Annotated in this window: 103 protein-coding genes (1 of these 103 running past the window's edge); 51 read left to right on the forward strand and 52 right to left on the reverse strand. The window is 59.9% G+C overall.

Annotation, left to right across the window (positions count from 1 at the left end; translation table 11 throughout):
• Nucleotides 1–307 precede the first annotated feature (307 nt).
• The 4 genes from ACM6UT_RS16970 (at nt 308) to ACM6UT_RS16985 (ending at nt 2,798) form a co-directional block, all read left to right on the forward strand.
• On the forward strand, nt 308–814 hold the full coding sequence (locus tag ACM6UT_RS16970; protein WP_416798530.1) for a prolyl-tRNA synthetase associated domain-containing protein: 507 nt from the start codon (nt 308–310) through the stop codon (nt 812–814).
• A 59-nt stretch (nt 815–873) separates the two neighbouring features.
• Nucleotides 874–1,830, forward strand: coding sequence for a thioredoxin (gene trxA / locus ACM6UT_RS16975; RefSeq protein WP_416798531.1), 957 nt, complete (start codon nt 874–876; stop codon nt 1,828–1,830).
• 91 nt (nt 1,831–1,921) lie between these two features.
• On the forward strand, nt 1,922–2,599 hold the full coding sequence (locus tag ACM6UT_RS16980; protein ID WP_416798532.1) for an LON peptidase substrate-binding domain-containing protein: 678 nt from the start codon (nt 1,922–1,924) through the stop codon (nt 2,597–2,599).
• 10 nt (nt 2,600–2,609) lie between these two features.
• The gene (locus ACM6UT_RS16985; RefSeq protein WP_416798533.1) at nt 2,610–2,798 is read left to right on the forward strand and encodes a Trm112 family protein; all 189 of its coding nucleotides are present in this window, start codon (nt 2,610–2,612) and stop codon (nt 2,796–2,798) included.
• Nucleotides 2,799–2,810: 12 nt separating this feature from the next.
• Here ACM6UT_RS16985 and ACM6UT_RS16990 read toward each other — a convergent pair whose 3' ends face one another.
• Entirely contained in the window at nt 2,811–4,028 is a 1,218-nt protein-coding gene (locus ACM6UT_RS16990) for a ubiquinone biosynthesis hydroxylase (RefSeq protein WP_416798534.1), read from the reverse strand.
• Between the two features lie 85 nt (nt 4,029–4,113).
• Between ACM6UT_RS16990 and tesB the strand changes: the two genes are divergently transcribed.
• The 6 genes from tesB (at nt 4,114) to ACM6UT_RS17020 (ending at nt 11,599) form a co-directional block, all read left to right on the forward strand.
• Entirely contained in the window at nt 4,114–5,016 is a 903-nt protein-coding gene (tesB, locus tag ACM6UT_RS16995; protein ID WP_416798535.1) for an acyl-CoA thioesterase II, read from the forward strand.
• A 196-nt stretch (nt 5,017–5,212) separates the two neighbouring features.
• Complete coding sequence (locus tag ACM6UT_RS17000) at nt 5,213–5,563, forward strand: P-II family nitrogen regulator (protein ID WP_416798536.1); 351 nt, start codon at nt 5,213–5,215, stop codon at nt 5,561–5,563.
• Nucleotides 5,564–5,590: 27 nt separating this feature from the next.
• Complete coding sequence (locus tag ACM6UT_RS17005; RefSeq protein WP_416798537.1) at nt 5,591–6,955, forward strand: ammonium transporter; 1,365 nt, start codon at nt 5,591–5,593, stop codon at nt 6,953–6,955.
• A 254-nt stretch (nt 6,956–7,209) separates the two neighbouring features.
• Nucleotides 7,210–9,894 carry an FtsK/SpoIIIE family DNA translocase gene (locus tag ACM6UT_RS17010; protein ID WP_416798538.1) on the forward strand — a complete coding sequence of 895 codons (2,685 nt, stop codon included), beginning with the start codon at nt 7,210–7,212 and terminating at the stop codon, nt 9,892–9,894.
• A gap of 136 nt (nt 9,895–10,030) precedes the next feature.
• On the forward strand, nt 10,031–10,654 hold the full coding sequence (locus tag ACM6UT_RS17015) for an outer membrane lipoprotein carrier protein LolA (protein WP_416798539.1): 624 nt from the start codon (nt 10,031–10,033) through the stop codon (nt 10,652–10,654).
• Nucleotides 10,655–10,795: 141 nt separating this feature from the next.
• Nucleotides 10,796–11,599: an exodeoxyribonuclease III gene (locus ACM6UT_RS17020; protein WP_416798540.1), complete on the forward strand. Its 804-nt coding sequence runs from the start codon at nt 10,796–10,798 to the stop codon at nt 11,597–11,599.
• 8 nt (nt 11,600–11,607) lie between these two features.
• Here ACM6UT_RS17020 and ACM6UT_RS17025 read toward each other — a convergent pair whose 3' ends face one another.
• Nucleotides 11,608–12,063, reverse strand: coding sequence for a cyclic nucleotide-binding domain-containing protein (locus ACM6UT_RS17025; RefSeq protein WP_416798541.1), 456 nt, complete (start codon nt 12,061–12,063; stop codon nt 11,608–11,610).
• 15 nt (nt 12,064–12,078) lie between these two features.
• Nucleotides 12,079–12,762, reverse strand: coding sequence for a response regulator transcription factor (locus ACM6UT_RS17030; RefSeq protein WP_416798542.1), 684 nt, complete (start codon nt 12,760–12,762; stop codon nt 12,079–12,081).
• A 127-nt stretch (nt 12,763–12,889) separates the two neighbouring features.
• Here ACM6UT_RS17030 and ACM6UT_RS17035 point away from each other — a divergent pair, with 127 nt between their 5' ends.
• Entirely contained in the window at nt 12,890–13,441 is a 552-nt protein-coding gene (locus ACM6UT_RS17035) for a L,D-transpeptidase family protein (RefSeq protein WP_416798543.1), read from the forward strand.
• Between the two features lie 17 nt (nt 13,442–13,458).
• Here the strand turns inward: ACM6UT_RS17035 and ACM6UT_RS17040 are convergent, their stop codons facing one another.
• The 5 genes from ACM6UT_RS17040 to rplS form a co-directional block, all read right to left on the reverse strand.
• On the reverse strand, nt 13,459–14,007 hold the full coding sequence (locus ACM6UT_RS17040; protein ID WP_416798544.1) for a SixA phosphatase family protein: 549 nt from the start codon (nt 14,005–14,007) through the stop codon (nt 13,459–13,461).
• Between the two features lie 118 nt (nt 14,008–14,125).
• Entirely contained in the window at nt 14,126–15,535 is a 1,410-nt protein-coding gene (gene leuC, locus ACM6UT_RS17045; protein ID WP_416798545.1) for a 3-isopropylmalate dehydratase large subunit, read from the reverse strand.
• Nucleotides 15,536–15,806: 271 nt separating this feature from the next.
• Nucleotides 15,807–16,631, reverse strand: a complete 825-nt coding sequence (locus ACM6UT_RS17050) for an amino acid ABC transporter permease (protein ID WP_416798546.1) — start codon at nt 16,629–16,631, stop codon at nt 15,807–15,809.
• A gap of 37 nt (nt 16,632–16,668) precedes the next feature.
• On the reverse strand, nt 16,669–17,466 hold the full coding sequence (locus ACM6UT_RS17055) for a basic amino acid ABC transporter substrate-binding protein (protein WP_416798547.1): 798 nt from the start codon (nt 17,464–17,466) through the stop codon (nt 16,669–16,671).
• Between the two features lie 245 nt (nt 17,467–17,711).
• Nucleotides 17,712–18,230, reverse strand: a complete 519-nt coding sequence (gene rplS / locus ACM6UT_RS17060; RefSeq protein WP_129334036.1) for a 50S ribosomal protein L19 — start codon at nt 18,228–18,230, stop codon at nt 17,712–17,714.
• Between the two features lie 232 nt (nt 18,231–18,462).
• Here rplS and ACM6UT_RS17065 point away from each other — a divergent pair, with 232 nt between their 5' ends.
• Nucleotides 18,463–19,242: a sulfite exporter TauE/SafE family protein gene (locus ACM6UT_RS17065; RefSeq protein WP_416798548.1), complete on the forward strand. Its 780-nt coding sequence runs from the start codon at nt 18,463–18,465 to the stop codon at nt 19,240–19,242.
• Here ACM6UT_RS17065 and trmD read toward each other — a convergent pair.
• From trmD to ffh, 5 genes are read right to left on the reverse strand one after another with little or no spacing between them, the layout of a single operon-like run.
• Nucleotides 19,224–19,928 (reverse strand): tRNA (guanosine(37)-N1)-methyltransferase TrmD, encoded by a 705-nt coding sequence (gene trmD / locus ACM6UT_RS17070; RefSeq protein WP_416798549.1) that lies wholly within the window; start codon nt 19,926–19,928, stop codon nt 19,224–19,226. The two genes, ACM6UT_RS17065 and trmD, sit on opposite strands and share 19 nt — an antisense overlap.
• A gap of 10 nt (nt 19,929–19,938) precedes the next feature.
• The gene (rimM, locus tag ACM6UT_RS17075) at nt 19,939–20,589 is read right to left on the reverse strand and encodes a ribosome maturation factor RimM (protein ID WP_416798550.1); all 651 of its coding nucleotides are present in this window, start codon (nt 20,587–20,589) and stop codon (nt 19,939–19,941) included.
• 36 nt (nt 20,590–20,625) lie between these two features.
• On the reverse strand, nt 20,626–21,003 hold the full coding sequence (gene rpsP, locus ACM6UT_RS17080) for a 30S ribosomal protein S16 (protein WP_416798551.1): 378 nt from the start codon (nt 21,001–21,003) through the stop codon (nt 20,626–20,628).
• A gap of 36 nt (nt 21,004–21,039) precedes the next feature.
• Nucleotides 21,040–21,360, reverse strand: coding sequence for a chorismate mutase (locus ACM6UT_RS17085; RefSeq protein ID WP_112690617.1), 321 nt, complete (start codon nt 21,358–21,360; stop codon nt 21,040–21,042).
• A gap of 14 nt (nt 21,361–21,374) precedes the next feature.
• Complete coding sequence (gene ffh, locus ACM6UT_RS17090; RefSeq protein WP_416798552.1) at nt 21,375–22,931, reverse strand: signal recognition particle protein; 1,557 nt, start codon at nt 22,929–22,931, stop codon at nt 21,375–21,377.
• 386 nt (nt 22,932–23,317) lie between these two features.
• Between ffh and dapF the strand changes: the two genes are divergently transcribed.
• Genes dapF through ACM6UT_RS17115 form a run of 5 tightly spaced genes read left to right on the forward strand, consistent with a single transcriptional unit; the run spans nt 23,318 to nt 28,123 of the window.
• Nucleotides 23,318–24,232, forward strand: coding sequence for a diaminopimelate epimerase (gene dapF / locus ACM6UT_RS17095; RefSeq protein ID WP_416798553.1), 915 nt, complete (start codon nt 23,318–23,320; stop codon nt 24,230–24,232).
• On the forward strand, nt 24,229–25,503 hold the full coding sequence (gene mtaB / locus ACM6UT_RS17100) for a tRNA (N(6)-L-threonylcarbamoyladenosine(37)-C(2))-methylthiotransferase MtaB (protein ID WP_416798554.1): 1,275 nt from the start codon (nt 24,229–24,231) through the stop codon (nt 25,501–25,503). The genes dapF and mtaB overlap by 4 nt, the downstream gene beginning before the upstream one ends.
• Before the next feature lie 17 nt (nt 25,504–25,520).
• Nucleotides 25,521–26,825 carry a signal recognition particle-docking protein FtsY gene (gene ftsY / locus ACM6UT_RS17105; protein ID WP_416798555.1) on the forward strand — a complete coding sequence of 435 codons (1,305 nt, stop codon included), beginning with the start codon at nt 25,521–25,523 and terminating at the stop codon, nt 26,823–26,825.
• Between the two features lie 60 nt (nt 26,826–26,885).
• Entirely contained in the window at nt 26,886–27,533 is a 648-nt protein-coding gene (locus ACM6UT_RS17110) for a septation protein A (RefSeq protein WP_416798556.1), read from the forward strand.
• Nucleotides 27,534–27,535: 2 nt separating this feature from the next.
• A complete protein-coding gene (locus ACM6UT_RS17115) occupies nt 27,536–28,123 on the forward strand; it encodes a DUF2585 domain-containing protein (protein ID WP_416798631.1) in 588 nt (195 codons plus the stop codon).
• Nucleotide 28,124: 1 nt separating this feature from the next.
• On the opposite strand, the gene ACM6UT_RS17120 is transcribed toward ACM6UT_RS17115, so the two are convergent.
• Genes ACM6UT_RS17120 through ccmA form a run of 5 tightly spaced genes read right to left on the reverse strand, consistent with a single transcriptional unit; the run spans nt 28,125 to nt 31,013 of the window.
• Nucleotides 28,125–28,730 (reverse strand): DsbE family thiol:disulfide interchange protein, encoded by a 606-nt coding sequence (locus ACM6UT_RS17120; protein WP_416798557.1) that lies wholly within the window; start codon nt 28,728–28,730, stop codon nt 28,125–28,127.
• A gap of 2 nt (nt 28,731–28,732) precedes the next feature.
• Nucleotides 28,733–28,900: a heme exporter protein CcmD gene (gene ccmD / locus ACM6UT_RS17125; protein ID WP_416798558.1), complete on the reverse strand. Its 168-nt coding sequence runs from the start codon at nt 28,898–28,900 to the stop codon at nt 28,733–28,735.
• Nucleotides 28,897–29,664, reverse strand: a complete 768-nt coding sequence (locus tag ACM6UT_RS17130; RefSeq protein WP_416798559.1) for a heme ABC transporter permease — start codon at nt 29,662–29,664, stop codon at nt 28,897–28,899. Before ACM6UT_RS17130 ends, ccmD begins: the two co-directional genes overlap by 4 nt.
• Before the next feature lie 45 nt (nt 29,665–29,709).
• Complete coding sequence (gene ccmB, locus ACM6UT_RS17135) at nt 29,710–30,369, reverse strand: heme exporter protein CcmB (RefSeq protein ID WP_416798560.1); 660 nt, start codon at nt 30,367–30,369, stop codon at nt 29,710–29,712.
• The gene (gene ccmA, locus ACM6UT_RS17140) at nt 30,366–31,013 is read right to left on the reverse strand and encodes a heme ABC exporter ATP-binding protein CcmA (protein ID WP_416798561.1); all 648 of its coding nucleotides are present in this window, start codon (nt 31,011–31,013) and stop codon (nt 30,366–30,368) included. The genes ccmB and ccmA overlap by 4 nt, the downstream gene beginning before the upstream one ends.
• Nucleotides 31,014–31,285: 272 nt before the next feature.
• Here ccmA and acnA point away from each other — a divergent pair, with 272 nt between their 5' ends.
• The 3 genes from acnA (at nt 31,286) to ACM6UT_RS17155 (ending at nt 35,585) form a co-directional block, all read left to right on the forward strand.
• Nucleotides 31,286–33,979, forward strand: a complete 2,694-nt coding sequence (gene acnA, locus ACM6UT_RS17145; protein ID WP_416798562.1) for an aconitate hydratase AcnA — start codon at nt 31,286–31,288, stop codon at nt 33,977–33,979.
• Between the two features lie 203 nt (nt 33,980–34,182).
• Nucleotides 34,183–34,932, forward strand: coding sequence for a DUF1223 domain-containing protein (locus ACM6UT_RS17150; RefSeq protein ID WP_416798563.1), 750 nt, complete (start codon nt 34,183–34,185; stop codon nt 34,930–34,932).
• A gap of 257 nt (nt 34,933–35,189) precedes the next feature.
• On the forward strand, nt 35,190–35,585 hold the full coding sequence (locus ACM6UT_RS17155; protein ID WP_416798564.1) for a DUF2794 domain-containing protein: 396 nt from the start codon (nt 35,190–35,192) through the stop codon (nt 35,583–35,585).
• A 7-nt stretch (nt 35,586–35,592) separates the two neighbouring features.
• Here the strand turns inward: ACM6UT_RS17155 and ACM6UT_RS17160 are convergent, their stop codons facing one another.
• Together ACM6UT_RS17160 and ACM6UT_RS17165 are read right to left on the reverse strand one after the other, a co-directional pair.
• Complete coding sequence (locus tag ACM6UT_RS17160; RefSeq protein ID WP_416798565.1) at nt 35,593–36,144, reverse strand: GNAT family N-acetyltransferase; 552 nt, start codon at nt 36,142–36,144, stop codon at nt 35,593–35,595.
• A gap of 151 nt (nt 36,145–36,295) precedes the next feature.
• A complete protein-coding gene (locus tag ACM6UT_RS17165) occupies nt 36,296–38,173 on the reverse strand; it encodes an MFS transporter (protein ID WP_416798566.1) in 1,878 nt (625 codons plus the stop codon).
• A gap of 712 nt (nt 38,174–38,885) precedes the next feature.
• Here ACM6UT_RS17165 and ACM6UT_RS17170 point away from each other — a divergent pair.
• The gene (locus ACM6UT_RS17170; RefSeq protein ID WP_416798567.1) at nt 38,886–39,920 is read left to right on the forward strand and encodes an aspartate-semialdehyde dehydrogenase; all 1,035 of its coding nucleotides are present in this window, start codon (nt 38,886–38,888) and stop codon (nt 39,918–39,920) included.
• A 169-nt stretch (nt 39,921–40,089) separates the two neighbouring features.
• A complete protein-coding gene (locus ACM6UT_RS17175) occupies nt 40,090–40,911 on the forward strand; it encodes a lytic murein transglycosylase (protein ID WP_416798632.1) in 822 nt (273 codons plus the stop codon).
• A gap of 3 nt (nt 40,912–40,914) precedes the next feature.
• Here the strand turns inward: ACM6UT_RS17175 and ACM6UT_RS17180 are convergent, their stop codons facing one another.
• Entirely contained in the window at nt 40,915–41,556 is a 642-nt protein-coding gene (locus ACM6UT_RS17180) for a carbonic anhydrase (RefSeq protein ID WP_416798568.1), read from the reverse strand.
• A 90-nt stretch (nt 41,557–41,646) separates the two neighbouring features.
• The gene (gene pdxY, locus ACM6UT_RS17185; RefSeq protein ID WP_416798569.1) at nt 41,647–42,528 is read right to left on the reverse strand and encodes a pyridoxal kinase PdxY; all 882 of its coding nucleotides are present in this window, start codon (nt 42,526–42,528) and stop codon (nt 41,647–41,649) included.
• A 172-nt stretch (nt 42,529–42,700) separates the two neighbouring features.
• Between pdxY and ACM6UT_RS17190 the strand changes: the two genes are divergently transcribed.
• Both ACM6UT_RS17190 and ACM6UT_RS17195 read left to right on the forward strand, forming a co-directional pair.
• Nucleotides 42,701–47,485: an NAD-glutamate dehydrogenase gene (locus tag ACM6UT_RS17190; RefSeq protein WP_416798570.1), complete on the forward strand. Its 4,785-nt coding sequence runs from the start codon at nt 42,701–42,703 to the stop codon at nt 47,483–47,485.
• Between the two features lie 51 nt (nt 47,486–47,536).
• Nucleotides 47,537–48,925 (forward strand): MFS transporter, encoded by a 1,389-nt coding sequence (locus ACM6UT_RS17195; protein ID WP_416798633.1) that lies wholly within the window; start codon nt 47,537–47,539, stop codon nt 48,923–48,925.
• Between the two features lie 50 nt (nt 48,926–48,975).
• Here ACM6UT_RS17195 and purH read toward each other — a convergent pair whose 3' ends face one another.
• From purH to htpX, 4 genes are all read right to left on the reverse strand, one after another.
• A complete protein-coding gene (gene purH, locus ACM6UT_RS17200) occupies nt 48,976–50,592 on the reverse strand; it encodes a bifunctional phosphoribosylaminoimidazolecarboxamide formyltransferase/IMP cyclohydrolase (protein WP_416798571.1) in 1,617 nt (538 codons plus the stop codon).
• Between the two features lie 95 nt (nt 50,593–50,687).
• Nucleotides 50,688–52,364, reverse strand: a complete 1,677-nt coding sequence (locus ACM6UT_RS17205) for a heparinase II/III family protein (protein WP_416798634.1) — start codon at nt 52,362–52,364, stop codon at nt 50,688–50,690.
• Nucleotides 52,365–52,518: 154 nt separating this feature from the next.
• Nucleotides 52,519–53,925 carry an RsmB/NOP family class I SAM-dependent RNA methyltransferase gene (locus ACM6UT_RS17210; protein ID WP_416798572.1) on the reverse strand — a complete coding sequence of 469 codons (1,407 nt, stop codon included), beginning with the start codon at nt 53,923–53,925 and terminating at the stop codon, nt 52,519–52,521.
• Entirely contained in the window at nt 53,916–54,875 is a 960-nt protein-coding gene (gene htpX / locus ACM6UT_RS17215) for a zinc metalloprotease HtpX (RefSeq protein ID WP_416798573.1), read from the reverse strand. The genes ACM6UT_RS17210 and htpX overlap by 10 nt, the downstream gene beginning before the upstream one ends.
• 121 nt (nt 54,876–54,996) lie before the next feature.
• On the opposite strand from htpX, the gene ACM6UT_RS17220 reads away from it, so the two are divergent.
• Nucleotides 54,997–55,227: a DUF1674 domain-containing protein gene (locus ACM6UT_RS17220; protein WP_416798574.1), complete on the forward strand. Its 231-nt coding sequence runs from the start codon at nt 54,997–54,999 to the stop codon at nt 55,225–55,227.
• Nucleotides 55,228–55,279: 52 nt separating this feature from the next.
• Nucleotides 55,280–55,726, forward strand: coding sequence for a thermonuclease family protein (locus ACM6UT_RS17225; protein ID WP_416798575.1), 447 nt, complete (start codon nt 55,280–55,282; stop codon nt 55,724–55,726).
• Between the two features lie 59 nt (nt 55,727–55,785).
• Here ACM6UT_RS17225 and acs read toward each other — a convergent pair whose 3' ends face one another.
• On the reverse strand, nt 55,786–57,741 hold the full coding sequence (gene acs, locus ACM6UT_RS17230) for an acetate--CoA ligase (RefSeq protein ID WP_416798576.1): 1,956 nt from the start codon (nt 57,739–57,741) through the stop codon (nt 55,786–55,788).
• A gap of 236 nt (nt 57,742–57,977) precedes the next feature.
• On the opposite strand from acs, the gene ACM6UT_RS17235 reads away from it, so the two are divergent.
• Nucleotides 57,978–58,679 (forward strand): DUF1013 domain-containing protein, encoded by a 702-nt coding sequence (locus ACM6UT_RS17235; RefSeq protein ID WP_416798577.1) that lies wholly within the window; start codon nt 57,978–57,980, stop codon nt 58,677–58,679.
• 87 nt (nt 58,680–58,766) lie between these two features.
• On the opposite strand, the gene ACM6UT_RS17240 is transcribed toward ACM6UT_RS17235, so the two are convergent.
• Nucleotides 58,767–60,674: a propionyl-CoA synthetase gene (locus tag ACM6UT_RS17240; protein WP_416798578.1), complete on the reverse strand. Its 1,908-nt coding sequence runs from the start codon at nt 60,672–60,674 to the stop codon at nt 58,767–58,769.
• A 117-nt stretch (nt 60,675–60,791) separates the two neighbouring features.
• Nucleotides 60,792–61,451, reverse strand: a complete 660-nt coding sequence (locus tag ACM6UT_RS17245) for a YggS family pyridoxal phosphate-dependent enzyme (RefSeq protein ID WP_416798579.1) — start codon at nt 61,449–61,451, stop codon at nt 60,792–60,794.
• A 200-nt stretch (nt 61,452–61,651) separates the two neighbouring features.
• On the opposite strand from ACM6UT_RS17245, the gene leuS reads away from it, so the two are divergent.
• Genes leuS through holA form a run of 3 tightly spaced genes read left to right on the forward strand, consistent with a single transcriptional unit; the run spans nt 61,652 to nt 65,846 of the window.
• Complete coding sequence (gene leuS / locus ACM6UT_RS17250; protein WP_416798580.1) at nt 61,652–64,279, forward strand: leucine--tRNA ligase; 2,628 nt, start codon at nt 61,652–61,654, stop codon at nt 64,277–64,279.
• A 37-nt stretch (nt 64,280–64,316) separates the two neighbouring features.
• The gene (locus tag ACM6UT_RS17255; protein WP_416798581.1) at nt 64,317–64,784 is read left to right on the forward strand and encodes an LPS assembly lipoprotein LptE; all 468 of its coding nucleotides are present in this window, start codon (nt 64,317–64,319) and stop codon (nt 64,782–64,784) included.
• 12 nt (nt 64,785–64,796) lie between these two features.
• Complete coding sequence (holA, locus tag ACM6UT_RS17260; RefSeq protein ID WP_416798582.1) at nt 64,797–65,846, forward strand: DNA polymerase III subunit delta; 1,050 nt, start codon at nt 64,797–64,799, stop codon at nt 65,844–65,846.
• Nucleotides 65,847–65,856: 10 nt separating this feature from the next.
• Here the strand turns inward: holA and ACM6UT_RS17265 are convergent, their stop codons facing one another.
• The 8 genes from ACM6UT_RS17265 to hemE form a co-directional block, all read right to left on the reverse strand.
• Nucleotides 65,857–66,738: a ParB/RepB/Spo0J family partition protein gene (locus ACM6UT_RS17265; protein WP_416798583.1), complete on the reverse strand. Its 882-nt coding sequence runs from the start codon at nt 66,736–66,738 to the stop codon at nt 65,857–65,859.
• A 33-nt stretch (nt 66,739–66,771) separates the two neighbouring features.
• Entirely contained in the window at nt 66,772–67,566 is a 795-nt protein-coding gene (locus ACM6UT_RS17270) for a ParA family protein (protein WP_416798584.1), read from the reverse strand.
• Nucleotides 67,567–67,584: 18 nt separating this feature from the next.
• Nucleotides 67,585–68,220, reverse strand: coding sequence for a 16S rRNA (guanine(527)-N(7))-methyltransferase RsmG (gene rsmG / locus ACM6UT_RS17275; protein ID WP_416798585.1), 636 nt, complete (start codon nt 68,218–68,220; stop codon nt 67,585–67,587).
• 4 nt (nt 68,221–68,224) lie between these two features.
• Entirely contained in the window at nt 68,225–70,084 is a 1,860-nt protein-coding gene (gene mnmG / locus ACM6UT_RS17280; protein WP_416798586.1) for a tRNA uridine-5-carboxymethylaminomethyl(34) synthesis enzyme MnmG, read from the reverse strand.
• 64 nt (nt 70,085–70,148) lie between these two features.
• The gene (gene mnmE / locus ACM6UT_RS17285) at nt 70,149–71,483 is read right to left on the reverse strand and encodes a tRNA uridine-5-carboxymethylaminomethyl(34) synthesis GTPase MnmE (RefSeq protein ID WP_416798587.1); all 1,335 of its coding nucleotides are present in this window, start codon (nt 71,481–71,483) and stop codon (nt 70,149–70,151) included.
• 73 nt (nt 71,484–71,556) lie between these two features.
• Nucleotides 71,557–72,819 carry a transcription termination factor Rho gene (gene rho, locus ACM6UT_RS17290; protein WP_129334076.1) on the reverse strand — a complete coding sequence of 421 codons (1,263 nt, stop codon included), beginning with the start codon at nt 72,817–72,819 and terminating at the stop codon, nt 71,557–71,559.
• 192 nt (nt 72,820–73,011) lie between these two features.
• Nucleotides 73,012–73,548, reverse strand: coding sequence for a protoporphyrinogen oxidase HemJ (gene hemJ / locus ACM6UT_RS17295; RefSeq protein WP_416798588.1), 537 nt, complete (start codon nt 73,546–73,548; stop codon nt 73,012–73,014).
• Complete coding sequence (gene hemE, locus ACM6UT_RS17300) at nt 73,548–74,582, reverse strand: uroporphyrinogen decarboxylase (protein WP_416798589.1); 1,035 nt, start codon at nt 74,580–74,582, stop codon at nt 73,548–73,550. Before hemE ends, hemJ begins: the two co-directional genes overlap by 1 nt.
• Nucleotides 74,583–74,973: 391 nt before the next feature.
• On the opposite strand from hemE, the gene ACM6UT_RS17305 reads away from it, so the two are divergent.
• From ACM6UT_RS17305 to dnaQ, 5 genes are read left to right on the forward strand one after another with little or no spacing between them, the layout of a single operon-like run.
• Nucleotides 74,974–75,795, forward strand: coding sequence for a pyruvate, water dikinase regulatory protein (locus tag ACM6UT_RS17305; RefSeq protein WP_416798590.1), 822 nt, complete (start codon nt 74,974–74,976; stop codon nt 75,793–75,795).
• Nucleotides 75,796–75,829: 34 nt separating this feature from the next.
• Nucleotides 75,830–76,429 (forward strand): Maf-like protein, encoded by a 600-nt coding sequence (locus tag ACM6UT_RS17310; RefSeq protein WP_416798591.1) that lies wholly within the window; start codon nt 75,830–75,832, stop codon nt 76,427–76,429.
• Nucleotides 76,422–77,279: a shikimate dehydrogenase gene (locus tag ACM6UT_RS17315; RefSeq protein WP_416798592.1), complete on the forward strand. Its 858-nt coding sequence runs from the start codon at nt 76,422–76,424 to the stop codon at nt 77,277–77,279. Before ACM6UT_RS17310 ends, ACM6UT_RS17315 begins: the two co-directional genes overlap by 8 nt.
• Nucleotides 77,276–77,875, forward strand: coding sequence for a dephospho-CoA kinase (coaE, locus tag ACM6UT_RS17320; RefSeq protein WP_416798593.1), 600 nt, complete (start codon nt 77,276–77,278; stop codon nt 77,873–77,875). The genes ACM6UT_RS17315 and coaE overlap by 4 nt, the downstream gene beginning before the upstream one ends.
• 3 nt (nt 77,876–77,878) lie before the next feature.
• The gene (gene dnaQ / locus ACM6UT_RS17325) at nt 77,879–78,580 is read left to right on the forward strand and encodes a DNA polymerase III subunit epsilon (RefSeq protein WP_416798594.1); all 702 of its coding nucleotides are present in this window, start codon (nt 77,879–77,881) and stop codon (nt 78,578–78,580) included.
• Between the two features lie 67 nt (nt 78,581–78,647).
• On the opposite strand, the gene secB is transcribed toward dnaQ, so the two are convergent.
• On the reverse strand, nt 78,648–79,121 hold the full coding sequence (gene secB / locus ACM6UT_RS17330; protein ID WP_416798595.1) for a protein-export chaperone SecB: 474 nt from the start codon (nt 79,119–79,121) through the stop codon (nt 78,648–78,650).
• Nucleotides 79,122–79,213: 92 nt separating this feature from the next.
• Nucleotides 79,214–79,708 (reverse strand): FxsA family protein, encoded by a 495-nt coding sequence (locus ACM6UT_RS17335; RefSeq protein WP_416798596.1) that lies wholly within the window; start codon nt 79,706–79,708, stop codon nt 79,214–79,216.
• A gap of 151 nt (nt 79,709–79,859) precedes the next feature.
• On the opposite strand from ACM6UT_RS17335, the gene ACM6UT_RS17340 reads away from it, so the two are divergent.
• The 5 genes from ACM6UT_RS17340 (at nt 79,860) to gyrB (ending at nt 85,166) form a co-directional block, all read left to right on the forward strand.
• The gene (locus tag ACM6UT_RS17340) at nt 79,860–80,555 is read left to right on the forward strand and encodes a Tim44/TimA family putative adaptor protein (protein WP_416798597.1); all 696 of its coding nucleotides are present in this window, start codon (nt 79,860–79,862) and stop codon (nt 80,553–80,555) included.
• Nucleotides 80,552–81,670 carry a murein transglycosylase A gene (gene mltA / locus ACM6UT_RS17345; protein WP_416798598.1) on the forward strand — a complete coding sequence of 373 codons (1,119 nt, stop codon included), beginning with the start codon at nt 80,552–80,554 and terminating at the stop codon, nt 81,668–81,670. Before ACM6UT_RS17340 ends, mltA begins: the two co-directional genes overlap by 4 nt.
• Nucleotides 81,670–82,230: a Smr/MutS family protein gene (locus ACM6UT_RS17350; protein WP_416798599.1), complete on the forward strand. Its 561-nt coding sequence runs from the start codon at nt 81,670–81,672 to the stop codon at nt 82,228–82,230. Before mltA ends, ACM6UT_RS17350 begins: the two co-directional genes overlap by 1 nt.
• Nucleotides 82,227–82,583 (forward strand): helix-turn-helix domain-containing protein, encoded by a 357-nt coding sequence (locus ACM6UT_RS17355; RefSeq protein ID WP_416798600.1) that lies wholly within the window; start codon nt 82,227–82,229, stop codon nt 82,581–82,583. The genes ACM6UT_RS17350 and ACM6UT_RS17355 overlap by 4 nt, the downstream gene beginning before the upstream one ends.
• Before the next feature lie 147 nt (nt 82,584–82,730).
• A complete protein-coding gene (gyrB, locus tag ACM6UT_RS17360) occupies nt 82,731–85,166 on the forward strand; it encodes a DNA topoisomerase (ATP-hydrolyzing) subunit B (protein ID WP_416798601.1) in 2,436 nt (811 codons plus the stop codon).
• Nucleotides 85,167–85,217: 51 nt separating this feature from the next.
• Here gyrB and ACM6UT_RS17365 read toward each other — a convergent pair whose 3' ends face one another.
• A complete protein-coding gene (locus tag ACM6UT_RS17365; RefSeq protein WP_416798635.1) occupies nt 85,218–85,817 on the reverse strand; it encodes a nitroreductase family protein in 600 nt (199 codons plus the stop codon).
• 249 nt (nt 85,818–86,066) lie between these two features.
• Here ACM6UT_RS17365 and ACM6UT_RS17370 point away from each other — a divergent pair, with 249 nt between their 5' ends.
• The 8 genes from ACM6UT_RS17370 (at nt 86,067) to ACM6UT_RS17405 (ending at nt 93,866) form a co-directional block, all read left to right on the forward strand.
• Entirely contained in the window at nt 86,067–87,344 is a 1,278-nt protein-coding gene (locus ACM6UT_RS17370) for a polyhydroxyalkanoate depolymerase (protein WP_416798602.1), read from the forward strand.
• A 135-nt stretch (nt 87,345–87,479) separates the two neighbouring features.
• Complete coding sequence (locus tag ACM6UT_RS17375; RefSeq protein ID WP_416798603.1) at nt 87,480–87,905, forward strand: DUF2852 domain-containing protein; 426 nt, start codon at nt 87,480–87,482, stop codon at nt 87,903–87,905.
• Between the two features lie 86 nt (nt 87,906–87,991).
• Nucleotides 87,992–88,744: a M48 family metallopeptidase gene (locus tag ACM6UT_RS17380; RefSeq protein WP_416798636.1), complete on the forward strand. Its 753-nt coding sequence runs from the start codon at nt 87,992–87,994 to the stop codon at nt 88,742–88,744.
• A gap of 72 nt (nt 88,745–88,816) precedes the next feature.
• Nucleotides 88,817–89,491, forward strand: a complete 675-nt coding sequence (locus ACM6UT_RS17385; protein WP_416798604.1) for a phosphoribosylanthranilate isomerase — start codon at nt 88,817–88,819, stop codon at nt 89,489–89,491.
• The gene (gene trpB / locus ACM6UT_RS17390; RefSeq protein ID WP_416798605.1) at nt 89,488–90,708 is read left to right on the forward strand and encodes a tryptophan synthase subunit beta; all 1,221 of its coding nucleotides are present in this window, start codon (nt 89,488–89,490) and stop codon (nt 90,706–90,708) included. The genes ACM6UT_RS17385 and trpB overlap by 4 nt, the downstream gene beginning before the upstream one ends.
• A gap of 1 nt (nt 90,709) precedes the next feature.
• Nucleotides 90,710–91,549, forward strand: a complete 840-nt coding sequence (gene trpA, locus ACM6UT_RS17395) for a tryptophan synthase subunit alpha (RefSeq protein ID WP_112690560.1) — start codon at nt 90,710–90,712, stop codon at nt 91,547–91,549.
• 38 nt (nt 91,550–91,587) lie between these two features.
• Entirely contained in the window at nt 91,588–92,448 is an 861-nt protein-coding gene (gene accD / locus ACM6UT_RS17400; protein WP_416798606.1) for an acetyl-CoA carboxylase, carboxyltransferase subunit beta, read from the forward strand.
• A gap of 74 nt (nt 92,449–92,522) precedes the next feature.
• The gene (locus ACM6UT_RS17405; protein ID WP_416798607.1) at nt 92,523–93,866 is read left to right on the forward strand and encodes a bifunctional folylpolyglutamate synthase/dihydrofolate synthase; all 1,344 of its coding nucleotides are present in this window, start codon (nt 92,523–92,525) and stop codon (nt 93,864–93,866) included.
• A gap of 53 nt (nt 93,867–93,919) precedes the next feature.
• Here ACM6UT_RS17405 and trxA (ACM6UT_RS17410) read toward each other — a convergent pair whose 3' ends face one another.
• The 12 genes from trxA (ACM6UT_RS17410) to ACM6UT_RS17465 all read right to left on the reverse strand — a co-directional run bounded on the left by trxA (ACM6UT_RS17410) (nt 93,920) and on the right by ACM6UT_RS17465 (nt 111,482).
• Nucleotides 93,920–94,240 carry a thioredoxin gene (gene trxA, locus ACM6UT_RS17410; RefSeq protein WP_112690558.1) on the reverse strand — a complete coding sequence of 107 codons (321 nt, stop codon included), beginning with the start codon at nt 94,238–94,240 and terminating at the stop codon, nt 93,920–93,922.
• Between the two features lie 72 nt (nt 94,241–94,312).
• Entirely contained in the window at nt 94,313–97,864 is a 3,552-nt protein-coding gene (addA, locus tag ACM6UT_RS17415; protein WP_416798608.1) for a double-strand break repair helicase AddA, read from the reverse strand.
• Nucleotides 97,854–101,042, reverse strand: a complete 3,189-nt coding sequence (addB, locus tag ACM6UT_RS17420) for a double-strand break repair protein AddB (protein WP_416798609.1) — start codon at nt 101,040–101,042, stop codon at nt 97,854–97,856. Before addB ends, addA begins: the two co-directional genes overlap by 11 nt.
• Nucleotides 101,043–101,052: 10 nt before the next feature.
• Nucleotides 101,053–101,778 (reverse strand): nucleotidyltransferase family protein, encoded by a 726-nt coding sequence (locus ACM6UT_RS17425; RefSeq protein WP_416798610.1) that lies wholly within the window; start codon nt 101,776–101,778, stop codon nt 101,053–101,055.
• A gap of 5 nt (nt 101,779–101,783) precedes the next feature.
• Entirely contained in the window at nt 101,784–103,301 is a 1,518-nt protein-coding gene (gene tsaE / locus ACM6UT_RS17430; RefSeq protein ID WP_416798611.1) for a tRNA (adenosine(37)-N6)-threonylcarbamoyltransferase complex ATPase subunit type 1 TsaE, read from the reverse strand.
• Nucleotides 103,298–105,721, reverse strand: coding sequence for a PAS domain-containing sensor histidine kinase (locus ACM6UT_RS17435; protein WP_416798637.1), 2,424 nt, complete (start codon nt 105,719–105,721; stop codon nt 103,298–103,300). The genes tsaE and ACM6UT_RS17435 overlap by 4 nt, the downstream gene beginning before the upstream one ends.
• A gap of 351 nt (nt 105,722–106,072) precedes the next feature.
• Nucleotides 106,073–107,473 (reverse strand): adenosylhomocysteinase, encoded by a 1,401-nt coding sequence (ahcY, locus tag ACM6UT_RS17440; protein ID WP_416798638.1) that lies wholly within the window; start codon nt 107,471–107,473, stop codon nt 106,073–106,075.
• Nucleotides 107,474–107,641: 168 nt separating this feature from the next.
• Nucleotides 107,642–107,917 carry an HPr family phosphocarrier protein gene (locus ACM6UT_RS17445; RefSeq protein WP_416798612.1) on the reverse strand — a complete coding sequence of 92 codons (276 nt, stop codon included), beginning with the start codon at nt 107,915–107,917 and terminating at the stop codon, nt 107,642–107,644.
• 19 nt (nt 107,918–107,936) lie between these two features.
• Nucleotides 107,937–108,338, reverse strand: a complete 402-nt coding sequence (locus ACM6UT_RS17450; RefSeq protein ID WP_112690550.1) for a PTS sugar transporter subunit IIA — start codon at nt 108,336–108,338, stop codon at nt 107,937–107,939.
• Nucleotides 108,339–108,463: 125 nt separating this feature from the next.
• Nucleotides 108,464–108,925 carry an HPr kinase/phosphorylase gene (locus ACM6UT_RS17455; RefSeq protein ID WP_416798613.1) on the reverse strand — a complete coding sequence of 154 codons (462 nt, stop codon included), beginning with the start codon at nt 108,923–108,925 and terminating at the stop codon, nt 108,464–108,466.
• Nucleotides 108,922–110,676: a stimulus-sensing domain-containing protein gene (locus ACM6UT_RS17460; RefSeq protein WP_416798639.1), complete on the reverse strand. Its 1,755-nt coding sequence runs from the start codon at nt 110,674–110,676 to the stop codon at nt 108,922–108,924. Before ACM6UT_RS17460 ends, ACM6UT_RS17455 begins: the two co-directional genes overlap by 4 nt.
• Before the next feature lie 83 nt (nt 110,677–110,759).
• On the reverse strand, nt 110,760–111,482 hold the full coding sequence (locus tag ACM6UT_RS17465; RefSeq protein ID WP_416798640.1) for a response regulator transcription factor: 723 nt from the start codon (nt 111,480–111,482) through the stop codon (nt 110,760–110,762).
• A 340-nt stretch (nt 111,483–111,822) separates the two neighbouring features.
• On the opposite strand from ACM6UT_RS17465, the gene ACM6UT_RS17470 reads away from it, so the two are divergent.
• The 3 genes from ACM6UT_RS17470 to ACM6UT_RS17480 all read left to right on the forward strand — a co-directional run.
• Complete coding sequence (locus tag ACM6UT_RS17470) at nt 111,823–113,433, forward strand: phosphoenolpyruvate carboxykinase (RefSeq protein ID WP_416798614.1); 1,611 nt, start codon at nt 111,823–111,825, stop codon at nt 113,431–113,433.
• A 116-nt stretch (nt 113,434–113,549) separates the two neighbouring features.
• Nucleotides 113,550–113,984: an alternative ribosome rescue aminoacyl-tRNA hydrolase ArfB gene (gene arfB / locus ACM6UT_RS17475; RefSeq protein WP_416798615.1), complete on the forward strand. Its 435-nt coding sequence runs from the start codon at nt 113,550–113,552 to the stop codon at nt 113,982–113,984.
• A 45-nt stretch (nt 113,985–114,029) separates the two neighbouring features.
• Nucleotides 114,030–114,083, forward strand: the start of a protein-coding gene (locus ACM6UT_RS17480) for an alpha-ketoglutarate-dependent dioxygenase AlkB family protein (protein WP_416798616.1). 579 nt of this gene lie beyond the right edge of the window; the window shows 54 of its 633 coding nt (coding positions 1–54); it begins with the start codon at nt 114,030–114,032; its stop codon lies beyond the right edge, outside the window.

Below are 114,083 nucleotides of genomic sequence, written 5' to 3' on the forward strand. Positions count from 1 at the left end.
CGACCCCAACCTTGGCAAGGTTGTGCTCTACCCCTGAGCTACACCCGCTCATATCCGCGATCCGGGGGTAGTCGGTGGATCGTGGGTCGTCCGCGTTGCGGCGACGGGCGCTATATGGCCCAACCGTTTTTCAAATGCAACAGGGAAATGACGAAATCGTCCAGAATTTTTTCAACTTGTTGGGAAACAAGGGAAAACGCCCGCCTGAGCAACGACATCTGTGATTGCCAACACAAGTCGCCGACCGTATCAATCAATCATTCTACCGGACAATCCCGCCCCTCGAACCCCTTCCCGAGAGACTGCCATGACGAATAGCCCAAAAACCTCCGACGACCTCTTCCGGTTGCTCGATGAGCTGAAGATCGCTCACAAGACCAAACATCATCCACCCGTCTTCACGGTTGCAGAGTCCGTCGCGCTTCGCGACGAGATCCCTGGCGGCCACACCAAGAACCTCTTCGTCAAGGACAAGAAGGACCGGTATTTTCTCCTGACCGTCGAGGAGAACGCTGTCGTGGACCTGAAAACGGTTCACACCGTCCTCGGTGCGTCCGGCCGCGTCTCCTTCGGCAGACCCGAGAAGCTCATGGAATACCTCGGCGTCATTCCGGGGGCGGTGACCGTCTTCGGAGCGATCAACGATACCGGTCACAACGTCACGTTCGTGCTCGATTCCGATCTCATGAAGGAAGACATCATCAACGGCCATCCTCTGTCGAACGACGCGACGACATCGGTGGCTCGAGACGACTTGCTGCGCTTTCTTGAAGCAACCGGGCATACACCGCTTGTCTTGAAAGTAACGGCCTGACATACGATCTTAGCGACACACCGAAGGTCCCGGGCGGCCATCAACGGCGGAGTATTTTGATGAGCGACAACAACAATCCCTATAGCGGTTTTGGTGGCCAGATGACGGGTCATGCTCATATGGGAGATACACCGCCGCGAAACCACATCAGGGACACGACGACCGCCGGCTTTGCGAAGGATGTTTTGGAAGAATCACGCAAGCAGCCGGTACTGGTCGATTTCTGGGCACCGTGGTGCGGACCGTGTCGCCAGCTCGCGCCGGTAATCGAAAAGGTGGTCGGAGAATCAAACGGCCGAGTCAAACTGGTAAAGCTCAACATTGACGATCATCCGGCCATTCCTGGGCAGCTCGGCATTCAGTCGATCCCGGCTGTCGTCGCCTTCGTCAATGGCCAGCCGGTAGACGGGTTCATGGGCGCCGTTCCCGAGAGTCAGGTCCGGCAATTCATCGAGAAGCTCGCAGGCCCCGCAGACAACGCCGGCGAAGCCGAATTGACCGCGGCGCTCGACGAGGCCGACGGTCTCGTCGCTGCAGGAAACTTCGAAGATGCCGCACAGCTTTTCGGAGCCGTAATGCAAGCCGATCCCGAAAACGTGCGTGCAATAGCCGGCATCGCGGAATGCATGCTTGGAACCGGTCAGCACGAACGCGCGTCGCAGCTCGTTGCCAATCTTCCCGAGACCCTCTCCAAGGCGCCGGAACTGCAGGCGGTCGCCAAGAGACTGGAGCAGATCAACGAGGCTCGCAAGCTCGGCGATCCGCAGGCTCTCGAGCATGAACTGGCTCTCGACCCGGACAATCACGAGGCGCGCATAAAGCTCGCCAAGATTCTCAACGTGCAGGGCCGGCGCGAGGAAGCGGCGGAACATCTGCTCATAATCATGCGCCGCGACCGCACTTTCGACGACGATGGTGCTCGTCGCCAGCTCCTACAGTTCTTCGACGTTTGGGGCCCGAAGGATCCGGTGACTGCCATGGCCCGCAGGAAGCTTTCGTCAATTCTGTTTTCCTGACGACGGATCTCGCGCCTCTTGAGTTCGCCTCGGCGCGAACCACATATTGAGAGGTATGGGTGGTCTCTCTGTCCGTACCGGGAGTGCGTAGATGAAAGTCGGCAACGCTAGATATCTGACTGAAAAAGACCTGCCGGAGATCCTGCCGGTCTTTCCCTTGAGCGGCGTTCTATTGCTGCCCGGCGGACAGTTGCCACTCAATATCTTCGAACCACGTTATCTGGAAATGTTTGATGCGACGCTCGCCGGCAATCGGTTGATCGGCATCGTTCAGCCGGCATTCCAGGGGACATCCGCAGGCGAACCTGCATCAGGACGGGCGCTCTGCCAAGTCGGTTGTATTGGTCGGATCACGTCCTTCGGCGAGACGGGTGATGGGCGCTACATCGCGTCTCTCGGTGGCGTCTGCCGTTTCCGACTGATGGAGGAAATCGCAGGCCATCGCCCCTACCGTAGTTTTAAAATTGCACCCTTTTTTGCCGACCTTTCCGACGCGGACGAAGAGGCAATGATCGATCGTAACGCACTCCTCGCCGCGTTCCGCGCCTACCTTGAAGCGAACAAGCTGGAAGCGGACTGGGAAAGCGTCGAGCGCGCAAGCAACACGACGCTCGTGACCTCCCTGTCCATGATGTCGCCCTTCGGTCCGGCGGAAAAGCAAGCCCTCCTCGAGGCCCCCGACATGCGCAGCCGTGCCGAAACGCTGATTGCGATCACCGAAATCGCTCTGGCACGCGAGTTCGGTGACCCCGACACGATTCTCCAGTAGGACGACCGGCATGGACAGCCGAACGAGCACGATCGATCCGAAGCTTCTGGAGCTTCTCGTCTGCCCATTAACCCAGGGCCGGCTTACCTATGACCGGCAGAAAAACGAGCTGGTTTCGGAAAAGGCAAAGCTTGCCTACCCCATACGGGACGGTGTCGCCATCATGCTCGTATCGGAAGCACGAAGGCTGGAGGACTGACGGCGCTGCCGATCACAACGGCTGGCCCGCGAGAAGTCGCGGCCGCTCAGCGCCTCCTCCGGTTCCTGCCGCCTCATGGATGAAGTAGGATTTCAGTCCCGGTAACCGGTCCACGAGACCAAGGCCGAAATCGCGCACGGCCCGGATCGGCGACAGGTCGTTCGAGAACAGACGGTTCAGGACGTCGGTCGTCACGCCCATCCGGAACGTGTCGAAGCGGCGCCACTCCTGGTACCGCTCCAGGACGTTGAGATCACCGATGTCCAGGCCGATACGGTCCGCATCGACCACCGTCTGAGCAAGTGCTGCCACGTCCTTGAAGCCGAGATTCAGACCCTGGCCGGAGATCGGATGGATGCCATGGGCGGCATCCCCGGCAAGAGCAAGTCGCGGGGCGACGAAGGCGCGCGCCAATGTCAGTCCGAGCGGGAAGGCACGCCGATCGCCGACCGCGCGTATCGGACCAAGCTTATGACCGAAGCGGCGCTCCAGTTCTTCCTCAAAGACGAGATCGTCAGCGGAAACCAGCCGGTTGGCCTCGTCAGTACGCTCGGTCCATACGAGGGACGAGCGGTTGCCCTTGAGCGGCAGGATGGCAAAGGGGCCAGCGGGAAGGAAATGCTCTTCCGCGCAGCCTTCATGTGGCCGCTCATGCTCGACGGTCGTGACAATGCCCGACTGACCGTAGTCCCAGGTAACCGTCTTTATCCCGGCCATGTCGCGGAGCTTGGAACGAACGCCGTCACAGGCGACGACGAGCCGGGCGGAAAGCACCGTTCCGTCGGAAAGCGTCAGAGACGCGGCGGCAGGACCATTTTCAAGTCCGGTCGCACGCAACCCGTGCCGAATGACGACGCCAGCCTTCGCGCAGGCGTCTCTCAGTGCTCCCACCATGGCCACATTGGGGATCATGTGTGCGAATGGCCGCCCCTCCTCGACTGCACCGTCGAAGGTAAGGAAGACCGGCCGGACCGGGTCGGAAGTCTTCGAATCGGTCACGATCATTTTGGTGATCGGCTGAGCCTCCGGCTCGATCCGCTCCCAGATTCCGAAGACTTCCAGCATGCGTATGGCGGCCGCGATGATCGCCGAGGCTCGGGGATCCTTCTTCCAGGCGTCCTGCGGGGCGGCCTCGACGACCTCCACGGACAGGTGGGGCGCGGCCTGTTTGACCGCCAGCGCCACCGAAAGTCCGACATATCCGCCGCCGACGACCAACATATCCAACATCGCGCACTCCATTAGCACTTGTGTCTGATAAGGCTCCTATATAGATCAGCCTTGAACTTCTTCCTACATGCGAGGTCTTCATAGCATGCTGCAGCAGAACGAAGAACCCAGCGCGATGGACGGTCTTATCAAAACCCTCGATATCGAGAAGCTGGAGGAAAACCTCTTTCGCGGAAGCAGCCCCCAGAACGGCTGGCAACGCGTTTTCGGGGGCCAAGTCATCGCGCAGGCGTTAATGGCGGCGCAGCGCTGCGTCGAGGCTGACCGTCTCGTCCATTCCCTCCACGCCTATTTCATGCGGCCCGGAGATCCGTCCGTGCCGATCATATACCAGGTCGAGCGCATCCGTGACGGCGCAAGCTTCACCACTCGCCGTGTTGTCGCGGTCCAGCACGGCAAGGCGATCTTCTCGATGTCGGCCTCCTTCCAGGTGGAAGAACCTGGCTTCGACCACCAGGTAGCGATGCCGCAAGTTCCGCCAGCGGAGCAACTGATCGGTGAAAAGGAGTTCAGGGAAATCTTCCTTGCCGATGCGCCAGAGAATGTGCGGCGATACTGGGGACGCAACCGTCCGATCGAGATCAGACCAGTTTCGCTCGTCCACTACGTCTCGAAGGAGAAGCTGGAGCCGACCGCTCACATCTGGGTCCGGGCCGTTGGTGAAGTTCCGGACGATCATCGCTATCGGGCCGCCATCCTTGCCTATCTTTCCGACATGACGCTGCTGGACACCTCCCTCTATGCGCACGGTACGTCGATTTTCGATCCCAGTCTTCAGGTTGCAAGCCTCGACCACGCGATGTGGTTTCATCGTCCCTGCGATCTCCGAGACTGGATGCTTTATACGCAGGACAGTCCGAGTGCATCGGGCGCCAGAGGCATGACGCGCGGGAGCCTCTATTCGCGGTCTGGTCACCTTATCGCTTCGGTGGCGCAGGAGGGGCTGATCCGCAATCGTGCAAATGATGAAAACGAAGGCAAAAAATAGAATCTGCCTAGAGTTTGATCAAATCAATGCCCAATCCGTGCCGCCTTATTGAAGGGCCGCGTTATAGATTTTATATTTCAATAGCTTAGATGGCAGCCAGAATCTGGCACGCCCTTTGAATGTCTCATGCCGGTCGCTGATCAATTCATGTCGCAGCGGCAAGGAGAGTCGGCTCCGAGCCGAGGACAAACAAAGGATGGGACGCCAGATGAAAATTGTAATGGCCATTATCAAGCCGTTCAAGCTGGACGAGGTGCGCGAAGCCCTCACAGCAGTCGGCATACAAGGCCTCACCGTAACCGAAGTAAAGGGTTACGGCCGCCAAAAGGGCCACACCGAAATTTACCGCGGCACCGAGTATGCCGTCAGCTTCCTGCCCAAGCTCAAGATCGAAATCGCCGTAGCCTCGGAGCTCGCCGACAAGGCGGTCGAGGCGATCGCGGCCGCTGCCAAGACAGGCCAGATCGGGGACGGCAAGATCTTCGTCTACTCAATCGATCAGGCCGTGCGTATTCGCACCGGCGAAACCAATTCCGAAGCCCTGTAAAGAATGGCCGCTAGGGGAGTCTTTCTGATGTCATTTTCCAAGTCTTCTTCCACCTGCGCCCGGGTAGGCGCCGTCTCGGCCGCCCTGTTGGCGCCGGTCGTGTCATTTGCGCAGGATGCCGCTCCCGCGGCCGCCGAGGCCGCTGCCGCTGCTCCGGTCCCGGACAAGGGCGACACGGCATTCATGTTCCTCGCCACGATCCTCGTTCTCTTTATGGTGATCCCCGGTCTCGGCCTGTTCTACGGCGGCCTCGTCCGAGCCAAGAACATGCTCTCCGTTCTAATGCAATGCACCGTCATCGCCGCTACGGTCATGATCGTCTGGGTGCTCTATGGCTATTCCTTTGCCTTCGGCGGCTCGACAAGCCCGTTCTTCGGCGGCTTTGCCAAGACCTTCCTTGCCGGCGTCACGAAGGATAGTACGGCAGCAACCTTCTCACAGGGCGTCGTCATTCCGGAATATATCTTCATGTTGTTCCAGATGACCTTTGCTGCTATCACGCCCGCCCTGATCATCGGCGCCTTTGCCGAACGCATCAAATTCTCGGCCTCGATTCTTTTCTGCCTGCTCTGGGTCACCTTCGTCTACTTCCCCATCGCTCATATGGTCTGGGATGCGAACGGCTATCTCTTCGGTCTCGGCGCGCTGGATTTCGCAGGCGGCACCGTCGTGCACATCAATGCCGGCGTCGCCGGGCTCATCGGTGCCCTGCTGGTCGGCAAGCGTGTCGGCTACGGCAAGGACATGATGGCCCCCCACTCCATGACCCTCACCTATGTCGGCGCCGCCATGCTGTGGGTCGGCTGGTTCGGCTTCAACGCTGGCTCCAACCTCGAAGCTTCGGGCGGCGCGATGCTCGCAACCGCCAACACCTTTGTCGCTACCGCAGCCGCCATCCTTTCCTGGAGCGCTGTCGAAGCCTTCACCCGAGGGAAGTCCTCGATGCTGGGCGCCGCTTCAGGCATGATCGCCGGGCTCGTCGCTATCACTCCGGCTGCCGGTCTCGTCGGCCCGATGGGCGCGATCATCATGGGTCTGCTGGTTTCGCCGCTCTGCTACTTCTTCGTCTCCGTCGTAAAGAACAAGTTCGGTTACGACGATACCGCCGACGTCTTCGGCGTCCACGGCGTGGGTGGCATGTTCGGAGCGCCTGCGACCGGGATCTTCACCAGCGCTTCGCTCGGCGGCGTAGGCTATGTCGGCGAGCAGACCATGGGTGGCCAGTTTCTGGTTCAGCTCCAGGCCGTCGTGGTCACGCTCGTCTGGACCGGTATCGGCTCCGCAATCCTCTACAAGATCGTCGACGTCATCATCGGGCTTCGCGTACCGGTCGAATCGGAGCGCGAAGGTCTCGACCTCGCCTCGCACGGCGAGGCAGCCTATCACAGCTGAGATCATAGCCGCGCCGGCGGGTCCGGCGCGGGTTCCGCTTATGACGCGGTCGTGATTACGACACTCCCGAGCCCAGGCTTTCCCGCCTGGGCTTTTCCTTATTGCGGACACGCTGCCAGCGGTCGCGGATGCTGCTGGATGGTTAATGAGCCATTAACCGTCCCTCCATTACTGTGCGGCGAAGGGCGAGAGCGCCGGAAAGCCACAGAACGCCGTCTTACGCGCGAACGAATCTCGAAACGGGCAGGCACGACATGAACAGAGGTACCTCGGTGATGATGGGAGAGCATGGCGACCGTCCCGCCTTGACGGCGTTCCTCCTCCGGCAACTTCTCACACTGGCCGGCTTCGCGCTTTTCGTGCTGCTGACGCTCGCGGTCGCGGCACTGGCAACATGGAGCGTCTCGGACCCCAGTTTCTCCTACGCGACGGCGAACGAACCGACGAACATACTCGGCCGCGGCGGTGCAGCCTTCGCGGACCTCATGCTGCAGTTTCTCGGCCTTGCAAGCGTCATCGCTCTGCTTCCCGTCCTCGCGTGGTCTCTGGCGCTTATCACCAGCCGTCCGATACACCGCTTTCCGGCGCGCCTCGGCGCCTGGGCAATCGGATCGCTTCTCTCCTCAGCCGTCATCGGCTGCTTTCCGCCGCCCTTGACCTGGCCAATTCCAAACGGAATTGGTGGCGTTCTCGGTGACGCCATTCTTCGCTTTCCGGGGCTGTTTATCGGCAGCTATCCGACAGGAACAGCCTCCATGATCGTCGGCGTCGTCTTGGCCGGCCCTGCGGTATGGTCGATGCTCTTCGCCGCCGGTCTCGTCGGCAAGGCGGACGAAGATGAACCGGGCATCGCGCCGGTCAAACCGATGAAGGCAACGCGGATCGAGCCTGCTTTCGAAGACGAGACGGACGAGGACGATGGCGGCTGGCTCGCGCTCGGAGCGATTGCCCACAGCTGGTATACGGCCCGCGCCCGGATCCGGCGCCTGCTGGGCCTTAAGCCGCCCGAACACAACCGGAACCGGTTCGACCAGCCCTACGACTTCAACGAGGACGAGTTCGGCCCGCTGAACGAACCGTCCCGGACCAAGGGCAGTGCCGCAATTCGGCGGGAGCCATCGATGGAGACGGTGCCGCAAGCCGGATCCGGACGGCAACGAACCATCCTCGCGCCGCCTCCAATGATGGGCGATCACGCGGATCAGGACTTCGATGATGACCCGCCATTCGATCTTGAGGACGCCCGTCCTGCAGGCATTCTGCCGGACAGCGACGATGACGACTGGAGCGATGTATCATCGAGCAACACCCGGCCCGCCTTGAGCGGTCGCGCTTCGCCGCGTGTTGCCGCGCCTCCCGCACGTCCGAAGCCCGGCGCACGGGTCGAGAGGGAGGCACAGACCTCTTTCATCCGTCCCGAAGGCTTTCAACTTCCTTCCGTGCATCTTCTCGCGGAACCGAAAAGCATTGGTCGCAACGCGACGCTCTCGGCGGACGCGCTGGAGCAGAACGCCCGCATGCTGGAAGGCGTTCTGGAAGATTTCGGCATCAGGGGTGAAATCATCCACGTTCGGCCGGGACCTGTCGTCACCCTTTACGAGCTTGAGCCTGCCCCAGGCATCAAGTCGTCACGCGTGATTGGCCTCGCCGATGATATCGCCCGTTCTATGAGCGCCATTGCGGCCCGTGTTGCCGTCGTTCCGGGGCGCAACGCAATCGGTATCGAACTGCCCAACCAGACGCGCGAAACTGTCTATCTGCGCGAACTCATCGCCAGTCACGATTTCGACGCCAGCAAGGCGAAGCTGGCAATGTCCCTCGGCAAGACCATCGGCGGCGAACCGGTGATCGCGGACCTTGCCAAGATGCCGCATCTTCTGGTGGCGGGCACGACCGGCTCCGGTAAGTCGGTGGCCATCAATACGATGATCCTGTCGTTGCTCTACCGGCTGCCGCCGGAGAAGTGCCGCCTGATCATGATCGACCCGAAAATGCTCGAACTCTCCGTCTATGACGGCATTCCGCATCTGCTGTCACCGGTCGTCACCGATCCCAAGAAGGCGGTCGTGGCTCTGAAATGGACCGTCCGGGAGATGGAAGAGCGATACAAGAAGATGTCGAAGATCGGTGTCCGCAATATCGACGGCTTCAACAGCCGCGTCGAACAGGCGCTCGCCAAGGGCGAAATTCTGACGCGAACCGTCCAGACCGGCTTCGACCGGCAGACGGGCGAGGCGATCTACGAGACGGAAGAGTTCGACCTCCAGCCGATCCCCTATATCGTCGTCATCATTGACGAGATGGCCGACCTGATGATGGTCGCCGGCAAGGACATCGAAGGGGCAGTACAGCGGCTCGCCCAGATGGCGCGTGCCGCCGGAATTCACGTCATCATGGCGACACAGCGGCCGTCCGTCGACGTTATCACCGGTACAATCAAGGCGAACTTCCCGACCCGTATCTCCTTCCAGGTGACCTCGAAGATCGACAGCCGCACAATTCTCGGTGAGCAGGGCGCCGAGCAGCTGCTTGGCATGGGCGACATGCTCTACATGGCCGGCGGCGGCCGGATTCAACGCGTACACGGCCCCTTCGTGTCTGACAACGAAGTCGAAGAGATCGTGGCCTACCTTAAGACACAGGGCGCACCGCAGTACCTCGACGCGATAACGGCTGACGAAGAGGACGAGGACGATGCCGGACCTGCTGGCACCGCAAACCTGGCCGACTCCGACGATCCCTATGACCAAGCTGTGGCGATCGTGCTTCGCGACGGCAAGGCTTCGACCTCCTATATCCAGAGACGACTTGGGATCGGCTACAATCGTGCGGCATCGCTGATCGAGCGGATGGAGCAGGAGGGCATCATCGGACCCGCCAACCACGCAGGAAAGCGCGAGATTCTCGTACCGACCGAAGCCGACATCATTGAGCGCTAACGGCAGCCTAACCGAGCGGAGCAGCCATCCGCCGATGGCTGAATTGGCCATGATCGCGCCGCGTTTTTCGGCCATGCAGAGATAAATCGAGGAGTACTCAATGATTCACGTGAAAACAGGGCCGAGGACCATTCTCATGGAAAGCCCAACGCGCCGAACCGTCCTTGCCGCAACGGCAGCGTTGCTCGCGGCCGCCCTGCCTCTGCCCACCTTTGCCGCCACCGGCGCCTCCGATGCCGCACAGAAGATCGCGGACCATTTTTCGTCGGTCAAAACAATGATGGGCGAATTCGTTCAGTTTGGCCCGCGCGGAGAACAGACAGGCGGCAAGTTCTTCATTGAGCGCCCGGGAAAGCTGCGCTTCAACTACGAGAAGCCTTCGCCGATGCGGGTGATTGCGGATGGCAAGAACGTCGTCATCGGCAATACCAAGCTAAAGACCTGGGACCTATATCCCCTTTCGAAGACGCCTCTCAGTCTGCTCCTCTCCGACAGGATCGATCTCGGGCATCAGATGGTCCGGGACGTCAAGGAGGAGTCGGATTTGACCACGATCGTTCTCGGCGACAGGACGGTCTTCGGCGATTCGACGATCACCCTCATGTTCGATCCCAAGACCTTCGACCTGCGCCAGTGGACGATCACGGACGCTCAAGCGAAGGATACCACCGTCATGATTTTCAACGTGAAGATGGGAACGGCGTTCGACCCCAGCGTCTTCGAGATTCCCTACAACGACGTTCACAGCCAGAAACGCTGACACCTCCGGATTGTCTGTGGAGAAGAGCGGTGGCGCCCGCTGGCGCCTCGGGCTTTCGGCTATTCACGACAGATGGAACGTCCTAGTTTGTCATCCAGGTCCGCTGGGCGGTCTGCTGCCCCCGAGAAGGAGAAAATCGCCGTGGGTCTTTCGATCACCACGTGGAACATCAACTCGGTGCGGCTGCGGTTGCCGATCGTCGCGCAATTCCTTGAGCAATTCAGGCCCGACATCCTGTGCCTCCAGGAGATCAAATGCCAAAATGAAGAGTTCCCGGCAGACGCTCTTCGGGAGCTCGGATACGACAACATCATTCTTCACGGGCAGAAAGGTTACCACGGAGTGGCTATCGTTTCACGATTGCCGCTCAGTGAGGATCATCGCCAAGACTACTGCGGCATGGGAGACGCACGACATATATCTGCGATCTTCCAGTGGGCGGGCAAGCGTATTCGCCTCCACAATTTCTACGTCCCCGCGGGCGGCGACGAGCCGGACCCGACGATCAATCCCAAATTTGCGCACAAGCTTAGTTTCGTAGACGAGATGAAGGCCTTGCGGGCAGACGCGGAGCCAGGCGTGTCGTCAATCCTGGTCGGAGATCTCAACATCGCGCCATTTGAGAACGACGTCTGGTCCCACAAACAGATGCTGAAGATCGTCAGCCATACGCCGGTCGAGACCGAAGGTCTTCTGGAGGTCGTCAGCCGCGGAGGGTGGCTCGACCTGATGCGCCAGGCCGTGGACCCGTCCCAAAAACTCTACACGTGGTGGAGTTATCGCGCGAAAGACTGGGCGGCAGCCGACCGCGGGCGCCGCCTGGATCATATCTGGTCATCCCCTGACCTCGGACCGCACCTCGACAGCATTGAGGTGCTGAAGGAGGCACGCGGCTGGGACAGGCCGTCCGATCATGTTCCCGTGACGGCACGTTTTTCGGCCTGAAGACCTACTTATTCGAAGCGTGGCGCCAATGCCGCGCTTCCTTCGACCAGCGACCGCAGCGACAACCGGATGCGCTCCTGCACGACTGCGGCCATGGCCGGATACTCCTCCAGCAGGCGATGGAACATGGCGCGGGTGATACGGATCACCTCGCATTCCTCCAGCGCAATCGCCGTGTACTTCCGCTCGACCATGGTCACGAGCGCCAGTTCGGAGAGCATCGTTCCCCGCTCGGCGACCGCTTCAACCTTCGGCTTTCCTCCTCGCCCGAAGGTCGACAATTCCAGCCGCCCTCTCGACACGACATAAGCGCATTCGGCCGGAGACCTCTCGCGGAACAAGGCCTGCCCCGCTGCGACAGTGCGATGTTCGGCACCGAAGGCAATCAGGCGCAACTGGTCCTTGTCGAGCCCATGAAACAAGGGCACACATGAAAGCAGTTCGATGTCGTCGCTCAGCGCCATTGCGGTCTTTCCGAATCAGGGGACGATCTTGTAGCCGCCGTTCTCCGTCACCAGAATCTCGGCATTCGAGGGATCTTGCTCGATCTTTTGGCGCAGTCGGTAGACGTGGGTTTCGAGAGTATGGGTGGTTACGCCAGAATTATAACCCCAGACTTCCTCCAGAAGCACGTCACGAGTGACCACCTTCTGGTCGGCCCGGTAAAGATAACGGATGATCGCCGCCTCCTTCTCGGTCAAGCGGATTTTCTTGCCGTCTTCCGTGGTCAACAGCTTCTGGCTCGGCTTGAAAAGATAGGGACCGACGGTAAAGGTCGCATCTTCGCTATGCTCATGCTGGCGAAGTTGGGCGCGGATACGCGCAAGCAGCACGGCAAAACGGAACGGTTTCGTCACGTAATCATTCGCGCCCGACTCCAGCCCAAGGATCGTATCGGAGTCCGTGTCGTGTCCCGTGAGCATGATGACCGGCGCCTTGAACCCGTTCTTGCGCAGCAATTTTACCGCCTCTCGGCCGTCCATGTCGGGAAGACCGACATCCATGATGAGAAGATCGACCTGTGCGTTGCGAGCCGTCTGGATACCCTTTGCCGCAGTTTCTTCCTGAAGAAGAGAGAATTCCTCGTAGAGCGACAATTGTTCGATGAGCGTTTGCCGCAGGTCCTCGTCATCGTCTACAAGAAGAATCGTCCGCGCCGTCATGATTTCGCCTCTTGTGTTGCGCCCGCTTTCCGGGCCGGATGGAAAAATCCGGGTTCGGCAGCACCAAACGCTTTGTTATCGTTTCCGCTGCTATGAATACAACGAGTCACAGGCAAGGCAAAATCTCGTGAAGTCGTCCCTTCGCAATCCCTCTGCCGGCCGCAGTCAGCCGATCGTGCTTCGTGCCGCGCCACGTGATCGCTCGCGGGCCATCCTGCAGTTCGGTGTCCTTCGGTTGCCTGCCGCCTTGGGTCGCGCCGGCATCGTTTCTTGCAAGAAGGAAGGTGATGGAGGGTCCCCCCGCGCGACCATGCGGCTGCTGAGCGGCTGTTTCCGGGGTGATCGAATCACGAATCTCGTCACCGCCTTGCCCATGATCCGCACGAACGCCGGCATGCTGTGGTGCGACGCCCCGCAACATCCCGCCTACAACCGGCCGGTTTCGGCGCCTTTCGCTGCGAGCCACGAGCGGCTGATGCGCGACGATTCACTCTATGACATATGCCTCGTCATGGACTGGAACGTCTCGTCACGCCAGCGAGGACGCGGATCGGCTATCTTCTTTCATCTGGCGCGCCCCGGCTACACACCCACTGAAGGCTGCGTCGCAGTTGCACGGAGGGACATGCTGCGCCTCATCCGTCATTTCCGTCGGGGCACACGTATTCGCATCCTGTAGGCTCTGCCGTCTGCAATTTAGGCGAGCGACCGCGGTACGACGAACCGCTCCAAATATCCATTCCCCTCACCGATCTGGCTCCAGCCTTCCGCGTGGAACAGGATGCAGGCGAGCGCTGCCGTGGGAAACTTCTCTCGCAGGCGTTTCAAAGCATCCCCTTCCCCGTTGCCGGCGAGCCGAAGTGCGGCCTCCTGGAGGCCGGGATTGTGGGAAAGCACCAACACCTCACGGTATCTGGGATCAATGTCCCTCAGAAGCGCAAGAATGCGTTCCGCGGACGCGTCATACAGTGTCTTGAGAATGCGTATCTCGGCGGTTGTTGTCAGCCGGCTCTCGACAATAGCCCACGTCTCCCGCGTTCGCCGGGCACCGGAGACGAGCGCCAGGTCCGGCTTCATCCGCTTCGTCACGAGGTAGTCTGCGATGAGCAAGGCCGCCTTTCGTCCGCGCTTTGCAAGCGGACGCTCGTAGTCCTCGGTCCCGCTTGCCCAATCTGACTTTGCGTGGCGCAACAAGAGAAGCCGCCGCGGCACTTTAGTTGCGTCCCGGCCGCCGTCACCACCCATGCCGTTGCCCCCTTCCGTCGCTTTCCGCACAGACAGCATGGCACAGGTTCGGAAGCTGCGAAAAGCAAAATGCCGCCCCGTCCGGAGCGGCATCCAGTAACGCCATGCGACGGTGTTGCTATTTCCAGTCGCGGATGTCGACGAAATGACCGGCGACGGCCGCGGCCGCTGCCATGGCCGGAGAGACGAGATGCGTCCGGCCCTTATACCCCTGACGGCCCTCGAAATTGCGGTTCGAGGTCGAGGCGCAACGTTCACCCGGCTTCAGACGGTCATCGTTCATCGCAAGGCACATGGAACAGCCCGGCTCACGCCATTCGAAGCCGGCGTCCTTGAAGATCTTGTCCAGGCCCTCGGCTTCCGCCTGTTCCTTGACGAGGCCGGAGCCCGGCACGACCATGGCCGAGACCGTGGACGCCACCTTCTTGCCTTCCACCACCTTGGCGGCGGCGCGCAGATCCTCGATGCGGCCGTTGGTGCACGAGCCGATGAAGACGCGGTCGATGGCGATGTCGGTCATCTTCGTGCCCGGCTTCAGGCCCATATAGTCGAGCGCACGCCACTTGGAGGCGCGCTTGTTTTCGTCGGCGATCTCGTCCGGATTCGGAACGACGCCCTGGATCGACACGACGTCTTCCGGCGAGGAGCCCCAGGAGACGATCGGCGGCAGGTTGGCGGCGTCGAGAACAACAACCTTGTCGAAATGCGCGCCTTCATCCGTGTGCAGCGTCTTCCAGTAGGCGACGGCCTGGTCCCAGGCCTCGCCCTTCGGCGCGCGCGGCTTGTCCTTGATGTAGGCGAAGGTCTTCTCGTCGGGGGCGATCAGGCCGGCGCGAGCGCCGCCCTCGATCGTCATGTTGCAGACGGTCATGCGGCCTTCCATCGACAGATCGCGGATCGCTTCGCCGGCGAATTCGATGACATGTCCCGTTCCGCCGGCAGTGCCGATCTCGCCGATGATGGCGAGAATGATGTCCTTGGCGGTGACGCCTTCCGGCAACTTGCCGTCGACGCGAACCAGCATGTTCTTCGCCTTTTTCTGGATCAGCGTCTGGGTCGCCAGCACATGCTCGACCTCAGACGTGCCGATGCCGTGCGCGAGCGAGCCGAAGGCACCGTGCGTCGAGGTGTGGCTGTCACCGCAGACGATGGTCATGCCCGGAAGCGTGAAGCCCTGCTCGGGGCCGACGATGTGCACGATGCCCTGACGCTTGTCGTTCTCGGAATAGTATTCCACGCCAAATTCGGCAGCGTTGTGCGCAAGCGCCTCGACCTGGATGCGGCTTTCCTCGTTCTTGATGCCGGTGTGACGGTCCGGCGTGGTCGGCACGTTGTGGTCGACGACGGCGAGCGTCTTCTGCGGCGCATGCACCGTGCGGTGCGCCATGCGAAGACCTTCAAACGCCTGTGGACTGGTGACTTCGTGTACCAGATGGCGATCGATATAGATCAGACAGGTGCCATCGTCTTGCTGGTCGACCAGGTGATCATCCCAGATCTTGTCGTAAAGGGTGCGGGGTGCGCTCATGATGTCAACTTCCGTGAGTGAATGGAGCGGGATCTTGGCGGGCGGAAATCGCCTGCGGCTCAAAAGGTCGGCCGATCAGGATAGGCGGCTGTTGAGCGCCCCGGAGACACGCGCAAAAAAACGCGCCGGCAACCGCTTGCGGTCCTGCAGCACGAAAATATGAGGCGCGAGACATCCGAACTTAGATTCCATCGGCGCGCTCATACCAGTTTTCGGGAAAACCGGCAATCAAATTGCGCCTCAGCGCTCCGACATAGATCGGTCAACCAAGCTAAGCCGCCGAGTACCTCCCCCGCATCCGGCGTTCGAGACGACGGAGGACAAGTGACAACCCTACTGTCAGTAGCAGATAGACATAGGCGACGATCGAATACGTCTCGAAGAAGCGGAAGGAGCCGGAAGCATAGACCTTGGCCATCTGCGTTATGTCGGCAACCCCGAGAACGGACACCAGCGACGAGTCCTTGACCATCGCGACGAAATCGTTCGACAGCGGCGGAAAAACCACGCGGATCGCCTGCGGGAAGACGACGAGCCGGAAGCGCTGATAACGATTGAGACCAAGCGCCATCGCCGCTTCGATCTGCCCCTTGTCGATCGACTGAAATCCGGCGCGGAATATCTCCGCGATAAACGCAGAATAGCCGATCGTCAGTGCGATGATGGCCCGCCACATCAATGAGACGTCGCGCACCACCAATGGCTCGACCAAGCCTGTCACAGCGAGCGGCGAGGTGATCAAGTTGTATAGCGCGACAAACGCGGGTGTACCCACGAAGGCGATGTAGAACAGCAGCACAAGGATCGGTACGCCACGGATGACTTCGACATAGAAGCGTGCAACCTGACGCAGGACATTGCCTTGCGCCATACCGAGCAGCGCGATGAGAAGTCCGAGAAACATCGCCAGCCCGAAACCCGCAAGCGTGACGAAGATCGTCACTCCCAATCCCGCGGCGACTGTCTGGAAGACTTGCGTGTACAAATCGCTGACGGCGACAATCGCGGCTATGACCACGGCTGCCAGGACAAAGGCGACCAACCACCACGGCCGGTCGCCTCGGTCACCTGTCCCCGGTAAAGTCTGAAAACCCATCAGACAAGCGCTCCACGCAGAGCGCGAAGGAACGCAGTCATTCGCCCATCTTGTAGTCGAGGAACCACTTCTTGTTCAGCGTCTCGAACGTGCCGTCCGCCTTCAGTGCGGCGATGGCCGCGTTGACCGACGTCACGAGATCGGATCCCTTGGGGAAAATGAAGCCGAAATCTTCTGTACCAAGCGGCTCACCGACGATCTTCAGGCCGCCGTTCGAGGCGGCGACATAGCCCTCACCCGCTGTGCTGTCGGTCAACACGAGATCGACGTCACCGGCCTTCAGAGCCTGAACGGTTGCTCCGAACGTCTCGAACAGCTTGATCCGCGAGTTCTGTTCATTGCCGTCGAGAATCTCATAGACTGCAGTGTAGAACGGACTGGTACCGGGCTGGGCCCCGACGAGACCACTCTCAAGTGCCGCAAAACTTTTAGCATCACGAAAACGTGTCTCGTCTCCGCGTACCAGCATCAACTGCTGCGACCGCATGTAAGGATCCGAAAAGTCGACCTTCTCCTTACGGTCGTCCTTGATGGTGATGCCGGTCATGCCGACCTGATATTGTCCGTCCGACACCGCCTGGATCATCGCGTCCCAGGACGTATTCTGGTACTCGACCTTGAAGTTCAAACGCTTCGCGATCTCGTTCATCGCGTCGTATTCCCAGCCCACAGCCTGGCCGGTCTTCGGGTCGACAAATTGCAGCGGCGGATACGCATTCTCCGTCACCACCACGACCGTTCTGCCGCCGAGATCAGGCAGATCGGCAGAGAACGACGCGAAGGGAGCAAGAAAGAGGGATGACAGACCGGCAAGAACGGCGCGGCGGACAAACATTCTAGTCTCCTGAATTGTGGCAGCGGCAGAGTGTCACAACTTCTTCTGCCCTTGCAAGGGCAAGGACTCCCTGCATCTGGGACATAGCGCAATTAGGGTTCTATGACGCGGGTCGGTGCCGCAGAACAGCTTTGCGTCGGGTAAAGCGGACCGAAGCTGTCAGTGAACAAAAAGGCCGGAGCATCTGTCCCGATGCTCCGGCCTTTCAATTGAGCAGAACGGCCGAAAGCCGCCCACGCAGGATGTTATTCTGCTGCGCCTTCGGCAGCCGCGGCCTTTTCAGCGGCCTCGGCAGCAGCCTTCTCGGCAGCCAGAGCCTGGGCAGCTGCAATCTTCTCGGCCTCGATGCGTGCCTTTTCCTCAGCGACCGCAGCGCGTTCGTTCTCATTGAGCTTGCGAGCACGGGTGCCGGTGTTCTCGACGATACGGGCCGACTTGCCGCGACGATCGCGCAGGTAGTAGAGCTTGGCGCGACGAACCTTACCACGACGGACAACTTCGACGCTGTCGACGAGCGGCGAGTAAACCGGGAATACGCGCTCGACGCCTTCCCCGTAGGAAATCTTGCGAACCGTGAAGCTCTCGTTGATGCCGGCCCCCGAACGAGCAATGCACACGCCTTCATAGGCCTGTACGCGGGTACGGTTGCCTTCCTTGACGGTAACGTTGACGCGCAGCGTGTCGCCCGGGGAGAATTCCGGAAGCTTGCGCTTGGCTTCGATCTTGGCGGCCTGTTCGGCTTCCAACTGCTGAATGATGTTCATGTCTAACCTCGATTTCTTCTGAAACGGCCAGAGCGCTCGACGATGATTCCTTGGTCGGGCCTCGGAATATTGACCCCGGAGGGTCGGAGCGGATACGCGGTTCTTTGTTTGCTGGCAGACGGGCAAAGCCCATTTCCGCGCGTGCCAATACACGAAACAAACCCGGTTGTCACCCCCTGCGGCCTTATTTGTCCTATCGGGGGCAAGCTTGTCGGCAGCGACGAGAACGAATATGCATGCCACCTGCCTGTGGGGGAGTGAGATCGTGAGCCTGGCCGTCGTTTTACTTCTGTTCGTCGCCGGTTTCCTGTCGGGGGTGGTCAATGCCATCGCTGGCGGCGGTACGTTTCTGACCTTCGGAGCCATGACGCTCGCCGGCCTTCCGCCAATTGCCGCCAACGCCACCTCGTCCATTACCCAGTTCCCTGGCTACATCACCTCGACACTCGCATATCTGCGCGAACTGAGAGCGATTGGAAAAGGTGCGGTCGCCCTGGCGCTCGTCTCCGCAGCAGGTTCCCTCGGCGGCGCGCTCTTCCTCGTTTCGCTCTCGAATTCCGCTTTCCGGGCCATGGTGCCCTGGCTGCTGATTGCAGCGACTGCAATCTTTGCCGCGGGCCCCAAGCTCCGACCCAAAAATGCGGGTGAGAGCCATCCCGCGAGCCCCCTCGGTCTCGCGCTGCAAACGGCAACGTCCTTCTATGGAGGTTTCTTCGGCGCCGGCATGGGCATCATGATGCTCGCCTCGCTGGGACTTGCCAGCGGCGGCGACTATCATCGTCTCAATGCACTGAAAAACTTTCTCTCGATCGTCATTGCCGCGGTGGCAATCGTCGTCTTTACGTCTGCCGGCGCGATTTCGTGGCTACACGCCGCCATCATGGTGCCTGCCGTAGCGCTGGGCGGATATGCCGGCGTCGGCGTCGCCAGACGTGCTCCTCAGGCGTTGCTGCGCTGGACCGTCGTGGTTCTGGGACTGATGCTCGCCGGCTACTATTTCTTCACCGGCTGAGATGCGGCATCGGCAGCAAGAAGGTCCGCTCGCCTTTCCTTCGTAAGGGCAAGCGCCTGTTCGTGGCGCCACTTCTCGATTGCGCCGTGATTGCCTGACGTCAGCACTGCGGGAATTTCTCGCCCCTCGAACTCCTGAGGGCGGGTATATTGCGGATGCTCCAGGAGACCGCCTTCGAAGCTCTCGTGGACACCGGAGAGCTCGTTGCCCATGACCCCCGGCAAGATGCGGACAACAGCGTCAAGTACGACAAGCGCCGCCGGCTCGCCTCCCGAGAGGATATAGTCACCAATCGAGACCTCTTCGAGACCGCGAGCTTCGATCACGCGTTGGTCGACACCTTCAAAACGGCCACAGACGATCACAACGCCGCCACCGGAAGCGAGCTCCCTTACCCGTCGTTGCGTCAGCGGTCGGCCTCTCGGGCTCATCAACAGCCTCGGCCGGTCATCCTTCGCCACGTCGTCGATCGCTCGCGCCAGCACATCCGGCTTGAGCACCATGCCCGCGCCGCCGCCGGCCGGCGTATCATCGACCGTCCGGTGCCGGTCGGTCGCGAAGTCGCGGATCTGAACGGTTTCCATCGTCCATTGGCCACGCTGCAGGGCGCGGCCAGCAAGCGAAAAACCGAGATGACCCGGGAACATTTCGGGGTAGAGGGTAAGGATCGTCGCTCGAAAGCCCATGCGCAGCCGCTTATTCTTCGTCGGAGCCGTCGGAACCCGGCCCCTTCTTACGCGGCTTGCTTTCCTCCTCAAGACCGGCCGCCACGGGATCGATCAGCAGACGGCCACTCTCGAGGTCTATTTCGAGTACCGCTGTCTCCGAGAACGGGATGAGCACGGGGCGTTTACCCGGTCCCTTGATTTCCAGTAGATCACCCGCCCCGAAGTCGAAAACCGCAGACACGGCGCCATAATGCTTTCCAGCACTGTCGTAGACGTCGAGCCCTTCGAGGTCGGCATAGTAGAACTCGTCATCGTCCAGTTCGCCGTCGGGAAGCGCGTCCCGCTCAACATAAAGATCGACTCCATTCAGCGCCTCGGCGGCATTGCGATCGTTGATGCCACGGAATCGCACCACCACGACATTCTTGGCTTCGCGAATCTCGAGTATCTCGAAAACGCGGCCGTCCAGACTGCGGAGGTTGCCGTAATCGCCTAGAGCGATCGGATCGCCGGTATAGGCTCTGACGCGAACCTCTCCCCTTAGCCCCTGGGCAGCTCCAACAGTAGCCATCAGAACGGGATTCTTGAGGGTGGTCATGGGTACTTGCCATCCAAGATCGTCGACATGCCGCCTTTTTAGGACGAAGCATGGTGAAAAGAAACGAAAAACGGGCGGCAAGATACTGCCGCCCGTCGGATTTCAAAGGAATGGAAATTATTCCGCGGCGCTCGCTTCGGCAGCAGCAGCGGCAGCCTCGGCGGCCTTCATTTCCTTTTCCTTGATGCGCTCCAGAGCCTTCTTGCCCGGCTTTGCCTTTTCCGGGTTGCTGCGGGCGTCGCGGGTGGCGAGGCCGGCTTCAGCCATGAAACGCAGAACGCGATCGGTCGGCTGGGCGCCCTTTGCAACCCATTCCTTGATGCGTTCGACGTTCAGTTCGATGCGCTTCTCGCTGTCCTTCGGAAGCATCGGATTCCAGGCACCGACCCTCTCGAGGAAACGGCCATCGCGCGGCGAGCGGGCGTCGGCAACGACGATCTGGTAGTACGGACGCTTCTTGGAACCGCCACGGGCGAGACGAATTTTCAGTGCCATTTCTTTACTCCTTGGGCTTTTCTGGTCCGCCTGACGTCAGGCGGTCTTTTCCGAATTGCTGCCGATGTCGGCGGCGATTGCTTCATGATGCCGGATAACTTCCCTGATGATGAAATTCAGGAACTTTTCTGCGAAATCCGGATCCAGATGGGCATCCTGCGCCAGGCGGCGAAGACGTTCGATCTGGTATTCCTCGCGCGCCGGATCGGCCGGCGGCAAATCGTATTGGGCCTTGAGAACGCCGACCGCCTTCGTGCAGCGAAACCGTTCGGCGAGCATATGCACGAGAGCGGCGTCGATGTTGTCGATCGACTGGCGGTAGCTCGCGAGCTGTTCCTTGACGTGCGGAGCGATCATGGCGATGTCTCGTCTCACTTCTTCTTCGGCAATCCGGGAAGGCCCGGGAACCCGCCACCGAGGCCGGGCAGCTTCCCGCTCAGTCCCGGCAATCCGCCGCCACCAAGCCCCGGAAGTGCGCCCGGCTTGATCCCAGCCGCTTCTGCCTGCTTGGCAAGTGCTTCGATCTGCTTCGGATCCATGCTCGACAGATCCGGCATCCCGCCCATGCCGCCAAGCCCCATCTTGGAGGCCAAGCCACCCATCATCTGCTTCATCATGCCGCCACCTTTCTTGCCGCCCATCATCTTCATCATGTCGGCCATCTGGCGGTGCATCTTCAGGAGCTTGTTGATTTCGGCGGCGTCGGTGCCGGAGCCGGCGGCAATGCGCTTCTTGCGGGAGTGCTTCAGAATATCAGGATTGGCCCGCTCAGCCTTGGTCATCGACTGGATGATGGCAATCTGACGACCGAACAGCTTGTCGTTCAGCCCTGCGGCGGCCATCTTGTCCTTCATCCCCGACATGCCGGGCATCAGACCCATGATGCCGCCCATGCCGCCCATCTTCTGCATCTGGCGCAGCTGATCTGCGAGGTCGTCGAGGTCGAATTTACCCTTGGCTATCTTGGCGGCCATGGCGGCCGCCTTCTCGGCGTCGATGTTCTCCGCCGCCTTCTCGACCAGCGAAACGATGTCGCCCATGCCGAGGATGCGGTCGGCGATGCGCCGCGGATGGAACTCCTCGAGTTCCGTCATCTTTTCGCCGACGCCGATCAGCTTGATCGGCTTGCCGGTGACGGCGCGCATCGAAAGAGCGGCGCCGCCGCGGCCGTCACCGTCCATGCGGGTCAGAACGAGGCCTGTAATGCCGACGCGTTCGTCGAAATTGCGGGCAAGATTGACGGCATCCTGACCAGTCAGCGCATCAGCAACAAGAAGGATCTCGTGCGGCTTGGATCTGGCCTTGATCTCGGCCATCTCGACCATCAACGGCTCGTCGATATGCGTGCGGCCGGCGGTGTCGAGGATAACGACGTCATGGCCGCCGAGCTTGGCGGCCTGCACGGCGCGGCTTGCGATATCGGTCGGCGATTGGCCGGCAATGATCGGCAACACGTCGATGCCGGTCTGCACCCCGAGCTGACGCAACTGCTCCTGGGCAGCCGGACGACGCGTGTCGAGCGAGGCCATAAGGACCTTTTTCTTCTCGCGATCGGTCAAACGCTTGGCGATCTTGCCCGTGGTCGTGGTCTTGCCGGAGCCTTGCAGGCCGACCATCATGACGACGACGGGAGCCGGCGCATTGAGATCAATCGAAACGCCCTCGGAGCCCAGCATTTCGATGAGTTCGTCGTGAACGATCTTGACGACCATCTGCCCGGGCTTGATCGACTTGAGCACCGCGGCGCCGACGGCCTTTTCGCGAACCCTGTCGGTGAAGGCGCGCACGACCTCGAGCGCTACGTCGGCTTCCAGAAGGGCACGACGCACCTCGCGCAGCGCGGCGGAGACATCCGCTTCGGACAATGCGCCACGGCCGGTCAGTCCATTCAGAATGGATCCAAGGCGGTCCTGGAGGTTTTCAAACATCGGCTCTTCCTTATCGTTTCGGATCCCGAAACGTTGGTCTTTTCTCCGCCGAAAACAAGACGCAAAACCAAAAAGCACCCGAGAGCGCAACGCGCTGTCGGATGTTGACCTCCGGGATCTCTTTATACCTTGGCGGGTCCCGGTCGGCGGCTCGGAGTCTCGATCTCGTCGCAGATTTGCCGGCGATAAACAGGAAAACCGCGCCGGAGTCAAGTATTTCAGCCCCTACTTGACGAACGGGCCCCTCGAATCTGCGCGCGACCCCTTCTTTGGCCGTACCGGACAGCGACAGTTCATTCCAGCGAGGCTCCGGCGATCATGAAGTACACTGGTAATTCCGGCGCTTTTCCGCCATATAAGCGGCGACAACCATCGAAAGTATCAGCATGACGGCAGCAACGGTCGAATTCGCGAAGATGAACGGGCTTGGCAACAAGATTCTGGTCGTCGACATGCGCGGCCGTGCCGACCGGGTCTCGCCGGCAGCGGCCGTCAGCCTTGCCGGCAGTCCGGAAACCGCATTCGACCAGATCATGGCGATCCACGATCCGAAGCTTTCCGGCACCGACGCGTATATCGACATTCTCAACTGCGACGGCACCCGCGCCCAGGCCTGTGGCAATGGCACGCGTTGCGTCGTACAGGCGCTTGCAGCCGAGACCGGACGCAAAACCTTCACCTTTCAGACGATCGCTGGAATCCTCAATGCAGTCGAACACGAGGACGGCACGATCTCGGTCGACATGGGTGAACCGGTTTTCGAGTGGAACCGCATTCCCCTCGCCGAAGAATTTCACGACACCAGCCGCATCGAACTGCAGATCGGGCCGATCGACGCTCCGATACTGCATTCGCCCTCGGCCGTATCGATGGGCAATCCGCATGCGATCTTCTGGGTCGATCGCGATCCGATGACGTTCGATCTTGACCGTTTCGGCCCGCTTCTCGAAAACCATCCGATGTTCCCTGAAAAGGCAAACATCACGCTGGCGCAGGTGACCGCACCCGACGCAATGACAACCCGGACCTGGGAACGCGGAGCGGGACTGACACTCGCCTGCGGTTCAGCCGCATGTGCGGCTGCCGTCAGCGGCGCACACACCGGCCGGACCGGCCGCAGGGTGACTGTTACCGTCGCTTCCAGCCCGAACCGGCAGGCGCTCACGATCGAATGGCGCGAACGCGACAACCACGTTGTCATGACCGGTCCCGCCGAATGGGAATGGTCCGGTACGCTCGATCCGGCGACCGGCGCCTGGCAGCGCAGCATATCCTCCGAAAGCGGAGCATCCGCTTCGTGAGCGGCATCGACGTCATTACCTTCGGCTGCCGGCTCAACACCTACGAGTCCGAGGTGATGAAGGCTGAAGCGGCCAAGGCCGGCCTCAGCGATACGATTATCGTCAATACTTGCGCGGTCACCGGCGAAGCCGTTCGGCAAGCTCGCCAAGTGATCCGCCGCGCCCGTCGCGAAAACCCCAATGCCCGGATCGTGGTGACCGGTTGCGCCGCCCAGACCGATGCCCGGGGCTTTGCCGCAATGCCCGAAGTCGACGCCGTCCTCGGCAACGAGGAGAAGCTCAAAGCCGAGCATTATCGGGCAGTTCCGGATTTCGGGGTCGACATTGAGGAGAAGGTTCGCGTCAACGAGATCATGAGCATCACGGAGACGGCGCCCCAGATGGTTGCGCATATCGACGGTCACGTCCGCGGCTTTTTGCAGGTGCAGACTGGCTGTGACCACCGCTGCACTTTCTGCATCATACCTTACGGACGCGGCAATTCTCGCTCGGTTCCCATGGGCGCAATCGTCGAACAAGCGCGCAGGCTTGTTGAAAACGGCTACCGCGAAGTGGTGCTGACCGGCGTCGACGCGACCAGCTACGGCAACGATCTTCCCGGCCAGCCGAGTCTCGGCCTGCTGGCAAAGACGCTGCTGAAGCAGGTGCCGGAAATCCGGCGGCTACGCCTCTCCTCGATCGACAGTATTGAAGTCGACAGCCACCTGTTCGATCTCATCGCCGACGAACCGCGCTTCATGCCGCACCTCCATCTCTCTCTGCAGCATGGAGATGACCTGATCCTGAAGCGAATGAAGCGTCGCCACAGCCGCGCGGACGCGGTCGATTTCGCAAGAAAGGTCCGTGCGTTGCGGCCGGACGTTGCGTTCGGAGCGGACATGATCGCCGGCTTCCCGACGGAGACGGAGGAAATGTTCGAGAATGCCGCGAGCCTTGCCGAGGAGATCGGCGTCGCGCATCTTCACGTCTTCCCCTACAGTCCCCGTCCCGGCACGCCGGCAGCGCGCATGCCTCAGGTCGATCGTGCAGTGGTGAAGGAGAGGGCGGCCCGCTTGCGCGAACGTGCGCTGATCCTCCATACCGCGCATCTGTCGTCAATGGTCGGAACGCGTCAGACGATCCTTGTCGAAAACAACGGCATGGGCCATACGGAAAACTTCTCGCTGGTCGAGGCCTCAGGGCTTGCGCCACGCGACCTTGTGACGGTCACGATAACCGGCCACAATGGCAAGAACCTGGAAATGCAATTGGCTGGCCGCTCGGCTGCCTGATCTCGAACGGATTGTTCATGGCGCTCGGCTTCATCAAAAAGGTCTTCACCTTCGGCAAGGACAAGCCGATCGGCTCGGCGCCGGCGGAACAAGACGCTCCGGCCTCCGACGAGGCTCTGCAGCAGATCGGGGAAGAGGAAGCCGTTGCCGACCTGACATCCGAAGACTTGGCAGAGCCCCTCTCCCCTGGCGAACAGGAGGACGCGTCCCCCCGAGCCGCCGACCGTGACGAAGCACCGGAGCTGCCCTCGAATGCCGATGCAACGATCGAATTAGGAGAGTCCGGCGCAATCCCTCCGCCCGAAGAAGAGGAACAGGCAGGTCCCGCCGAACCTGCCCTTCCGAAGGGGTTTGCGTTGGGGGCGACTGCCGCGGAGGAGGTGCCGGAGCAGCCCGTTCAGAAGCTCTCCTGGTTCCAGCGTCTGCGCGCCGGGCTGTTCCGCACGTCTTCGCAGCTGACGGGACAGATCACCGCCCTCTTCACCAAACGCAAGCTCGACGAGGACACGCTTCAGGACCTCGAGGACCTGCTCATCCAGGCCGACCTCGGCGTCGAGACCGCGATGCGCATCACCGACACGCTGTCTTCCGAGCGCTACGGCAAGGATGTCACCGGCGAAGATGTCTCCCACATCATGGCGAGCGAGATTACCAAGGTTCTGAAACCCGTCGCCCGACCGCTGCAACTGGACCTCAGCCACAAGCCGCATGTCATCCTGGTCGTCGGCGTCAACGGCACTGGCAAGACCACAACGATCGGCAAGTTGGCGGCGAAACTCTCAGGTTCCGGCCTGAAGGTCATGCTGGCGGCCGGTGACACTTTCCGCGCCGCCGCAATCGAGCAACTCAAGATCTGGGCGGACCGCACGGGCTCGACCTTCATCGGCACCAAGCTTGGCGCCGACGCCGCCGGGCTGGCCTACGAAGCGTTCGAGAAGGCCAAGGCGGAGAAGTCCGACGTCCTCATCATCGACACCGCCGGTCGCCTGCAGAACAAGACGGAACTGATGGCGGAGCTTGAGAAGATTGTCCGCGTGCTCGGCAAACTCGATCCCGACGCACCGCATACCGTGCTCCAGACACTGGATGCGACCACGGGTCAGAACGCGATGGCGCAGGTCGAGATTTTCCGCAACATTGCCGGCGTCAATGGCTTGGTGATGACCAAGCTGGACGGCACGGCGCGCGGCGGCATTCTCGTCGCCATCGCTGCCAAGCACAAGTTGCCGGTCTATTTCATCGGTGTCGGCGAGGGAATCGATGATCTCGAACCGTTTGAGGCGGATGACTTCGCCAAGGCGATTGCGGGTCTCGGAGGCTGACGCAGGAGGCGGGCAACGACCGGGCGGCGCTCATGCGAGAGAAAATGACAGGCAAAGACAATGACATCCAGCCATAGTGACACAGAACCGACTGCCGCTGAAAAGCATCATCCGCTTCTCAAACTGGCTTTGGAACTTGGGCCATTGCTCATCTTCTTCTTCGGTAACTTGCGTGGCGAGTGGCTGGCGAAGACTTTCCCCGCGCTCACAACCGTGGGCGGACCGCTCTTCATAGCGACCGCGTTGTTCATGGCCGCGACGGTAGCCTCGTTGGTTGTTTCGAAGATTGTCTTCCGACACTTGCCGATCATGCCGTTCGTCTCGGGCATTGTCGTGCTGGTGTTCGGCTCTCTGTCGATTTGGCTTCAGGACGAAACCTTCATCAAGATGAAGCCGACGATCGTGAACACTCTTTTCGGCGCGGTCCTGCTCGGCGGGCTTTTCTTCGGCAAGTCACTGCTCGGCTATGTCTTCAACGCAGCCTTCCAGCTTGATGACATAGGTTGGCGGAAGCTGACGCTGCGTTGGGGTGCGTTCTTTCTCTTCCTTGCCGTCCTGAATGAGGCGGTGTGGCGCAACTTCTCTGACGAGGTGTGGGTCAATTTCAAGGTCTGGGGCACGATGCCGATCACGATCCTCTTCACGCTCGCGCAAATGCCGCTGATCATGCGCCACACACTCGAGGAACAGACGGAGGAGACAAAGTGACGATCACCGCGCTCGATCCGCAGGATCGTCACAAAGCGACCCGGCTCTGGCTATTCGCCGTCGGCCTGATCGTCCTTGCACAAATCGGCATCCTTCACCTGATGGGCAGAATACCTATCTGCGAATGCGGCTATATCAAGCTCTTCGAGCCCGGTGTGAACACTCCAGGAAATTCGCAGCATCTCGCCGACTGGTACACGCCGTCGCACATCATTCACGGCTTCCTGTTCTATCTTCTCGCTTTCGTCCTCTTCAGACGACGGCCATTGTCCATGCGACTAGCGTTTGCGACCCTGATCGAGGCCGCATGGGAGCTGGTGGAAAATTCCCCGCTCGTCATCGACCGATATCGCACGGCGACCATGGCGATCGGTTATCAGGGTGACAGCATCCTCAACTCCACCATGGACACCCTTTTCATGGTCGTCGGCTTCCTCTTCGCCGCACGCGCGCCCGTGTGGCTCACCGTCTCGATCGCTGTATTCCTCGAGATCTACGTAGGATGGCTGATCCGTGACAACCTGACGCTAAACGTGCTGATGCTTCTTTGGCCCATCGAAACCATCAAGGTGTGGCAAGCCGGCCTTTGATTCAGCCTTTTGCCAGCGCCTTCTCGATCGCCGGGTAGAGCCCCTTCTCGAGCGAGAGTGCATCGAAGGGGCCCACACGCTTGTAGACAATCGTCCCGTCGGCGTCGACGAGGTAGGACTCCGGAATACCGTAGACACCCCAGTCGATCGCCGCCTTGCCGTTAGGATCGACACCGATGGCGCTATAGGGATTTCCGAGCTCACCGAGGAACTTCAGCGCGTTTTCGGTGGTGTCCTTGTAGTTGATGGCAACGACTGCAAGCCGCGGATCCCTTGCCAGTTCCTTCAGGATCGGATGTTCCTGCCGACAGGGAACACACCAGGATGCGAAGACATTGACCAGTGTCAGCTTGCCCGCGAGCACCTCGGAAGTCAGTGCCGGGAGCTGCGCGCCCTCGAGCGCAGGCAGGTCCAGATCGGGCGCCTTGGTGCCGATCAGGGCGGAGGGAATCTCCGTCGTGCTTTTGCCGTTGAAGTCCTGATCGTAGAGCATCTTGCCGGCAGTGCCGGCAATGATCAGAAAGACGGCCAGCGGCACCGCTGCCAAAGCATAACGGCCGATGCCTCGTCTGCCCTTCTCCGGGGATTCACTCAGTCCTTCACTCATGCTTACCGATCACCAGCCACCGTCGCCGAACGGCGGCGGAAGCCCGCCGCTTCCAGTTCCTTCAGTTCACGCTGCCGTGCGCGTCCATCAAGCCAGACCCAGCCGATCAAGGCCAGAATGACCAGAGCGGTCACGCCATACGACACATAGATATAAAAGTCGTGGCTCATTGCGAGGTCTCCCGCCCTGCCATCCGTGCGGCGAGTCGTCGCTGGACGGCGATCCGGCGACGCCAGATCTCGTTGCGCATGGCGGCGATGTGCAGCGTGAAGAAGAGGAGAGTGAAGGCGATCGCCATCACCAGCAGCGGTCGGAGGAATTCCGCGTCGATCGTCGGGCCGCCCATGCGTATCACGCTCGCCGGCTGGTGCAGCGTGTTCCACCACTCGACCGAGAACTTGATGATCGGGATATTCACGAAGCCTACGAGAATGAGCACGGCGCTGAGCCGCGCTGCCTTGGAAGGGTCATCCACGGCACGGTTGAGCGCGATCAGCCCAAGATACATCAGGAACAGTACGAACACCGAGGTAAGCCGGGCATCCCAGACCCACCATGTACCCCACATCGGCTTCCCCCACAGGGAGCCGGAAACCAGAGCGATGAACGTAAAGGCTGCACCAAGCGGCGCTGCAGACTTGTGGGATACGTCGGCCAGCGGGTGACGCCAGACGAGCGTTCCGATCGCCGACACAGCCATGACCGTGTAGCACATCATGGAAAGCCAGGCGGCCGGCACATGCACATACATGATGCGCACGGTCATGCCCTGCTGATAGTCGCCCTCGGTCGTGAAGCTCAGATAGAGGCCGATCGCGAAGAACAGCGCGGTCAAGATCGCGAGCCAGGGGATCACGCGCTTGGCAAGTGCTAGAAAACGGGTGGGGTTTGCAAGGTCGGTGATCTTGGAGATGGTAAGGCTCGCTTGGTTCATAGAACACTTCTAACCTGACTGCCGTTCTGCTGCAATTGATACCAATCAATCCGAGGCATTGCGCAAGGCGACGGCAGCGGCCACAGGGCCGATTACGGCGAAGAAGAGCACGATCGCGATCAGAAACAGAAAGGGCGGCATAAATGGGGCGGGATCCTCGACGGCAGCGTAAGACGCACTGACGCCGAAGATCAGAACGGGAATGGCGAGCGGCAGCACGAGGATGGAGACGAGCAGGCCACCGCGCGGTAGCGCCACAGCCACGGCCGCACCTGCCGCACCGATGAACGTGATTGCGGGCGAACCGACGAGCAGGGTCAGCATCACCGCCCCGATCGCGATCTCATTCATATTCATGAAAAGGCCAAGCAAAGGCGAGGCAAGAACGAGCGGCAGGCTCGTCGCAGTCCAGTGTGCCAGACACTTGACGAAAACCGTCACGACCAACGGCGACTCCTGCATCAGCATCAGATCCAGTGAACCGTCGTCGCGCTCGGCCTGGAAGAGGCGATCCAACCCGAGCAGTGCGGACAAAAGGGCACCGATCCAGACGATCGCCGGTCCGATACGGGAAAGCAGGTTCAAATCAGGTCCGACGCCAAACGGGATGACGGCGACGACCGTCATGAAGAACAGGACGCCGATCAGCGCGCCACCACCGGCCCGAACGGAAAGCTTGAGGTCACGCAGGAAGAGCGCCATCATTGCCAGATACCTCCAGGGGCGCCGGAGAACCCGGTCATCTTCAGTTCGCGGGCGGCGTTGAGGCCGAGCGGCTGGTGCGTCGCGGCGATTGCGATCCCGCCGGCTGCGAGATGATCGTGGACCAGACCGGCAAACATACGGTCGGCGCTGGCGTCTAGGGCCGCGGTCGGCTCGTCGAGGATCCAGACCGGACGGTAAGCGACCAACAGCTTCGCCATCGCGAAGCGCCGTTGCTGGCCGGCCGAAAGATAGCCGAAGGGAAGATGCGTGATGCCCTCGAGGCCCACGGCATGGGCGGCATCCTCTACGGACGCGCTATTGCCCCCGCCGAAGTCTCCGAGGAATTCCTTCCAGAAGACGAGGTTCTCGGCCACCGTAAGCTCCTGCTTCATCGCATTGCGGTGGCCGAGATAATGGCTCGCCTCGCGAGCAGGACGGCTCTCGTGATTTCCGGCGGCGACAAAATCCACACGGCCTCGCTCGGGTCTCAGCAAACCGGCAAGCACCCGGAGGAGCGTCGATTTTCCCGACCCGTTGAGGCCCGTCAGGATCAGTGCTTCGCCCGCGTCCAGCGTGAAAGAAACGTCTTCGAAGATGAAGTCCTCGCCGCGCTTGGCAGAGAGATTTTCGGCGCTCAGCCGCATGTTTCAGCCTTCCAGCGGAGGCCCTTAGGGGCCTGCAAAAATTTGTAGAAATTCGCCATTCGTTGGTCTGGTGCCCTTCTTAGAAATTATCTATAAGACCTGCAACCACGCCAGCGGTCGGCGTGAATATCATCCTTGTGCCGAACTTGGGGTTGCGTTGCGACTTTCACGTGCGGACAGCGGAAATGGCCGTACCCGCATCCTGATGTGCATGAAGTGCATAGGCGTCCGCACGAATGTGTTGGCTATCAGAATAAGCGGGGTTCATGTCCGTGTCCAAATCACTCGACAGTTTCAATTGCCGATCCACGATTACCGTGAATGGCAAGGATTACGTCTATTACAGCCTTCCCAAAGCGGAAGCGAACGGCCTCGCAGGCGTGTCGAAGCTCCCTTACTCGATGAAGGTGCTTCTTGAGAACCTGCTGCGCAACGAAGACGGCCGTTCGGTCACCAAGGCAGACATTGAAAGCGTTGCCGCCTGGCTCAGCAACAAGGGCCTGACCGAGGCCGAGATTGCCTACCGCCCGGCTCGCGTGCTGATGCAGGACTTCACCGGCGTTCCGGCGGTCGTTGACCTCGCCGCAATGCGCGACGGCATCAAGGCACTCGGCGGCGATCCGGAGAAGATCAATCCGCTCGTTCCCGTCGACCTCGTCATCGACCACTCGGTCATCGTCGACGAGTTCGGTACGCCCCAGGCGTTCGCCCGCAACGTCGAGCTCGAGTACCAGCGCAACGGGGAGCGCTACCGCTTCCTGAAATGGGGCCAGCAGGCCTTCAAGAACTTCCGCGTCGTTCCTCCGGGCACCGGCATCTGTCACCAGGTGAATTTCGAATATCTCGGCCAGACCGTCTGGACGAAGGAAGAGGACGGCGAGACCATTGCCTATCCAGATACCTGCGTCGGCACGGACAGCCACACCACGATGATCAACGGCCTCGGCGTGTTGGGCTGGGGCGTGGGCGGCATTGAAGCCGAAGCCGCCATGCTCGGCCAGCCGGTATCCATGCTGCTGCCTGAGGTCATCGGCTTCAAGCTGACCGGCACCCTGAAGGAAGGCGTCACCGCCACCGACCTCGTGCTGACAGTCGTGCAAATGCTGCGCAAGAAGGGCGTCGTTTCGAAGTTCGTGGAGTTCTTCGGCCCCGGCCTCGACACGCTGCCGGTCGCCGACCGCGCGACCATCGGCAATATGGGTCCGGAATATGGTGCGACCTGCGGCTTCTTCCCGGTCGACTCGGCGACGCTCGGCTACCTCGACATGTCCGGCCGTAGCAAGGATCGTATCGCCCTCGTCGAAGCCTATTCGAAGGCACAGGGCATGTGGCGCGAAGGTGACGGTTCCGACCTCGTCTTCACCGACACGCTCGAACTCGACCTCGGCGACGTCGTGCCGTCCATGGCCGGCCCGAAGCGTCCGGAAGGCCGCCTGCCGCTCGAAACCATCGCCCCGAACTTCGCCACCGCTCTCGAGAGCGACTACAAGAAGCCGGGTCAGATCGACGCCCGCTACTCGGTTGAAGGCGAGAGTTTTGATCTCGGACATGGTGATGTCTGCATCGCCGCCATCACATCGTGCACCAACACTTCGAACCCGAGCGTGTTGATCGCTGCCGGCCTTCTCGCCCGCAACGCCGTTGCGAAGGGTCTCAAGTCCAAGCCGTGGGTCAAGACTTCGCTCGCTCCGGGATCGCAGGTCGTCGGTGAATATCTCGCCAAGTCCGGCCTGCAGGCCGATCTCGACAAGCTCGGCTTCAATCTCGTCGGCTACGGCTGCACGACCTGCATCGGCAATTCCGGCCCGCTGCCGGGACCGATCTCCAAGACGATCAACGACAAGGGCCTGATCACCGCGGGTGTACTCTCGGGCAACCGCAACTTCGAGGGCCGCATCTCGCCGGACGTCCAGGCCAACTATCTCGCCTCCCCGCCGCTTGTCGTCGCTTATGCGCTTGCCGGTACGGTGCAGAAGGACCTGACCAAGGAACCGCTCGGCGAAGACCAGAACGGCAACCCGGTCTACCTGAAGGACATCTGGCCGACGTCGCACGAGATCCAGGAATTCATCGCCAAGTACGTCACCCGCGAACTCTTCGAATCGAAGTATGCCGACGTGTTCAAGGGCGACGAGAACTGGCAGGCGGTGCAGGTCCCGGCCGGCCAGACCTATGCCTGGGACGATCAGTCGACCTATGTGCAGAACCCGCCCTACTTCGTCGGCATGGGCAAGACCGGCTCCGGCGTGTCCAATATCGTGGGAGCCCGCGTGCTCGGCCTCTTCGGCGACAAGATCACAACCGACCACATTTCTCCGGCCGGTTCGATCAAGGCAGCCTCGCCGGCTGGCGCGTACCTCATGGAACATGGCGTTGGGGTTGCCGACTTCAACCAGTACGGCACGCGTCGCGGCAACCATGAGGTAATGATGCGTGGCACCTTCGCCAATATCCGCATCCGTAACCACATGCTCGGCCCGAACGGCAAGGAAGGTGGCTACACCATCCACTATCCGTCGAAGGAAGAGATGTCGATTTACGACGCTGCCATGAAGTACAAGTCCGAGGGCATCCCGCTGGTCATCTTCGCCGGCGTCGAATACGGCAATGGCTCCTCCCGCGACTGGGCGGCCAAGGGGACCAACCTGCTCGGCGTCCGCGCGGTCATCGCCCAGTCGTTCGAACGCATCCACCGTTCGAACCTGGTCGGCATGGGCGTCGTTCCGTTCGTCTTCGAGGAAGGCACCACCTGGCAGAGCCTCAACCTGAAGGGCGATGAGCTGGTAACCATCGAGGGCCTCGACGGGGAGATCAAGCCGCGCGAGAAAAAGATCGCCAAGATCACCTACTCAGACGGAACCGTGAAGGACATCCCGCTGATCTGCCGCATCGATACGCTGGACGAGGTCACCTATGTGAACAACGGCGGCATCCTGCAGACAGTTCTGCGCGATCTGGCCGCCTGACTTCCGCTCGCTCGAATACGGGCCGCCGGGACATGCTCCCGGCGGCTTTTTCTTGGATCGGCGATCACAAACGGGCGTCTCACCCCATCGTGACTTCTCGTTGAAAGCCCGAGCGAGTATTGCTGACTTGTGACTATTTATAGGATACCGGCCTCGTGGCACTGAACGGGACCGGCACATCTACGAGTAAACGGGTTCGATGGATGACCTCGATTGTGTTCGCCCGCTACGCCCTGGTCTGCATGACCGTTATCGGCACATCCGCCCAAGCGCAGGACGGTGTGAGGCCGCGGGGGGTCGTCGAGCTTTTCACCTCTCAGGGCTGCAGCTCCTGCCCTCCGGCTGACGAGGCGTTCGAAAAGCTCGTGAAGACGGGCGACCTCGTGGCGCTCGCCTACCACGTCGACTATTGGAACTATATCGGTTGGAACGACACGCTGGCCACACCAGAGAATACCGGCCGCCAATATGCTTACGCCCGAAGCCTCGGTCGCAGCGGCGTTTACACTCCGCAAGTCGTTCTCAATGGTCGCGATCATCTGAAGGGAACCGATGCGGACGAGGTCGTGCACAAACTGAACCGGATGGAGCAGCAAGGTCTCGGTCTTTCGGTACCTGTCAAAGCGGCGCGCAAAAGCGAGGAATTGGAGATCACGGTCGGAAAGGGAGAGGGCAAGGCGGATGTCGTCATTGTCTATTTCCGCCGGAAGGAAATTGTCGACGTCCTGAAAGGCGAGAACGTCGGCAAGAAAGTTGCCTACTGGAACAGCGTCACCGACGTCCAGACGGTCGGAATGTGGGAGGGAAGTGAACTTCACCTCGTGCTGCCGGCCAAAGTCATGGCAAAGGACGGGAACGACGGTTGCGCCGTCCTGCTTCAGACTTCCGGCACAGAAGGAGAGCCGTCAGCCATTCTCGGCGCGACGATGATCATCGGCAACGATGGCACCTAGCCCCTGAGGGGGTGGTCCGGCCTAGAAGCATTGGGGGGGCTGGGGGTAAGGGGTCAATGCGACAGACCGGACCTTTGGCGCGGCGCGCCAACTCAGTGACGCCAGCTTCGGTTGCAAATGGGGCGCTGTTTTGACCAAAATGCGGCGATGGAAAGAAAGGCAGTATGCTTCACTTATTTGCACACAGGCTTGCTTTTTGTGCTGCCTGAGGCAAACTGTCACCCATCTGTCATAACCGAGAAGTCGGGGAAGTCTTGATGAGCGATCAGCCGGATTTGCCGTGCACGGATGCACCGCAGGCAAGCCATTCGGCGCCTATCATCAGGCTACAGGATTACCGCCAGAGTCGCGATACGCTTCCGGTCACGTTCCACCGCAAGGAGCTCGATTCGATCCTGTGGATCTATGGGCGCATGGTAGGCGAGGGCGAATGGCGCGACTACGCGATCGACCATCTGAAGGACAAGGCCGTCTTCTCGGTGTTCAAGAGATCTGGCGAACTGCCGCTTGATCGAATCGAAAAAGATCCGGGACTCGCCGCCAGACAGGGCGCTTATTCGGTGATTCACACCAGCGGCCGGGTGCTGAAGCGTGGGCACGAACTGACGCAGGTGCTGAAGATCTTCGATAAGAAGCTGAAGCTGGTGGAATAGACTGACCTTAGTAAAGTGATCCGGGATACGCCCTTTCGTCTGGCGCCGTAGTGTTTCCGTCACCCAGCGGCAACTGCATGAGGACCGTGTCGAGCCACTGGCTGTGCTTGAAGCCGGTCCCGACCAGCGTGCCGGTCATCACGAAGCCGCATCCAGCGTGGAGACGAACCGAAGCCGGACTCGCGCCACCGATTACGGCTACCATCTGTCGGAAGCCGAGCGCGGTGCAGCGCCGTATCAGTTCCTTCAACAGCGCCTTGCCTATCCCCCTGCCTTGAGCCTGGCAGGCGAGGTATATGGAATCCTCGACGAGCCATCGGTAGGCGGGCCGCGTGCGGAATGCAGACGCATAGGCGTAGCCGAGGAGCGTACCGTCCTCGTCGACGGCCGCGATATGAGGATATCCCTGGCCGGTGATCGTTGCGAAGCGCGAGGCCATTTCCTCTTGCGTCGGCGGAATGAGCTCGTAGCTGGCAGTGCCGGTCAGCACAGCGTCGGCATAGATCGCTGTTATTGATGTGACATCCGTCAACTGTGTATTGCGCAGAACAAAAGACATGGCAGGGACGCAGGAAAGAGGAAGCAATACCGGCATCTTCCACAAACGTTATCGCGCGGCAAGATCGGCCTTGGGACCAGATAAAGAAAGGCCCGGCAGTGCTCTGCCGGGCCTCCGAGGGACGAGTTAAAATCGCCCGAGACAGGCACGCTTACGCGTGGATATCGGTATCTTTCGTTTCGCGAAGGAAGATCATGCCGATAACGAACGACACGCCTGCGATGACGATCGGATACCAAAGGCCGTAGTAAATATCGCCCTTGGCCGCGCTCATCGCGAAAGCCGTTGCCGGCAGCAGGCCACCGAACCAACCGTTACCGATATGGTAGGGTAGGGACATGCCGGTGTAACGGATACGGGTCGGGAACATCTCGACCAGCATCGCCGCAATCGGACCGTAGACCATCGTTACATAGATCATCAGGATCGTGAGAACGGCGACCATGCCGGTCCAGTTCACGGCCTGAGGATCAGCAACCATCTTGAAGGCGCCGCCGTTCGGGACCGTGTAGACCGCCATTTCCGTAGCACCAGCCGCCTCTTCAGCAGTCAGCAGCTTGTCTGTAACGAGTTGGCTCGTCGGGACCATCGTCTTCTCGCCGGCCCGAAGAGCTGCGGCGTCGAGATTAAGTTCCGGGTTGCCGGCGACGAAGGCGTCGAGCTTGCTTTCGGGAACCTTCGCTGCCGCTCGAACCAACGGATACCCGTTGGCCTGCAGAGCCAGGTTGATGCCCTTCTGCATCTTGCCGTCGGCCGCCTTGGCCTGGTCACCAGCCTTTACGGCGTCATAGCTCTCGATCGTCGCATCGCCGATCTTGATCGAGGCGACGGAGCCCGCGGGACCTGCGACGACATCGTAGGGCACCGAGTTCTTCGTCAGCGTCGAGGTTGCGATGTCACAAGAGGTGGTGAACTTCGCAGTGCCCGTCGGGTTGAACTGGAAGTTACAATCCTTCGGATCGGCGGTCACCGTCGCGCGAATGCTCTCCTGCGCCTGCGCAAGGGCCGGGTTACCAAACTGGGTCATGGCCTTGAACAGAGGGAAGTAAGTTACGACGGCAAGCAAAAGGCCGGCCATGATGATCGGCTTACGGCCGATCTTGTCAGAGAGCCAGCCGAACACGACGAAGAAGAGAGTACCGATCGCAAGAGCGATCGCGATCATGACGTTGGCGTCCTGAGCGTCGACCTTCAGCACGTTCTGCAGGAAGAACAGCGCGTAGAACTGGCCCGAGTACCAGACCACTGCCTGACCGGCCACGGCGCCCAGAAGCGCGAGAATAGCCACCTTGGCATTCTTCCACTGACCGAAAGCTTCCGAAATCGGAGCCTTGGACTGCGTGCCCTCTTCCTTCATTTTCTGGAAGGCCGGCGACTCGTTCATCTTCATACGAATCCAGACCGACACTGCCAACAGCAATGACGAGAGCAGGAAGGGAATACGCCAACCCCACGCTGCGAACGCGTCCTTGCCCATCGCGCTCTGAATGCCGAGGATGATGAGCAGCGAAAGGAACAGACCCAGCGTCGCAGTGGTCTGGATCCAGGACGTGTAGAAACCGCGGCGACCATGCGGGGCATGCTCGGCCACATAGGTTGCAGCGCCGCCATACTCGCCGCCGAGAGCGAGGCCCTGCAGCATGCGAAGCGCAATCAGGACGATCGGAGCGGCAATGCCGATACTCGCCGACCCGGGCAGAAGACCGACCAGGAAGGTCGATGAGCCCATGATCAGGATCGTGATCAGGAAGGTGTATTTGCGGCCGACGAGGTCCCCGAGCCGGCCGAACACCAGTGCGCCGAACGGACGGACCAGAAAGCCCGCAGCGAACGCGAGCAAGGTAAAAATGTTCCGGGTCGTCTCCGGATACTGCGAGAAGAAGGTCGCGCCGATGTAGATCGCAAGCGAACCATAGAGATAGAAGTCATACCATTCGAAAACGGTGCCGAGAGACGATGCGAAAATAACTTTTCGCTCCTCTCGCGTCATGCCACGCGGCGCACTGCCGACGGCTGCGACATTTGCCATTGTTGTTCCTCCACAAAGAAAACGCCCCCGGTCGCGACGCGCCCATTACTCCTCCAGGCAGAACCGTCGCGATAACGGATCTTTTACACACTGGCAGAAAACGGTTGAAATCAAGAGAGATGCTTTGGAATTATGACTTTAGTCTAATGCGCCAAGTGGAACTCTCGAGGGTTTTCAACAGGTGGAACGGCTGTTGTGGTATTTGGCGGCGCAAAGGTGACGGCTGTACCCGTTGAACCCCTCGCCTTGTAACCGAAGCGCGGGCCTGATGATTCGGAGCGAGCGTAACCTCGGGCGGACGGCCGGTGAGACCGCTGAAGCTTGCCGTTCGCTGCCATCAACGGCAGCAGACGACTGTGAGGATCGGAGCCACGAGATCACGGGTTCATCTCTTGGTGGGCGGACCAAGGCACGCGCGTTACGCTTCCACTTGACTCCGTCGGAAAACACCTTAATAGCTCGGCCGGAAAAGGGATCCGCTCATGCATTACTTCGGTCTGCCTATTGTCGCAGTGCCCGACCTGGCCAATCCGGCTGGGCAAAGTGCATTTGTTTCCCCTTCATCCACAACCAAGGCCAAAACGACGACGAAAACCGTCTGACGTCTCTGGCCTCCGCTCTCTCCCCGGCAAGGCCGGGGACACGGAAACAGGGCGCTTGCCGCATGTTTCCCCTCACCCAGCCGTGGAGAGAAAGAAAGAGAGCAGGAAACATGGGTTTCAAGATTGCAGTTGTAGGTGCTACCGGCAATGTCGGGCGGGAAATGCTTGGCATTCTCGCGGAGCGCGGCTTTCCCGCAGACGAAGTTGTTGCACTAGCGTCGGCCCGCTCGCAGGGCACGGAAGTATCCTTTGGCGACAGGACGCTGAAGGTACAGAACCTCGAAAACTACGATTTCTCCGACACCGATATCTGCCTCATGTCGGCAGGCGGCACCATTTCACAGAAGTGGTCGCCGAAGATTGGGGCCCAGGGCTGCGTCGTGATCGACAACTCGTCCGCATGGCGCTACGACGCCGACGTCCCGCTGATCGTACCGGAAGTAAACCCGGACGCCATCGTCGATTTCAAGAAGCGCAACATCATCGCGAATCCGAACTGCTCGACCGCCCAGTTGGTCGTCGCCCTGAAGCCGCTTCACGACGCGGCCAAGATCAAGCGGGTGGTTGTATCCACCTACCAGTCGGTCTCGGGCGCCGGCAAGGAAGGTATGGACGAACTCTTCAGCCAAACTCGCGCGGTATTCGTCGCCGATCCGATCGAGGCGAAGAAGTTCACCAAGCGCATTGCCTTCAACGTCATTCCGCACATCGACGTTTTCATGGAGGATGGCTACACGAAGGAAGAATGGAAAGTCCTCGCTGAAACCAAGAAGATGCTCGATCCCGCGATCAAGGTGACTTGTACCGCCGTCCGCGTTCCAGTGTTCATCGGCCATTCGGAATCGGTGAACATTGAGTTCGAGAACGAAATTACGGCCGATCAGGCCCGCGACATCCTTCGCGAAGCCCCTGGTTGCCTCGTCGTCGACAAGCATGAGAACGGCGGTTACGTCACCCCGGTCGAGTGTGCCGGTGAGGATGCGACATATATCTCGCGTATCCGCGAGGACGCGACGGTCGAGAACGGCCTCAACCTGTGGGTGGTGTCCGACAATCTCCGCAAGGGCGCGGCACTCAATGCGGTTCAGATCGCGGAGCTGCTCGTCAATCGAGGCCTGTTGAAGCCGAAGAACGTCGCGAAATAACGGGCGGAGATTCGCGCCGTCGCCGGTCCAGGCCGGCGACGGAGGCGTAGAACCTTCACCCAGGGCAGCACTCTCAAGTAACTGACAAGTCCGAAACTACCGCGTGACAGAATCAGTGCCGGCTGGCATGTTCGCCGGCAAGGTTCAGGATGCGGAACACGAGGTCTCTATGCAATTCTCAAAGTTTGCCACGGCCGCTTTTCTGGCAATGGTTGTCGGTGGCGCAGCGATCAGCAGCGCCAACGCGGCTCAATGCGGCAAGACATCAGCAGGGTTCTCTGAATGGATTCAGGAATTCAAGCAGGAAGCGGCCGCACAAGGTGTAAGTGCAAGGTTGCTGGACCAGGTTTTCGCGACCGTCTCGTATAATACCAACACCATTCGTGCGGACCGCGGCCAGAAGAGCTTCAAGCTTTCTTTCGACCAATTCATGAAAAAGCGTGGCGGCGCGGTCATCATTTCCCGCGGCAAGGCAATGAAAAAGAACAATGCCTCGCTGTTTGCAAGGATCGAGAGCAGATACGGGGTTCCGGCCGGTCCGCTGATCGCCATCTGGGGTATGGAGACTGGCTTCGGAGGATATATGGGCAACGAGCACACGCTCTCTGCTGTCGCCACCCTTGCCTATGACTGCCGGAGGACTGATTACTTCACCGATCAGCTTTATGCCGCGCTCCAGCTCGTAGGACGCAAGTCTCTGGCTCTCAATGCCAAAGGCGCCGCTCACGGTGAAATTGGTCAGACGCAATTCTTGCCGCGCAACGTCGTCCGTTTCGGTGCCGACGGCGATGGAGACGGTCGCATCGACCTGGTGCACTCACGCGCTGATGCTCTCGCCTCGACCGCCAATTTCCTGCGCGGTCACAGCTGGCACCCCGGTGCGGGCTATCAGCCGGGCGAACCGAATTTCGGAGCACTCCAAGGCTGGAACGCGGCCTCCGTCTACCAGCAGGCCATCGCCTATATCGGAGCGCAGATCGACGGGCAGTAGAGCCTAGAATTCGAGACGCTCGAAATCGCGCGTCTCGCGGTTCATGATCCAGAGTTCGCCATTTCCGATGTCGAACCACGCGCCGTGAATACTGAGCTTTCCGCGCTCCTCGAGAATCTTCACACAGGGAAAAGTCTTGAGATTCGCAATTGAGTTGCGAATCGAGATGCGTTCCAAGGCGGTCTGCCGTTCGCCCGCCGTCATGACGGAATTTGTCTGAATCTGTTCGGCTGCCGGTTTCAGCAGTCCCATCCACTTGCCGATGAAGTCACCGGGAGAGAGCGGCTCCGCATTCGGGTCGAGTGCGGCGCGAATACCTCCGCACCGTCCATGGCCCATCACGATGATATCGCGCACTTTCAGGGCCTGCACAGCGAACTCGAGCGCTGCGGAGGTCGCATGATACTGGCCGTCCGGCTCGTAGGGAGGAACCATGTTCGCGACGTTACGGACCACGAAAAGCTCACCCGGACCGGCATCGAAAATGGTTTCCGGAGCCGCCCGAGAATCGCAACAGGCAATCACCAATGTCTGGGGTTTCTGGCCGGTCTCCGCCAGAACGCGGTAACGTTCGCGCTCATCGACGTAGCGCCCGGTCATAAAGTTGCGATAGCCGGTAACGAGAGAGTCTGGAAAACGCAGCATGTATATTGAATTATAATGGTCTGAAATGAGATGCAATCCGCTCTTGCAACATTCTTACAAGAGTTGCCGGGCCATGGGTCCTCCCGTCGGTCACGAGGAGGGCTTGGTCCTGAAAGCAGGGTGCATAATCCGCCGAATCTGCACAAGTGCCATCGGCGACACGAGGCTCGACGCATCGCTTTCCAATGTCAGCTCGTCGCTCCCGCGCTTCATCGTTCGCGCCAGCACCTCGTAGACACTCGCAGTCGTCAGCTGGAGTGCCCGCTCTTCGGGAACCCCTGAGAGAAGGCGGGCAAGGAAGACTGCGGCGAGAAGATCACCCAGGCCGTTCGGCGGATTATCGATCCATCGGTGCTCTGCCAGCAAGGCATGCCGGCCGGAAAGCAGAAGGTTGCCGACCCCTCCTGCCATCATCGGCACTGCCGACGTCACGAGCATACGCGCTGGACCGAGCGACAAGGCCGCATCGATGAGGTCGGCATTGGTTTCGAGCGGGCTCGCCACCATCCAGCCAAGTTCATACCGATTGGGAGTCGCAATCGAGGCAAGCGGAATCAGGTTGTCGCGTATTCCCTCTGCGGTATCGTCAGGAACATAGAGACCGCCTACATCCCCCATAACCGGATCGCAGAGGTAAAGGAGATCAGGATTTTTCGCCCTAATCGCCGTGGTGAGGCGGGCGACGGAACGGGTCTGCGCAGCGCTTCCGAAGTAACCCGTCAGTATCGCGCCCACTTCAGAAATCCATGGCGCGCCGATGAGGTCATCGATCATTTTGTCGAAGCTGTCGTCCGGAAAGGAAAGCCGCGTCGCCTTCCCATGCCCCGGGTGCCACGGGAGGACGACGGTCGGCACGGCCCAGACCGGATACCCAAGCGTTTCCAGCGCAAAGACGGCGGCACGGTTTCCGACGGATCCCCGAACCACATGGCTGGAAATGACGATCACCGCACCGGCAGGGCTCTTAGTCATGACCGATATCCTTAAACAACGATTTTTGTCGTCAAATAACCACAAAATCGCAAAATTACACCGTAGCTTCTAATTTCATAGGCGATTTGTGTGGCATTCTTAAACGAGTCGGTATTAAACAGCGCCTATACGAGTCACGTTGTAGGCTGGAGCATAAGGAAGGAAAGGCTCGATGGTCGCAAGCAGGAAATCCAAGCGAGATTATAATTGGGAGCTGACCCACGGACGGCTTGAGGAACTGGGGAAGCCTTTCATCGATCCGGATATTTTGTTCAGCCGCGCCAGCGCGGACGACCTTGCCCTCTACACGTCTGAAATGCTTGCTTTTTCGGCTGTACGGGCGGCGGAAGACGTCGCGAGTTGGGACGGAAACGAGCCGAAGATCACGATTGAGCATGTGCCCGGTGTTGAGCACTCAGGCATTCCCGCGAGCGTGCTCTCGATCGTAGATCGCAACAAACCCTTCCTTTACGACTCAGTTATGGGCGAGGTTACCAGCCTCTATCGCGACATCTTTCTTGCAATTCACCCCATCCTGGTGACCGAACCGAACAAGACTGTCGAGCTCTTCCGGCCGGACAAGCCGACCGATCCGGCGCATCGGGTCAGCTACATTCAGCTCCATCTCGCGCCACTCACGAACGAGCAGGCCGACGCGCTGAGAGAGCGCCTCGCCTTCGTCCTCGAGCAGGTTCGCATGGCCTCGAGCGACTGGCAGGCGATGCTCGCGGTCCTGGAGACCTCGATGGAGGAAGTGAGGCAACTCGCGCCCGGTCGACGGCAAGCCGAGCGCGACGAAGCACTCGCGTTTCTCGACTGGCTCAAGAATGACAACTTTACCTTCCTCGGCATGCGGGAATACGTCTACACAGGAGACGGTTCGAGCGCGAAACTCGAGCGAGGCAAGGGGCGCGGTCTCGGCATTCTCGCCGATCCCGAAGTTCTCGTTCTTCGTCACGGCAAGCAAGCGGTCACGACCACACCGGAAATCCTGGAATTTCTGCAGGGTCCGGATTTTCTCATTGTTACCAAGGCGAATGTGAAATCGGTCGTGCACCGGCGGGCGTACATGGACTACGTCGGCGTGAAGCGTTTCGACGCGTCCGGAAAGGTGGTGGGTGAGCTTCGCATCGTCGGCCTCTTCACGGCTACCGCCTACACCCGCTCGGTAAGCCAGATTCCGTTGCTGCGCGCCAAAGTCGAGAAAGTGGTCGAACACTTCGGTTTCGACCCGCAAAGCCATTCCGGCCGCATGTTGCAGAACACGCTCGAATTTTATCCGCGCGACGACCTTTTCCAGATCGACGCGGAATTGCTTGCCCGGTTCTGCGAGCAGATCAACGATCTCTCCGAACGTCCGAGAGTCCGCGTCCTGCCGCGTATCGATCATTTCGACCGGTTTGTCTCCCTGATCGTCTACGTCCCCCGAGAGGACTACAATTCTCTCGTACGCGAGAAAATCGGAAACTACTTCAAGGAAGCCTATCAAGGTCATGTCTCGGCCTACTACCCTGCATTTCCGGAGGGAGGGGTCGCGCGCGTCCATATCATTATCGGCCGCAACGAAGGCAAGACGCCCCGCATACCGCAGGTACGGCTTGAAGAAGAGGTCCGCGCGATCACCGCGCGCTGGGCGGACCGGTTTGCGGCACTAGCGGGGTCGAGTGCTCCGGCGCTTACCGTCAGCCAAGCGTATCAGGAGGCCTTCACTCCCGAAGAAGCGGTGGCCGATCTGCGGCACATCAATGCCTGCCTCGATGGCCGGCCCGTCAGTATCGGCTTCCATAAGCAGGCATCGGAGAAAGGAAGTCTCCTCTATCTCAAGATTTTTCATGCCGGAGAACATCTGCCGCTGTCGCGGCGCGTGCCACTTCTGGAGAACCTTGGTTTCGGCGTCATCAGTGAACGTACCTTCGACATCCATGTGTCAGCTGCGGAGAGTCGTAAGCTTGTCGTGCTGCACGACATGGAGCTGGAAGTCCGTGGCGGCGGTGCATTCGACATCGATCGCGATGGAACGTTGCTCGAGGACGCGTTCCTCGGCGCCTTTACCGGCGCGATCGGCAACGATACCTTCAACCGTCTGGTGATGACCGCAGGACTGACCGCTCGAGAGGTCACGGTTCTGCGCGCCTATGCAGCGTATCTCCGCCAGTGCGGAATCGTCTATTCGCAAAACCACATTGCCGAAACGCTGAACAAGTATCCGCAGATCGCTGCATCGATCTTCAGGCTGTTCAGTGACATCTTCGATCCCGCACTCAGCGAAAAGAGCAGGCAGCGGAAGGTCAACGACAGCCGAAAGGAACTGCTCGACGCGCTCGTTGCCGTACCCACCATTGATGAAGATCGCGTTCTTCGCCGCTATCTGAATGCGGTAGACGCGACGCTCCGGACGAATTTCTTCCAGAAGACCTCAAGCGGCGAACCTCGCCCCATGCTCGCCTTCAAGTTCGATCCGCAACGCCTGGAAGGAATACCGGAACCGCGCCCATTCCGCGAGATCTTCGTCTATGGCGTAGAAGTGGAAGGCGTCCACCTCAGATTCGGCAAGGTCGCGCGTGGCGGGCTGCGCTGGTCCGACCGCGCCCAAGACTACCGAACGGAGGTACTGGGGCTGGTAAAGGCCCAACAAGTCAAGAACGCCGTCATCGTGCCGGTGGGCGCCAAGGGCGGCTTCTTCCCCAAACAGCTCCCGGCGAGCGGAAGCCGCGACGAATATCTGAACGCAGGCAAGGAAGCCTACAAGACCTACGTCACGACGCTGCTGTCGATCACCGACAATATTCAGAGTGGACAGATTGTGCCGCCGGCGGACACGGTACGGCTTGATGATGACGATCCCTACTTTGTCGTTGCCGCCGACAAGGGTACGGCAACCTTCTCCGATACAGCAAACGCCCTCGCGCGTGCGGCCGGCTTCTGGTTGGATGACGCCTTCGCGTCGGGTGGTTCCGCGGGTTACGACCACAAGAAGATGGGCATCACGGCACGAGGAGCGTGGGAAGCGGTCAAGCGGCATTTCCGCGAGATGAACATCGACATACAGACGACGCCCTTCACTGTCGCGGGGGTCGGTGACATGTCTGGAGACGTCTTCGGCAACGGCATGTTACTGTCCGAAAAGATCCGTCTCCTCGCCGCATTCGATCACCGCGACATCTTTATCGACCCGAATCCCGATACAGACCTCTCCTTCGCCGAGCGCAAACGGCTTTTCGCCCTGCCGCGGTCGAGCTGGCAGGATTACGACCGCAAGGCGCTTTCAAAGGGCGCGATGATTATCTCCCGCGCCGTTAAATCCGTAGATCTGACGGCGGAAGCGGCGGCGGCGATCGGCCTCGAAAAGACGGCCGCGACGCCCTTTGAAATTATGACTGCGATCCTGAGGGCACCGGTTGATCTTCTTTGGTTCGGAGGCATCGGAACCTACATCAAGGCAGCGGGGGAGACGGACGCGGAGGTCGGCGACCGAACCAATGATGCGATCCGTGTGAATGGAAATGAAGTTCGCGCCAAGGTTATCGGTGAGGGTGCAAACCTCGGCGTAACCCAGCGCGGACGAATTTCTTATGCGCTCAGCGGCGGGCGTCTGAATTCAGACGCCATCGATAATTCCGCAGGCGTGAACTCCTCCGACGTCGAGGTCAATATCAAGATCGCGCTGGCGCCAGCGGTTGCGGAAAATCGCCTCACCATGGCCAAGCGCGACAAGTTGCTCGCCGACATGACCGACGAAGTCGCATCCCTCGTTCTGCGCAACAATTATCTGCAGCCGCTGGCAATCTCGCTGACGGAGCGGAAGGGCGTTCGCAACCGGGAGGAACTGAGTCGCCTGATGTCTTCACTCGAGGCAGCGGGACGGCTCAATCGCAAGGTCGAGACCCTGCCCGATGACAATGCACTTGCCGAACGCTATGCCGAAGGCAAGGCACTGACCCGTCCGGAGATAAGCGTTCTGCTCTCCTACGCCAAGATCGTTCTCTTCGATTCACTGGTGGCGTCGGACCTGCCGGATGACCCGTATTGCGCGACAACGCTCTTCAACTATTTCCCCGCGAAGATGCGCAAGGCCTTTGCGGCGGAGATCGCCGGCCACCGCTTGCACAGGGAGATCGTTGCCACCGTGCTGGCCAATCACGTGATCAACCGCGGAGGTCCGGGCTTTGTCGTCACCACAGCAGATGCGACCGGTGTTCTTCCGGCAGATGTGGTCAAGGCCGCGCTGCTTGTCAGGGATGGTCTCGACCTAACGGATCTGTGGGCGCGCATCGATGCTCTGGATGCGAGGGTACCGGGAGAACTGCAGAACAGACTCTATGCAGCCGTAGAAGACGTCTATACCGGCGTATCACGTCTGCTCGTCGAAACAGGCCTTTCTGCAGGCACGATCACCGAAGCGCTTGCCCGCCTCAAGTCGACCGTCAAGTCGTTGAAGCAGTCGTTTGGGACTGCGCTGCCCGAAGACCTGCGTCAAAGGCTCGACAAGGAAGTCGCCGAGCTCGTGCAGGCGGGAGCGCCGAAGGATCTTGCCGGGGACGTTGTCCGCTTGTCGGTCCTGTTGCTGGTGCCGGAAGTCATGCAAATCTCGGGGCGAACGGGCGCAACGATCGCGCGCACCGTCAGCAGCTACTTCGCGGTCTCCGGGGCTTTCAGCATCGAACGCGTTCTGGCTGCAGCCAACCGCGTCTCCACGGCCGATCACTACGAAAGCCTCTCACTGACCCGCAGCATTCATCAGATTGGTGCGGCGAGGCGTGACATCGTTGCCGAGGCGCTGTCGCGTTACGCAACGGAAAGGGATCCAATTATTGCGTGGCGACGGGCCGATCAGCAGCGTATCGACCGGCTTGTCACCGAGCTGGTTGCGATCACGGAGAGCGGCGATCCCAGCCTTTCGAAAATTGCGGTTGCCGCGGGCCTTCTGACGGATCTTGCGCACGGAAAGACAAGGTGACACTCTCCCCCGAAACATTCGGGGGAAGAGTTGGTGGCGGTCGAAACGGAGATGCCGGCAGCGGGAACTGCAGAGGTGCCCGCCCGCGGAATTTTGGGCTGGATGCTGTTCGATTGGGCAGCCCAGCCCTTTTTTACGGTGGTGACGACGTTCATCTTCGGACCCTACTTCGTCTCGCGGATGACCTCCGACCCGGTCTCCGCCCAGGCGACATGGAGCAACACCGCGACGATCGCGTCGATCGTCATCGCCGTTCTCTCGCCTGTCCTCGGATCGATTGCCGATCAGTCCGGCAGCCGCAAGCCGTGGATTGCCTCCTTCGCGGTCATCAAGATCATCAGCCTCAGCTTGCTCTGGACCGCGGCCCCGGGCTCGCCGGTTGTCGTTCCCGTTATTCTGATCATTCTCGCCACGGTGTCGGCCGAGTTCTCCGTCGTCTTCAACGACTCCATGATGCCGCGGCTTGTTACGCCGCAGACGGTTGGCAGGATCTCCAACATCGCTTGGGGTCTTGGCTATCTCGGCGGGATCATCGTTCTCATCGCTGTGGTGACCCTGCTGGCAGCGAACCCGGAGACAGGAATGACGCTGATCGGCCGACCGCCACTTTTCGGACTGGATCCGGTTACCGGCGAGGATGCGCGCATCACGGGACCGATATCGGCTCTCTGGTATTTCGTCTTCATCCTGCCGATGTTCTTCTTCACCCCCGACGCGACCAAGGGCAAACCACTCCGCGAAGCCGTGAGAACCGGCTTGAGCGAACTCGGCAATACGCTTGGTGAACTGAGAGCGAGGGCCGGCCTCGCCCGGTTCCTGATCGGGCGCATGATCTATCAGGACGGTGTGAACGGCCTGCTGGTGCTCGGCGGTGTCTTTGCGGCAGCGATGTTCCAGTGGTCGACCATGGAAATCGGGCTCTACGGCATAATTCTGAACGTCGTCGCAATCTTCGGCTGCCTGGCAGCGGGTTCGATCGATCGGCGGTTCGGCTCGAAATTCACAGTGCTTCTCAGCCTCGTTCTGCTGATCGTCGCCACGTTCGGCATCATCTCGACCGGTCCGGGCTACACGCTCTTCGGCATCATCGATCTCTCCGCGATGTCCACACCCGGTATTTTCGGAACAGCCGCGGAGAAGACCTATATCCTGTTCGGCGTTCTTATCGGACTCGCCTTCGGCCCCGTTCAGGCCTCGTCGCGTTCTTACCTCGCCCGCAGTGTTCCCCCGAACGAAGCGGGGCGCTACTTCGGCATTTATGCACTGTCCGGACGCGTCACGAGTTTCATGGCCACCTTGAGCTTCTCGATGCTGACCTACTGGACCGGCTCGCCGCGAGTTGGCATGGCAAGCATTCTGATCTACCTCGGCGGGGGATTCATCATGCTGCTTGCCACGCCTTACCCGGCCGGCCGTAATCCGGCGGCCAGGCCAAAATAAAAGGAGCCCGGCCGAAGCCGGACTCCAAAATAGCGATACGGTTTCCGTGATCAGTGACGGAAGTGGCGAATACCGGTGAAGACCATCGCCACGCCATGTTCGTCGGCTGCTGCGATCACTTCCTCGTCGCGCATAGAACCACCTGGCTGGATGACAGCGGTCGCACCTGCCGCGATGGCAGCGAGCAAACCATCGGCAAAGGGATAGAAGGCCTCCGAGGCAACCGCCGACCCCCTCGTCAAAGGCTGTGCAAGGCCGAGTGCTTTGGCCGCGTCTTCGGCCTTCATTGCGGCGATACGGGCAGAATCGACGCGGCTCATCTGGCCTGCGCCGATACCCGCCGTCTGTCCGTCTTTCGCGTAGATCACCGCGTTCGACTTTACGTGCTTGGCGATCTTGAACGCGAATTTCATGTCTTCGAGTTCGGTCGGCGTCGGGGCGCGCCTGGTGACGACACGAAGGTCTAGATCTTCAACGACGACATTGTCGCGAGACTGGACCAACAACCCGCCGGAAACGGTCTTCGCCGTGATGCCAGCCGCCCGCGGATCGGGGAGGCGACCCGTCGTCAGGAGGCGAAGGTTTGCTTTCCGGGCGATGATCGCCTTGGCTTCTTCCGTGACATCGGGCGCAATGATCACCTCCGTGAAGAGCTTTACGATCTCTTCAGCTGTCGCGGCGTCAAGCGTCTGGTTGAGTGCGATGATGCCGCCGAAGGCCGAAACGGAATCGCAGGCGAGGGCGCGCTTGTAGGCATCGACGAGCGTCGAGCCAGTCGCAACGCCGCAGGGATTGGCATGCTTGATGATCGCGCAGGCCGGCCCATTTTCGGGCGCAAACTCGGCGACCAGCTCGAATGCCGCGTCGGTGTCGTTGATATTGTTGTAGGAGAGCTGCTTGCCTTGCAGCAGGGTAGCATTCGCGACGCCCGGGCGATCGTCGCCGGTGACGTAGAATGCTGCACTTTGATGCGGATTTTCACCGTAGCGCATCTTCTCCTTCAGAACGCCGCCGATGGTGCGATACATCGGAACATCGATCGAAAGGGCATCGGCAAACCAGTTGGAGATCATCGTATCGTAGGCAGCTGTCCGGGCGAAGGCCTTCGCCGCGAACTGCTGGCGAAGGGCGTAGCTCGTCTGGCAATCGTCGGACGTGAGCGCCGCAAGCAGAGGTTCGTAATCGGCAGGATCGGTAACGATCGTCACGTAGGCATGGTTCTTTGCAGACGCGCGGATCATCGCCGGTCCGCCGATGTCGATGTTCTCGACGGTCGTCGGATAGTCCCCGCCGGCGGCTCGAACCTCCTCGAACGGATAGAGATTGATGACGGTGAGGTCGATGGCTTCGATCCCATGCTCACGCATCGCCTGCTGGTGTTCGGCATCGTCGCGGATCGCGAGAAGACCGCCATGAACGCGCGGATGAAGCGTCTTCACCCGCCCATCCATGATTTCCGGGAATTCGGTAACGTCGGAGACGTCGGTCACCGGCAGGCCGGCACCGGCAATCGCCTTGTGAGTGCCGCCGGTCGACAGAAGTCGTACGCCCATGGCGTTGAGCGCTCGGGCCAGCTCGACGATGCCCGCCTTGTCTGAGACCGAGAGAAGAGCGGTCTTGATTTTGACCCGGTCGGGAGCGGGTATTTTCTTGGAAACGACGGCCATGGTTTCTGCTCCAATCTGATGGGCGTGCTGCGGCAGCGCGGAAGATAGCATGTGTGGCAGCCGCCTAGCACAGCTTGCAGCGAGAAGAAACCGGCCTAAGCCTTATGTGTGAGAAACCAGCGGATTTCCGGGCCCTCAAAGGCGATTTCAAGCTGTTCGGAGGAACGCGCACCCGATGCGTCGGCGAAAAAGACGTCCTCGCTAATAACCACCTCACCCGTCGGGACCGAGAAGACCCAAGTCTCACCGTCTGGAGCGATCAGATGCACAGCACGACCGTCCACCTGTTCAAGGCGCACCGCCGGATGGATATGGAAACGGCCGAGGCTTTCAGGTGGCGGTGCACTTTGCAGCGGCTCGCCATTCGCCAGCAGAAGGCGGTCACGCCCCGCGACCTTTGTGCCAGCCTCGTTCAACCGTAGTTCCCGCTCATGCCAAAGGCCGAAATTGAGCAGATAGCCGTTATGGCGGGCACAAAGCCGGTCGCTCCCGTCGGCTGCCGTTTGTCGTGTCACCTCGACGGCAGTCACGCCCGATACCATCAAAGGGCCGAGGAAGGGGGAGCGCGAAATCCTCGCCGAAGATGTCTCACCAACTGAAACTGTCGAATGCGCGGCGGTCGTCCGCGCGAGCTGACGCAGCTTCTCGCCAGCAAAGCGCGGCGAGCCACTGTTGACGATGAGACGATGGCGCCCTGAGGAAAACTCGAAGGAAAGACAGCCAGCATGGGCTGTCTTCGACAGCTCCGCCGATCGCGGATGGCCCGTGTCGACGAGGATGACGGCCGAACCACCGGCGAGCCTGTGATACTGCGAATGTGGCAACGACTTGAAAGGTTGCCCGGCGGTTTCGTCGTAACGCAGCACGGACATCAATTCGTTGGCGAGAATCGAGGTCGCACCGTTGAAAAGAGCGAGATCGCCGCTTCCGTGCCGAAAGAAGCGCACTGCTGGGTACATTCTGTCGATGGCCGGAATGAGTTTTACCGGTATGTCGTGGCCCAGATTGATATAGGTCTGACGCAGAGGCAGCAGATCGAACAGAAGGTCAACCGCCACGTTCGGGTTACGCGAAATATGCCCGCCGTCCGGCAGAATCTGTCGGTCCAGCTCCCGGTCGAGATGCCGCGCGGCTCGACGAACGGAAATGCCCCGCATCTGCATTGAAATGGAAGCCATCGCGAGCGCGATCCGGACTCTCAGTCTCGGCAACCCATCCGGTACGTGATCGGCTATCTGGTTGAGATAGCGAATCTGGAAGGCGAGGTTCCCGAGGAACCGTCGATAGAAGCCACCTTCAGCATCCTGGAGGACGACCGGCGAATGCGACAACCAGGCGATCACCCGCTGGGCGATCACGTCAGCGTCCCACGGCACTCCGCTGATGCGGGTGCCATGTAGTCGAATCCAGTCATCGACAATGGCCCGAGCATTGGCGCAGGCGCCCGGTGACTTGTCAGCACGGACGTGACGGAGCCAGGTGAAGGAATGCAGGCGGACCGCAAATGATGGTGAAGGCGCCTCGAGATCGAAGGGCGACCGGTCATCCGCATCCAGGACCTTTCCCGCGAGCGGAAAGCGCCGAACAAGGATTTCTTCGGCAACGAACGGGTCGACGATCCTGAGGTCAGTGGGTGCGACGATCAGACGACCGGACCCCGCACCTGCAAAGCGCAAGGCTGAGACGTGGCCGATCGCGATTTGTCGGGAGATCCGTCTCCATGCTTCACGGAGGTAAAGATAGACCAGTCTTTGGCGTTCCGTGAATCGCATTGTTTTTCCATGACAGCGCGGCCGCACCGAAATCGAACGAAGAACGGGTCTCACCGTTTCGTACCCACGAAATGCATGCGCATGAACGACCCGCGCGCCGAGCGATTTAGTCGTTATCAGCCGGATGATGGCAATGATTTTGGTAAATATTCCGTTAATCTCGCGAGAGAACGCAGGCGTAGAACCCGTCGAGCCCACCTTCCGTGCCTTCCGGTCTCAGCATTGCCGGCGTGGTTCGCAACTCCCCGAGTGGAGTTACAGCTTCCGCCAGCCCCGGCCAGTCGGCAGCAAGGATCGGCTCCCGGCGATAGCCGGGCGTGTCCGCAAGGACGCGTGCGACAACCTCCTCTCCCTCGGAAGGATCGAGCGAGCAGTTCGAGAAAACGAGACGGCCGCCGCGACGCACCAGCGTCAGGGCATGGCGGAGAAGCGTCTCCTGCAGACTGGCGAGTTTTGCGACGTCCTCCGGGCCTTTGGTCCAGAGCACGTCAGGGTGCCGCCGCGCCGTACCCGTTGACGAGCAGGGGGCATCAAGCAAGACGCCGTCGAAGAGTTCGGATGGCCGGAAGTCGAGCAGATTGACGTTCACGCATTCGCACTCGAGATGCAGGCGGGCCAGATTACCTTTCAGCCGCCGCATGCGGTTTGCCGACTGCTCGACCGCAGTGACGGTGGCTCCGGCCTGTATAAGCTGTGCCGTCTTGCCGCCGGGTGCCGCACAGAGATCTGCCACCCGCTTTCCCGAGATCTCGCCAAGAAGCCGGGCCGGCAAAGCGGCCGCAGCATCCTGCACCCACCATTCGCCGTCGACGAAACCTTCGAGCGTCGGAATTCCACCGCGGAATCCGGTGAGGCGCACACTGCCCGTCGGAAGGACATATCCGTTAAGCCGCTCGGCCCAGACCTCCGGATCGCTCTTCACTGTGATATCGATAGGCGCGGGGCGGCCTTGGGCTTCCGCGATCTGCGCCGCCGCATCCGCACCGTATACCGCAGCAAGACGATCGAAGAACCATTTCGGCGTAGAAGGAAGCGATGCAACACTCGCGAGGCGCACCGCCTTCTCTCTCCCCAACCGGCGCAGAACGGCATTGACGAGCTTTGCAAAGCGCCTGTTGCGAGGATCCCGTGTCGCCTGTTCGACGGCAAGATCGACGGCAGAATGGTCGGGGACGTCGAGATACAGCATCTGCGTTATCGCGACCACGAACAAGTGGTGTAAGGAACGGGCGCCTTCCGGCAACGGGGAGTCGAGAAGCGACGAAAGAATCGCTTCGATGCGCGGCAAATGCCTGAGCGCAGCCTGCGATATCGCCCGAACCAGGGCACGATCCGGCTCGCTGAGCGTTCTGTACGCCGGATTGCCGTGCTCCGCATCCAGCATACCGTCCAGCGGTGTCCGGCGATCGACCACAGCCGCAAGGATTTTGGCAGCCGCTATTCTCGCGTCTAGCCCGGCTTTGTCTTCCAAAGCAGATCGGCGACGATCAGGATGGCTGTCCTTGTTTCTTGCCTTGCCGACTTTGGCTTTCTTGTTCTTGTCTCTGTCGTTCAAGACCACGGTCCCTTGGGCGGTTGCGAACCAACGCGGCGACGCCCGATATCCGGAACAGAGCGCGACCTGCGGCTCGGCTTAACAGCGGAATCGGACCACGTCGATACCGGCCCCGTGCTTTCCGCCATCCGCATCAGCTCCGCGATGCGGTTCTCCGTGTTTGGATGGGTCGAGAAAAGGTTGTCCATGCGTTCGCCGCTCAGGGGATTGATAATGAACATATGCGCCGTCGCAGGATTACGTTCGGCATCGTCATTGACGATCCGGGCGCTGTCGTTCGCAATCTTGCGCAGGGCGGACGCAAGCCAGCGGGGATCGCCGCAGATTTCGGCACCACGACGGTCCGCGGCATATTCGCGGGTACGGCTGATCGCCATCTGAACCAACATGGCGGCAAGCGGAGCGACAATCATTGTAACGAGCAGTCCGACAGCTCCGAGCGGGTTATTCTCGTCGCGGCGGCCGCCGAAGAAGAAGGCGAAATTACCGAGCATGGAGATAGCGCCGGCGAGCGTCGCCGTGATCGTCATGGTCAGCGTGTCACGGTTCTCGACGTGCGCAAGCTCGTGCGCCATGACACCGGCCACTTCTTCCGGAGCCAGGCGGTTCAGAAGGCCGGTTGAGGCGGCTACGGCCGCGTTCTGTGGATTGCGTCCGGTGGCAAACGCGTTCGGCTGCGGACTGTCGAAAACATAGACGCGCGGCATCGGCAGACTCGCCCGGTGCGCCAGGTCCCGGATGATCCGGAAGAATTCCGGGGCATTATTCTCGTCGATCTCCTGTGCCCGGTAAGCGGCGAGCACCATTCGGTCGGAGTTCCAATAGGAAAAGAAGTTCATGCCGGCGGCGATCATCAGCGCGATAATCATGCCGCTCTGACCACCTATCAGGTAGCCGACGCCCATGAACAGCGCCGTCATAAACGCAAGCAGCATCGCGGTGCGCATGAAGTTCATATTTCACTCCTCAGACTCTCTGCAGTTGGACATCGCTCGCTGCAGCGGCTACATTATGATTTAAAATTTCGGCGGGCGATTTCAATGTGTCGTGCGCCGACACATCCGGATACGAACGGACATGACACCCTTGCAAGACCAGCAGCATCCCTCCTCAGACAACAGCCCCACTTTGGAACATCCAGTGAAGAAAGAGCTCTCTGCCGCGGCCATACGTGCGCTGAAAGAGGCCGAGGAAAGGCGCCGCAGTGAAGCTACGGTCGAACCCGCAAAGGAGATCGGCGGACGAGGCGGCCCTGATCCCGCACGTTTTGGCGATTGGGAGATCAAGGGGCGTGCGATCGACTTCTGATATGGAATAAATACCTATTGTCGGCGCACGGAAACCGGAATATATTCCTTCTATGCGCTCGACTTACCTTCCCTCTCTCCTGTTCCTGGTCGCCGTATCAATTGGGCATCCAGCGGCTGCTTCCGAGGATCATTTGATCTCAGGGCCTGTGGAAGCAAAGCTCATTCGCGTCATCGATGGAGATACGCTTCTGGTCAGTGCCGCTCCGTGGCCAGAACATAGTATCGAGACATACGTCAGGTTGCGTGGAATTGACGCACCGGAACTGCACGCGAAGTGCGAAGCGACCCGCTTTGCCGCACAGCAGGCGCGAGATGCGCTCTCTGCCCTCGTCCCCGCCAAGGTCGCGCTGCTCTCAATTTCGGGCGACAAATATTATGGCCGGGTGTTGGCCGACATTCGTCTTGAGGACGGCCGAAGTGTCGCGGACGTCTTGCTCGCCTCCGGGCTTGTGGAGTCATATGACGGCGGCCGAAAAGCTCCCCACCGCTGCAACTGAACAAAACAAAAGGCCGCTCCATGATGCCATGGAGCGGCCTCTTGCCATTCTCATCTTAATTACTGACCGTTACGATTCTGACGGTTGGCGATCAGGTCGTCGACGACACCCGGATCCGCCAAGGTCGACGTATCGCCGAGGGAGCCAAAATCGTCCTCGGCAATCTTGCGCAAAATGCGCCGCATGATCTTGCCGGAGCGAGTTTTCGGCAATCCCGGTGCAAACTGGATCTTGTCCGGCGTGGCGATCGGACCGATTTCCGCGCGCACATGCTTGAGGAGATCCTGACGCAGCGCATCGTCGCCAGCATGATCCGCCATCAACGTGACGTAGCAATAGATACCCTGCCCCTTGATCGGGTGGGGATAGCCGACAACAGCAGCCTCCGAAACCAGATGATGAGACACAAGGGCGGATTCCACTTCCGCCGTGCCGAGTCGGTGACCCGACACGTTGAGAACGTCGTCAACGCGTCCGGTGATCCAATAGTAACCGTCCTCGTCGCGGCGGCAGCCGTCGCCGGTAAAGTACTTGCCCTTATACGTGGAGAAGTAGGTCTGTGCGAACCGGTGATGATCGCCATAAATCGATCGCGCTTGCCCCGGCCAGCTGTCGACGATGCAGAGATTGCCGTCGGCGGCTCCTTCGAGCACGTTGCCCTCATTGTCGACAAGCTGCGGCTTGATCCCGAAGAACGGACGCGTCGCGGAGCCGGGCTTGAGGTCCGTCGCACCCGGCAGCGGCGTGATCAGGATGCCACCCGTTTCCGTCTGCCACCAGGTATCCACGATCGGGCAACGCTCGTCACCCACCACGTTGTAGTACCACTCCCACGCTTCCGGATTGATCGGCTCGCCCACCGACCCCAGCAGGCGGAGGCTCGAACGGCTCGAACGCTGCACGAAATGATCGCCGGCGCCCATCAGCGAGCGGATAGCCGTCGGAGCGGTGTAGAAGACGTTCACCTTGTGCTTGTCGATCACTTCCCAGAAGCGGCCCTGATCGGGAAAATTCGGCACGCCTTCGAACATCAGCGTCGTCGCACAGTTCGCGAGCGGCCCGTACACGATGTAGGAGTGGCCTGTCACCCAACCGACGTCCGCCGTACACCAATAGATCTCGCCGTCCTTGTAATCGAACACGTATTCGTGCGTCATCGCGGCGTAGACGAGATAGCCGCCGGTCGTATGTACCACGCCCTTCGGCTTCCCAGTCGAACCGGAGGTATAGAGAATGAAGAGGGGATCCTCAGCCCGCATTTTGACCGGCGGGCAGTCAGGCTTCACCTTGGCAATTTCCTGGTGATACCAGAGGTCGCGGCCCGGAGCCCACTCGATCTTGCCGCCGGTCCGGCGAACGACCAGGACTTTGTTGACGATGACGAACTGCTTCGCGGCGATATCGATCGCGGTATCCGTGTTCTCTTTCAGTGGCACCGGTTTGCCACCACGAAGGCCCTCGTCGCATGTGATGACGAAGGTCGACTCGCAGTCGACGATACGGCCGGCCAGCGCTTCTGGTGAGAACCCACCGAAGACCACGGAGTGTACGGCGCCGATGCGGGCGCAGGCCAGCATGGCATAAGCCGCTTCCGGAATCATCGGCATATAGATGGTGACGCGATCACCCTTCTTGACGCCGTTGGCCTTCAGCACGTTTGCAAGGCGGCAAACCTGTTCGTATAATTGATTATAAGTGATTTTCTTGTCGATATACGGGTTGTCACCTTCCCAGATGATTGCCGTGCGCTCGCCGTGGGTTTTCAGGTGACGATCGATACAATTGTACGAAACGTTCGTCAGGCCGTCTTCATACCACTTGATCGAAACCTTGCCCTTGAACGTCGTATTCTTGACCTTCGTGTATGGTTTGAACCAATCAATTCTCTTGCCGTGCTTATCCCAGAACTTCTCCGGATCCTCGGTGCTCTCCTCATACCACTTCCGGTATTTTTCGTTGTCGACCAAGGCTCGGCTCTTCGCCGCCTTTAGGACCGGATAGATTTTGGCTGACATGAACTCCTCCTCATGTAGAAACGCCAACTGGTCTGGACGCCGAACTCCCGTTTTCGGCCGTATGTGCTACATTCATAGCAGGTCATACAGACCCAGCAATTAGACAAAGGTCATCCGTTTTAGGAAGAATTGCAATTGCCGTTTAATGAGGGTATACAGCTCATTATTCTCCGGAAATTGTGGTTGATACCCACGGCCCGCGGCCCCCGGCGCGGACGCAAAGAAGGACTATTTCCATGGCTCAGACATTGCTCATGCCAAAGGCAACGGCCGTATGGCTGGTCGATAACACGGCATTGTCATTCGATCAGATCGCACAGTTCTGCAAGCTTCACCCACTTGAGGTCAAAGCCATTGCAGACGGCGAAGCAGCGCAAGGCATCAAGGGCCTAGACCCGATCGCAACCGGGCAGCTTTCCCGTGAAGAGATTGGCCGCGCCGAAGCGGATCCGAACCACAAGCTGAAGCTGCAGGAGCCGAAGGTACGCGTTCCGGATTCCAAGCGTCGTGGCCCCCGCTACACGCCCGTCTCCAAGCGGCAGGATCGGCCGAACGCCATTCTCTGGCTCGTGCGAAACCATCCTGAGTTGAAGGATGCGCAGATTTCGCGGCTGGTCGGTACCACCAAGAGCACGATTGAACAGATTCGTGACCGGACCCACTGGAACTCGGCGAACCTCTCGCCGATGGACCCGGTCACCCTTGGCCTCTGCAGTCAGATCGATCTCGACATGGAAGTTGAGAAGGCCTCGAAGGGCCGGCCGCTACCAACCGCTGCCGAACTCGGAGCAACCCTCCAGTCGGCGACAGAGACCGAAAACCTCGGCTATGACTTCTCTCAGGACGAGGAGAAGGAAATTGACGCCAATGCGGTTTTCGCCAAGTTGAAATCGCTGAAGTCGGACCGCAAGGACGACGACGAAGACGATCTCTACTGAGCTGCTTCTGTCTGCTGATACTTCAAAGCCCCGCGATTCGCGGGGCTTTTTGTTTTTGCAACGTCGCTGTCACGACGGCACTACCGCTCAACCATGACCGTGCTGTCGGAGGACGGTGCTGATCTCATCGAGAATAGCGGGATCGTCGATCGTAGCCGGCATCTTCCAGGGCAGCCCGTCCGCGATCTTCTGCATTGTCCCGCGCAGAATTTTGCCGGATCGGGTCTTCGGCAGGCGCTCGACCTGCATCACGGTCTTGAACGCTGCCACCGGGCCGATCTCGTCTCGGACAAGCTGAACGACCTCGCGCTGTATGGCCGCGAAGTCACGCGAGACATTGTTCTTCAACACCAGAAAGCCGCAAGGGATCTGCCCCTTGAGGTCGTCGGCGATACCGATGACCGCGCATTCGGCGACATCCGGGTGCATGGCGCAGACCTCTTCCATCGCACCCGTAGAAAGACGGTGACCGGCACAGTTGATGATGTCGTCCGTACGGGCCATCACGAAGACGTAGCCATCGTCATCAACGATCCCCGCGTCAGCGGTCTTGTAGTACCCCGGGAACTCCTCGAGACAGGAGGAACGGAAACGTTCCTCCGCATTCCAGAAGGTGACCAGGCAACCGGGAGGCAGAGGAAGCTTCACGACAATATTGCCGAGCGTCCCTTTGGGCACCGGGTGCCCGGCATCGTCGAGCACGTCGATCGCATATCCGGGCATCGCCACGGTAGGAGAGCCGTATTTAACCGGCAGAAGGTCGAGGCCTGCGGGATTGGCTGCCATCGGCCAACCGGTTTCCGTCTGCCACCAGTGATCGATCACCGGAACCTCAAGCATCTTCTCCGCCCATTTGATGGTTTCGGGGTCGGCGCGTTCGCCGGCAAGAAACAACGAACGGAGACAAGAGAGATCGTAGCGCCGGATATGGTCGCCATCGGGGTCATCACGACGTATGGCACGGAAGGCGGTCGGCGCTGTGAACAGCGCCTTTACGTCGTGCTCGGAAACAACACGCCAGAAGGTCCCGGCATCGGGCGTGCCGATCGGCTTGCCTTCGAAAATTACCGTCGTGTTTCCAGCAAGAAGAGGCGCATAGACAATGTAGGAATGACCGACGACCCAGCCGATGTCCGACGCTGCCCAGAAGACTTCGCCGGGGGCGACTCCGTATATGTTTTCCATCGTCCACTGTAGCGCAACCATGTGCCCGCCGTTGTCGCGAACGACGCCCTTCGGTTGCCCCGTCGTGCCCGACGTATAAAGAACGTAGAGCGGCTCGGTCGCGAGCACCGGTTCACACCGGATATCGGTACCGTTCGCGCGCTCGATTTCGACAGCCTTGGCAAAGTCGACGTCACCATGCTCGTACCGGAGCGGGGCATGTAACTGTTCGCGTTGCAAAACGAAGCAATATTCGGGCTTTACCTGCGCCATGTCGATCGCGTGGTCGAGAAGTGGCTTGTACGGCACGATACGCCCAGGCTCGAGACCGCAGCTCGCGCTGATGATAACTTTCGCCTTCGAATCGTCGATACGGGTGGCAAGTTCATGTGCAGCAAAGCCGCCGAACACAACCGAATGAATGGCGCCCAGCCGCGCACAGGCGAGCATGGAGAAAACCGCTTCCGGGATCATCGGCATATAGATGATGACGCGATCACCTTTGGTCACGCCATGGTTTCTGAGGACGGCGGCGATCGCCGTCACTTCCGTCAGCACCTCGTTATAGGTGAAGCTTCTCTTCTCGCCCGTCATCGGGCTATCGTAGATGACGGCAGCCTGGTCGCCGCGGCCAGCAGCAACGTGCCGATCGAGACAGTTATGGCAGGTGTTCGTCTCCGCGCCCACGAACCAGCGACCATAGGCGCCCATGCCCGGGTCGAACACCTTGTCGGCAGGGCGAAACCAGTCGATCTTGGCCGCTTGCTCTTCCCAGAACGCTTCCGGATCACGCTCCCACGAGCGATAGGTATCCAGGTACTTGCTCTCCATGACGTCCTCCCGAACCAACTCTTTGCAAGATTGGCGGGATATTAGGCAGGTGCTCGCAAGCTGGAAAGTCAGACGAAAGCCTATGGCGCGCGCAGATCCGCGGACGCTGGGGAAAGGCTACCGCGTGCCGAAGATCGCGGATCCCACCCGAACGCTGGTCGCGCCGAATTCGATAGCAGTCTCGAACTCGCCCGACATTCCCATGGAGAGCTTGCGCAGACCACACTCATCGGCGAGCTTTGCGAGCAGCGCGAAATGCGGTCCAGGATTCTCCGCAGCCGGCGGAATGCACATGAGTCCCTCGACGGTCATGCCGAGTTCCTGGGTACACAAGTGGACGAATTTGACGGTCTCGTCGGGTGCGATGCCTGCCTTCTGTGGTTCGAGCCCGGTGTTCACCTGGACATAAAACCGCAGCGAGCGCCCCTGCCGTTTCGTTTCCTCACTCAGGACACGGGCAATCTTCTCCCGATCGACCGTCTCGATGACGTCGAAGAGTGCCACGGCATCTGCAGTCTTGTTGGACTGCAGCGGCCCGATGAGATGCAGTTCGATCCCGGCGGTCTCGGCCTTGAGTTGCGGCCACTTCTGTTGCGCCTCCTGCACACGATTCTCGCCGAACACTCTCTGGCCACTGGCGATCACCGCGCGAATCACCTCAACTGGGAAGGTCTTCGATACCGCGACGAGTTGCACCGAATCCGGCTCACGACCTGCCCTTCTCGCCGCCGAAGCGACGCGATCCACCACGCTGTCCAGCTGCTCTGCGACTGTCATTTCTGTCCTTCCGGTCAATCGACTCACGACTGATATAATCACCCTTGCTGCCCCCGCGACGCAAGCTGCTTCGATGGCAACCTGCAGGGGAGTATCGGGCGGAGCTTTCCGCCCACCGAAGTGCCCGGAAAACTTGACGCTTGAGCGGTTTCGTGGTGAAGGTCACCCCAACTCTCCCTGATTTTCCGGAAATGCGACAAATGGCTACCGAACGTTACAATCCGCGCGACGCCGAACCACGTTGGCAGGCGAAATGGTCCGAAGCTGGCGTTTTCGTCACGGACAACAACGACAGGCGCGAGAAATACTACGTGCTAGAGATGTTCCCGTATCCGTCGGGACGCATTCACATGGGCCATGTGCGCAACTACACCATGGGCGACGTCGTTGCCCGCTACAAGCGCGCCCGCGGCTATAATGTGTTGCACCCGATGGGTTGGGACGCATTCGGCATGCCGGCCGAGAACGCGGCGATGCAGAACAAAGTTCATCCGAAGGACTGGACCTATCAGAACATCGCGGCAATGCGCGGCCAGCTGAAGTCGATGGGTCTTTCGCTGGACTGGTCGCGGGAATTCGCGACCTGCGACGTCGACTACTACCATCGGCAGCAATATCTGTTCCTCGACATGATGGAGAAGGGGCTGGTCTACCGCAAACAGTCAAAGGTCAACTGGGATCCGGTCGACCAGACCGTGCTCGCCAACGAGCAGGTGATCGAAGGCCGCGGCTGGCGTTCGGGTGCTCTCGTCGAACAGCGCGAACTGACGCAGTGGTTCTTCAAGATCACCGACTTCAGCCAGGACCTGCTGGACGCGCTCGACACACTTGACCAGTGGCCGGAGAAAGTGCGGCTGATGCAGAAGAACTGGATCGGGCGTTCCGAAGGCCTGACGCTGCGCTGGGAGATAGCCGGCGCCGCGCCGGCCGGGCATTCCGAGATCACCGTCTACACCACACGTCCCGACACGCTGTTCGGCGCCTCGTTCCTGGCGATTGCCGCCGATCATCCGCTGGCCAAAGTCGTTGCCGAGGGCAATGCCGAAATCGCCGCCTTCTGCGAGGAATGCCGCCGGGCCGGCACCTCGCTCGCCGCGCTGGAGACGGCCGACAAGAAGGGAATCGATACAGGTATAAAGGTTCGCCATCCCTTCGATCCCACCTGGGAGCTGCCGGTCTACGTCGCCAATTTCGTGCTGATGGAATACGGCACCGGCGCGATCTTCGGATGCCCGTCCGGCGACCAGCGCGACCTCGACTTCGCCCGCAAGTATGATCTGCCGGTCGTGCCGGTGGTTATGCCGAAGGACGGCGACGCTGCGACCTTCACGGTCGGCGACGCCGCCTATGACGGAGACGGCGTGATGATAAATTCGCGCTTCCTCGACGGTCTCGACACAGAGGCGGCCTTCAAGGTGGTCGCGGACCAGCTGTCTTCGACCATGCTGGGCAATGCACCGCAGGGCGAACGCAAGGTGCAGTTCCGCTTGCGCGACTGGGGCATTTCTCGGCAGCGTTACTGGGGCTGCCCGATTCCGGTCATCCACTGCGACGACTGCGGCGTCGTTCCGGTGCCCAAAAAGGACCTCCCGGTCAAGCTGCCGGACGACGTGACTTTCGACGTGCCCGGCAATCCGCTCGACCGTCATCCTACCTGGCGTCATGTCGCCTGTCCGAACTGCGGCAAGGACGCACGCCGGGAGACTGACACTATGGATACTTTCGTCGATTCAAGCTGGTATTTCGCTCGCTTCACCGCGCCGTGGGAGAACCGTCCGACGGATCCATCGGCGGCCGACCATTGGTTGCCGGTCGACCAATATATCGGCGGCATCGAGCACGCGATCCTGCACCTGCTCTATTCTCGCTTCTTCACCCGCGCCATGCGCGAGACCGGTCACGTGAACCTTAGCGAACCCTTCAAGGGCCTGTTCACCCAAGGCATGGTGGTGCACGAGACATATAAGCTCGGTTCCGGCGCGCAGGGCCAGTGGGTAGCACCCGCCGACATCCGCATCGAAGAGGTCAACGGTACCCGTCGTGCCGCTCTGGTCGCTACCGGCGAAGAGGTCACGATTGGCTCAATCGAGAAGATGTCCAAGTCGAAGAAAAATGTAGTCGACCCGGACGACATCATCGCCTCCTACGGCGCCGATACGGCGCGCTTCTTTGTGCTTTCAGATTCTCCGCCCGATCGCGACGTCATCTGGTCGGAATCGGGGGTGGAAGGCGCACATCGTTTTGTACAACGAGCATGGCGTCTGATTTCCGAAGCTTCCGAGCAAATGGGCGACTGTGACGCGAATCCGGCTAAGGAGGGAGGGGGGCTCGCCGTATCGCAAATCGCGCACAAGACCCTGAAGGCGGTTGAAGCCGACTATGACAAGCTCGCCTTCAATAAGGCCGTTGCACGTATCTACGAGTTCGTGAACGCGCTCGCAGCCCCGCTGACGAGAGTAGCGGCCGGTGGTGCCGACCGGGCCTACGTTGCTGCGGTCAAGGACGGCGCGAACATCCTCGTCCACCTGATCGCTCCGATGACACCGCATTTGGCTGAAGAATGCTGGAGGGCCCTCGGCAATCCGGGCATGGTCGCCCAGGCGCCGTGGCCGACATACGATCCTGACCTGGTCACCGAGAACGAAATTGTTCTGCCGGTGCAGGTCAACGGAAAGAAGCGCGCGGAATTGACAATCGCGCGTGAGGCGGATCAAACTGCGGTGCAGAATGCGGTCCTCGCCCTTGATACCGTCAAGGCCGCCTTGAACGGGCAGGTGCCGAAGAAAATCATCGTGGTACCTCAGAGGATCGTCAACATTGTTGTCTGAACGCATCGCTCGTCCGTTCCGAAGGATTTTGCTTGGTTTGAGCGTGGCAACGGCTCTCGCCGGCTGCCAGGTTCGTCCGTTGCATGACGGAGCGGCGGGCAGGGCGGAGAGCCTGGCGGCGATCGCCTACTCAGAGGCCGACAGCCGCGTCGGCCAGGAGGTCCGCAATCAGCTGGTGTTCCTTACCGGCGGAGGCGCCGGAGAGCCGGAGAATCCGCAGTACGCGGTCGACATGAAGGTCGAGTCGAAGACAATGGGCGTACTTCTCGAGCAGTCTTCAGACGTTCCGAAAGCGGGACGCGTCATTGTCTCCGCTGACTATACGCTCACGCGTGCCTCGGATGGAACGGTCCTGCGTACCGGTCGTCGCCAGATCGTTGCACCGGTTGACTATCCCGAGCAGGAATTTGCCAAACTACGCGCGATCCGCGATGCGGAAGACAGGGGCGCCCATCAGTTGGCCGAGCTTATTCGCGCCGACATTGCGACGATCATCGGGCGCTGAGCAGGCGGCGCGATGTCGGAGATAAAGTCAGGCGAGTTCGACAGTTTTCTCCAGAAATCGGCAAGGCATTACCGTCTCTTCGTCGTCTACGGCCCAGACCGGGGACTTGTCTCCGAGCGAGCGAGTCAACTGGCGAAGGTCACTGGAGTTGAGCTCGAGGATCCCTTTTCGGTCATCCGCTTGGATGCCAGTGATCTTCAGGGTGATCCAGGACGCCTGATTGACGAAGCAAATGCGTTTGGTCTCTTCGGCGGTGGTAAGCTTATCTGGATCAAGGACGCAGCCAACGAGAAGGCACTCGTTGAGGGCCTGCAGTACCTGAGCGAGAATCCACCTGAAACGAGCCATGTCATCGTAGAGGCTGGCGATCTCAAGAAAGGTGCGCTGCTGCGCAAGACTGCGGAGGCCGCCCGCACGGTGGCAGCAATTGCCTGTTATCAAGATGACGTGCGCCAACTGAACGCCCTGATAGATGGCGAGCTTGCGGCCGCGGGCCTGCGAATCACGCCGGCAGCACGTGAGTTGCTGGTCGAACTGATCGGTGGGGACAGGATTGCCTCCCGCAATGAAATCAGGAAACTTGTTCTCTATTGCCTCGGGCGGGACGTCATTGATGAAGAGCATGTGAGAGAAATCATCGGAGACGCGAGTGGTATTTCCACTGACGAGGTTATCGACGCAGTCCTGACCGGTGATCCTGACGCGTTTCTTCACGCCGTGCAAAAGATCACAACATCGAAGACGCCCATATTCCTTGTGCTGCAGTCCTGCTTGCGACAGTTCCAGCAACTCGATCTGATGAGGTCAGAGATGGAGGAAAGGCACCTCCAGCCTGCTCAGGTCATGCAAAGTCTCGGCCGAGGAATACATTTCAGGCGGAAGCCGATCGTCGAGAGAGCGCTCAGGAACTGGAATTCTGGGGATCTCTCGCGAGAGGCGACGAAGCTACAGGCCGCCATCCTGAAATCGCGGCAAAAACCGCTTCTTGAAGACAATCTCGCCCTGCAGACGCTTCTGTCGACGACTTTGCAGGCCTCGCGTCGGAACAGGCAGACCCGCTAGACTGGGCAGGTCAGCGACCTTCAAGCAGTCGGCATATTTCTTCCAGCTGATCCAATGACTTATAGCCGATCCGAATCTGACCGCCTGCGCCTTTATGGTTGATGGTTACGGAAAGGCCAAGTCGATCGGAAAGACTGCGCTCGAGTGCAATCGTATCCGAATCCTTGGCTTCCCGTTGTATCGCCGTGCTAGGCTCTGACTGAGCCCTGATCTGATTCTGAGCGAGTCGCTCGGCATCACGCACCGAGAGCCCCTTGGTGGCGATCGTCTTCGCCAAGACCAATGGATCCGGCGTCGACACCAGTGCTCGTGCATGCCCGGCTGAGAGACTTCCCTCAGCCAGCATATCCCGCACCGGCTCAGGCAGTTTGAGCAGGCGAAGGCTGTTGGCGACATGGCTTCGACTCTTGCCGATGATCTCTCCAAGGTCGTTCTGAGTGTAACCGTGCTCCGCGATCAACTGCTCGTATCCGAGAGCCTCTTCCAGCGGATTAAGGTCTGCGCGCTGGATATTTTCGACGATGGCAAGCTCCAGGGCCGTCCGGTCATCGACATCTCTGACGATTACGGGAATCTCCGCCAGCCCTGCGAGTTGAGCCGCTCGCCAGCGTCTTTCGCCGGCTATTATTTCGTATCGCTCAGCGCCAGATGTCCTGACAACCACGGGCTGGACAATTCCGTGCTGACGAATAGACCCCGCGAGGTCCTGCAACTCCGTCTCATCGAAGTACCGACGGGGATTGCGCGGGTTTCGCGACACATACTCGATCGGAACAGTCCGATCGGGATTGACGGCGGAGCGGGGAGTTCCGACAGGGAGAGGTTGATCCATCTCACCGATAAGTGCTGCCAAACCGCGCCCAAGCCGGCGTTTGGAAAGATCGTCGCTCATGCTCGCCTCACCTGAAAAAATCGAATGACGGTGTCACGCGGCCCGCCGCTGACGCTCACGTTGGATGACCTCGGATGCAAGCTGAAGGTAGGCCTGACTGCCTGCACACTTCAGATCGTAGAGAATTGCCGGCTTCCCATATGACGGCGCCTCCGACACGCGCACGTTGCGCGGTATGAGCGTCGAATAGACCTTTTCACCGAGGTGAGTGCGCACGTCGGACACCACTTGCTGGGCCAGATTGTTGCGCGAGTCGAACATTGTCAGGACGATACCCTGTATGTCCAAACTCGGATTGACGCTATGACGGACCTGATTAATCGTCTCGAGCAACTGGCTAAGCCCTTCAAGAGCGAAAAACTCGCACTGCAACGGTACGAGAACGGAGTGCGCCGCGGCCATCGCGTTCATTGTAAGGAGGTTAAACGATGGCGGGCAGTCGATGAGAATATATGTGTACTTTTGCGCATCGTCGGCCTGAAGCGCTTTCTTCAGCCTGAAGACTCGGTCTGCATGTTGGGAAATCTCCATCTCAAGTCCAAGGAGATCCAGCGTGGAGGGAACGATCGAGAGGTTGGGCACCGCCGTGTGCAAAACGGCGTCCTCAATCCGGTGGCTCCCGACCAGAACGTCGTAGGATGAGTACCTGCGCTCCTTGCGCTCGATTCCGAGACCCGTACTGGCGTTTCCCTGCGGATCAAGATCGACAATCAGCACGCGCTCTCCGATGGCCGCGAGCGCAGTGGCCAAGTTAATTGCAGTCGTCGTCTTTCCAACGCCGCCTTTTTGATTGGCAATGGTGATGATCCGGTTCTTCTCGCCAGCCATGCTGCTACCCGACTCTGCTCAGAGTTTCCGCGCCAAATGAGCGATCTCCAGGATGACGGAATCCGCCTCTATCGCGCTCTGGTGTTGTAGCAGATCAAAAGACCAACCACCATGAGCTTTGTCCACCTCGGACTGGTAATCCCGTCCTTTGTGGAAGAAGCAACGGAGGTCAGGATTGCGCTCAGCCCAGGGAGCTGCGAAATCGAACAGTAGATCAAGCGTCGCTAGTGCTCGCGCAGATATGGCATCGCAATGCTGGATCTGCTGGTGTGCTTCCTCAATCCGACACGCGTGAACACTCCCCCGTGCACCAGTTTCACTGAGGGCAAGACGCAAGAAGCTTGCCTTTTTGTGATTGCTTTCGACGAGATGGACCCATCCGGCGCCTGTTTCCGCCAGCAGAATGGCGGTAATTACCCCTGGGAAACCGCCACCGCTTCCAAGATCAACCCACTGCTTTGGCTCCGGCGAGAGGGCGAAAATCTGTGCGCTATCGGCAATGTGGCGCCTCCACATGTCGTTTTGCGTAGAAGCAGCGACGAGATTAATCGTGCGTGACCACTTCCGGAAGAGCTCCGCAAACAGGCGGAGCCGTCCCAACGTTTCACGTGAAACACGCAGGCCGATTACATCAAGGGCGAGACTCTCCTGCATTGTATCAACTGACCATCCGAAGCTCTGCGCGTTTGAGATGCGCAATCAACAGCGAAAGTGCTGCCGGCGTCATGCCGTCCAGGCGCGATGCCTGCGCGATGCTCCAGGGACGGGCGACCCCGAGCTTCTGCTTGAGCTCATTCGACAGACCCGACAGGCTGGAATAGTCGAAGTCCGTCGGGATCACGCGCCCCTCTTCCCTCCGGACCATCGCGATGTCTGACTCTTGGCGATCGAGATAGACCGAATAGGCAGCGTGGATCTCCACAGCCTGCCTCACCTTCAGTTGCCATGCGGGGAGATCAACCCAAACCTGGCGCAATGCATCCAGATCGACCCCGGGATAGGAAAGAAGCTCCAGACCGCTCCGTCGCCGCCCGTCCTGGTTCACCACGATACCGGCATGTGACGCAGCTGTCGGAGAAAGCGTCCGGGTTGAAAGCTGCGCAAGCGCATCCTCCATCTCGCGCTGGTAGGCCGAGAAGCGTTGGGCGCGCTCCGCACCAACGCATCCAACCTGCATACCGAAAGGCGTCAATCTCTCATCCGCATTGTCGACGCGGAGTGTCAACCGGTATTCCGAGCGCGACGTAAACATGCGATACGGCTCAGCCACTCCGCGGGACGTAAGATCATCGATCATGACGCCGATATATGAGTCGGTGCGGCTCAAGACCACAGGCGCTCCACCTCCCGCAAGCAGCGCGGCGTTCAAACCGGCGACCAGCCCTTGGGCACCCGCCTCCTCGTATCCCGTGGTCCCGTTGATCTGTCCCGCCAGGAATAGACCTGGCATATTCTTGACCTGCAGGGTGGGGTAAAGTTCGGTGGGGTCGACATGGTCATACTCGATCGCATAGCCGGTCTGCAGAATTCGAACGCTCTCAAGACCTGGAATGGAGTGAATGAAGGCGTCCTGAACCTCTTCCGGCAGGGAGCTCGAGATGCCGTTCGGATACACAGTATCGTCGTCCAGCCCTTCCGGTTCGAGGAAGATCTGATGTCCGTCACGGTCACCGAACCGCATAATCTTGTCCTCGATGGACGGGCAATAACGAGGCCCGACGCCTTCAATTTGTCCGGAATACATCGCCGAGCGATGAATGTTCTCTCTGATAAGCGCGTGGGTTCGCTCCGTCGTACGGGTAATCCCACAAGTGATCTGCGGATTCGTAATTCTCTCGGTGAGGAAGGAAAACGGCGTAGGATCAGCATCGGCCGCCTGACTATCCAGCGATGCCCAGTCGATCGTCTTCCCGTCAAGACGAGCAGGAGTGCCAGTCTTCAATCGTCCGAGCCGAAGGCCGGCTCTGGCCAGCGTCGCGCTCAGCCCGACGGATGGATCTTCGCCTATACGGCCAGCCGCAATCTTGCGGTCACCAATGTGAATTAGTCCGCGCAAGAATGTCCCCGTCGTCAGCACAACGGCACCGGCATGTATTTGCCGCCCGTCCTTCAGAACTACCGATTTTATTTCGGTATCGGAACGGTCAATATCGAAGACATCACCCTCGATAATCTCAAGGTTATCGAGCGCAAACAGCGACTCTTGTATGGCGTTCTTATACAGTCCGCGGTCTGCCTGCGTCCGAGGACCCCACACCGCCGGGCCCTTCCGCCGGTTCAGCATCCGGAACTGGATACCACCTCGGTCTGCGCAACGTCCCATCAGGCCGTCCAGGGCGTCAATCTCACGAACCAGGTGTCCTTTTCCCAAGCCACCGATTGCCGGGTTGCATGACATTGTTCCGATCGTGTCGCGACGATGCGTAACCAAGACAGTCCGGGCACCCATCCGAGCCGCGGCCGCGGCTGCCTCTGAACCGGCGTGGCCACCTCCGACAACGACTACATCAAAACGCATATCTCTCACCTTCCGCGTTCGCAGATTTCATTCGCGCTTCAAGATGTCTCGTGTTTCACGTGAATCACTTGCCGACACAGAAATCCGAGAAAATCTTCCCGAGCATAGCCTCGACATCAATCTTCCCCGTGATTCTTCCGAGCGAATCTGACGCGCGCCGCAGGTACTCGGCTCTCAATTCCAGACCGATATCAGCACTTCTCACCGCTTCCTCGACATTCGCGAGGATATCGCGCAGATGCTGTCTCTGCCGAATCCGACTCGGAATTGCAAGAGAGATCACGTATGTCTTCTCGCGCAACACCTGAAGGATAGCCTGCCGAAGATCATCCAGCCCAACCTTCTGAGCCGATGATATCATTAAATCATATGTATGTTTCGGAGACGAATCGGTTATCGCGTCGATCTTTGTTCCGACGGTGATCACAGGGACGTCGCCGTGGTGCACGAAATCGACCGACTCGGCGGCCGCGCTTGCGTCCTTCAGATGAAGAACGAGATCGGCTTCCGCGATCGTCCCTAACGCTCGCCTTATGCCCTCCCGTTCCACGGGCTCGTCGGTTTCCCGGATGCCGGCCGTGTCGAACAGGTGAACGGCGAAGCCGGCGATGTCCAACTCACAATGAAGAACGTCGCGTGTCGTACCGGCGTATTCCGTCACGATCGCCACTTCGCGGTCGACCAGGGCGTTCAGGAGACTTGACTTGCCGACATTGGGCGATCCAGCAATGACCACCTTGAAACCGTCTCTGATGATCTCCCCGGCTCTCTCGGCCTCAAGCTGCTTTCTCACCTCACCCGCAAGCGCGTTGAGGTCGGGCCACACCTGGTCAGACACGGAGCCGGGAATATCACCCTCGTCTGCGAAATCCAGCTCTGCCTCGACCATGGCCCTGGCATGAAGAAGCCGCTCGCGCCAGCCATCATAGACCGCCGACAGCCGGCCGAAGCTCTGTTCTGCGGCCAGTCGTCGCTGCATCTCGGTCTCCGCCGCGAGAAGATCGGCGAGGCCCTCGATCTCGACCAGATCGAGTTTTCCGTTCTCGAAGGCTCGCCTGGAGAATTCGCCAGCCTCTGCAATCCTGCATCCATCAAAGCCTTCTAGCTCTGACAGGACCGCCGCGACTACCGCCTTCCCGCCGTGAAGATGGATCTCGGCGCAGTCCTCGCCGGTAAAGGACGCTGGGCCCGGAAAGATGACGACAAGCCCCGTATCCAGGAGAACACCATCACGGCTCCGAATCGACCTCAAGCTTGCAAAACGGGGCCTTGGAAGCGTTCCAATGAGTGCATTCAAGACGACGAACGTGGCCGGCCCGCTCAGCCGCACAACGGCGACCCCTGCGGGCAGGGCACCGGACGATAGTGCAAAGATCGTCTCGTTGGAATCAGGGATCATTGACGTACCCCAACGGAGCTTCACCCCTCGTCCTCGCTGCCGGCCGAAGAATCCGGCTAAGTACCAAAGCCGCTCAGGTGTTCATCGAGTCGAAGAAGTCTCCGTTGTTCTTCGTCTGCTTCAGCTTGTCGATGAGGAACTCGATAGCATCGGTCGTACCCATGGGCGCAAGAATGCGCCGCAGCACAAATATCTTCTGGAGATCCTGACGCGGGACCAAAAGGTCTTCCTTGCGCGTACCCGACTTCAGGATATCCATGGACGGGAAGATGCGCTTGTCGGCGACCTTCCGGTCGAGAACGATTTCCGAGTTGCCGGTACCCTTGAATTCTTCAAAGATCACTTCGTCCATGCGGCTACCTGTATCGATCAGCGCGGTCGCGATAATCGTCAGCGAGCCACCTTCCTCAATGTTGCGGGCCGCACCGAAGAAGCGCTTGGGACGCTGCAACGCATTCGCGTCGACGCCGCCGGTCAGAACCTTACCGGAGGACGGAACAACCGTGTTATAGGCGCGACCCAGGCGCGTAACCGAATCGAGAAGGATGACGACGTCACGACCATGCTCGACGAGCCGCTTGGCCTTCTCGATGACCATCTCAGCCACCTGAACATGCCGAACTGCCGGTTCGTCGAATGTCGAGGAGATAACCTCGCCGCGGACAGAACGCTGCATGTCGGTCACTTCTTCCGGACGCTCATCGATCAGCAGAACGATGAGATAGCATTCCGGATGATTGGCAGTGATGGAATGCGCGATGTTCTGCAACAGTACCGTCTTACCGGTTCGCGGGGGAGCGACGATCAGTGCGCGCTGACCTTTACCGAGAGGGGCGACGAGATCAATGACGCGTGCAGACAGATCTTTTGTCGGCGTTTCGAGTTCCATCTTGAACCGCTCGTTCGGATAAAGCGGCGTCAGGTTGTCAAAATGAACCTTGTGGCGGATCTTTTCAGGATCCTCGAAATTGATCGTATTGACCTTCAGAAGCGCGAAATATCGTTCACCTTCCTTGGGTCCGCGAATCGGGCCCTCGACCGTGTCTCCGGTCTTCAGAGAGAAACGACGGATTTGTGAGGGGGAGATATAGATATCGTCCGGTCCTGGCAGGTAGTTTGCGTTGGCCGAGCGCAGAAACCCGAAACCGTCCTGCAGAACTTCAACCACGCCCTCGCCGATAATCTCGACATCCTGGGCGGCGAGCATCTTCAAAATCGCGAACATCAGCTCCTGCTTGCGCATCGTGCTGGCATTCTCCACCTCAAGCGACTCTGCAAAGGTAAGCAGGTCCGTCGGAGATTTGCTCTTGAGTTCTTGTAGCTTCATTTCAGCCATTAAGGGGAACCACGTCTTTTCGTAGGGGAGGGGCGTGCTGATGCTGATCGGTACGGTCTGTGTAGCCGCAAGTGACAGGATGTCACGCACACTGAGGTAGATGGGATTTGCGGGAAAATAGCGATTCAACCTACCCGCCGCAAGCGAAAAGGCACATCCGGTCTAAAATAAGCCGGAAGGCCGTCCGCCGGCCTAAAGAGGCTTCACGATGACCATGATGACGATCACGATCATTAGAATGGTCGGGACTTCGTTCATCAACCGCCAGAACCGAGCGGTCTTCATATAGTTGCCACGGGCGAAGGCTGCAACAGCACGGGCAAAATATCCATGCACGGCCGACAGCGCAAGCACCGCCGCCAGCTTCACATGAAGCCACCCCCCCATAAAGGCGAAACCCTCCCACGCCAGGTAGAGGCCGAGAATCCAAGCAATCACCATCGCAGGACGCATGATGATCTTCAGCAGACGCTGCTCCATGACGGAGAAGGTCTCCGCTTGTTGCGAACCCAGCGGCGCATCCAAATGGTAAATGAACAAACGCGGCATGTAGAGCATTCCCGCCATCCAGGAGATGACGGCGATGACGTGAAGCGCCTTGATCCAAAGATACAACGCCTCCGGCTGCAGGAACACGAGGCCTAATGCGACGAGGCAAAACAGGAAGATGGCCGTCGCAGCCCTCGCAACGACCTTCCGCCCCGAGGCCTTCGCTTCATGCTCCGCCATCAGGTTCTGCTCCCCCGCACTCGGGCGACCAAGGCGGCAACGTTTTCCGGATCGGCCTGAGGAGTGATGCCGTGGCCGAGGTTGAAAATCAGGGGCCCATTTCCGAGTGCCGCCAGAATCGCATCGACACCTTCTGCAAGGGCATTCCTGCCGGCTACCACGCGCATCGGGTCAAGATTTCCCTGCACCGGTCCATCTTTCTGCAATTCGGCCGCGAAAGAGAGAGGTACTGTCCAGTCGAGGCCGATGGCGTCGGCTCCAGTCTTTCTCCTGTAATCCGTCAACATCAGGCCGGCTCCCTTGGCAAACGCGATAATCTTCGCCGACGGTCGTTGCGCTTTCACCGAGGCAATGATTCGTGCCACCGGCTTGACGCAGTAGCGTTCGAACTCATCCTCGCCGAGAACGCCTGCCCACGAATCAAAGATCTGGAGGGCGTCCGCGCCAGCATCGATCTGGGCCACGAGATATTCGGCCGACAGCTCGGCGAGAACGGCCAGCAGGTGGTCAAAGGCTTCGGGATGCTGGTACCCGAACAGCCGCGCCGGCGCCTGATCGGGGGTTCCGTGGCCGGCGATCATGTAGGTTGCGACAGTCCATGGCGCGCCACAGAAGCCCAACAACGTCGTCTCATTAGGGAGTTCCTCCCGCAGCCGACGAACAGTCTCAAAGACTGGCTGGAGATGGCCAAGGAAACCTTCCGTCTTCAGTGCACCGATTTCATCAGCCGAAATTGGATCCATCTGTGGGCCATGGCCCTCAGAGAAGCGCACATTGCGGTGAAGCGCATCGGGTACCACAAGGATGTCCGAAAAAAGGATCGCTGCATCGAAGCCGTATCTGCGGATTGGCTGCAGAGTGACCTCCACGGCGAGGTCAGGTGAATAGCAAAGGTCGAGGAAGTTCCTCGCCCGAGCGCGTGTCTCCCTGTATTCCGGAAGATAGCGTCCTGCCTGGCGCATGAGCCAGATCGGCGGAGGGTTCACCACTTCCCCTCTCAAGACATCCATCACCTTCCGACGAGAGTTGGCCAACGGTCGAACCTTCCAAAAAAAATATGAGATATGAATCTTCTTCTATTTCTAAGAGTCACTGACTATCAAGGATTAAAGCTCATCCACCACAATACGGCTGGTGCGGGCGATGTTTGCCGCGGTGGGGACAAAAAAAGGCTGCGAGTACGACTGAATCATATATCTCCTGAAATTTCAGGGTCTTGATGGAGATCTTGTCACGAAGATGAATTGGACAAGCTGTGGATAATCCGGAATTTCCATCCTCCTATTCCCGCAATCCACAAGGCCTGCCGTTCTTTCTCCATCCAGAGGCAGATGTGGATAAAAAGGCACTTTTCCCCTTGCCTGGAGACCTCGGCTGTCGCTACCTCTTTTCCTCCCTGGTTTTCAACAGACGAGTAAGAACAGCGTGGAGAACAGAAAAAACTTCTTCCATCTGCATCTGATTTCTGACTCGACAGGGGAGACTCTGATCTCGGCCGGAAGAGCCGCTGCCGCGCAATTCAATGCGAGCGTGGCGATCGAACACGTCTATCCGCTTATCCGTAACAAGCGGCAGCTGACTTCGGTCTTGGAGACGATCGATCAGGAGCCCGGGATTGTTCTTTATACAATCGTCGACCGCGAACTCGCTGAGGTGCTGGAAGCATGCTGCCGTGACATGGCGCTTCCAACGGTCAATGTGCTCGAACCCGTCATGGCCATCTTCCAGACGTATCTCGGTGCTCCGTCTCGCCGACGAGTCGGTGCGCAGCACGCTCTTACGGCCGAGTATTTCGCCCGTATTGAAGCTCTTAATTTCACCATGGATCACGACGACGGCCAATTGCCTGGCGACTACGACGAGGCGGACGTCGTCCTTGTCGGCATCAGCCGCACCTCGAAAACGCCGACGAGCATCTACCTGGCCAATCGGGGCATCAAGACCGCCAACGTGCCGATCGTCTGCGGCGTGCCGTTGCCGGAGAGCCTGCTCAGCGCCACAAAACCCCTTGTCGTCGGACTGATTGCTACAAGTGACCGGATTTCTCAAGTAAGGGGAAACCGCGAGCTCGGGACAACGGCCGGCTTTGACCAGCGCGATTATATCGACCGTGCATCAATCGCCGAAGAGCTGAAATACGCGCGTCTGCTCTGTGCTCGTCATAACTGGCCGTTGATCGATGTCACCCGACGGTCGATCGAAGAGACTGCGGCGGCGATCGTTGCTCTGAAGGTGAAGCAGCGTTAGGCGAATCCGGCAAACAAGGACGGGACGACGAAATATGGCGATAGGATTGGTTCTCGCGTCGGCAAGCCCATCGAGGCGAATGTTGATGAAGAATGCTGGCCTCGATTTCGAGGCGATCCCGGCGGAAATCGATGAACGCGAGATCGAACGCGGCAGCGGAGGCAGATGTCTCGGACCTGTGGAACTGGCCGCGGAGCTCGCCCGACAGAAGGCGCTCGATGTGAGTCGCCGTCTCCCATCCGCGGTGGTGATCGGCTGCGACCAGACGATGTCGCTTGGAGATCGCATATTTCACAAGCCTGCCGACATCGCCGAGGCGAGGACCAACCTGGTGCTCCTTAGAGGAAAAACTCATCGCTTGAACAGCGCGGTCACCCTTGCGCGCAACGGTGCGATTCTATGGAGTGACGTAGGCATAGCGGAACTCACGATGCGCGAATTCTCCGATGCCTTCCTCGATCTCTATCTCACCAGGATGGCCGAGACGGTCCTGCGCAGTGTTGGAGCCTACCAGCTTGAAGGTGAGGGCATTCAGCTCTTCGAGAGAATAGAGGGAGACTATTTCACCATCTTGGGACTTCCTCTCCTGCCGCTGTTGGCACAACTCCGGGAACTGGGGGAGATCGATGTCTGATTCACGTGAAACAGGTCGCCACGCTTTTGTGGTCGGCTATCCGATCAAGCATTCCCGCTCGCCGATTATCCACGGCTATTGGCTCAGGCAGTTTGACATTGAAGGGAGCTATCGCGCCGTAGAAGTCACCGAAGCGGACTTTCCGGTATTCCTCGGGCGTTTGAGAGACGGTACCGCGGGTTACAGCGGCGGCAATGTCACCATACCGCATAAGGAAATGGCGGTGCGACTTGCCGATAGACCGGATGTCCTGAGCGAGGAACTTGGTGCTGCCAACACGTTGTGGGTAGAAGACGGGCTGGTATACTCGACGAATACCGACGGACTAGGTTTCCTTGCCAATCTCGATGAGCGAAGGCCGGGGTGGGACCGTTTTGAGAAAGCCGTCGTGCTCGGCGCCGGCGGCGCGAGCCGAGCGATCATCCAAGCCCTGAGAGATAGGGGATTCAATGAGATCCACGTCGTCAATCGCACGGTGGAGCGTGCGGAGGAACTCGCGGATCGCTTCGGGAGAAAGGTCTTTGCTCATCCGATGGGAGCGCTCTCCGAGGTCCTCGCCGGCGCTGGATTGTTTGTCAATACGACCTCACTGGGGATGCACGGGACGCCGGTTCCGAACTTTCCTCTGGAGCGGCTGAAGCCAGAGGCGACCGTGACCGACATCGTATATGTCCCGCTCGTAACGCCGCTTCTGCTGCAGGCGGAGCATCATGGATTAGCGACGGTGGACGGACTCGGCATGCTTCTACATCAGGCGGTGCCAGGTTTTGAAAAGTGGTTCGGACGCCGTCCGGAAGTCACGCCTGAGCTGCGGGCGCTTGTGATTGCCGACATGGAAACACATGCATGATTACTGTTGGACTGACTGGCTCGATTGGCATGGGCAAATCGACGACGGCGGCGCTCTTTGCGGAACAGGGGATTCCCGTCAGCGATTCGGATCGGGTGGTCCACGATCTCTATCGTGGAGAAGCAGTGCCGCTGATTGCGGCTGCATTTCCGGACGTAATCCAAGCGGGGACGATCGATAGGAACAAGCTCTCGGAGAATCTGGCAAAGAATCCGGCTAACTTTAAGATCCTTGAGGGGATCGTTCATCCGCTGGTCAGAAGCCGGGAGCGGGCGTTCCTGGACGGTGCGCGGGATTCTGGCGCCGACATAGCGGTGCTGGATATACCGCTTCTCTTCGAAACAGGTGCCCAGGATCGTGTCGACGTCGTCGTGGTCGTCAGTTGTGATCCGCAGCTACAGAAGGAGCGGGTCCTGAAGCGGCCGGGCATGACGGAGGAGAAATTCGACTTGATCCTGTCGCGACAGGTGCCCGATAAGGAAAAGCGTGCGCGTGCCGATTTTGTCATCGACACGGGTCATGGCATCGAATCGGCGCGCAGTCAGGTGGGTGAGATTATTTCCATCTTGCGACGCCAGTCGTCGACTGGAGGATAGTACATGCGGGAAATCGTCTTCGATACGGAAACAACGGGACTGGAGTCGAAGTTCGATCGGGTCATCGAAATCGGTGGGATCGAACTGCTGAACCATTTTCCGACCGGTCGCAGCTTCCACGTCTATATTAATCCCGGCGATCGCAAGGTGCACCCGGACGCGCTTGCCGTCCACGGCATTAGTGATGACTTTCTGAAAGACAAGCCGCGCTTCGCAGAGATCGTGGAGGAGCTCCTCGAGTTCTTCGAGGGCGCTCGCTGGATCGCTCACAACGCGAACTTCGACATTGGCTTCATAAACGCCGAATTCGAACGCCTGAATCGCTCGCCCGTGCCGTCCGATATGGTGATCGACACTCTGGCTCTGGCGCGTCGAAAACATCCAATGGGGCCGAATTCACTTGATGCGCTTTGCCGGCGTTACGGTGTCGATAACTCCCACCGCGCAAAGCACGGAGCACTTCTCGATGCCGAATTGTTGGCCGAAGTCTACATCGAGATGCTCGGAGGTCGTCAGGCTGCCTTCGGCTTGGTGCAGGCGGAGGAGAAGAAGGCAGTTGCGGAGGAAGAAGTCGAGATTGCCGACCATCTGCTCGTGCGAACGACAAAGCTCGCCCCGCGCCTTACCGTCGACGAAATCGAATCTCACCGCTTGTTGATCGCGCGCCTGGGCGAAAAAGCAATCTGGTCCCGGTATCAATCTTAGAAACGTCAGGCCCCGCTCATACAGAAAAGCCCGGCGAACCGGGCTTTCTCTTTTGGTACCACGGCGGTCAGTTCGTAGCCTGGACCTTGGCTCGGGCCTGTTCTTCGGCCACACGCTGCGCGAACATCTGCGCAAAATCGATGGGATCGATCATCAGCGGCGGGAAGCCACCGTTGCGCGTCGCATCGGCGATGATCTGGCGTGCGAAGGGGAAAAGCAGGCGCGGGCACTCGATAAAGAGAACCGGTAGCATATGTTCCTGCGGGAATCCGGAAATCCGGAAGACACCGCCATAAACCAGTTCAGCGGCGAACACGATCTTGTCGCCGTCCTTGGCTTCGGCGTTCAGCGAAAGCACGACGTCGAAGTCAGAGTCCGACAACGGATTGGCGTTGACATTGACGTTGATGTTGATCGCGGGAGCTCTTTCGCGAGACTGCAGCGAGCGCGGAGCGCCGGGGTTCTCGAACGATAGATCCTTGATGTACTGAGCCAGAATATTGAGGGAGGGGCTCGCCGTTCCCGTGTTGTCGTTGGCCATTGGGCGCTCCTCGCGGCTTTTGATTGTCGTGGCCATCTAACACTTCGGGCCCACGGTTACAACCCTTGCAGCCGGCCGACGCAACGAGCTTATTAGTCGTGCTCCTTCTTCACATGCCAAGGTGAGTTGTTGTCCGGCTCACGACGGAAATCGGCTTCCTGAAGATCGATGGTTAGTGACTGCTCCCTTTGCGAACCGCTGCCGGACGCGGCGTAGTACTTCTGACGCGAGGAGAAGAAGACAGTTCGTGCGCCAAGCCGCGACCACACGAAATTTCGTGTGAACGGTAGCAGGAGCAACAGACCGATGAGATCGGTGACAAATCCGGGGATGATGAAAAATACGGCCGCAGCAGCAATCATCGCTCCATGAACGAAGGCCTTTCCGGGATCAGTGCCGGCTTGGCCTTCTTCACGCAATTTCCTTATCATCCCGAGGCCGTGAATGCGAAGCAGCGCGAGCCCGGCGACGGTTGAGAGGATGATCAGTCCGAGCGTGGCGGCGATGCCCACCGCCTTGCCTACGACAATAAAGCCGGCGATCTCGACGAGCGGGAGAGCTATCAACAACAGTGCCGTAATGCGCATGCGCAATTCTCCTCCGAACCTGTCGATGGCCCGTCGGCAGATGGTTCGGGATGATGAGGCGAGCCAAACATTGGCAACGCCATTTGAATGATGGCCGGATGCAGACTATATGGGAATGAAGATCGAAAAATAAACGTCACTGGCGGATGCGATGGGTTCCAACGACTTTGTAACGCTCTTTTTTCTCGTGGCCGCAGTGCTGATTTTTCTCCAGCTGCGCAGCGTTCTAGGCCGCAGGACCGGAAATGAGAAGCCGCCCTTCGAACCCTACAGCCCCCGTGATGTGCCGCAGGCACCGGGCGGCGATGATGGAAAGCTGGTGACGTTGCCGCGCCGCGAGGAAGCCGGTGATGACCGCTTTTCTGCGATTGATGCCTTTGCCAAACCCGGCACGTCGCTCAATTCATCACTTAGGGACCTGGTGGCCGTTGATCCCGGTTTCAACCCCAAGGAATTCCTGAACGGTGCTCGAATGGCTTACGAGATGATCGTCACCGCCTTTGCCGCAGGAGATCGCAAGACGTTGAAGAGCCTGCTCTCGCGTGAGGTTTATGAGGGTTTTGACAGTGCGATTTCCGAGCGGGAGTCGCGTGGCGAAATGATGAAGTCGACTTTCGTTGGCATCGAAAAGGCCGAAATAAAGCAGGTCGGCGTCAAGGACAACGAGGAACAGGTCACCATTCGCGTGCTCTGCCAGCTCATAACTGCAACCTTTGACAGGGACGGAAAGTTGACCGACGGCGATCCCGAAGCGGTCGGCGAGGTCAATGACATCTGGACTTTTGCACGTGACGTCCGGTCGCGTGACCCGAACTGGAAGCTTGTTGCGACCGAATCGGAACAATGAACGGCGAACTTGAAGGCTTCCGGCTGACGCCGGTCTCGTTCGACGAGATCCCCCACTGGGGTGAGGATGATCCCTCGTCTCTCTTTGCGGGATTAAGGGCGTGCGGGTGTTATGTCCGGTCCGTGAGGGCTTACCGTACTGGCTCGCTCGGTCTCACTTGTGACGATCTTATGCCGCTCGTCGATAAGGCACAGGACGTGGGAAGCCAGGCCAGTGGGCTCGCCCGCCGCTTCTTTGAAACGGAGTGTCAGCCTTTCCGGATTGAACGAACAGACGGTAAACCGGGTCTTGTCACCGCCTTCTATGAACCCGAGGTAAGTGTCTCTTCGAAACCGAGCGATGAGTACCGGCATCCGTTCTATCGCCGTCCGTCCGATCTGATCGACATCGATCAGGAGAACCGGCCGGCGGACATGGATCCTTCCTACCGCTTCGGATTGCTGCAGAACGGGACGATTTCGACCTATCCGGACCGGATGGCGATCGATCGAGGTTACCTGGAGGGGCAGAATCTCGAGATCGCCTGGGCGAAGTCGAAGGTCGATGTCTTCTTCGCCCATATCCAAGGCGCCGCGCGTCTCCGCTATCCGGACGGCAGAACGAAGCGTATCACCTACGACGCGAAGGCAGGCCATCCCTTCTCGGCGATCGGCAAGTTGCTCATCGAGCGCGGCGAGATCGAGTTGGCGAACATCTCAATGCAGTCGATCCGCAGCTGGCTGGCGCAGCATCCCGACCAGACCGACGAAGTGTTATGGCATAACCGCTCCTACATATTCTTCCGAGAGGCGGATGTGGACGATCCGGCTCTCGGCCCGATCGCTGCAGCGAAAGTTCCGCTAATCCCCGGACGATCACTGGCGGTTGATCGGCAGATCCATACCTTCGGTTTTCCTTTTTTTGTCCACTCGGAGACCCTGACGAGCATTGACGGCGGCAAGCCGTTCGCACGGTTGATGCTGGCCCTCGATACCGGCTCGGCTATTGTCGGCCCGGCGCGGGGTGACATCTTCACCGGTTCAGGTGATGAGGCCGGAGAACTGGCCGGAGCCGTTCGCAACGACGCCGACTTCTATATACTCGTGCCGAAAGACGCAGCGGCGAGGTATATTTAGTGCCAGGAAGGGGAAAGCTTAGCGCCGACGATCGCATCCTGTGGGGCAAGGTGGCCCGGACCACCCGACCTCTGCACGGCAGGCTCGAAGATTTGCTGGTTTTCGAGGAGGAGGTTGCCGAACCGGCGGAGTCGAGCCGGGGGGGGGTTGGGCAGCCGGAAAGCAATGTCGCGCCGAAGACGACCGGAACCGAGGGCGAAAAGAAGATCGCCGGCCGTCATCACCCGTTGGAGAAGCCCGTCAAGCGCAAACTCGCGCGGGGACATCTCGCTCTCGAAGCGCGTATCGATCTCCATGGGCTCGTCCAGAGCGAGGCGCACGCGATGCTTCTCGACTTCCTTGTGAGGGTCCATGAGCGTGGACTGCGGCATGTGCTTGTCATTACAGGCAAAGGGAGTTCATTGGGTAGCGATGGAGCGTTGAAGCGGGCCGCTCCATTGTGGTTCTCGAAGCCGGAATTTCGCCACCTGATCTCCTCGTATGAGGTGGCTGCACGCCAGCACGGCGGTGAGGGGGCGTTGTATGTCCGCCTGTCCCGCGCGCGGGGGGATCATCCATGACACCTTTCGGACAGGCGCTGCGGATGCTTCGCGGGCGAAAAGGCGTTTCGCAGAAGGAGATGGCGGTCGCGATCGGAGTGTCGCCGGCCTACCTGTCGGCGCTTGAACACGGCAAACGCGGCAGGCCGAATTTCGATCTTCTCCAACGCATCGCCGGCTATTTCAACATCATCTGGGACGAAGCCGAGGAGCTTTTTTCCGTAGCGGGCATGTCCGATCCTCGTGTAGTACTCGACACATCGGGCCTGCCGCCGCAGTATACTGCTCTCGCCAATACGCTCGCTCGCAGGATTCGCTCGCTTCCTCCGAATGTGATAAACGAGTTGAATGGCGTCCTAGAAAAAGCCAAATGACCTGTTTAACCCCCGGTGGCATCCCTATCCACGGGATTCGGGGTCCCTCGCGTTTGGAAGTTCCACCAAACCACCTATAGTCGACGCGATTGTAGCCGCTGATTCGACGCGTCGTGGCTCCTTATGACTGACTGGAAAGATCGTTAAATGAGTGACACGCCGGTAACTGAGAACACTGCTTCCGCGGAATACGGGGCAGAGTCGATCAAGGTGCTGAAAGGTCTGGATGCTGTGCGCAAACGCCCGGGCATGTATATCGGCGACACCGATGACGGTTCGGGCTTGCATCACATGGTCTATGAAGTCGTGGACAACGCGATCGATGAAGCATTGGCGGGCCATGCCGACATCGTCACCGTCACGTTAAACGCGGACGGGTCTGTCACGGTGACGGATAATGGTCGTGGAATTCCGACGGATATTCACCCTTCGGAAGGGGTGTCCGCCGCCGAAGTGATCATGACGCAGCTCCATGCTGGCGGTAAGTTCGATCAGAACTCTTACAAGGTCTCCGGCGGTCTTCATGGTGTCGGCGTCTCGGTGGTCAATGCTTTGTCGACCAAGCTGGTGCTCAAGATCCGCCGTGGTGGCAAGATTCACGAAATTAGCTTCACGCACGGCGTCGCCGACGCACCGCTTAGGGTCAGCGGCGAGTACGAAGGTCGATCGGGCACAGAGGTTACGTTCCTGCCGAGTCCGGAGACTTTCACCAATATCGAATTTGACTACGGAACTCTGGAACACCGGCTTCGCGAGTTGGCGTTTCTGAATTCCGGCGTTCGTATCCTGCTGGCCGACAAGCGAAAGTCTGATGTCCGCCAGGAAGAGATGAGTTACGACGGTGGCCTGGAGGCCTTCGTCCGCTATCTCGACCGCTCGAAGAAGCCGCTGGTGGAAAAACCGGTTGCCATCAAAGGTGAGAAGGACGGGATCACCGTCGAGGTCGCCATGTGGTGGAACGACAGCTATCACGAGAACGTCCTGTGCTTCACGAACAATATTCCGCAGCGGGATGGTGGTACGCACATGGCCGGCTTCCGCGGAGCGCTGACCCGTCAGATCGTCTCGTATGCCGACAGTTCGGGGATCATGAAGAAGGAGAAGGTGACACTGACCGGCGACGATTGCCGCGAAGGACTGACCGCCGTTCTCTCGGTAAAGGTCCCGGATCCGAAGTTCTCCTCGCAAACCAAGGATAAACTCGTCTCCTCAGAAGTCCGGCCTGTGGTCGAAAGCCTCGTCAACGAAGCCCTCAGCACGTGGCTCGAGGAACATCCGGGCGATGCTAAGATCCTTGTCGGCAAGGTCGTTGAGGCGGCCGCGGCTCGCGAGGCCGCGCGCAAGGCGCGTGAATTGACCCGGCGCAAGGGCGCGCTGGATATTGCATCACTGCCGGGCAAACTTGCCGATTGTTCAGAGCGCGATCCGTCTAAGTCCGAACTCTTCCTTGTCGAGGGCGACTCCGCGGGTGGATCTGCAAAACAGGGACGCTCACGCGAGACACAGGCCATCCTGCCCCTGCGCGGAAAGATCCTGAATGTCGAGCGTGCGCGCTTCGACAAGATGCTGTCGAGCCAGGAAATCGGAACGTTGATCACCGCGCTCGGTACATCGATCGGCAAGGATGAGTTCAATGCCGACAAGCTGCGTTACCACAAGATCATCATCATGACCGATGCTGACGTCGACGGCGCTCACATCCGCACGCTTCTGCTGACTTTCTTCTTCCGCCAGATGCCGGAACTGATCGAACGTGGCCATCTCTACATTGCCCAGCCACCGCTCTATAAGGTGAGCCGCGGCAAGTCGGTCCAGTACTTGAAGGACGAGAAGGCACTCGAGGATTATCTCATCACGATGGGTCTGGAGGATGCGCGGCTTACACTCGGCAACGGCGAAGTGCGCGCAGCTTCCGATCTTCGCGAAGTCATCCAGGACGCTCTCCGGCTGCGTTCTCTGATCGACGGTCTGCATTCCCGCTATAACCGCAACGTGATTGAACAAGCGGCAATCGCAGGGGCGCTTAATCCGGAACTGACGGGAAACCGTGAACGCGCGGAGCAGACCGCGGCTGAGGTTGCGCGTCGGCTCGACTTGATTGCTGAGGAGACGGAGCGTGGCTGGACTGGCCATGTGACCGATGAAGGCGGACTGCGCTTCGAGCGCATGGTCCGCGGGGTCAAGGAAGTGGCTTTCGTCGATGTAGCCCTGATCGGTTCCGCGGACGCGCGCCACATCGATCAGATGTCCGCCAGACTGCGGGAGGTCTATGGCGTTCCGCCCACACTTTCCAAAAAGGATGGACAGCAGGAGATGTCGGGTCCTCGGGCCTTGCTGGACTCCATCTTCGCGGCTGGCCGAAAAGGCCTTTCCATGCAGCGCTACAAAGGCCTCGGTGAAATGAACGCCGAACAGCTCTGGGAAACGACGCTCGATCCGAACGTCCGGTCACTGCTCCAGGTGAAGGTCACCGACGCGACCGATGCCGACGGCCTGTTCTCGCGCCTGATGGGCGACGAGGTCGAACCCCGGCGCGAGTTTATCCAGGACAATGCGTTGAGCGTCGCCAATCTCGACATCTGACAAGAACGTGAATCATCTGTTAACGATGATTCACGTGAAACAATCCCGGCCTCAGGCGGAACGAAACAGACCTTCGAAGGCGACGGTGCTAAGCGGTTTGCGGTTGCTCGGGATTTCCCGTGCTTGCAGGTGTTCCGGTAGCAGACTCTTGTCGGCAAGCTTGCCGATCGCGACGGCCGCTTCCGCCCGGTAACCTTGCGGAACGTTGAGAACCTCAATCGCCTTGTCGAAGTCGACTCCGCCCATGCCGTGCGCGTAATAGCCGGAGTAAACGGCCTGCATCGCCAGCATTGCCCAAGATGCGCCGGCGTCAAAGCTGTGGCTTCGGAAAGGTTTTGGCTCGGACCCGTCATCCTTGCGGCTCAGCATGTCGGAAAAGATGATGACCAGAGCCGAAGCGGTCTTCGCCCAGATTTGATTGGATTCGGCAAGAACAGAGAGAATCCGGTCGAAATCATCGGTATCTCGCAGAGCGTAAACAAACCGCCACGGCTGATAGTTCGAAGCTGACGGTGCCCAGTGGGCCGCCTCGAGCATGGTCAGGAGTATTTCCTTCGGCATGCGCTCGCTTGAAAAGCTTCGCGGTGACCAGCGGTCGAGGAACACGGGATTGATGTTGAAATCGGATTGCCGGTGATTGCTGCTTGTCATGGAGTGTTCTCGTTCCGATCGAGTTGGTGGAGAGGGGTGACAGATTCTGTGACGGCTTTCGATATTCGGGCGCCGTTCGCCTACGCACAAGCAATAAGGCGTTCGTCGAGCGGCCCTAATGCTGGCCCGCAACGATGGTTTTTTTGCGCAGCAACAAATTCGTTACTTGTTTGTTGAACTCTGGTATTTCTCGTATATCAGCCGGCGGCACATCCGGCGTTCGATGATAACCGAAGGGCAAGAGCGCTCATGTTCTACCAGCTCTATGAATTGAACCACGCAGCGATGGCCCCGTTCCGTGCAACGGCCGACGCAATGCGCCTTGCCTACAGAAACCCGCTCAATCCTCTGGCACACACCGTCGTCGGACGAACACTTGCGGCCAGCTTCGAGGTCTTTGAGCGCGTCACACGACGTTACGGCAAACCCGAGTTCGGTTTGCCTTTTACCCAGATCGATGGTCGACCAGTCGCGGTAAAGGAGCAGATCGTCTGGAGCAGACCGTTCTGCAATCTCATCCATTTCGATCGCCAGTTGCCCGTGGGGCACTCCGATCCCAAGATCGTTCTCGTTGCGCCGATGTCCGGACACTATGCCACGCTTCTACGCGGCACGGTGGAGGCGCTCCTTCCGGGCGCAGACGTCTATATTACAGATTGGATCGACGCGCGTATGGTCCCGGTCACCGATGGGACCTTCGATCTCGATGACTATATCGACTACGTGATCGACATTCTGCACTACCTCGGGCCCGACACCCACGTTGTTGCGGTGTGCCAACCCTCGGTTCCCGTTCTGGCCGCTGTTGCGGTGATGGAGGCGAACGGCGATCCCCTTGCTCCGGCTACCATGACGCTCATGGGTGGCCCCATCGACACGCGGATCAATCCGACCGGGGTCAACGAACTGGCACAGAACAGGCCACTCGAGTGGTTCAGGGACAATGTCATCATGAATGTCCCGTGGCCGCAGCCGGGTTTCATGCGTGCCGTCTATCCGGGTTTCCTGCAGCTTTCGGGTTTCATGTCGATGAATCTGGACAGGCACATGATCGCCCACAAGGACTTCTTCGTGAACCTGGTCAAGAATGATGGCGACTCGGCTGAAAAGCACCGGGATTTCTACGACGAGTATCTGGCGGTCATGGACCTGACGGCTGAATTCTATCTGCAAACCGTGGAGACCGTTTTCATTCGGCACGCCTTGCCGAAAGGGGAGATGACGCATCGTGGGAAGCCGGTAAACACGACCGCTATCCGCAACGTGGCGCTCCTTACCGTCGAGGGCGAGAACGACGACATATCCGGCGTCGGTCAGACGCGGGCCGCCCAATCGCTTTGCCCGAATATCCCGGAGGCGAAGCGGATGCACTATCTTCAGCCGGATGTCGGTCACTATGGTGTCTTTAACGGTTCACGGTTCCGCAAGGAGATCGCGCCGCGGATCCTCGCCTTCGCGAGGAACCACACGCAGGGAAGGAAGCGATCCGTCGTCAAGGAAGTGATCAGGGGCGGGCGTTCGGCCTAATCGAGAATTGCGCCAAGGGTTTCATGCCCTTGACTGGAGATTGGGTTGTTCGACCTTGAAGCGGGTTTCGGCTCTTCCCACATCGTTTTCATTCGGGTGGCATAATGCTCCCGAAGAAAACGAGGATCATTGATGATGAACCAGTCAGCATTGCTGCGTCCGGATTGGACGCCTGCAACCGTTGCACTCATGGTGCTCGGCTTCATAGTGTTCTGGCCACTGGGCTTGGCCATGCTCGCCTACATCCTGTTCGGCGACCGCTTTCGAAGCTTCAAACGCGAAGCCAATACCGCGGCAGAGGGTATGTTCGGCCGCTGCCGGCATGGGCGCTATCGCGGGCCACACTTCTCCACCGGCAATGTCGCCTTCGACGATTGGCGAAAAGCAGAGCTTTATCGGCTGGAGGCTGAACGTCGCAAGCTCGACGAAATGCGAGAAGAATTCGATGCCTATCTGCGGGAGCTGAGGCGGGCAAAGGATCAGGAGGAGTTCAACCGTTTCATGAGGGATCGTGAAGCGGCGAAGCGCTCTGGCGAGGCGCCTGTTCAACCCGCTACGTGAACGTCTGGTGGATTACCAATCAGGCCGGCGTCCGTGGATGCCGGTTTCTTCGCGTAGCGACGGCGAATCGGGTACAAGCACGATCTATGTTTCAGCTCCTGAAGAAATCGACGCGACCGAAGGCGGTGCCGCAACAGCGGGTGCTGCAGGTCAACGGTCGAGAAATGCCGCTGACGATCCGGCAGAATCCACGTGCCACAAGAATTACCCTGAGGATCGAGCCAGGCGGTCGAGCCTTGAAGATGACGGTGCCACACGGCTTGCGTCATTGGGAAGTTGATGAGTTCCTCGAACGTCACCAGGGATGGCTGATGACGCGCTTGGCGCGTTACGGTTCCGAAATCAGGCTGCGACATGACGGCGAGATAGCCGTCCGGGGTGTGCCGCACCGGATCGTGCACACGGGACTTCTGCGCGGAATTACAGAAGCGGCCGTCATCGACGGTTGCTCCGTTCTCAGGGTGAGCGGCATGGAAGAGCATGTCGGCCGCCGCATTGCAGCCTTTCTCAAAAAGGAAGCGCGGCGGGATCTGGAGAAGCTCGTGATCGCACATGCCGCTCGTATCGGACGGCCGGTGCGCTCGCTGACGATGAAAGATACACGCAGCCGTTGGGGCTCGTGTTCGTGGGATGGCAATCTGAGCTTCTCCTGGCGCATCGTCATGGCTCCACCGCAGGTCATCGATTACCTCGCAGCTCACGAAGTCGCCCACCTGCGGGAGATGAATCATAGTGCTGCCTTCTGGGCACTATGCGGAGAGCTGTGTCCGGCGATGGACGAGGCGAAGGCCTGGCTGAAGCGGCACGGTGCACAGCTGCACGCCATCGACTTTGGCTAGTATGGACAAGGGCGAGCGGCTGTTGTCGCAATTTGGCTCGACTCTTTTGCGTTTTCGTGCGACTTCGCTGCCATGATGCCGGATATCAAAATCTGCGGATTGAAAACGTCGGAGGCGGTCGACCGCGCGGTTGAACGCGGCGCGACGCATGTCGGTTTCATTTTTTTCGAAAGGAGTCCGCGAAACATCGAGCCGGACGTCGCGGGCGCACTGGCGGACCATGTGCGTGGACGCGCCAAGGTCGTCGCGGTGACGGTGGATGCCGATACCGACGAGCTCGATGAAATTGTGGATCTGCTGAAGCCAGATATCCTTCAGCTGCACGGGAAAGAAAGCCCGGAACGTCTTCTCATGTTGAAGGCGCTCTATGGGCTGCCCATCATCAAGGCATTTTCGATCCGGGGACCCGAGGATCTGAAAAGGATCGAGCCGTATATAGGCATAGCCGATCGTCTGCTCTTCGATGCGAAGCCGCCAAGCGACTCGGAATTGCCTGGAGGAAATGGGATTCCTTTCGATTGGCGCGTGCTGCGCACGCTTGACGGCAGTGTCGATTACATGCTTTCCGGCGGCCTCAACAAGGACAATATTGCGGCGGCCCTACGCGAGACGGGCGCCCGCGGTATCGATGTCTCTTCCGGTGTTGAGAGAGCGCCGGGCGTGAAGGATGTCGCCATGATCGACGAGTTTTTTGCGGCAGTGAAACGCGCCTCTGCGCTCGAGCCGGTTTCAGGGAGCACGAAGTGAACCAGACAGTATCACCGAATTCCTATCGCGAAGGTCCGGACGAGGACGGACGTTTCGGGATTTACGGCGGCCGCTTTGTGGCCGAGACGCTGATGCCGCTGATCCTTGATCTGCAAGCCGAGTGGGAAAAGGCAAAAACCGATTCTGAGTTTCAGGCCGAACTGGCTGGGCTTGGCGCTCACTATATCGGACGACCGAGCCCGCTTTATTTCGCGGAACGGCTGACCGAGCACCTCGGTGGCGCCAAGATCTACTTCAAGCGCGAGGAACTCAATCACACCGGCTCGCACAAGATCAACAACTGTATCGGTCAGATACTCCTTGCCAAACGCATGGGCAAGAAACGCATCATCGCCGAAACCGGCGCCGGGCAGCATGGCGTCGCGTCTGCGACCGTCGCCGCTCGGTTCGGCTTTCCATGTGTCGTCTACATGGGAGCGACCGACGTCGAGCGTCAGGCCCCGAACGTCTTCCGCATGAAGCTGCTCGGCGCGGAAGTGAAGCCGGTGACCTCGGGGCATGGTACGCTCAAGGACGCGATGAACGAAGCGCTTCGGGACTGGGTCACGAACGTCGAGGACACCTATTACCTGATCGGTACCGCCGCAGGTCCGCACCCCTATCCGGAGATGGTTCGGGACTTCCAGTCGGTGATCGGCAAGGAAGCGCGCGAGCAAATTCTGGAAGCAGAGGGCAAGCTTCCCGATCTCGTCATCGCTGCCGTCGGCGGTGGGTCGAACGCGATTGGCATCTTCCATCCGTTCCTCGATGATCCTGACGTCAAGATCGTCGGGGTCGAGGCAGGTGGAAAGGGGCTTTCCGGTGATGAGCATTGTGCGTCGATTACCGCGGGTTCGCCGGGCGTCCTGCACGGCAACCGGACGTACCTGCTGCAGGACTCGGACGGCCAGATCAAGGAAGGGCACTCCATTTCCGCAGGTCTCGACTATCCGGGCATCGGGCCGGAACACGCCTGGCTGAATGATACCGGCCGCGCCGAGTACGTTCCGATTATGGATGGAGAGGCACTCGAAGCCTTCCAGCTGCTGACGAAGCTCGAGGGGATCATTCCGGCTCTTGAGCCGTCGCACGCCGTTGCCGAGGTCATCAAGCGGGCGCCGAAGATGCGCAAGGATCAGGTGATCCTGCTCAACCTCTCCGGTCGCGGAGACAAGGATATCTTCACCGTCGGCAAGATCCTCGGCATGGAGCTCTGAAATGACCGCACGCATGGAAAAGAAGTTTGCCGAACTGAAGGCGGAAGGCCGTCCGGCGCTGATCACCTACTTCATGGGCGGAGATCCCGACTTTGAAACGTCGCTCGCCATTATGAAGGCATTGCCCGAGGCCGGTGCAGACGTGATCGAGCTCGGCATGCCGTTCTCCGACCCGATGGCGGACGGTCCGGCGATCCAGATGGCCGGTCAGCGGGCACTTAAATCCGGACAGACGTTGAAGAAGACGCTTCAATTGGCTAGCGAATTCCGGAAGGGGAACCAGCACACGCCGATCGTCATGATGGGCTACTACAACCCGATCTATGTTTTCGGTGTGGAAAAGTTCCTGGACGCGGCGCTCGAAGCAGGAATCGACGGCCTCATCGTCGTCGACCTGCCACCGGAAATGGATGACGAGCTTTGCATTCCGGCGCGCCGGAAAGACATCAACTTCATCCGCCTGGCGACGCCGACGACGGACGATCGACGCCTTCCGACCGTGCTGAAGAACACGTCAGGCTTCGTCTACTATGTGTCGATGACGGGGATCACCGGCTCCGCGCTGCCCGACCCGTCAAAGGTGGCTGTGGCCGTTAATCGCATCAAGGCCCACACAGACCTGCCGATTTGTGTCGGTTTCGGTGTAAAGACGGCCGAACATGCGCGCCTGATCGGCGCCAACGCCGATGGTGTTGTCGTCGGTACAGCGATCGTGAACCAGGTTGCTCTGAGCCTCAACAAGGACGGAACAGCGAGCGCTGACACGGTGCAGGCCGTCGCGACCCTGGTGCAGGGTCTGGCGACCGGTGTCCGAGCCGCCCGGCTTGCCGCCGCAGAATAGCACCAGATATCGGTGACATCAGTCAGGAGTTTAGTGACGTGAACTGGATTACCAACTACGTGCGGCCGCGTATCAATTCCATGCTCGGCCGTCGTGAGGTTCCGGAAAACCTCTGGATCAAATGCCCTGAAACCGGCGAGATGGTCTTTCACAAGGACCTCGAAGAGAACAAATGGGTGATCCCGTCTTCGGGTTATCACATGAAGATGCCGGCGAAAGCCCGACTTCTGGATCTCTTTGACAACGGAGCCTACGAAGCCCTGCCACAGCCGAAGGTGGCGCAAGATCCGCTGAAATTTCGCGACTCCAAGAAATACGCCGATCGCCTGAAGGACAGCCGTCTGAAGACGGAGCAGGAAGACACCATCCTGGCCGGCCTCGGAACGGTCGAAGGGGTGAAGCTCGTCGCCGTAGTCCACGAATTCAATTTCATGGGCGGTTCGCTCGGCATCGCCGCCGGTGAGGCCATCGTGAAGGCGTTCGAGCGAGCCATCGCCGAGAAGTGCCCGCTCGTCATGTTCCCGGCCTCGGGCGGGGCGCGGATGCAGGAGGGCATCCTCTCGCTCATGCAACTGCCGCGAACGACGGTTGCGGTGGAAATGCTGAAGGAAGCTGGTCTTCCCTATATCGTCGTTCTGACCAATCCCACGACCGGCGGCGTGACGGCGTCCTACGCGATGCTGGGCGACCTCCACATCGCCGAGCCGGGTGCCGAGATCTGCTTTGCCGGCAAGCGGGTGATTGAGCAGACGATTCGCGAAAAGCTTCCGGAAGGCTTCCAGACCTCGGAGTACCTGCTTGAGCACGGCATGGTAGACATGGTCGCCAAGCGACACGACATCCCGGCCCTTCTTGCCCGGCTGCTCCGTATCATGATGAGGCAGCCGGCCGCCGCCTGACGCTCCGCCTTGGAGAGGAAGAAGCGCAGCTCACCTAGAACTCTCTCCGGGAAGTCCGGAGCGCGGAATCCGTTATGAACAAGCCTGCATTCAGTGAGGCGGAGCACGAGATCGACAAGCTCATGGGACTGCATCCCAAGGGCTTCGATCTCTCTCTCAGCCGCATTCGTCGTCTGCTCGAAGCGCTCGGTAATCCGCATTTGCGGATGCCGCCAGTGATCCATGTTGCCGGCACCAACGGCAAGGGCTCGGTCACGGCGTTCTGCCGCTCGATCCTCGAGGCCGGTGGGCTTGGCGTCCACGTTCACACCTCACCGCATCTCGTGCGCTGGCATGAACGCTATCGCATCGGTCGGAAAGGCGGCAGAGGGGAGTTGGTTGATGACACGGTGTTCGCCGACGCGCTTCGTCGGGTTGCGGAAGCCAATGGCGGACAGGCGATCACTGTTTTCGAGATCTTGACGGCCGTCACGTTCATTCTGTTTTCGGAGCATCCGGCGGATGTCGCGATCATTGAGGTCGGTCTGGGCGGTCGGTTCGATGCGACCAATGTCATCGAACATCCTGCCGTGTCGGTAATCATGCCAATCTCGCTGGATCATCAGTCGTACCTTGGAGATCGTGTCGAACTGATTGCAGCCGAGAAAGCAGGGATTATGAAACGGGGGCATCCGGTGGTAATCGGACATCAGGAGTACGACGAAGCCCGCGACGTTCTCGTATCGACAGCAGAGCGAATCGGCTGTCCGGTTTCGATCTACGGACAGGATTTCCTTGCCTATGAGGAGCAGGGGCGCCTGATCTATCAGGACGAATCCGGTCTCTCCGATCTGCCGTTGCCACGACTGCCCGGGCGTCATCAGTACGCCAATGCAGCGGCAGCGATCCGTGCAGTGAAGGCCGCAGGCTTCGATGTAACGGAGGCCATGGCCGAGAAGGCGATGATATCCGTCGAATGGCCGGGCCGTTTGCAGCGGCTTGTCGCAGGCAAATTGATGGCATACGCCCCGACCGGGGCCGAGATTTGGGTCGACGGGGGACATAATCCCGGCGCAGGTGAAGTCATCGCAGAGGCCATGGCGGGCTTCGAGGAGAAGCAGCCGCGCCCGCTCTACCTGATTACAGGAATGATCAACACAAAAGATCCCGTCGGCTATTTCCATGCCTTTGCCGGGCTCGTTCAGGAGGTTTTCACGGTTCCTATCAGAGGAACCGATGCCGCATTGGACCCGGTCGCCCTTGCCCAGGCCGCGTCGGACGCAGGCCTGTCGGCATCGCCGGTGTCGGCGGTCGCCGAGGCGCTGACGGCTATTCGAGATCGCATGCAGCCGGGCGAATCTGCACCGCGAATCCTGATTGGCGGCTCGCTTTACCTTGTCGGCAACGTGCTTGCGGACAATGGAACTCCACCCAAATGAGAAAGCCCGGCCAATGCCGGGCTTCATTCGTTTTTCAGCCGGAAGGGCTGAAATCAGGCGGCGCTGGAGATCCAGCTCGCCAGCGCTGTCTTGGGCGAGGCGCCGACCTTGATATCGGCTACTTCTCCGCCCTTGAAGATGGCCAGGGTCGGAATCGACCGGACGCCGAACTTGGCGGCAAGCTCCGGATTCTCGTCGATGTTGATCTTGGCAACTTTTACCTTGCCTGCCATTTCGTTGGAGATCTCTTCCAGGCTCGGCGCAATCATTTTGCACGGGCCGCACCACTCGGCCCAGAAGTCGACGACCACCGGCTGCGCGGATTCGAGGACTTCCGTCTGGAAGTTGGAATTGTCGACTTTTACCGTAGCCATAGGCTGCTCCTTTTCCGGTCGTACTTGAGGGTTATCTGATACCCTCGCGCCTGTTTTTCAAGACATGGTATTTCACGAACTCTTGAGGTCAGCAAGCGTCTGCATCAGCTCCGTGGCAGGTACCGCGATGACTGTGCCGGCTTCGGTGTAAGCCAGCAGGCATTCGATTTCCTTATGCGGATAGAGAGGCTTCAGAAGCTCTCGGTAGATCGCTAGCTGTGCGCGATGGCTGAAGGGTACGGCGCCTATCGTTCTCGGCGGTGAACGGTTTGTCTTGAAGTCGAGAAGGATCACCCGGTCATCCGTGACGGCCAGACGATCGATGCGGCCCGAAACAGCCCGCGCCTGCCCGTCGACGGTGACGGTTCCCATTATGGAGACCTCCGCCTGGGCGTGGGGCGAAAACACAGGTGCGAGACCGGGATGGTCGAGGATCGCCAGCACTGTCGTGACCAGCCGCTCGCGCTCGCCAGTTGGCCAGAACCGCGCCGCGCGCTCGGCGTAGCGTCGTGCGGCGGCGTCGCGCTGGTCGACGGGAAGGGAAGGAAGAACCTGCAGCATCCGGTGAGTGAGCTTGCCCTTCTGCAGCGCTATGCCGTTGTCCGTCTTCTCGCCGAACAGCGGACTCCATACCGTGACATCCTCCCCGGTGTCTTCGATGAAGGCGCCGGCGCCGGAGGGGCTTAACGGCCGGGGAAGATGAGGTCCCGGCGGCAATGGCCGAAACAACGCATCGGGAAGTGTATAGTCAGGACGTCCGCTCTCGATCTGCTGATGAAGCTCGAACGCTCTGGGTCTCACCGGGACGCGCCATTCCAGCCCATTCCATTCTCCCTCGGGGCCTTCGAACCGGGCTTCTGTGCAGTGGTCTGCAGAGCGCCGCAGTGCCTCGGTAATCATCTGGTGCCAAATATCCTTCGGCTCCTGCTTGCCGCGATAACCGCAGATGACCAGCCGATCCGCGGCGCGCGTCATCGCCACATACAGAAGCCGACGATACTCCTCTTCAGCCAACCGTCTCAGGCGCTCGGTGTCGGCAGCGATCAGCGGATTTCCCAGTGACTTGATCGGGATCCAGGCCGGAACGGGCGTCCCGATGCCTGCCTCGACGAGGCGGAGCTTAGGCAGGTGCGTGTGGTTGAATGCCTTCGATCCGCCATCCACAAGGAAGACCACGGGCGCTTCGAGGCCTTTTGAAGCGTGGACCGTCATGATCCGCACCTCGTCCCGATCCTTGTCATGCTCGCGCTTGACCTCCGGCGCCTCCGTTTCGAGTGCCGTGACGAACGACTGCAGGCCTGGAAGGCCCGTCGTCTCAAACGACAGCGCGAAGTTCAGGAATTCGTCGAGGATATCCGTGACCTCGCTTCCGAGGCGGGCAAGAAAGGCGCGTCTGCCGCCCTCGGGCCCAAGGATACGCGCGTAGAAATCATGGACGGACAGGTTCCGGGAGAGCGAAATGCACCTCGCAAGCCGGTCGGCGGCCGAGCGCCAGTTGCCGCCTTCGTCTTCCGCGTGCCTCTGCAAAGAAGACCAGACACTGGTTTCGCGTGGGCGCGTCGCCGCGAGCTCGAAGAGGTCTTCTTCGCTCAGGTCGAAGAGAGGACTCTTCAATAGTGCTGCAAGCGAAAGGTCGTCGTTCGGCAGGAGGACGAAGCGGCCGAGCGCAAGCAGATCCTGCACGGCGATATGCAACGTCAGGCGCAACCGGTCGGCACCTGCGACGGGGATGTTGTTCCGCCGCTTGAGTGCGCGTGTAAGGGCGTTGACGAAGGAGTCGCGCTTGCGAACGAGGACCAAGATATCGCCGGGCCTGATTGGTCGTTCGACGCCCTTTTCCACGATCGTCTCCCTGCCGACCATCTGCTCGATTCGGCAGGCGATGCGACGGGCCAGGATGGCAGAGGGCGCACTCTCGGGCGTCGCGTCGAAGGGCGCCGTCCAGTCATCGCTCGTTTCGCTGGCTTCGGGAGCAATCATATCCCAGAGGTCGACGGCGCCGGGGTGGCCTGCGCGGCTGGACATGTGGACGACCGACTCGTTCGAGGCGCTGAGGCCGCGAGCGTTCTCGTCGACAGAAAACACCTGGTCGACCGCCGAGAGCACCGCCGACGTCGAACGGAACGAAAGAGGGAGGCGGACAGCACTGAAGCGCTCGCCACTGGACGATACGAGTCGCGCGGCGATGGTCGCCTCTTCCGAGAAGCGTTCAGGGCGCGCTCCCTGAAACGAATAGATGGACTGTTTTTCGTCTCCGACGGCAAAGAAGGTACGGGTCAGTGCTCTCGCCCCGACGCCGGAGAAGAAATCCTCACGCAGCGAGCGGATTACCGCCCACTGGATAGGGCTTGTGTCCTGCGCCTCGTCGACGAGGATATGGTCGATTCCCTGATCGAGCTTGTAATGAACCCATGGGCCTACATCTCCACGTGTGAGCAGGCTGGCTGTGCGTTCGATCAGATCTTCGAAATCGAGCTGACTGCGGGACTTCTTGAGATCCTCGTAATCGCGATCAAGCCGTTTCGCGAGCGTCAGGGCGGCCTTGGTTGCCTCGTACATCCGGAAGGTGGAGAGCTGAGCATGGCAGGTGGCGACATGATCTCGCGCGGCAACGAGGCGCTCGCGAAGATCAGGCATCGCTTTTGTCATGGCTGCGGTGCAGAGCGTACTGTCGGCACGTGCGCTTCCGGTTGCGGTGTAGAATGCCTTTTCGAGATGCTTGATACGCAGGATGTCGTCCGCTTCCTGAGAGGCAGCGGCAAGAGCATCGGCAATTTCGCGGGCACGTTCGCCGCCCCTCTCTCTTGCGAGCAACAGGTATTCGGAGAGTATCGCACCCGAAAGCTCCGGGAGCGGCCAGAAGCGGGAAGTAAGTGTGGCCTCCGTCACCTCCGGCTCCAGCCCAAGTCCACGGCGCAGAGCGAGATCCGGCCCGCCGAGCCGGTGCGAGGCTGAAAGGAAGCGACGGATCGCGTGACGGTTCGCAACGATATCGCCGAGCAAAGCCTCCAGCCCACTCTCGTCGGAAATGCTGAGGACGCGCGAGAACGCATCGGCAAGCTCCAGGTCACTCTCCGTCGAAGTTGCGGTCAGCAACGTCCGCCGGGCGTCTGCGAGAACCGCTGCCGCTGCCCTGTCATCAAGGACAGAGAAATGTCCGGCCACGTTTGCTTCGAGAGGGAACTGGTGTAGCAGGGCTTCGCAGAAGGCATGAATCGTCTGAATCTTCAGCCCACCCGGGGTTTCCAGGGCGCGGGCGAAGAGTTGACGCGCCTGCGACAGCTTCGTTTGGCCAGGTGTCTCGCCTTCGATCTCCGCAATACGTAAGGCAAGCGCTTCTTCGGGAAGTGTTGCCCATTCAGCGAGTCTTTCGAACACACGGTTCGACATCTCGGATGCGGCCGCCTTTGTATAAGTGAGGCAGAGAATGGACGCAGGTCTCGCTCCGGCTAGCAGAAGTCGAACGACCCTCTGGGTCAGTACATGCGTCTTTCCCGATCCGGCATTGGCCGAGACCCAGGCCGAGCGGGCAGGATCGGACGCGAGTGCTTGCTGGGCCGTCGTCCAGTTGATCCAGACGAGCGGATCATCGCTGGCAGGCAGATTGGTCGGCTCATTCGTCATTGGACGACTCCTCACCCTCTGCCGTCGACCATTCCGCCACCCGCGCCAGATGGTCGTACTCTCCGCCAAAATCATTCTGCTGGGCTGGGATGAGGCGGGAAATGAAGCCACGTTCGCCTGATCGCAACAAGGTCACCAGCCGGGTAAGCTCGCCCAGCGCTTGTTCCGCAAGATCTGCAGCAGACCTCTTGTTGTCTTCTCGCCCGTTCTCCTCGTTGTTGACGATGTCTGCACGGAAGCGTTCGCCGGGCCGCAACCGCACATAAACAAGATTGTCGGGGGAGAGTGGGCCTGCCTGGCGGAAGCCGCCGGCCATCAGCGCTGCTGCCTCAAGCGCAAGCTGGGGATCAAGCAGGCTGCGGGCTTGCTGCACACTGGGACTGAGTCCCGTCTTGTAATCGATGATGTCGACACCGCCGGTTGTCTTCAGGTCCAGGCGGTCGGCGATACCGGTCAGACGGATACCTGCAGCCGGAAGTTCGACTCCCGCCGGAACCTCCGTGAGAATGCGGCGAACCGAAGGACGCCGCGCCGCATCCCAGGCAAGATACGAACGTGCGATCTCTTTGAAACGTTGTCGCCAGACGATGTCGACGTGAACTGGCAGATTTTCAGCGTCGAAACACCTGTCAGCGATCGATAGCAGGGCCGACAGCGCTTCCCCGGTGTTCGGTGGAGGCCCCTCGCGAACGAAACGTTCCAGGATTCTGTGGTAGAGCGTTCCTCTCTCGGCGGCGCCGGGGTCGGTGTTGAACGGCTGTAGCGGATCGAGCCTCAAGACCCGTCGACCGTAGATGGCGTATGGATCACGCCGCAGACGTCCTACCTCGGAGAAGGAGAAGCTTTTTGGTTGGAGTTCGGCCGGTGGCTTGGGAGCGGGCCTTTGCGCGGGCTGCTGCTCATTACCGCGATCGATCAACTCGGCGAAGCGTCGATACTGGTCACCGCGTTCTTTCAGGTCGCGCGCCAAGACAGGTCCGCCGAGCGCCAAAAGCCGTTGCAGCCAGCGGGAGGCGACGGTCGGGGCTGATCCCTGACGCAGGGAACGCGAATAGACGATGTTCCTCGTTCCGTTCGCCATTTCAAAATCGTGGGCGAGCTGACCAATACGCCGTTCCGGTGGTTCGAGTCCCATTTCCGCTTTCATCGTGCGAGAGAGAAACGGATTGTTTGTGGTTTGCCCCGGCCATGAGCCTTCGTTGAGACTTCCGAGCACCAGCGTGTCGACACTCTGGAGGCGAGCCTCGAGGGTGCCGAATATGAAGACACGTGGGTGCCTCAGAGCCTTCGGCTTGACGGCCTCGCCCGCGGCAAGCGCGGCCATAATGTCGATCCACTGCGGTCCGTCTGCCTCGATCTGGCCGTCGGCTTCCATGATCTCTCCGAGAAGGCTCGCCAGCTTGTCACCTGCTTCGTCGCTCCAGAGTGGAGCAAGGTCGCCGTTCGGCCCGCGGCAGACGGCTTCGAGAGATTGTCCTGTCCTTCGAGCCCATTCCGCGAGACCGGCTTTGGTCGAGAGACTGTGATGTCCATGCCGACGCACCAACATACTTGCGAGCGGCTCGACCGCGGTGCCGATCGCCGTAGCGAGTTCCCGGGCGGCGGCGACCGCCGTATCCGTCAATGCGAGCCGCCACTGTGCCGGATGGCGGTCAATCCTCTGTTCCTCGTAACGCGTGTCGAAGAGCGGCTGCAGGTCCGCGACATCGACGCTACGCGTTCCCCCACGCAACGCTATCATCTCGAGCGCCTGGACCGCTTCCTCGTAGTCGTCCTGTTCGAAGCCAAAGCGGGCGAGGGGATGTTTGAGTAGCGAGCCTACCGAGACCGGATCGCCCGGGCGTAGCGTCGCCTCCAGCAGCAGCTGCGTCAGCGTACCTTGTGGCGTCGCATTCAGCGGTGTTCCGGCCGAGTCATCGGCCGTGATTCCGAACCGGACGAGTTCCGCCGCAACGCGCCGGGCGAGATTGCGATCGGGTGTGATAAGAGCGGCCCTGCTGTCCCCATTGGCGCCCGGCTTCTCCAAGGCGAGCCGAAGAGCGATTGCAATGGCCGTCGCCTCCTCTCGTTCATTTGCCGCTTCAATAAGTGCGACGTCGCCGAAGGCCTTGCGGATGCGGTCGAGACCGAAGCCGGAACGCCACGCGTTCCACTCATTGGTTGCCGAGGCAGGTGCCATGGCGCGCGAAAGGATTTCCGCACGATCTGCAAGCTCAGCTGGGGCAGACGCGAGCTCGGTCACGTCGGAGCGGGTGATACGCAAATGCCGAAGCAATCTGTTCAGGCCGTACTGGGGGTGGCTCCGGCCGGCGGGATCCTGCTGAGTGCGGGTGGCATTTTCTGTTCCAACGTTTTTCCAGTCCGCGTCCGGCATAGAGAGATCGAGCCCGGGCAGTATGACCACGCCCTGCGGCAGACGGGCGATGGTGGCGATGAGATCGGCGGCGGCGGGAATCGAGCCGGTCGAACCGGCGACGATGATCGGCCCTTCCGCGGTGCCTGCCAAGCGTGCGGCCTCGCTGCGGAGAAGAGAGTTGCGGTGTCCGTGTGGAGAAGAGCGTTTGAGCTCCTCCAGGCGCATCGGCCAGAAGCTCGTGGCAATCTGGAGAAAGGCAAGTGTCAGCTGCCACCAAGACGCGAAATCTTCCTTGTCGAGCTTCTCGAGGTCGGACCAATCCCGTTCCTCGGTCTCGACGGACTCTATGAGTTCGCTGAGGGCACGGGCGAGCCAGATCGCATCGGCCGGACTCGCGGGCGCCACCAAGGGTGTATCGGAGTGAATGTTGCGGACGATCTCTGGCAACTGGTTACGCCAGGCGAGAACGAGCCGCGAGAGCTCCAGCAGCATGACCGTTCCGCTGACTGGCGGCGCGAGATCGAAGGTGGCAGGGGTGTCCAATTCGAAGAAGCCACCGTCTTCGTCCGTCTCGCCCAGTGGGCGAATCACAGGAAGAATCGCCGATCGCCCACCGAGAAGATCGACGAATTCCGATCGCAACACACGTGCTGCACGTCGGGTCGGAACGAGGATCGTGACCTTTGCAAGCGACAGCGGATCGGCGGGATCGAATTTGTAACCGGGTGCAAGCTCCCCATCGATGAGCTTTCGCGCGAGAACCTTGAGGAAAGGCAGGCCCGGTGGGATCGTCAGAACGCGTGGCTCAAGAGCCCTCGCCATTACGTGAGCCTCAATTTTGAAGGCGCCGGATAGCGTCTTCGGCTTCGCCGATCGCCTCCGGAGTCCCAACGGTTATCCAATGTCCGTTCAATGTTAGCCCGAAGAGGCGACCTTTGGCGATGGCACGGTCGAAATAGATATTGAGGTTGAAGGCGTCAGACGGAGCATCGTGCAGGAGGGATGAGTTCATGACGATCGCGCCGGCGTAGACGACGGGACGGGGATCTCCCGGATGGTAGCGCGTCAGATGCCCTTGTTCGTCGAGATTGAAGTCGTTCTTGCCATTGTGGCCGGTCGTATGATCGGGATCAACGCAGAGAAGCGCCATATCCATGCGCGTCGGATCAAAGAAGCTGGCGAGCCGATCGAGATTGCTTTCGTGACCGCTCTTGTCGCCGATCCAGAAAAGATCCGCGTTCATGATGAAGACTGTCGTGTCACCGAGGAGGCGCAGGCCCTTGGCAAGCCCACCTCCCGAATTCATCAGCCCGGCCCGTTCGTCAGAGATGATGACCTGCAGCCGCGGATAGCTCTCCAGATAAGCGATCATTTGCTCGGCGTGATGATGGACATTCACCACCACGCGCTCCACGCCGGCGTCTGCAAGCAAATCGAGCGCATACTCGATCATCGCCTTCCCTCCGACCCTCACGAGTGGTTTGGGAATGCTGTCGGTAATCGGCCGCAGCCGGGTTCCAAGTCCGGCAGCAAGTACCATTGCGTCGGTGATCTTCATTCGTCCTACAGAGCTGATTCGGCTGTTTCGATCCCAGCCTTTACGCACCATTCTCGTAAAGGAGCAAGAACCGGATGCTCGAGCGCGACGCCCAGGTGCCACAGCGTGCGCGGCATGTGCTTCATGTAGCCGGGCTTTTTGTCACGTTGAAGCAGGCGCACCCAGAGACCCGCAAGCTTGCAGGCCCTCTGCGCCGACATGATTGACCATGCCCTGCGGAAGGCATTCTCATCGAACGGGTGCCGCGCTCGCCGCAAAGTCACGTATTCGCTTGTCAACTGATCGGCGAGATCGCGTTCGACGGTAACGCGGGCATCCTGCACGATGGAGATGACGTCGTAAGCCGCCGGCCCGATCATGGCATCCTGGAAATCGATGAGTCCGATGCGTCGTATACCCTCTTCGCTGGCACGCCAAAGGATATTGGGCGAATGAAAGTCCCGTAAAACCAGCGTCTTTTCTGCGTCGCTGAGCTCATCGATCAGACGGTCCCAGATCGCCAGATATTCGGTTCGCTCCGAAGCCGTGGCAGGGGCTCCGTTCCGCTTCCAGGGGAGATGCCAATCGACCAGGAGTTCGACCTCCATCTTCATTGCCGCCCGGTCATAGTCCGGCACGTGATGAATGTGGCCGCCCGGCAGCGAAATATCGCGGTCGAAGGCGGTTTCGTGCATTCGTGCAAGGCAGGCGAGCGCGGCGCGGTACCGTTCGGGAAGCGGCTTTCCATTCTCGTCGAGGATGGTTTCTGCGCCAAGATCTTCCAGAAGCAGGATCCCCGCCTCGCAATCGCTCTCGAAAATCTGTGGTGCACTGAAGCCGCGTTCGCGCAGGCTCAATGCGATCGCGACGAAGGGATATACATCCTCGGCAAGGTGGACAATCTGCGAGTAAGGCTTACCGTCGCGAATGGGAGGGCCGTTGGGTCGTCGCGGTGCGTCCATGAGCACCAGGCGATCGCCCGCGGTCGTATAGACATACTCATACGCCCTGGTGGAGGCATCGCCAGTCAGATGGCGCCGGGCGGACCCGCCATAGCCGTGACTATCCAGGAAGCGGCGAATGGCAAGCTTACGCTCTATCCGCTGGAGTCGCTCAGGCAAGGCGGAAATGGTTACGCGGCGCCCGCCTCGGTCGAAGTCGAGCTGGATATCGATCCGGTCTGCTGGCAGTGCCTGTCCGGCCTTCTCCGGCCACTCGACGAGGCAGATGCCGGCGTCGAGCGCATCACTGAAGCCGATCTCCTCCAGTTCCCGTTCGTCGCCCAGGCGGTAGAGATCGAAGTGAGCAACCGGGAGTCGAAGGTCGTAGTTCTGGACGAGGGTGAACGTCGGGCTTGGGACATCGAGGTCGTCGTCATCGGCCATCGCACGCAAGAGTGCGCGCGCCAGCGTAGACTTGCCTGCGCCCAGATCGCCGGCGAGTGCGAGGCAATCTCCGGTCGTTACGGCAAGCGCCAGGTCTTCGCCGAGACGACGCGTCTCGTCCTCTGTAGCAAGAAAGAGCGTGAGGCTGTTCGAGCTCATTCTGCAGCAACGGATTGCGGGACGATAGCCGACGGGATCCGGCAGTGGACCGTCGTGCCACGGCCAGGGTCGCTGTCGATCGAAACTGTGCCGTTGTGCAAGCTGACGAAGCTTTCGACGATCGAAAGTCCGAGCCCTGCACCGGTGCGCTTGCCGCCCTTGCCGTTCGATGAGAAGCGGTCGAAGACGGTGGCGAGGACGTCCTGAGGAATGCCGTAACCGTGGTCGGTGACGTCGAAGACGAAGTCGGTGCCCTCGCGCCAGCATTTGAGATCGACGGTCGAGCCTTCCGGCGAGAAGTTGACTGCATTGGTCAAAAGCTTGACCAGGATTTGTTTCAGCCGCTGCGGATCGGCAACGATCTGTCCGAGATGACCCGATGCGTTGATCTCCAGTGCGACGTTGTTCTCTTGCAGTCGATCCGTCATCTGCATCGATACGTCGTCGAGAAGGTCGTTCAGATCGATTTCGGCATACTCAAGGCGCATGATACCTGCGTCGACAGTCGCGAGATCGAGGATGTCGTTGACGATCGTCAGCAGTACGGCGGACGAGGTCGAGATATGATCGATATACTCCGCTTGCCGCTCGTTCAGAGGTCCGACGACGGGAGTCTTGAGGAGGTCGGTAAACCCGATGATGTTCGTAAGGGGTGAGCGCAGCTCGTAGGAGACGTGCTGCACGAACTCGTTCTTGAGTTCGTCCGCCTTCAGGAGGGCTTCGTTTTTCTCCTTCAGGGCGCGTTCCGCGCGCACGCTGTCGGTCATATTGACGAAGGTCAGCATGGTCTGGGCGTTCGGAAGCGGCGTCACCGCGAAATCGAGTACGAGGCCGGAATAGAGCTCAAGGGTTCCCTGGCTCGACGGACGCTCGTCATCGAAGCTGGTGATCATCTTGCTGAACGCCTTCCACCCGTCCGGTTTGTCGTAGGACGGCGTGCAGGCTGCCTCGATGCTGCGGATATGGGTTCCCGGCGTGGCTTCCGCCTCGGTGACACCCCAGAGTGCACGGAAGGCAGGGTTGGAGAGCTGGATACGCCCGTCGGGTCCGAAAACCGCGACGCCTTCGGAAAGGTGATCGATTGTTTCGCCCTGCACACGCACGAGCGTATTGTAGCGGGTTTCGAGATCCACCTGTTCCGTGAGGTTTTCAAAAACCCAGGTTGCACCACCTTGCGGGTGGGCCGAGGCGATCACCCGCAGGATTTGACCGTTCGGAAGATGCCAAAGATCGGTCTGTGTCTCGAACGATCGATAGACAGATAGCGCGTTCTCCTTCCAGTTCTTCCAGTTGAGTTGTTCAGGCAGCTTCTTCGCCGCTCTCAGTCGATCGAGAAATTCGCTGTTGTCCGGCCGCGCTTCGAGGAACGGTGTGTCGAGCTGCCACAGTTGGGCGAAGGCCTGGTTGTAGAACTGGAGCCGTCGATCCCGATCGAAGATCGCCACCGGGGTGGCCAGATGGTCCAGCGTGTCGGCGTGGCTCTTTAGGGTGCGAGCCAGCTCTTCTCGCAGCGCTTCTGCTTGCGAGATATCGATTGCGATGCCGCCAGAGCCTGACGGGCTCCGTGCGTCAACGACGTCGAAGAAGGTCCGATTGCCTCGCACGACGGTGGAGACTTTCTCGTGGAACGGCGACTCGGGCGTCGACGTCGCTCGAATCCTTTCCCGTGAGACCGTTCCGAGGATTTCGCGGGCCTCATCGACTGCCTGAGCCGCGGAAGTGGCTTCCACCGCCTCGGAATAGGCCTGGTTGACCCAAACCAGGCGTCCTTCGGCATCGCGCCGCCAGACCGGTTGCTCGATCGCGTCGAGAAGGGCTTCGAAGGTCGCGATGGACGCTTTCAGCCGCGACCGTTCGATCTTCAGCTCCGCCAGTTCTGCACGGAGATTGTTGAGGGCTACGAACCGGGCAAAGGCCCGACCGCCTGACAGGCGTCCCTGCACTTCTATCACTTCCTGTCGCGTAGTTTCGACGATCAGGTCGAAGGACTGGGCATCGAAACGCAGCCGCTCGATCGCCTTGTCCAGTTCGCCGGCGGAGGATGGTTTGAGCCAGCGTCCGAAAGCCAGAAACTCGTTGTCGGCTTGCGGGGCGCCCGTTTCTCCGGGCAACTGGCCGAGGAACTCGGGTTTGCGATCGTTGCCGTCCCAGATGACAATACGCCTGTTCTTGTCTGCGATAATTGCCTGGTAGCGCGAAATTCGTTGCCTGGCGTCGGAGAGCGCCGAACGCATTTCGTGACTTTCCGCCTCGAGGGCACCCCGCTGGCGGATGAGCCACACCGCCGACAGCAGTGCGGCGGAGAGGATACCGATCACAAGCGAAAATCCAACCATCTCGACGGAGGTGAAGAGCCGTTGCACCTGGCCGGGAACGGCTTCAGCCTTTGCGATCGCCGGCAGGAGCATGCCGGCAAGCATCGTGCCCGCGAGACAAGCTCTGCGCCATCGCAGGAGGGCGCAAGCCGCCTCCTCCCCGCGGTTCGCGAGCTTTGAACTGCGTGCGAGCAACCGCCCCATACGACCGCTGCGCACCGTGCCCCGCCTGCACGGATTGTCTCTATTAACCGACATATTCGGTCTGTCTCCGTCCTATGTGCCGCATCTCGACAAGACATCCCACTTCGCGTGGCGCGCCGAAGCGCGAAGCGCGAATCAAGTCTTAAAACAATACTGCCTAAGGGAATCGGCGGGAAGTATTGGCCCCAAAAAAGAAGCCGCGGCCTCTGTCAAGGCCGCGGCCACTACATCTTGTGGATATGTATGTTGGCTTTAATAGCGATAGTGGTCAGACTTGAAGGGACCCAGCGGTGTGACACCGATATAAGAAGCCTGTTCTTCCGAGAGCTCGGTCAGACGTACGCCGAGCTTTTCGAGGTGCAGGCGCGCCACCTTCTCGTCCAGGTGCTTCGGGAGGACGTAGACCCGGTTCTCGTAGGCTTCAGGCTTGGTAAAAAGCTCGATTTGCGCGAGAACCTGATTGGTGAACGATGCAGACATCACGAACGACGGATGGCCCGTCGCGTTCCCCAGGTTCAGCAGGCGACCCTCTGACAGCAGAATGATGCGGTTGCCTTTGGGGAACTCGATCATGTCGACCTGTGGCTTGATGTTCGTCCACTTGAGGTTTCGCAGAGCGGCAACCTGAATCTCGTTATCGAAATGGCCGATGTTGCCGACGATCGCCATGTCCTTCATTGCACGCATGTGCTCGATGCGGATTACGTCGCGGTTGCCGGTCGTCGTAATGAAGATATCGGCGCTCGGCGCGACGTCTTCCAGCTGGACGACTTCATAGCCGTCCATCGCCGCCTGCAGGGCGCAGATGGGATCAACTTCGGTTACCTTCACGCGGGCGCCCGCGCCGCGCAACGAGGCGGCCGAGCCTTTGCCCACATCGCCATAACCGCAAACCACGGCCACCTTGCCGGCCATCATGACGTCGGTTGCGCGGCGGATGCCGTCGACCAGCGACTCCTTGCAGCCGTACTTGTTGTCGAATTTCGACTTGGTGACCGAGTCGTTGACGTTGATGGCAGGGAAGGGGAGGAGGCCCTTCTGGCTCAACTGGTACAGGCGATTGACGCCCGTCGTGGTTTCTTCCGTCACGCCACGGATCGCGTCACGCTGTCTGGTGAACCAGCCCGGAGATGCAGCCAACCGCTTTTTGATCTGAGCGAAGAGAATCTCCTCTTCCTCGGAATGCGGGTGACTCAACACGTCTTCTCCTGCTTCGGCTCGTGCTCCGACCAGAATGTACATGGTGGCATCGCCGCCATCGTCGAGAATCATGTTCGAGAGGCCGCCGTCGCTCCACTGGAAGATCCGGTCGGTGTAGGTCCAATAATCCTGCAATGACTCTCCCTTGACCGCAAACACCGGGATTCCCGCAGCGGCGATGGCAGCCGCGGCGTGGTCCTGAGTGGAAAAGATATTGCACGAGGCCCAGCGCACCTCGGCGCCGAGGGCGACCAAGGTCTCGATCAAGACCGCCGTCTGAATGGTCATGTGCAGCGAGCCGGTGATGCGTGCGCCCTTGAGCGGCTTCTGCTCGCCGAACTCCAAGCGGCAGGCCATCAGGCCGGGCATCTCGGTTTCGGCAATCTCGATCTCCTTGCGACCGAAATCCGCAAGGCCGATATCCGCGACGATGTAATCCTTATCTGTGCTCATGAAGCTCTCCGGCTGGAAGTCTGGGGATAACGCGCCCCTGACGCGAGTATGCACGCGAGGGATCGTCCGGCTCCGGGGAGCCGTGTTCATGCGGTAGCGTTTAGCAGGCTTACGAGCAGTTGGCAACCAAGACATAAAGAAGTCTTTATGTCTTTATATGGACGAGTGTCAGGCTTCTTCGCCGAACTTGTCAGAGACGAGCGTCTCGAGTGCGTCCAGGACTTCCTTCGCCTCGTTGCCGCTGGCGGATACCACGATCGTGCAGCCGGGGCTGGCAGCCAGCATCATGAGGCCCATGATCGAGGTGCCACCGACGGCAGTGCCGTCTTTTGCGACCGTCACCCTTGCGTCAAAGCCGCTGACGGTCTGCACGAATTTCGCCGAGGCACGTGCATGCAGGCCACGCTTGTTGGTAATCACGAGTTCACGGGACGCCGATGTCATGGGGCTTCTTTCAAGGCATTTACTTGCCACTGAGGACGCGGCTGGCGACGTTGATGTACTTGCGGCCGGCCTCGGAGGCCTCAACCAGCGCCTTCTCCATGTTGTCCTCGCCACGGATGCCGGCAAGCTTGATCAACATGGGGAGGTTGACGCCGGCGATCACTTCTATGCGCCCGGCGTTCATGACCGAAATTGCGAGATTGGAGGGGGTGCCACCGAACATGTCGGTCAGTATGACCACTCCGTGGCCATCATCTGCACGCTGGACCGCGTCCAGGATGTCCTGGCGGCGTTGGTCCATGTCGTCTTCCGGGCCGATCGATACCGTCTCGATGAATTTCTGCGGTCCCACCACGTGCTCTACCGCGTGATGGAACTCTTCAGCCAGCTTGCCATGGGTGACAAGCACAAGTCCGATCATTCTCTTTCTGCCCCTTCGCATATGCACTCCGATGGTCAAATAGTGCAATGCAGCAAATTCGTCCATCAGTGGCTGGTCATCTTGGCGATGTAAATCCGAAGTGCAAGCCAAAAATGCGACGATATCTAGGGGGCGGTAGTCCGCGACGCGGTCATAACCGCCTCTATGAAGGAAAACGGTGTCGGGATGCCGAGCGGTAGCCGGACAAGGGGAAGTGCGATGCCGTGCGCTACCGGAAACTGTTCGCCCTCCGGCGGAAGGCGCTCCGAAGTCGCGCCGTCAACGGGCGATATGGCAACGTGCATCAGTGCTGATGGCACACGCTCGACCTCGGCAATTCCGCCGTGCCGCAGTTCGAGCAGACCGGCAATCGGGGGAGGGCAGCGCGCCAGCAGATGCTCGCCGACCCTGCTGACGAGAACGCGGTCGTCAGCCACGAGGGCCGCGAACCGGCCGAGAGCTCGCGCTTCGCTCATGCATGCGAAGGCGAGAGCGGACTTTCCCGCCCCTGAAGGGCCGACAAAAAGCAGGCCGCTCGTGCCGACCACGACCGCCGTCGCATGGATGTTAATTTCTGCGCCGCTCATTGCGCGGGCTCGACAGGCAATGACAGCGTGAAACGTGCGCCGAGCGTCTGGCCCGTGGCCGTGTCGATGATGTTCTCCGCCTTCAGTGTTCCGCCGTGCGCTTCGGCGATCTGGCGACTGATCGAAAGACCCAGACCGGAATTCTGGCCGAAACTCTCTCCCTCCGGACGGTCGGTATAGAAGCGCTCGAAGACACGGTCGATGTTCTCGATCTGGATACCGGGGCCATTGTCATCCACCTGCACGACGCACCGGCCCTTGGTACGGAAGAGCCGAACGGTGATGCGCCCCTCTTTTTCCGGCACGAACGAACGGGCGTTTTCGATGAGGTTGGTGACGACTTGCCCGAGTCGCAGATCGTGGCCGTTGACCACGAAGGGCGCTCTGACGCCGGGCTTGCGGTCGACGATGAGGGTGATGTCCACCGGCTTCTTGGTGCTGCGGATCTGCCGAGAGATTTCCACCATGCTGGAGAGCAATTGTTCGAGATCGACGGGCCCGGCATCGCTGCGCGCCAGTTCGGCGTCCAGGCGCGAGGCGTCCGAGATATCGCTGATCAGGCGATCCAGTCGTCTCACATCGTGTTGGATGATGTCCATCAACCGCTGCCGGGACGTGTCTGTGCGGGCAAGAGGCAGTGTTTCCACAGCGCTCCGCAGCGACGTGAGCGGGTTCTTCAATTCATGGCTGACGTCGGCGGCAAAGCTCTCGATCGCGTCGATCCGGTCGTAAAGGGCGGTGGTCATCTCGCGCAGCGCCACCGACAAGTTGCCGATCTCGTCCTGCCGTGCAGAGAAATCCGGAATCTCCTCGCGTTCCTTCGCTCCGCGTCGAACGCGGATTGCGGCGGCCGAGAGGCGGCGTAGCGGAGTCGCTATCGTGGAGGACAGAAGCAGCGATACGACGATGTTGACGAGCGCCGCGACTCCGAAAACACGCAGGATCGCCAGGCGCTCGGCGTGGACGATCTTGTCGATGTCGCCCGCCTGCGTGGAAAGGAGCAGAACGCCGAGAACAGCCCGAAACCGTTGAACAGGCACGGCCACCGAGACTATCAGGGCGCCTGAATCGGTGACACGAACAACCGCTCCTCGCACGCCGGTAAGCGCGTTCATGACCTCCGGGTAGATTGAGCCATCTCCGCCGGGCGCCTCCTTGTAGAGTGGCAGTCCGCTCGGCTGCAGCATGCGATTGAACATCCGCGCCAGCCACTCGATGACACCCGGTGTCTCATTCTCGATCGGCGGAAGATCGAACCGAAGGACCTGACCACGCGAATAAAGATGGCGAGAGTCGAGAAGCAGGTTTGCGTCCGCATCAAAGAGGCGGGCGCGGGTGCGCGTCGGAGAGATCAGCCGTCTCAGCACCGGGGCGACCCTCTCCGGGTTTATCGGAAACTCGAGGTCCTCGTCATTCGGCACCGGGGTGATGCTCTGTCCTGCTTGAAGTTCGAGCAGCTTCTGCGGATCGATGGTGATCGAGTTCGTGTCGACGGACGCTGAGGCAGAGATCGCGCCAGCCATGATCTCGCCTTGCGTAAGAAGGCTTTCGACGCGTGCGTCGATCAGACCTTCGCGGAACTGGTTCAGATAGAGGATGCCGCCGACGAGGACGAAGAGGGCGGCAAGGTTGAAGAAGACGATCCGTCGCGTAAGGCTGGAAAACAGCGCGTGACCGAAAATGCGGCGGACGAGGGTGAACGGGTGTGACAGGAAACGGCGCCCCTCGGCGGGGCTATCCATCTCCTCCATACCGGAATTGGAAACCTGTTGTTCCAAACGTCAACCTCATCTGCGCGGCGCCGAGCCGGTAGGAGCCGAAACGAAGGGCGCCGTCAGGCCGCTTCGCGGAACCGATATCCGACGCCGTAAAGCGTTTCGATCATGTCGAATTCAATGTCGACCATCTTGAACTTCTTGCGCAGGCGCTTGATGTGGCTATCGATGGTGCGGTCGTCAACGTATACCTGTTCGTCGTAAGCCGCGTCCATAAGTGCGTCGCGGCTCTTCACCACGCCCGGGCGTTGGGCCAGCGACTGAAGAATCAGAAACTCGGTAACAGTGAGGGTCACCGGGTCACCCTTCCAGGTGCAGGTATGGCGCTCTTGGTCCATGACCAATTGCCCGCGCTCCAGCGTGCGTGCTTGCGACTCGCTGCCCGCTTTTGCACCGCCCGAACCGGCCAAGGCCTCGCGGTTGCCGGCGCGGCGCAGGATTGCCTTCACGCGTTCGACGAGAAGCCGCTGCGAAAAGGGCTTGGTGATGAAGTCGTCGGCACCCATCTTCAGGCCGAAGAGTTCGTCGATCTCTTCGTCCTTCGACGTGAGGAAAATGACGGGAAGATCCGACTTCTGCCGAAGTCGTCGCAGCAGCTCCATCCCGTCCATTCGCGGCATCTTGATGTCGAAGATGGCAAGATGGGGCGGGCGGGCGAGCAAGCCGTCCAGCGCTGAGGCGCCATCCGTATAGGTCTCGACCTTGTAACCCTCCGCCTCCAGAGCAATGGACACGGAGGTCAGGATGTTACGGTCGTCGTCAACGAGCGCGATTGTCTGCATGTTGTTCGTCTCCGTCATCATAAGCGCGGCTCCTGGTATCGATCCCTATCAATCCGGGTCCCTCTCGCGCGCTTCATTGGGGGCAAAGGTGGAACAAATTGTGGCAGAGATAAAGGGGGCGCGTCGATCCGTCGCCGCCGCTGGAAGCCCCCGATCCGAGGGGGAAAAGGCGTTAAACACGACATTCAAACCGATTTAAAAATACGCAACCAAATTTAAATCGATTAATTATTTGATATCATTGATATTTTCTTCTATCGTCGTCTTGCCTTTTAGAAAGGCGAACACTAGGTTCGCAAAAAATTCAACGGCAATCCCCGACAGCAAAGGAAGAGTGTCCATGGAGGAGCTTGGTGTAAATAATCCCCTTATCGGGGTAGCGTCGATCGGTTTGGGGGATGCGGCACGCGTCTACTACAACTTCCTTGAGAGCGAACTCTACGAAGAAGCCATTCGCCGCAAGGAAGCCGTCCTGACCGCCGACGGCGCGCTTTGCGCCGTGACCGGCCAGCACACCGGCCGCTCCGCCAAGGACAAGTTCATCGTTCGCGACAGCCACACCGACGGCGAAATCTGGTGGGACAACAACAAGCCCATGTCGCCCGAGCACTTTGGCCTGCTCCACAAGGACATGCTGGCGCACGCCGCAGGCAAGGACATCTTTGTCCAGGACCTCGTTGGCGGCGCCGACGCCGACAACGCGTTGCCGACACGCGTGGTGACGGAACTTGCGTGGCACTCGCTTTTCATCCGCAACCTCTTGATCCGTCCGGACCGCTCGACCCTCGACGAGTTCCAGCCGAAGCTGACCATCATCAACCTGCCGACGTTCCGCGCCGACCCGGCTCGCCACGGCTGCCGCTCCGAGACGGTGATCGCGTGTGATTTCACCAACGGCATCGTACTGATCGGTGGGACCTCCTACGCCGGCGAGATCAAGAAGTCGGTCTTCACGGCCCTCAACTACCTGCTGCCGCCGAAGGGCGTCATGCCCATGCACTGCTCGGCCAACGTGGGCCCGGCAGGTGACACGGCAGTCTTCTTCGGCCTTTCGGGCACCGGCAAAACGACGCTTTCGGCCGATCCGAGCCGGACGCTGATCGGTGATGACGAGCACGGCTGGGGCGAGCACGGCGTGTTCAACTTCGAGGGCGGTTGCTACGCGAAGACGATCCGGCTGTCGGCGGAAGCCGAGCCGGAAATCTACGCGACCACGAAGCGCTTCGGTACCGTGCTCGAGAACGTCGTGCTGGACGAGCATCGTCTGCCCGATTTCCATGATGGTTCGCTGACGGAAAACACCCGCTGCGCCTACCCGCTGCACTTTATCCCGAACGCCTCTGACACGGGCCGTGCCGGCCACCCGAAGACGATCATCATGCTGACGGCCGATGCCTTCGGTGTCCTGCCGCCGATCGCGCGCCTGACGCCCGAGCAGGCGATGTATCACTTCCTCTCTGGCTACACCGCGAAGGTCGCCGGCACCGAAAAGGGTGTCACGGAGCCCGAAGCGACGTTCTCGACCTGCTTCGGCGCGCCGTTCATGCCGCGGCACCCGGCTGAGTATGGAAACCTGCTTCGCGATCTGATCGCGCGCCACAACGTCGATTGCTGGCTGGTAAACACCGGCTGGACCGGTGGCGCTTACGGTGTGGGCCATCGCATGCCGATCAAGGCAACGCGTGCGCTTTTGACCGCGGCGCTCAACGGTGAGCTCAAGAAAGTCGAAACGCGTATCGATCCGAACTTCGGGTTTGCTGTTCCGGTTGCCGTCGAAGCGGTGGACGGCGCAATCCTCGATCCACGCTCGACCTGGGCGGACGGCGAGGAGTACGATGCTCAGGCGAAGAAGTTGGTCGCAATGTTCATCACCAACTTCGCGAAGTTTGAAGATCACGTCGACCATACCGTTCGGGCTGCCGCTCCGAACGCCAACATTGCCGCCGAATAATTCCGGCTCCGCAGAACCTGTCAGAGGCCCGGTGATCTTATGACCACCGGGCCTCTTTGTCATTGGTGGTTCCCGTCGATCCCCAAATGTGGGAATAGAACGGTTGGAGACAGCCGATGGCCAGCGACGCACTTTACATAGATGACCGGATCACGATTGCTGGTTGGGAACTGACGGAACAGTTTGTTCTCGCAGGCGGACCGGGCGGCCAGAATGTCAACAAGGTCTCGACGGCCGTACAGCTCTTCTTCGATATCGCCGGATCACCTTCTCTTCCCGAGCGGGTCAAGGCAAATGCCCTGAAGCTCGGTGGTCGGCGAGTTTCCAAGGACGGCGTCCTGATGATCGAGTCGAGCCGTTTCCGCAGCCAGGAGCGAAATCGTGCAGATGCGAGAGAGCGGCTGAAGGAACTGATCCTCAAGGCGGCCGAGCCACCACCGCCGTCGCGACGAAAGACCAAACCCACCAAAGGCTCTGTCGAGCGACGGTTGAAGGAAAAGGCGGGTCGTTCGGAGGTGAAGAAAATGCGCGGCCGGCCTGCCGGCGACTGACGGGAGCTGCACGGTGCGGATGCGAGGCCTGACAAGGGAGACGTGATGGCAATCAACACCGGCCCAGGCTGGAGTTTTCCGGAAGGGATAAAGTTCTAT

The organism is Ciceribacter azotifigens, from assembly GCF_048159625.1.
GTDB classification, from domain to species: domain Bacteria; phylum Pseudomonadota; class Alphaproteobacteria; order Rhizobiales; family Rhizobiaceae; genus Allorhizobium; species Allorhizobium azotifigens.

What these genes read in the sequence shown, in the direction of transcription:
- ACM6UT_RS16970 (WP_416798530.1), top strand. Translation starts at nt 308, where the DNA reads ATGACGAATAGCCCAAAAACCTCCGACGACCTCTTCCGGTTGCTCGAT.
- trxA (WP_416798531.1), top strand. Translation starts at nt 874, where the DNA reads ATGAGCGACAACAACAATCCCTATAGCGGTTTTGGTGGCCAGATGACG.
- ACM6UT_RS16980 (WP_416798532.1), top strand. Translation starts at nt 1,922, where the DNA reads ATGAAAGTCGGCAACGCTAGATATCTGACTGAAAAAGACCTGCCGGAG.
- ACM6UT_RS16985 (WP_416798533.1), top strand. Translation starts at nt 2,610, where the DNA reads ATGGACAGCCGAACGAGCACGATCGATCCGAAGCTTCTGGAGCTTCTC.
- ACM6UT_RS16990 (WP_416798534.1), bottom strand. Translation starts at nt 4,028, where the DNA reads ATGTTGGATATGTTGGTCGTCGGCGGCGGATATGTCGGACTTTCGGTG.
- tesB (WP_416798535.1), top strand. Translation starts at nt 4,114, where the DNA reads ATGCTGCAGCAGAACGAAGAACCCAGCGCGATGGACGGTCTTATCAAA.
- ACM6UT_RS17000 (WP_416798536.1), top strand. Translation starts at nt 5,213, where the DNA reads ATGGGACGCCAGATGAAAATTGTAATGGCCATTATCAAGCCGTTCAAG.
- ACM6UT_RS17005 (WP_416798537.1), top strand. Translation starts at nt 5,591, where the DNA reads ATGTCATTTTCCAAGTCTTCTTCCACCTGCGCCCGGGTAGGCGCCGTC.
- ACM6UT_RS17010 (WP_416798538.1), top strand. Translation starts at nt 7,210, where the DNA reads ATGAACAGAGGTACCTCGGTGATGATGGGAGAGCATGGCGACCGTCCC.
- ACM6UT_RS17015 (WP_416798539.1), top strand. Translation starts at nt 10,031, where the DNA reads ATGGAAAGCCCAACGCGCCGAACCGTCCTTGCCGCAACGGCAGCGTTG.
- ACM6UT_RS17025 (WP_416798541.1), bottom strand. Translation starts at nt 12,063, where the DNA reads ATGGCGCTGAGCGACGACATCGAACTGCTTTCATGTGTGCCCTTGTTT.
- ACM6UT_RS17030 (WP_416798542.1), bottom strand. Translation starts at nt 12,762, where the DNA reads ATGACGGCGCGGACGATTCTTCTTGTAGACGATGACGAGGACCTGCGG.
- ACM6UT_RS17040 (WP_416798544.1), bottom strand. Translation starts at nt 14,007, where the DNA reads ATGGGTGGTGACGGCGGCCGGGACGCAACTAAAGTGCCGCGGCGGCTT.
- leuC (WP_416798545.1), bottom strand. Translation starts at nt 15,535, where the DNA reads ATGAGCGCACCCCGCACCCTTTACGACAAGATCTGGGATGATCACCTG.
- ACM6UT_RS17050 (WP_416798546.1), bottom strand. Translation starts at nt 16,631, where the DNA reads ATGGGTTTTCAGACTTTACCGGGGACAGGTGACCGAGGCGACCGGCCG.
- ACM6UT_RS17055 (WP_416798547.1), bottom strand. Translation starts at nt 17,466, where the DNA reads ATGTTTGTCCGCCGCGCCGTTCTTGCCGGTCTGTCATCCCTCTTTCTT.
- rplS (WP_129334036.1), bottom strand. Translation starts at nt 18,230, where the DNA reads ATGAACATCATTCAGCAGTTGGAAGCCGAACAGGCCGCCAAGATCGAA.
- ACM6UT_RS17065 (WP_416798548.1), top strand. Translation starts at nt 18,463, where the DNA reads ATGCATGCCACCTGCCTGTGGGGGAGTGAGATCGTGAGCCTGGCCGTC.
- trmD (WP_416798549.1), bottom strand. Translation starts at nt 19,928, where the DNA reads ATGGGCTTTCGAGCGACGATCCTTACCCTCTACCCCGAAATGTTCCCG.
- rpsP (WP_416798551.1), bottom strand. Translation starts at nt 21,003, where the DNA reads ATGGCACTGAAAATTCGTCTCGCCCGTGGCGGTTCCAAGAAGCGTCCG.
- ACM6UT_RS17085 (WP_112690617.1), bottom strand. Translation starts at nt 21,360, where the DNA reads ATGATCGCTCCGCACGTCAAGGAACAGCTCGCGAGCTACCGCCAGTCG.
- ffh (WP_416798552.1), bottom strand. Translation starts at nt 22,931, where the DNA reads ATGTTTGAAAACCTCCAGGACCGCCTTGGATCCATTCTGAATGGACTG.
- dapF (WP_416798553.1), top strand. Translation starts at nt 23,318, where the DNA reads ATGACGGCAGCAACGGTCGAATTCGCGAAGATGAACGGGCTTGGCAAC.
- ftsY (WP_416798555.1), top strand. Translation starts at nt 25,521, where the DNA reads ATGGCGCTCGGCTTCATCAAAAAGGTCTTCACCTTCGGCAAGGACAAG.
- ACM6UT_RS17110 (WP_416798556.1), top strand. Translation starts at nt 26,886, where the DNA reads ATGACATCCAGCCATAGTGACACAGAACCGACTGCCGCTGAAAAGCAT.
- ACM6UT_RS17120 (WP_416798557.1), bottom strand. Translation starts at nt 28,730, where the DNA reads ATGAGTGAAGGACTGAGTGAATCCCCGGAGAAGGGCAGACGAGGCATC.
- ccmD (WP_416798558.1), bottom strand. Translation starts at nt 28,900, where the DNA reads ATGAGCCACGACTTTTATATCTATGTGTCGTATGGCGTGACCGCTCTG.
- ACM6UT_RS17130 (WP_416798559.1), bottom strand. Translation starts at nt 29,664, where the DNA reads ATGAACCAAGCGAGCCTTACCATCTCCAAGATCACCGACCTTGCAAAC.
- ccmB (WP_416798560.1), bottom strand. Translation starts at nt 30,369, where the DNA reads ATGATGGCGCTCTTCCTGCGTGACCTCAAGCTTTCCGTTCGGGCCGGT.
- ccmA (WP_416798561.1), bottom strand. Translation starts at nt 31,013, where the DNA reads ATGCGGCTGAGCGCCGAAAATCTCTCTGCCAAGCGCGGCGAGGACTTC.
- ACM6UT_RS17150 (WP_416798563.1), top strand. Translation starts at nt 34,183, where the DNA reads ATGACCTCGATTGTGTTCGCCCGCTACGCCCTGGTCTGCATGACCGTT.
- ACM6UT_RS17155 (WP_416798564.1), top strand. Translation starts at nt 35,190, where the DNA reads ATGAGCGATCAGCCGGATTTGCCGTGCACGGATGCACCGCAGGCAAGC.
- ACM6UT_RS17160 (WP_416798565.1), bottom strand. Translation starts at nt 36,144, where the DNA reads ATGTCTTTTGTTCTGCGCAATACACAGTTGACGGATGTCACATCAATA.
- ACM6UT_RS17165 (WP_416798566.1), bottom strand. Translation starts at nt 38,173, where the DNA reads ATGGCAAATGTCGCAGCCGTCGGCAGTGCGCCGCGTGGCATGACGCGA.
- ACM6UT_RS17170 (WP_416798567.1), top strand. Translation starts at nt 38,886, where the DNA reads ATGGGTTTCAAGATTGCAGTTGTAGGTGCTACCGGCAATGTCGGGCGG.
- ACM6UT_RS17175 (WP_416798632.1), top strand. Translation starts at nt 40,090, where the DNA reads ATGCAATTCTCAAAGTTTGCCACGGCCGCTTTTCTGGCAATGGTTGTC.
- ACM6UT_RS17180 (WP_416798568.1), bottom strand. Translation starts at nt 41,556, where the DNA reads ATGCTGCGTTTTCCAGACTCTCTCGTTACCGGCTATCGCAACTTTATG.
- pdxY (WP_416798569.1), bottom strand. Translation starts at nt 42,528, where the DNA reads ATGACTAAGAGCCCTGCCGGTGCGGTGATCGTCATTTCCAGCCATGTG.
- ACM6UT_RS17190 (WP_416798570.1), top strand. Translation starts at nt 42,701, where the DNA reads ATGGTCGCAAGCAGGAAATCCAAGCGAGATTATAATTGGGAGCTGACC.
- ACM6UT_RS17195 (WP_416798633.1), top strand. Translation starts at nt 47,537, where the DNA reads ATGCCGGCAGCGGGAACTGCAGAGGTGCCCGCCCGCGGAATTTTGGGC.
- purH (WP_416798571.1), bottom strand. Translation starts at nt 50,592, where the DNA reads ATGGCCGTCGTTTCCAAGAAAATACCCGCTCCCGACCGGGTCAAAATC.
- ACM6UT_RS17205 (WP_416798634.1), bottom strand. Translation starts at nt 52,364, where the DNA reads ATGCGATTCACGGAACGCCAAAGACTGGTCTATCTTTACCTCCGTGAA.
- htpX (WP_416798573.1), bottom strand. Translation starts at nt 54,875, where the DNA reads ATGAACTTCATGCGCACCGCGATGCTGCTTGCGTTTATGACGGCGCTG.
- ACM6UT_RS17220 (WP_416798574.1), top strand. Translation starts at nt 54,997, where the DNA reads ATGACACCCTTGCAAGACCAGCAGCATCCCTCCTCAGACAACAGCCCC.
- ACM6UT_RS17225 (WP_416798575.1), top strand. Translation starts at nt 55,280, where the DNA reads ATGCGCTCGACTTACCTTCCCTCTCTCCTGTTCCTGGTCGCCGTATCA.
- acs (WP_416798576.1), bottom strand. Translation starts at nt 57,741, where the DNA reads ATGTCAGCCAAAATCTATCCGGTCCTAAAGGCGGCGAAGAGCCGAGCC.
- ACM6UT_RS17235 (WP_416798577.1), top strand. Translation starts at nt 57,978, where the DNA reads ATGGCTCAGACATTGCTCATGCCAAAGGCAACGGCCGTATGGCTGGTC.
- ACM6UT_RS17240 (WP_416798578.1), bottom strand. Translation starts at nt 60,674, where the DNA reads ATGGAGAGCAAGTACCTGGATACCTATCGCTCGTGGGAGCGTGATCCG.
- ACM6UT_RS17245 (WP_416798579.1), bottom strand. Translation starts at nt 61,451, where the DNA reads ATGACAGTCGCAGAGCAGCTGGACAGCGTGGTGGATCGCGTCGCTTCG.
- leuS (WP_416798580.1), top strand. Translation starts at nt 61,652, where the DNA reads ATGGCTACCGAACGTTACAATCCGCGCGACGCCGAACCACGTTGGCAG.
- holA (WP_416798582.1), top strand. Translation starts at nt 64,797, where the DNA reads ATGTCGGAGATAAAGTCAGGCGAGTTCGACAGTTTTCTCCAGAAATCG.
- ACM6UT_RS17265 (WP_416798583.1), bottom strand. Translation starts at nt 66,738, where the DNA reads ATGAGCGACGATCTTTCCAAACGCCGGCTTGGGCGCGGTTTGGCAGCA.
- ACM6UT_RS17270 (WP_416798584.1), bottom strand. Translation starts at nt 67,566, where the DNA reads ATGGCTGGCGAGAAGAACCGGATCATCACCATTGCCAATCAAAAAGGC.
- rsmG (WP_416798585.1), bottom strand. Translation starts at nt 68,220, where the DNA reads ATGCAGGAGAGTCTCGCCCTTGATGTAATCGGCCTGCGTGTTTCACGT.
- mnmG (WP_416798586.1), bottom strand. Translation starts at nt 70,084, where the DNA reads ATGCGTTTTGATGTAGTCGTTGTCGGAGGTGGCCACGCCGGTTCAGAG.
- mnmE (WP_416798587.1), bottom strand. Translation starts at nt 71,483, where the DNA reads ATGATCCCTGATTCCAACGAGACGATCTTTGCACTATCGTCCGGTGCC.
- rho (WP_129334076.1), bottom strand. Translation starts at nt 72,819, where the DNA reads ATGGCTGAAATGAAGCTACAAGAACTCAAGAGCAAATCTCCGACGGAC.
- hemJ (WP_416798588.1), bottom strand. Translation starts at nt 73,548, where the DNA reads ATGGCGGAGCATGAAGCGAAGGCCTCGGGGCGGAAGGTCGTTGCGAGG.
- ACM6UT_RS17310 (WP_416798591.1), top strand. Translation starts at nt 75,830, where the DNA reads ATGGCGATAGGATTGGTTCTCGCGTCGGCAAGCCCATCGAGGCGAATG.
- ACM6UT_RS17315 (WP_416798592.1), top strand. Translation starts at nt 76,422, where the DNA reads ATGTCTGATTCACGTGAAACAGGTCGCCACGCTTTTGTGGTCGGCTAT.
- coaE (WP_416798593.1), top strand. Translation starts at nt 77,276, where the DNA reads ATGATTACTGTTGGACTGACTGGCTCGATTGGCATGGGCAAATCGACG.
- dnaQ (WP_416798594.1), top strand. Translation starts at nt 77,879, where the DNA reads ATGCGGGAAATCGTCTTCGATACGGAAACAACGGGACTGGAGTCGAAG.
- secB (WP_416798595.1), bottom strand. Translation starts at nt 79,121, where the DNA reads ATGGCCAACGACAACACGGGAACGGCGAGCCCCTCCCTCAATATTCTG.
- ACM6UT_RS17335 (WP_416798596.1), bottom strand. Translation starts at nt 79,708, where the DNA reads ATGCGCATTACGGCACTGTTGTTGATAGCTCTCCCGCTCGTCGAGATC.
- ACM6UT_RS17340 (WP_416798597.1), top strand. Translation starts at nt 79,860, where the DNA reads ATGGGTTCCAACGACTTTGTAACGCTCTTTTTTCTCGTGGCCGCAGTG.
- mltA (WP_416798598.1), top strand. Translation starts at nt 80,552, where the DNA reads ATGAACGGCGAACTTGAAGGCTTCCGGCTGACGCCGGTCTCGTTCGAC.
- ACM6UT_RS17355 (WP_416798600.1), top strand. Translation starts at nt 82,227, where the DNA reads ATGACACCTTTCGGACAGGCGCTGCGGATGCTTCGCGGGCGAAAAGGC.
- gyrB (WP_416798601.1), top strand. Translation starts at nt 82,731, where the DNA reads ATGAGTGACACGCCGGTAACTGAGAACACTGCTTCCGCGGAATACGGG.
- ACM6UT_RS17365 (WP_416798635.1), bottom strand. Translation starts at nt 85,817, where the DNA reads ATGACAAGCAGCAATCACCGGCAATCCGATTTCAACATCAATCCCGTG.
- ACM6UT_RS17370 (WP_416798602.1), top strand. Translation starts at nt 86,067, where the DNA reads ATGTTCTACCAGCTCTATGAATTGAACCACGCAGCGATGGCCCCGTTC.
- ACM6UT_RS17375 (WP_416798603.1), top strand. Translation starts at nt 87,480, where the DNA reads ATGAACCAGTCAGCATTGCTGCGTCCGGATTGGACGCCTGCAACCGTT.
- ACM6UT_RS17380 (WP_416798636.1), top strand. Translation starts at nt 87,992, where the DNA reads ATGTTTCAGCTCCTGAAGAAATCGACGCGACCGAAGGCGGTGCCGCAA.
- ACM6UT_RS17385 (WP_416798604.1), top strand. Translation starts at nt 88,817, where the DNA reads ATGATGCCGGATATCAAAATCTGCGGATTGAAAACGTCGGAGGCGGTC.
- trpA (WP_112690560.1), top strand. Translation starts at nt 90,710, where the DNA reads ATGACCGCACGCATGGAAAAGAAGTTTGCCGAACTGAAGGCGGAAGGC.
- ACM6UT_RS17405 (WP_416798607.1), top strand. Translation starts at nt 92,523, where the DNA reads ATGAACAAGCCTGCATTCAGTGAGGCGGAGCACGAGATCGACAAGCTC.
- trxA (WP_112690558.1), bottom strand. Translation starts at nt 94,240, where the DNA reads ATGGCTACGGTAAAAGTCGACAATTCCAACTTCCAGACGGAAGTCCTC.
- addA (WP_416798608.1), bottom strand. Translation starts at nt 97,864, where the DNA reads ATGACGAATGAGCCGACCAATCTGCCTGCCAGCGATGATCCGCTCGTC.
- addB (WP_416798609.1), bottom strand. Translation starts at nt 101,042, where the DNA reads ATGGCGAGGGCTCTTGAGCCACGCGTTCTGACGATCCCACCGGGCCTG.
- ACM6UT_RS17425 (WP_416798610.1), bottom strand. Translation starts at nt 101,778, where the DNA reads ATGAAGATCACCGACGCAATGGTACTTGCTGCCGGACTTGGAACCCGG.
- tsaE (WP_416798611.1), bottom strand. Translation starts at nt 103,301, where the DNA reads ATGAGCTCGAACAGCCTCACGCTCTTTCTTGCTACAGAGGACGAGACG.
- ACM6UT_RS17435 (WP_416798637.1), bottom strand. Translation starts at nt 105,721, where the DNA reads ATGCTTGCCGGCATGCTCCTGCCGGCGATCGCAAAGGCTGAAGCCGTT.
- ahcY (WP_416798638.1), bottom strand. Translation starts at nt 107,473, where the DNA reads ATGAGCACAGATAAGGATTACATCGTCGCGGATATCGGCCTTGCGGAT.
- ACM6UT_RS17445 (WP_416798612.1), bottom strand. Translation starts at nt 107,917, where the DNA reads ATGACATCGGCGTCCCGTGAACTCGTGATTACCAACAAGCGTGGCCTG.
- ACM6UT_RS17450 (WP_112690550.1), bottom strand. Translation starts at nt 108,338, where the DNA reads ATGATCGGACTTGTGCTTGTCACCCATGGCAAGCTGGCTGAAGAGTTC.
- ACM6UT_RS17455 (WP_416798613.1), bottom strand. Translation starts at nt 108,925, where the DNA reads ATGAGCGGCGCAGAAATTAACATCCATGCGACGGCGGTCGTGGTCGGC.
- ACM6UT_RS17460 (WP_416798639.1), bottom strand. Translation starts at nt 110,676, where the DNA reads ATGGAGGAGATGGATAGCCCCGCCGAGGGGCGCCGTTTCCTGTCACAC.
- ACM6UT_RS17465 (WP_416798640.1), bottom strand. Translation starts at nt 111,482, where the DNA reads ATGCAGACAATCGCGCTCGTTGACGACGACCGTAACATCCTGACCTCC.
- ACM6UT_RS17470 (WP_416798614.1), top strand. Translation starts at nt 111,823, where the DNA reads ATGGAGGAGCTTGGTGTAAATAATCCCCTTATCGGGGTAGCGTCGATC.
- arfB (WP_416798615.1), top strand. Translation starts at nt 113,550, where the DNA reads ATGGCCAGCGACGCACTTTACATAGATGACCGGATCACGATTGCTGGT.